Raw genomic sequence first — 87,003 nt, forward strand, 5'->3', positions numbered from 1 at the left:
GCAGGATGTGACAACAGACTCCGGCGACATCCGCACGGTCACCTTCCCGGGCGTGTCGGAATATTCGGCCAATGGCACGGTATATTACGACAATGGCACCTTCTCGGTCCGCGTGTCGGGCGCCTATCGCGACGGCTATCACACCGGGGCGAGCGGCAACGGCAACTTCCTCGAAGGGTTCAACTCCACCTTCAACCTCGACGCGGCGGTCCGCTACCAGCTGACCGACAATGTCGAACTGATGCTGGACGGCACCAATCTGACCGACGATTACCGCTATCGCTGGACCGATATCGACGTGAAGCGCAACTACGAGAACAACCATTTCGGCCGGATCATCATGTTCGGTGCGCGGTTCGAAATGTGATCAAAGGGAGAGGGCAGGGTTTTAAGCGATGAAATCTGATCGAAGATCGGTTATTGCCGCTGGCCTTGCCTTCTCCACCTTGATTCATACTCGCGGTGAGGCGCAAACAGCACCGCCGAGCGCGGGAGGCCCAAGCTCTCCGGGCCTCCCGCAACCTCTTGAAACGATTGACTTGTGGCCCGGCAGGCTGTGGCCAAAGGGCGCGCCCGGTGCACCCGGCTCCCTCCCCGACGAAGTGACGACGGAACGCTCCGCCGATCCGCTCGTCTCCGACCGCGCCGTCCTCGGCATTTCCGTGCCGCGGCTTGCCGTGTTCCGCCCCGATCGACCGAACGGGGCGGCGCTCCTCCTGACCCCCGGCGGCGGCTATCGCCATGTCGTCGTGGACAAGGAAGGGTACGAATTCGCGCGTTGGGCCACGGCGCGCGGATTCACCTGTTTCGTCCTGTTCTACCGGCTGCCCTATGACGGCTGGGCGAACCGGGCCGACGTTCCGCTGCAGGATGCGCAGCGCGCCATGCGCGTCATCCGCCGCCGCCACCGCGACTTTGCCATCGACCCCGAACGCGTCGGTGCGATGGGCTTCTCCGCAGGCGGGCATTTGTGCGCCGACCTCGCCGCGCGCTTTGCCGCGCGCACCTACGAACCGGCGGACGAGGCGGATGCGCTGTCGGCAAAGCCGTTCTGCGCCGCGCCGATCTATCCCGTTATCTCGATGGACCCGCAATTCGCGCACCCCGGCTCGCGCGAACTTCTGCTGGGCGAGAACCCGACCAAGGCGATGGAAGCAGCCCATTCGCCCGACCGCAACGTCCCCGAAAATGCGCCCCCGCACTGGATCCTCCATGCCGAGGATGACGATGTCGTGCCGGTCAAGAACGCGCTCCTGCTGCGCGCGGCGCTGAAGGCGCGCGGCATTCCGGTCGAGACCCATCTGTTCCAGAACGGCGGCCACGGCTTTGGCTTGCGCAAGGCCATCGGCAAGCCGGTCGGCCACTGGCCCGAACTGTGGCGCGACTGGGCCCAGAGCGTGGGGTTCGCGTGATGAAATCGGGTCGCCGGGACATCTTCCGCGGAGCCGCGCTCCTCTCCCTGACCGGACTGATGGGGGTGCCCGGCGCGTCGGCACTGGCACAGTCGCCCCCTGCCCCAGCCCCGCGCGCCCCCGGCCCGCGCGCCCCCGCACCCCGCGCCACCAACTGGCGCCGCGACGGCGAAGGCAAGCGCATCGCCGATCTGGGCAATGGGCGCTTCCTCAATCCGCTGATCTCGGGTGATCGCCCCGATCCGGCGATCCTGAGGGACGGCGACGATTATTACGTCACCTTCTCCACCTTCGACGCCTATCCGGGCCTGCTGATCTGGCATTCGCGCGATCTGGTGAACTGGCAGCCGCTGAAGCCCGCGCTGCACAGGAACATCGGATCGGTCTGGGCCCCCAGCCTGCACAAGGACAGGGGGAAATATCTCCTCTACATCCCGGTGAAGGCCCAGCCGAGGAACGACATCTTCGTCGCATGGGCCGACAATATCACCGGCCCTTGGAGCGACCCGATCCCGCTCGGCCTGCACGATCATATCGACCCCTGTCACGCCGTCGCCGAAGACGGTTCGCGCTGGCTGTTCCTGTCGGGCGGCGACCGGGTGCGCCTGTCGGACGACAATCTGGCCCTCGCCGGAGAGGTCGAGCATGTCTACGACCCATGGCGCTATCCCGCCGACTGGATCGTCGAGGGTTTCTCGCCCGAAGGCCCCAAGATCCATCATGTCGGCGACTGGTACTACATGATCACCGCAGTCGGCGGCACCGCCGGTCCGCCCACCGGCCACATGGTGATCGCCGCGCGTTCGAAGTCGCTGCACGGCCCGTGGGAGGATCACCCCGGCAATCCCATCGTGCGCACCACCGACATCCGCGAAGCATGGTGGTCGCGCGGCCACGCCTCGCTGGTGCAGGCGCCCGACGACAGCTGGTGGTCGCTCTATCACGGATATGAGAACGGTTTCTGGACGCTGGGCCGCCAGTGCCTGATGGACCCGGTGCGCTTTACCGATGACGGCTGGTTCGAAATGACCGGCGGCGATCTGTCGCAGCCGATCGCCAGTCCCACGGGCGGCGAAGCGCTGCCGCACGGCATGGCGCTGTCCGATGATTTTTCGCAGCCTCTCGCGCTCGGCACCAAGTGGTCGTTCTTCAAACCCGCCGATGACGAGGAAGCGCGCATCCGCGTGGCCGAAAACACGCTGCATCTGAAGGGCAAGGGCGATGCGCCCTCTTCGGGCTCGCCGCTGCTCATCACCGCGGGCGACCGCAGCTACAGGTTCGAATGCGATATCGAGATCGAGCCGGGCGGCCGCGCCGGGCTGATCCTGTTCTACGACGACAGGCTCTATGCCGGGCTCGGTTTCGACGAGGACCGCTTCGTCACCCATCAATACGGGATAGAACGCGCCCGCCCCTTGAACCCGCATGGCCGAAGGATGAGGATGCGGGTCACCAACGATCGCCATATCGTCACCTTCGACACCAGCGGCGACGGCGGCCGGACATGGCTGCGTTTCGACCGGGGGATGGAAGTGTCGGGCTATCATCACAATGTGCGCGGCGATTTCCTGATGCTGCGCCCCGGCCTCTATTCGGCGCGCGGCGGCACCGCGACATTCCGCGACTTCACCTTCCGCGCCTTCGATCCGGACGCTGCATGACCCAACGCTTTTCCCTCTCACGCCGCAGGCTGATCGCGGGCGGCACGGCTTTTGCCGGTCTCGCGCTCACCGGCTGCCAGCCGCGCCTGTCGGGCCTGTTCACCGGGGCCGACACGCATCCTGGCGATTATCCCACCGTGCAGGCGGTCGAATATATGGGCCGGCTGCTGGGCGAACGCACGGGCGGACGGCTGGGCATCAAGGTGTTCGCCGGTTCGCAGCTGGGCAATGAACGCGACACGCTGGAGATTACCAGCTTTGGCGGCATCGACTTCAACCGCGTCAATCTCGCCCCGCTCAATTCGGTCGAGCCGATGACGATCCCGCCCTCGCTGCCCTTCATCTTCAGATCGGTGGCGCATATGCGCCGCGCGCTGGACGGCGACATCGGGGACGAGATCCTGGCCGCGATGGAAAAGCAGGGGCTGATCGGCCTGTGCTTCTACGATTCCGGGGCGCGCAGCGTCTATAACACCCGCCGCGCGATCTTCACGCCGGACGACATGCGCGGGCTGAAACTGCGCGTCCCCTCGTCCGATCTCTATCTCGCCATGGTCAATGCGCTGGGCGCGAACGCCGTCCCCATGCCCTTTGACGAGGTGTACCAGTCGCTCGCGCAGGGCGTGATCGACGGGGCGGAGAACAACTGGCCCAGCTTCGAAAGCGCGCGCCACTACGAAGTGGCCCGCTACATGAGCCTGACGCAGCACCTCTTCACCCCCGAAATCCTGCTGATGTCGAAAATCAGCTGGGACAAGCTTTCGGCCGAAGACCAGCAACTGGTGCGGCAGGCGGCACGCGAATCCGTGCCCTTCATGCGCGACCTGTGGGACGCGCGCGTCGAAAGCAGCCGCGCCAATATCGTCGCCTCGGGCGTCGAGGTGAACGACGTCGACACCGCTCCCTTCGCGCAGCAGATGCGCCCGGTGTGGGACCAGTTCCTCGTCACCCCGCAGCAGCAGGACATCGCCAGCCGCATCGTCGCGCTGGGCGAGCAAATGGCCAAACAGGAGAAGCCGTCGTGAAATTCATCTCCGACTGGCTCGCCCGCCTCGGCGCATTCGGCCTTGTCGTCATGACCGCCGTGGTCGGCTGGCAGGTGTTCGGCCGCTTCATCCTCGATTCCAGCCCATCATGGACCGAGCAGACCGCGCTGCTGCTGATGATCTGGTACGTCCTCTTCGCCGCCGCCGCGGGAGTGCGAGAGGGCTTCCATATCCGCATCGCGTTGCTCGACGATCTGGTGGGCGAACGATCCGTCGCCGTCCTGCACCGCATCATCAATGTGCTGGTCGCGCTCATGGGCCTCGCCATCGCGGTCTATGGCGCGCAATTGCTGTGGGCGGTGCGCGATCACGTGATCCCCTCGCTCGGCCTCAGCCGCTGGGTCGCCTATGCGCCGCTGCCGATCAGCGGCCTGCTGATGGCGATCTTCGCGGTCGAAAACATGGTCCGCCCGCCCAGCGACGACGGGCTGGAAGACAGCCCGATTCCGGGGAGCGCCGACTGATGGAACTGCTCGTCCTTTTCGGGGTGCTCTTCGCCCTGCTCGCCATCGGCGTCCCCGTGGCCTTCGCCTTGTTCGGCGCGGCGCTCGCCTGCTTTGCGGTGATCGACATCCCGCTGGTGGTCGCGGTGCAGCGCATGGCATCGGGCATCAGCGTCTTCACCCTGATGGCGATCCCCTTCTTCATCTTCGCCGGAGACCTGATGTACCGCGCCGGCATCGCCGACCGGCTGGTCAAGGTCGCCGACGCCGCGCTGGGCCGCGTGCGCGGCGGGCTGGGGCTGGTCGACGTGGGGGCCTCGATGATGTTCGGCGCCGTATCGGGCAGCGCCATCGCCAGCGCGTCCGCCATTGGGTCCAGCCTGGTCCCGCTGATGCGCGACAAGGGCTATCCCGGCGATTACGCGGTGAACGTGACGGTGACGGCGGCCATCGTCGGCCTGCTGATCCCGCCTTCGCACAACATGATCATCTATTCCGCCGCATCGGGCATCGGCGTGTCGATCGGCGACTTGTTCGTGGCGGGCATCGTGCCTGGCCTGCTGACCGGCTTCCTGCTGATGCTGGTGGCATGGCTGGTGGCCCGCCGCCGCAATCTGCCGAAGGGCAGCTTCCCCGGCTGGCGCAACTTCGTCGTCGCCGCGATCTACGCGATCCCCGGCCTGATGACCGCGGTCATCATCATGGGCGGCATATTGTCGGGCTATTTCACCGCCACCGAAAGCTCGGCCATCGCGGTGATCTATACCATCGTGATCGGCGTATTCGTCTATCGCAGCCTCGGCTGGGCGGCGTTCTGGGACGCGGCGGGCAAGTCGGTGCGCACCGCGGCCATGGTGCTGTTCATCATCGCGGCGGCCACGGCCTTCGGCTTCGCGCTTGCCCTGCTGGAAGTTCCCGCCGCACTCGCCAGCCTGATCGCGGTCATCACCGACGATCCGTTTCTGACGCTGCTGATCATCAACATCATGCTTCTGCTACTGGGCACCTTCATGGACATGGCGCCGCTGATCGTGATCACCACGCCGATCTTCCTGCCCGTCGCGATGGGCATGGGCGTCGACCCGGTGCATTTCGGCATCATCATGATGCTGAACCTCGGCATCGGACTGGTGACGCCGCCGGTGGGCTCGGTGCTGTTCGTGGGCTCCGCGGTGGGCAAGATCCCGGTGACCACGCTGGTGAAGACGATCTGGCCGTTCTACGGCACGCTGATCTTCGCGCTCGCGCTGATCACCTATATTCCGTGGCTGTCGCTGGGCTTGCTGGGCATGTGGAACTGACGCGTCACGCCCCGGCGGCCTCGACCATCGCGTCCCATTCATCCCACGGGATCTCGCGCCCCGGATAGGCCACGTTGTCAAACGGCCATTCCGCCGCGACCCAGCCCCTGACCCAGTCGTAAAGCGCGGCATCGAAACCGGCGTCATATTCCGCCTTGGTCACCCACAGCATGACCACCGCATCATAGCCCTCGACCGGGCTGGGCCGCACATAGACGCTGCCCCGCTCGCGGCTGCCATCGGGCGTCAGCACGCCATAGGCGAAGGATTCGCGCCCTTCGAACCGCGCCTGCTCCGTGAGCATGTCCTGCATCGCATCTTCGTCGGTCAGCCCCTCGTGCGGCCATCCGGTGCTGCGCGTGAAAGTCTGCTGCAGATGCTCGATAGAGGACATGTAGGCGTCGTAATCCACCTTCACGAGCTCCGGCCCCAGCGGCACCAGCTTGAACCCGTCCCCCTCGGCCAGCACCGGCACGTCGAACCCGGCAGGAACGAAAGCATCCTCCGCCGCAGCGGCACCCGCCTCCTGCGCCAGCACGGCCCCGCCCGCCACCGGCCCGGCGGCCAGCAGCAATCCGGCCAAAGCAATCGCGATCCTCATTCAGCAACCCCCCTCGAAAACGCACGTCCTGGCCGCGTTGCACATCCTATCAAGAGCAGGCCCAGAGTTGTTCGGCCAACAGCCGGATCCACATCCAGAACCGGTAGAAAAAGCTCCTACCGACAACACTGCGAACCGTTGTATTGTGATCGTGGATCGACAATTTGACAACGGGGCGATCATCGATGCGAACATTCAGCAGCTTTCCTCGCCTGCCAGCCGCCTTCGCCGCATTGATGGGCGCATCCTGTCTCGGAATGATCGCCTCGCCCGCCATGAGCTGCATGATGGCGCCCCCGCCATTCGATCCCGCCTTCACTCCGTCGGATGCTATCGTGGTGGCGCAAATCGTGGGGGAAGACGCTGTCAGGAAAGGATGGCCCAGCATCTTTCGTCTAAAGCCTATTCGTCAGGTCTACGGCGCTGGCGCGCCGGATGTCGTAAAGATTGGCGGTGTCCCGCCATGTCCTTCCGACATGGGGCCGGCGTTCAGCACGTCCGACCGTTTGCTCTTGTATCTGCGTCAGGACCAGAGGGGAGGATACTTCCTGCTTGGCTGGCGAATAGCCGGAACTGAATCCGACTTCTCGTCGGTCCTCGAAACCAATCGAGTGGCAGAACGGCGCGAATTGCGCCGAACCCAGTATTATCCGGTCAATCGATCCTGGCGATATGGCCGGACCGTCGCGCTGTCCGCCAACGACCCGAACGCATGGTTACGGGATGACGATTTTCCGCCCGGCTTCTTTGATCCGCCGAACAACGATCGATTGATGGTCGTTGCATTCGACGTGACCAAGGACGGCAACATGGCCAATTGTCTCGTCGCTCAGCCCTCGGGCTTCGCGGATTTCGACGCCAAGGTGTGCGCCCTCATCGAAGAGAGGGCGAAGCTCGTCGCCCCATTGTTTCCGGAGGAGCGCTCCGGCCGCTACACCATTTCACGAGAGCGCAGACCGAGCGAACGATTGCACCGATGATCGATCACTTCGCATCTATCCCGCCACTCACCGCTCAGCCTTCTTCCCGAATCGGCCGAGACCGAGAGCAATCCTGCGGCCGCCCCTCCAATCCACCCGAGCACGCCCCGCCCCACGGACAGGTTTGCGCGGGCTCACGCTTCGATCTATGACGGGTCATGGGTTTTCCAATCTGGTTCGCCGTTATCTGGGCGCTCGTCCTGCTGGTGGGGGGCGGATTGCTGACCACGATCGGCGAATGGTACGAACGCCTCGCCAAACCATCCTGGCAGCCGCCCGACTGGCTGTTCGGCCCGGCATGGACGGTGATCCTCGGGCTTGCCGCATGGGCGTTCGTGCTATGCTGGGATGCGGCGGCGGACAGCGGCGATACGGGCTGGCTGATCGCGCTCTATCTGGTGAACGGCGTGTGCCATTTCCTGTGGTCCCCGCTGTTCTTCAACATCAGAAGACCCGACTGGGCGCTGATAGAGGTGCCCTTTCTGTGGCTGTCGGTGCTGTCGCTGTGCATCGTGCTGCGCGAATGGTCGGTCTTCGCAAGCTGGCTGATCGTGCCCTATCTCGCATGGGTCAGCTTCGCGGCCATACTGAACTGGAAGATCGTCGCGCTGAACGGCCCCTTCACGGGCCGCCGCGCGACCTGAGCCGGGGGGGTACCGCGCAACCACCGCTGACGAACGATTGTGAACGCCGGCGCACCAGATATGATGACCATCATGGACCAAAGCGTTATTGCAGAGCTGGCAGCGGTGGCCTCAGTGCTTGCAGCCACTTTCTTCTTCCCGAAGTGGTTTTCGTTTCGACAACGGGCGATAGCTGGCGCGATCCTGTTTCCTCTTGGGTCGCTAGGCATTTTCATAGGTCTGGCACTGGGCGATCAGCCCATCATGCGGTCTGAAACTTTCGCCAGCTTCTGGGTCGGTGCCTGCGGTTTTGCCCTGATCCTATCCATCACGCTCCTGGTCCCGGTTCTATTCGAGTGGCGCAGGAAAACCCGGCATCCCCGAGCCAGGAAGGAAAAATGGCCGGCTGGTCACTGGAAAGGCTAGCCTCGGCGTTCCGACACCGCCGCCCCACATCTTCCCCGCATCCCCCGCCCCACATCTTCCCCGCATCCCCACTGTCCTACACACCCCCGATCCGCTATCGCCGAACCGCCGCCACCCTCTGGCACCGGCTCTTTGAAACCGTCCGATCTCTCCGCACCCCGCGCGTGTAAACTTTGGGCCGGAACGCCAGCATCTCCGCGGCCTTGCGCAAGGTGACAGCCCTTGTAGGATGTGTCACCTTTGTCACTTTTCAAACGCCTGAAAGGCCGCGCCTAAAGCGTGACGCCGCGCTTCCAGATCGAGATGACGCGCTGGCCGCTGCGCTCGCTGGCGGTCTGGCGGCCACTCGCGATGGCCAGCAATTCCTGCGCGAAATCGGCGTCCACCTCCCCGGCGGGTTCGCTCAACATGCGGCCCGCGTCGAAGTCGATCCAGCCCGCTTTGCTGGCCGCCAGCTTCGAATTGGACGCGATCTTCACCGTGGGCACCGGAAAGCCCAAAGGCGTGCCGCGGCCCGTGGTGAACAGGATCATGGTCGCCCCCGCCGCCGCCAGCGCGGTCGAGGACACGGCATCGTTGCCCGGCGCTTCCAGCAAGGTCATGCCCGCCATGTCCGCCGTGCCGCCATAATCGATCACGTCGACCAGCGGCGCCTTGCCGCCCTTCTGCACCGCGCCCAGCGATTTCTCCTCCAGCGTGGTGATCCCGCCCTCGATATTGCCGGGAGAGGGATTTTCCGAAACCGGCTGCCCCTGCTCAAGGAAATAGCGTTTGAACCGGTTGAGCAGCCCCGTCGCCTTGTCGTGAACCTCGCCCGAGACGCTGCGCGCGAACAGCGATCCTTCCGCGCCGAATATCTCGGGGATTTCGGTCAACACCAGCCGCCCGCCGCTGGCCGCAACCCGGTCGCTGAACCGGCCAAGCAGCGGATTGGCCGTCACGCCCGAAAGCGCGTCCGACCCCCCGCATTTCAGCCCGACCGCCAATGCCGAGGCAGGCGCTTTCACCCGCGTCTCGCCGGACAATTCCCCGACCAGCGCGTCGATCAGCGCATTGGCGCGGTCATATTCGTCGCCCGGATCCTGCGCACGCATCACCCGCAGCTTGGACCGGCTGCGTTCGGGCACACGCTCGATCAGCGCGTCCAGCTGGTTGCTCTCGCACCCAAGGCCGATCAGCACCACCCCGCCCGCATTGGGATTGTCGCACAGCGCCGCCAGAACATCGCGCGTCCCCGACAGATCGTCGCCCAGCTGCGAACAGCCATGCGGATGGCCAAAGCCGACGATCCCGTCGATCTTGCCCGCCGCGATCGCATCGCCGTGGCGCATCTCCGCCTCGCGCGCCAGCATCTCGCACATCGGCGCGACGCAGCCGACCGTCGGGATCAGCCAGATCTCGTTTCGCGTGGCATAGCGGCCATCCTCGCGCCGGTATCCAAGCCAGCTGCCCAGCGGCTCGGCCCCGGTGTCATTTTCAGGCCCCGCGAAATCGCCATAGGCCACCTCGCCCGACAGCGCGGTCTTCAGATTATGCGAATGCACATGATCGCCGGCCGAAATCGGCGCACTGGCCAGCCCGATCTGCTCGCCATAGCGGATCACCGGATCGCCCAGCGCATGATCCCGCAGCGCAATCTTGTGACCCGAACAAATTGCGGTATTCGCCGTGATCGCGGCGCCGTTTGCCTCGACCGCCTCGCCCGCCGCGATATCGCGCAAGGCCACCAGCACGGTATCATCGGCATGGCAGCGCATGGCTGTCGGCATGCGGGTCTGTTCGATCGTGCCTGTTGTTGTCATATCGTTCTTTCGACACCGGTATCTATCGGATTGACCGGTTGATTCTGGTCGGCACCCATTGCATGAGCGCCTTTGACACCGGTTACCAGAACGCAGCGGTCACAGCAATCGGCCGAGTTACAGGAGAGTGAAATGACCCGCCCCCTCAACCTCCATCCCGACCGCCTGCTACCCAGCGACCCCGCCGTCCGCGCCGTCGCCCGCGAACTCTACGCCAGCGTCAAGGATCTGCCGATTGTCAGCCCGCACGGTCACACCGATCCCAGCTGGTTCGCCAGTAACGAAAGCTTCGGCAATGCGACCGAACTGCTGCTGGTGCCCGACCATTACATCTTCCGCATGCTGTATTCGCAGGGCGTGCGGCTCGAAGACCTCGGCATCGCGGGGCACAAGGCGGACCCGCGCAAGGCATGGCGTATTCTGGCCGAGAATTATTACCTGTTCCGCGGCACGCCCTCGCGCATGTGGCTCGACTGGGTGTTTACCGAGGCTTTCGGAATGGAAGTCCAGTTGTCGGGGGAAACGGCGGACCTGTATTACGATACGATCACCGAAAAGCTGGCGACCGAAGATTTCCGGCCACGCGCCCTGTTCGACCGCTATGGCATCGAGGTGATCGCCACCACCGAAGGTCCGCTGGATACGCTGGAACACCATGCGGCGATCAGGGACAGCGACTGGAATGGCCGGGTGGTCACCGCCTATCGCCCCGATCCCGTGGTGGACCCGGAGTTCGAGGGTTTCAGCGCCAATCTCGACCGCTTTTCCGAACTGACCGGAGAGAATTGCCGGACGTGGCAGGGCTACCTCAACGCCCATCGCCAGCGCCGTGAATTCTTCAAGACGATGGGCGCGACCAGCAGCGATCATGGCCATCCGACCGCCGCCACCGCGAACCTGTCGGCTGCCGAGGCCGCGCTGCTGTTCGATCGTGTCAAGGACGGCAAGGCCAGCAAGGACGACGCCGAACTGTTCCGCGCGCAAATGCTGACCGAAATGGCGGCGATGAGCATCGATGACGGGCTGGTCATGCAGATCCACCCCGGCAGCTTCCGCAACCACAACGGCTGGCTGTTCGAGAATTTCGGCCGCGACAAGGGCGCCGACATCCCGACGCGCACAGATTACGTCCATGCGCTCAAGCCGCTGCTCGACCGCTTCGGCAACAGCCGCGACCTTTCGATCATCCTCTTCACGCTGGACGAAAGCGTCTACGCCCGCGAGCTTGCCCCGCTGGCCGGGCATTATCCGGTCCTCAAACTTGGCCCCGCATGGTGGTTCCACGACAGCCCCGAGGGCATGCGCCGCTTCCGCCACAACACGACCGAGACGGCGGGTTTCTACAACACCGTCGGCTTCAACGACGACACGCGCGCCTTCCTGTCGATCCCGGCCCGCCACGATGTCGCTCGCCGTATCGATTGCGGCTTCCTGGCCCAGCTTGTCGCCGAACACCGGATCGAGGACTGGGAAGCGGCAGAACTGGCACAGGACCTGTCGTATAACCTCGTGAAGAAGGCCTACCGGCTGTGAGGCTGTCGCCCGACACACTCGCCTCGCTGCCCGGCGATATCGCGGTCCCCTCCTATGACCGCGAAGCGCAGGCGATCGGCATCGTCCACTTCGGGATCGGTGCGTTCCACCGCGCGCATCAGGCCTGGTATACCGATCTTGCCCTGAATGCGGGCGAACAGGGTTGGGCCATCAGCGGCGTGTCGCTGCGCTCGGCCAGCGTGGCCGAGCAGCTTAACCCGCAGGACGGGCTCTATTCGGTAACGGCGCGCGGCGGAGGCACTTCCGCCACACGCATCGTGGGCGCGGTTCGCGAGGTGCTCTTCGCGCCGCAGGATCCCGAAGCCGTGGTCGCGCGCATCGCTTCGCCCGATTGCCGCATCGTCAGCTTCACCGTGACGGAAAAGGGCTATGCGCGCGCCGGCGACGGATCGCTAGACATCGCGGCGGCCGAACACAGCTTCTACCCGCTGCTTGCCGAGGGACTGGCGCAGCGAAAGGCGGCGGAGCTGCCGGGCATAACCTTGTTGTCCTGCGACAATCTGGCGGAAAACGGGCAGCAACTGACCCGGCTGATGCGCGAATGGCTGGCGGCGAAGGACCCTGCTCTGATCGACTGGTTCGCCGCGCATTGCACCTGCCCGCAGACCATGATCGACCGCATCGTGCCCGCCACCACCGAAGAAGACCGTGCCGCGCTGGAGGACAAGCTTGGCATGCGCGACGAGGGCGCGGTTCTGACCGAGGCGTTCAGCCAATGGGTGATCGAGGATCGTTTCGCCGGCCCCCGACCGAAATGGGAAGACCACGGCGCCCAGCTGGTGGCCGATGTCGCGCCCTACGAAACTGCCAAGCTGCGGATGCTGAACGGCGCGCATTCGATGCTCGCCTATTGCGGGCTGGAGCGTGGCTTCACCTTTGTGCACGAAGCCATCGCCGACCCCCAACTTCAGGCTTTGACCCGACTACTGATGATCGAAGAAGCGGCCCCGACCATCGACGCCGCCCCCGATCAGGATCTTGCCGCCTATGCCGAAAGCCTGATCGAACGCTTCGCCGAACCGGCGGTGCGCCACCGGCTGGCGCAGATCGCGATGGACGGTTCGCAAAAGATCCCGCAGCGCTGGCTCGACACGGTGACATGGCACAATGATCGCGGCCAAGAGTGCCCGGCCATTCGCACCGCTTTCCATGCGTGGATCGCTCATCTCGCCGACGGCGATCTCGTCAACGACCCGCAGGGCGACGAGCTGCGCGAATTGCTTGGGAGCGCCGGGCCAGAGGCTGTCGCACGGCGCATGGCAGACGGCCGTTTCCCGATCGAGGCGATCCTTTAGGCGTGGTCATTTCAAGGGTCTGGCATGGCCCCGGAAAATGGCGCAAATCCGCCATATTAAGGCGGAACAAAGGCAGAAAACGCGCGGCATTAAGGCAATAAAATTAAGGGCCTCGCAAGGCAAATTGCGGTATCGTCAATTCATCATGGACGAGTGAACCGCGAAACCGGACGGGCGCGGGTCTTCAGGCAAAGGTCGGATCCCCGCAAGCGTCCATTTCGCCCCCATCGATGGAGGCGCAAACACGATGGCCAGGCAGGCCCCGCAGCGAAGAAGATCGAGACGCCTCGTGGCGTTTGCAATCGCAGGTGCGGGTCTGGTCGGATTGCTTGGCGGGGCTCTTGGCGGGGCCGCGGGGGCGTACTGGGTGCTGCAAACGATCGGCACGCCCAAGATCACGCCCGCCGCCCGGAACGCCGTGCTGGCCTATGACGACATGCCGGCCGATGGCATGCGGCCGGTCGATATCGCGGGGCTGCGCCGCAACGGTACCCCGCTCAACCCCTGCGTCATTTCCTTTCTGCAAGAGAACGAGGAATTGTTCGGCTCCGCGGATTGGGCGAATGTCCGGTTCCACCCCGAATTCCGCAACGACGACATCATTAACGAGGTCGCCTTTGCGCGCGGAGTGCTTGGTATCACGCGCCAGAACGACGTCTACATCGCCGTTCCCAAAGAGCCGTCAAACCTCAACCAGCTGAACGAACGGTTGTTCTTCCACGAACTGGCCCATGTCGCCCAATATGCAGCCGGCCTCGACATCGGCGATTACGCCACCAGCGCTGCCGCGAGCTATGCCAATGGGGCGCAACCGAAACAGAACTTCTACGAAGAGCAAGTGCGTGACAAGGAGCAGGCGATGCTGGATGCCTGGTATGCCAGCGACCAGCGCCGCGTCTGCCATCCCGATCTGGAAGACGCCTCCCGCCGCGCGGAAAGCGAGCGTCCTGAGGTGCAATATGCATTCTTCGATACGGACAAGGGCGAATATGAAATCGTCAGGCACCGGCTGCATGTCGGCAAGGGCTTTGCGCTGCCCACCCATCCGGCGCCTGCTCCAAAAGCCATCGAGACCGAAGCGGATGCCGGTTGAAACCGCGCGCCCGGCAAATTTTCAGGGCTTGCGAAAATTTCATTAGATAGCGCCTCGAATCTGTCGTAAATCATCGACCAGCACGTGCCGGATTCCAGTCAGGCGGCGGCTTCTATGCCTGTTTTTTCAAGGCGAAGTTTTCGTGCCATCATCCAGATATTCGCAATGACGATCAGCCTTTCGAACGCTCTGCAGTCGGGTCATGCTCCCTTCTGCCGATCGGAACGCTGAACGCTTTCGCGAGGTTTTTTCGAAAGACCACTATCCATGCCCAGCAGGATCAAACCGCTCGACGCCATTTTGGCGACCGCGGAAAAGCATGCCCTTCCCCGCTCTCTCGGCCCCGTACAACTGATGCTGCTGGGCATCGGCGCCATCATTGGCACCGGCATTTTTGTCCTGACCGCCGCCGCTGCGCAAAAGGCGGGGCCCGGCATGATCTGGAGCTTCGTGATCGCTGGCGGCGTCTGCGCAGTCGCGGCGCTCTGCTATTCCGAACTGGCCTCGATGGTGCCGGTTTCGGGATCGGCCTATACCTATTCCTACGCCGTGGTCGGCGAATTGCTGGCCTGGATGGTCGGCTGGGCGCTTATCCTCGAATATGCGGTGGCCGCCGCTGCCGTGTGCGTCGGCTGGTCCGGCTATTTCATGGGCCTGATCGAAAGCGCTACGGGATTTGCCCTGCCCACGGCCCTATCCGCGGGGCCTGCGTGGTCGCTGGCGGGCGTCGACTTCAGCCATGGCCTCATCAACCTTCCCGCGATCGGCGTGGCACTGGCGGTCACGGCCCTGCTGGTGGTCGGCACGAAGGAAAGCGCCACGTTCAACGCGGTGCTGGTCGCGATCAAGATCGCAGCGCTCACGCTTTTTATCGCGCTGACCGTTCCCGCGATGGATAGCGGGAATTTCACGCCCTTCGCACCCAATGGCTGGTTCGGCCCCGAAGGCACGAGCGGGCTGGGCATCGTCGGCGCGGCGGCGTCGATCTTCTTCGCCTACGTGGGCTTCGACGCCGTCTCGACCGCAGCCGAGGAGACCCGCGACCCGCAGCGCAACGTGCCGATCGGCCTGATCGGCAGTCTCGTGGTCTGTACCGCGTTCTACCTCCTCGTCACCATGGGCGCGATCGGCACCATCGGCGCACAGCCCACCTCGCTCGGTGTCCAGCCCGGATCGGCGGAATTCGCCCGCGAATGCGCGGCGCTGGCGGCGCAGGGCGCAGAGCCGCTGGTCTGTTCGGACGAAGCGCTGGCGCATGTTCTGCGTGCGATAAACCAGGGCTGGGCCGGCAATCTGGTCGGGATTGCCGCCAATCTGGCGCTGCCTTCGGTCATTCTTATGATGCTGTACGGTCAGACCCGCATCTTTTTCGTGATGGCGCGTGACGGCCTGCTTCCCGAAAAGCTGGCCACCATCCACCCGCGCTGGAAGACCCCGCATATCGTGACGATCATCACCGGCGTATGCGTCGCCATCGCTGCCGCGCTGCTCCCGGTGGGCCAGCTGGCCGATATCTCGAACTCGGGCACGCTTTTCGCCTTCTTCATGGTGGCGGTTGCGGTGATGATCCTGCGCAAGCGCGATCCGCACCGCAAACGCCCGTTCCGCACGCCGGCGGTATGGGTCGTCGCCCCGGTTGCCGCCGCAGGATGCGTCGCGCTGTTCGTCAACTTGCCGTTCGAAGCGATGCTGGTGCTGCCGGTGTGGGGCGCGATCGGGCTGGCGGTCTATTTCCTGTATGGCCACCGCCACAGCCATGTCGGCCGCGGTTTAATCGAAGTTCACGAGCAGGATCCCGAGGCCCCGCAGCCGCCCATCGTCCATCCCTGATAGCGCCGAAAAATTTTATGGCGACAATGTGGCAATAATATGGACAGTCCGCCACATTCTCGTCTAAAGGATGCGCGTCGGCTCATCGTGAGTCGGCATTCGAGGATTTTGCACATGAAGAAGATTGCTCTCGTTCTCGCTGCCAGCAGCGCTGCTTTCGCGATGACCGCTTGCTCGGAACCCACCGAAGAAGCGACGACCGAAGAAGTTGCGGCTGAAGAAGTTGCTGCTCCCGTCGTTGAAGAGCCCGTCGTCGAGGAAACCGACGTCGTGACCGACGAAGCCGTTGCTCCGGTTGCTGAAGAAGCTGCTACGGACGCTGCCGTCGACGCCACCGTCGAAGCTGCTCCGGCCGAGTAATCGCGCCGCCGGATTTCCGGCAAGGATACGGCCCGCCTCCCACTTGGGAAGCGGGCCGTTTTCTTTTGGTTGTTACCCTTCGGAAGAAGACGGGGTCGCGGGCGCATTGACCGCATCGCATCGGCCGCTAAACACGTGCCAACCCAAGACCTTAACCCAAAGGATCACGATGACCAGACTGGCCGCGCTGGGCGCTAGCCTATTCGCCCTCACGCTTGCCCTTTCGTCCCAGGCGGCTCTGGCCGTGCAGGACGAATCCACCGAGGTCTCGGCGAATACGCCGCCCGCCGCCTCCGCTTCGGCGCAGGGTAGCGAGCAGAGCGGGCCGAACCGCCGCTTTACCGGCGCAGACCTGTTCGACCTCTCCATCGCCGCCGATCCGCAGATCAGCCCAGACGGCAGGCGCATCGCCTATGTGCGAAAATCAAATGACATCATGACCGACCGGGCGCGCAGTTCGATCTGGCTGATCGATACGGCGACGGGATCGGAAATTCCGATCACCGGCATGATGAACGACGCCTTCTCGCCCCGCTGGTCGCCCGACGGCAAGCGCCTGGCCTTCGTTTCGACCGAGGGCGGCAGCGCCCAGATGTGGGTGCGCTGGATCGACGCGGGGGAGAGCGTGCGCCTGACCGGCCTTCCCTCCAGCCCCGGCAGCATTGCATGGGCACCCGACGGCAATTCCATCGCCTACAGCATGACGGTCGAGGACAGCGGCCTGCAACTGGGCAGCCAGCCCGAGGGCAAGCCCGAAGGCGCGGAATGGGCCGAGCCGCTGGAGATCCACGACCTTGTCACCTATCGCGCCGACGGCGCCGGCTATCTCAAGCCCGGTTTCGAGAAGATCTTTCTGGTCCCTGCCACCGGCGGCGCGCCGCGCCAGCTGACCTTTGGGCCCTATCACGACGGCGGCCCGCTCAGCTGGTCGCGCGATGGCAGCACAATCTACTTCGGCGCCAACCGGAACGCAGACTGGCAGACCGATCCGGTGGAAGGCGACATATGGGCGCTCGACATCGCAAGCGCAGCCCTTACGCAGCTCACCACGCGGGACGGTCCCGACAGCGGACCCGTCGTTTCGCCCGACGGACGCCTGATCGCCTATACCGGTTTCGACGACGCGGGCCGCGCGTATGAGAATGCCGACATGTATGTCATGGACCGCGATGGCGGCAATATCCGCAATCTGACCACAGACTGGGACTACAGCCCGGACGGGCTGCAATGGGACGCCGACGGCCGCGCGGTCTATGCGCAATATGACGTCGCGGGCGAAACCCGCGTCGCGCGCATCTCGCTCGACGGTTCGGTGCGCGATGTGGCCAGCGGCCTGTCCGGCGGCGGCCTCGACCGCCCCTACACGGGCGGCAGCTTCTCGGTCGCGGACAATGACGCCATCGCCTTCACCGGCGGTACGCCGAGCCGTCCGGCGGAGGTTCAATTGGCCAAGGGCGGCGACACGCGCTTCCTGACCGATCTCAACCGCTCCCTGCGCGAAGTGAAGGCGCTGGGCGAAGTGCGCAAGATCACCGCCAGCTCCAGTTTCGACGGGCAGCAGATCGACGGCTGGCTCACCCTCCCCCCCGGATACCGCGAGGGGCAGCGCGTGCCGCTAATCCTGGAAATCCATGGCGGCCCCTTTGCGGCCTATGGCCCGCATTTCGCGACCGACAATCAGCTTTATGCCGCTTCGGGCTATGCCGTGCTGTCGGCCAATCCGCGCGGATCGACCAGCTATGGCGAGGCCTTCGCGAATGGCATCGACAAGGCCTATCCCGGCAATGATTATTTCGACCTGATGAGCATCGTCGACCGCGCGGTCGAATTGGGTGTCGCGGACGAGAATGCGCTGTTCGTCACGGGCGGATCGGGCGGCGGCGCGCTGACCAGCTGGATCGTCGGCAAGACCAACCGGTTCAAGGCGGCGGCCACGCAAAAGCCGGTCATCAACTGGACGACGCAGGCGCTGACATCCGACGGCGCAGCATTCTTCGGGCCGTACTGGATCGGTGCGCAGCCGTGGGAAGATCCCGAGGCGTTCTGGAAGGTCTCACCGCTCTCGCTGGTCGGCAATGTCGAAACGCCGACGCTGGTCGTGGTGGGAAGCGAGGATTACCGCACCCCCGTCAGCGAGTCCGAGCAATATTACACCGCGCTGCGCCTGCGCGGCGTGCCGACCGCGCTGGTCAAGGTGCCGGGTGCCAGCCATGGCGGCATCGCGGCCCGCCCCTCGCAAAGCGCGGCCAAGGCGGCGGCGATCCTGGCATGGTTCGACAAGTACCGGACCGGCTGGACCCCGCCCGCAGCTGCGGCGACGGCACCGGCCGCGAACTAGGCCGGTTGCGGCCCGGCGTCCTTGTCCCCGGACGGGGCGCCGGGCCGGAAGCCTTCGGGAATGGTGCGAAAGTGCAGGTCGCGCTGGGGGAAGGGAATCTCGATATTCTCTTCGGCAAAGCGGCGCGCGATTTCGAAATTGATCGCCGATGACGTGGGCGCGCCGTCGGTCGCCTGATGCACGAAGGCGAGGATCTTCACATTGATCGAACTGTCGCCAAAGCCGTCCATCGCCACGGCGGGTTCGGGATCGCTCAGCACATCCTCGTTCGAATGGGCGATCTCGAGCAGGATCTGGCGCACCCGCTCCAGATCCGTGCCATAGGCGACACCCACCGGCACGACGATGCGCGCCGGACCGGTGCTGAAGCTGCGGTTGATCACGACGCCGGTAATCAGTTCCGAATTGGGCACGATGATCTGATGGCGATCGAATGTCTCGATATGGGTGGAGCGGACCGCGATCTTGCGCACGATGCCGGAATGCTCGCCGACCTGGATCCAGTCACCCACCTTCACCGGCCTTTCGATCAGCAGGATGATCCCGCTGGTGAAATTCTCCACCACCGACTGTAGGCCAAAGCCCAGACCGACCGACAGCGCACCCGCCACGAAAGCAAGGCTCGACAGGTCGAGGCCGGTGGTGGCGATGGCGATCAGCGCGGCGAGGAATATGCCGATATAGCCGATGAAGGTCAGTATGGCGGCCTGTGCACCGGCCTCCATCCCGAACTCCGGCATGACCGATATTTTCAGGAACCGCTGCAGCCAGCGCGTCACGAAATAGCCGATGAAGAACACCGCCGCGAATGTCGCCACATCGCCTAGCGAAAGGCGCACCTCGCCAAAGGACACGCCTTCGCGCAGGAGGATGATGCCGTCGGTAATCTCGTTCGCGTCATATCCCCATATGATCGCCAGCAGGATCACCACCACGATCGTCTCGATCAGCCCCGTCAGCAAAGGCAGCAGATGCAGCCCCCGCCGGTAGCGCGAAAGCGACCCCGTCGCGATCGCGCTGATGACCAGCACGAACGAGCGGTGGAGATAGACCGCGATACCGATCAGCGAGAGCGAGAGCAGGCTGGCCGAGAAGAAGAACCGCGAGAGCAGTTCGTACCCCACAAGCACCGCGCCGATCGATATGATCGCGAACAGCTTGAGCAGCCGGGCGATCGGCGTCGAGAAGTCGATGCCTTTTTCCGCTCCGCTGGCGACCGCTTCGCTCCTGACGTGGTCCTCATAATAACGCCGTCCCTCGCGCAGGTAGTTCGCGAGACGCCACAGGAGCCAGGCCCCCAATATGACCATGACCGCCGACGCAAGACGAGCGAAATTGCTGCCAATCTGGCCGCCCTCTTCCAAGGAGCCGATGATTTGCTCGACGCCCAGAATGCCGGCCATGACGCGGATGGCATTGAGGGCATGTTGGGCACGGGCCGGCGGCAGGGTCACCAATCGCAGTTCGGGGAACGGCGAATTCAGTACGCCGCGTCCTATCCAATGCGCCACGGCCACAAATACGGCTGACGCCAGGACCGCCGCGACCAGACTGCCCAATGTTTCGATCGGTACGATGGGTAGAAGAAAGATCATCAGGGCGATGACACTGGCCAGCAGGGCAATGGCAAAAAACAGGCCCGCCGCCGCGTCGGCTACGACGGAAACGACGAGACGGCGAGCAATCGAGTTTTCGCCCATGTGCCACGCGGCCAGCTTCTGATTGATCTTTCGCCATGCGAAAAAACCGGCGAATGGGCCCACAATCAGCAGAAGCACGGCCACCGCCGCCGCACCCGCGATCTCTCCTGCATCATATTTTTCAAAGCTGGTGGCCATATGGGCCCTTGCCACCGTCATCGCATTGCCCAGTTCACCGGCGCTGCGAACCCAAAGCCTTGGATCGAGCGGAGAGAGGCCGCGCTGGGTGATGCGCTGCTGCTTGATCGCGGCGGAGCGGCTATCCAGTTCCGCGACCAGAACCGACGCCCGTGCTCCAGCCTCTCGCAGCCTCAGCGCCGGGGCGGAGACTGCGCCGAGCTGCTCTTTCAACGCCTCGCGCCGCGCGGTCACGGTTTCGGGCTCGCTTTCTCCCTCCGCCGGTACCGGACCAAGGGCGTCGATCTGTGCTTCCAGAATACGCGAGGCGGTCGATCCCTCTTCGGCGAGGCGCGCGGCAAGATCGCGGTCCGCAGCCAGCGCCTGCCGCAGTTCGTTGATCTGCGACTGCGCCGTGGCTGACAGATCGGTTGCCGGTGTTTGCAGCAGCGCGCGGGCTTTCCGGGCATTCGCCTCGAACCGGTCGAACAGGGCCCGCGTCCGCTCGCTTTCGCGGGGCTGCACGGCCTGTGTCGGCGCTGGCTCCGTCGTCGCGGCCGGCGCCGCCTTTGCGGATCCCGTCGGAATGGCAAGCGCCAGCAGCGCCGCCGCGAGCATCGACATGGCGAACGCCAGGCGGATCACACAAGCGAAAGCCCGATTATGACTGCGATTTCTGGCCGTTGCGGACATCTGCGGGTTACTGGCCGCGAAATCGGCGGGTTTCAACCCTGCGTGCCTGATCGAAAAGAAAGTCACCGGGCTGTTCCCACTCGCCGAATCGCGGGAATTCGGTTATGAAGATGACGGGTTCGGGAACGTTGATGGGGGTCTTTATGTCCACCAATGCCACGCACACATCCGGGCAGGTCGAACCTTTCCCGAAAGCCGCGAACGACCGCTCGCTCAGCGAGCAGCTGGAGCAGCTGCGCAACATGCTTCACAATGAATTTCCCGATGCGGAAGGGATATCGCTCAGCTTCGACGGGCAGTTGAAGGCCCATATCGATATCCGCAAGGGCGAGCAGTTGCTGTTCGTCGAAACACGGCTGGCCGGACTGGCCGGCGGGATCTTCAGCCAGATCCACCGCGGACCCGCGCCGCATCACCCCTTTCTGCATCGCATCAGCGCGACGATCGCCCGATAGGCTCTCGCCGGGGCGGGCGATGGGTCAATCGTTCGCGGCCAGCAGCGTCATGTTCTTCCCGCTGTTGTGCGCGCCGACGCTGGCAGAGGTGACCAGCACCGTCGTTCCCTCGACCATTCTTTCACGCAGCATATCGCGAAATCCGTCTGGCAGGCGCAGCCGGTCCAGCGCGGAAGTATCGAGTTCACGGCCCGCCTCGTCCTCGTGACCCGGCACCCCGATCAGCGTCCAGTGACGCGTTCCGTCGGCATCCTTGTGCAGCGTGGCCACATGGGTCCCGGCAAAACCGTCGATAAGCGCGCGCGCGCGGCCCACTTCCTGTCCGTTTCGCATCACGACGACCCGCTGGTCGCTGGTAGAAATGATGATCGACATCGGACCCGCATCGGGAACGGTATGATCCCATTCCCATTGCTCTTCCGCCGCCAGCGGGTGATGCCGCGCCGCATTGCCAATCTCGTCGATCGGCGCAAGCACGCCGCCCGCCGCCTGCCGCACCGGATCGCCCGCCCTTCCCGTCACGACGACGGTGCCGCCCATGCTGGTGATCTGGAACAGCTCCTTGGCGAAATTATAGGGCAGATGCACGCAGCCATGGCTTTCGGGATAGCCGGGCAAGCCGCCTGCATGCAGCGCCACCCCGTCCCAGGTAAGCCTCTCCTGATAGGGCATGGGCGCGTTGTTATAGGTGCTCGACCGGTGATCCGCATCCTTCTGCAGGATCTGGAACACGCCCGTCGGGGTTTCATGTCCAGGCTTTCCGGTCGATACGGTGGACACGCCGATGGCCACCCCGTTTCGGTACACGGTCGCCAATTGCGCCGTCAGGTCGACAAGCACCGTCACCGGGCCGTCGGCGGCGATCTCGGGCGCCCAGACCCAGTCGCCCGGTTGCAAATTGGCGGCGGCTTCGGCCAGTTCGATCTGCGAGGACGTCTTCGCGCCCTGCATCGCCCCCGCAGCCGGAGCGAACGCGATGGCCAAGGCCGCGATTCCGATGGCGACCGATCGGGTTTGCGTAGTCGTAAAGCGCATGACCTGCCAATTCCCTCTTGGCTGAACCTTGACGGCGACAAATAACGCATGTCCTGGCGTTCCATCCAGTTTGCGCGCCGAACCTATCAGACAATCGGTGAATTTCGAACGATTATCGGCCGCATCAATCACCTCGAATAGCCGCGCCGTCTCTCCCTTGGTTTCGAGCGGTGAGTTCTTGCGGCTGCGTCATGAAGTAGACACGATCGGGTCGTATATTCGCGTCGATCATCAAAGCCACTTTCGCGAATCATGCAAGACGTGTAACTTACAGCTATGTCAGCAAATCCCTTCTCCATGCCGATCACGGTCGACCCCTCGGATATCGATTTCATGGGGCACGTGAACAATTCGCGCTATCTGGGGTGGGTGCAGGATGTCGTGCTGTCGCACTGGCGCGCGCATGCGCCGGCCGATGCGGTCGCCAGCCGCCTGTGGGTCGCGCTCAAGCATGAGATTACCTATCGCAGGCCCGCTTTCCTCGGTGATGAGGTTACGGCGCATACCGTACTGGAAAAGGTCCGCGGTGCGCGGGCCTATTACAGCACGATCATCGAACGCACCCGCGACAAGGGTGCCGAAATTCTCGCGGAGATCGAATCCAGCTGGTGCTGCGTCGATGCCGAAAGCCTGCGCCCCGCCCGCATCACCGAACAGCTGCAACAGATGTTCAACGCGAACGTGGCCAGCAATCAGCCTGGCTGATCGGACAGCTGCTCGCGGGTCAGCTGGACAAAGACGTCTTCCAGATCAGGCTCACGTGTGGTGACATCCACGATGGCGCAGCCCTGCTGCTGGACAAGCGACAGAACCTCGCCCGCGGTCAGCTGATCCTTGTCGAAGGTAATCGCGACGCTGTTCTCGTCCGTCAGTTCGGACTTGATGAAGGCGGGATGGGTCAGCGCCTTGTCGATCGGCTGGTCGATGGTAACCTCCACCACCTTTTCGCGCGCCATCTCGACCAGTTCGCGCGTGGGCTTGTCCGCGATCAGGCGGCCATGGTTGATGATGGCGATGCGGTCGCACAACTCCTCGGCCTCTTCGAGGTAGTGGGTGGTCAGCACCACCGTCACGCCCTGCTTGTTGAGGTCGAGTACCAGCTCCCACAGCTGGCGCCTGAGATCGACGTCGACACCCGCCGTCGGCTCGTCTAGCACCAGGATCGGCGGCGAATGCACCATCGCCTTGGCGACCAGCAACCGCCGCTTCATCCCGCCCGACAGCGAGCGGGCATAGGCATGGGCCTTGTCCTCAAGCCGCACCGCTTTCAGCAATTCCTCGCTGCGGCGCTTCGATTTCGGCACGCCGTAATAGCCCGCCATCACGTCCAGCACCTCGATCGGCGAGAAGAACGGATCGAACACGATCTCCTGCGGGACGATGCCGATGCTGGCCTTGGCGTTGCGGCGGTCCTTGTCGATGTCGAAGCCCCAGATCGACACCTCGCCCTCGGTCTTGGACACCAGCCCGGCAAGAATATTGATCATCGTCGACTTGCCCGCACCATTGGGCCCCAGCAATCCATAGATCATGCCGCGCGGCACATCGAAGCTGACATCCGTCAGCGCCTGCTTGGGCACCGTGCCCTTGCCGGTCGGCGCATAGGTCTTGGATAGGTTGCGGATCGAGATGGCGGATTGGGCAAGCGGGTTCATGGCAAAGCCATGTGGGGCAGCAGGCCGCGCCCGTAAAGGGTGCAGAGCAGACAGGGGCACGTTTTCGTCTGGAAATCCGGCAGGGCCGCTGATAATCGCAGTCGCATGACCGACACGCCCGAAACCGTCTATACCGATTCCACCCGCGTCAGCTGCGACGGGGCCAGCGATATTCGCCAGGGCTTCGGCTATCGTCCCTCGGCGCTGGGCCATCCGCGCGTCTGGCTTGAAATTGACGAGAAGGGCTATGTCGATTGCGGCTATTGCGATCGGCGTTTCGTGCTGAACAGCGGGCCGAACGATGCCCGCGCGCATGACGTCACCGGCGTCGATCCGGCGCTGGGTGCCGCACGCGAAGAGCGGATCTAGGCCCCCGCGCACGCCGCGCTGTCAAAACCGCGCGGCACTGCCTATATCGGGCGGATGACTATTCCGACCGATCCACGCTCGCTCCTCTATCGCCCCGACCAGCTCGATCCCGAGACTGCGCAGATCCTCGCGCGCGAAACGCTGTCCCGCTGCGACGACGGCGAGCTGTTCCTGCAGTTCACGGCGAGCGAAAGCTTTTCCTTCGACGACGGACGGCTGCGCACCGCCGATTATTCGCGCGAGGCGGGGTTCGGCCTGCGCGGCATATCGGGCGAGACCACCGGCTTTGCCCATGCGAACGAGATAAGCGCCTCCGCGATCCGCCGCGCGGGCGAGACGCTCTCGCTGCTCGACACCACAAGCCGGCCGCTCGCCGCGCCGCCGATCGCCACCAACCGCCACCTCTATACCGACGCCAGCCCGCTCGATGGGGTGGACTTCGCGAAGAAGGTGGCGCTGCTCGAAAAGATCGATGCCGCCGCCCGCGCCCGCGATCCGCGGGTCCGGCAGGTTACCGCGACGCTGGCCGGATCGTGGTCCGTTGTCGAGATCGTGCGCCCCGATGGCTTTGTCGCCACCGATGTGCGCCCGCTGGTCCGGCTGAACGTCGCTATCGTCGCGGAATCGAACGGACGGCGCGAAACCGGCTCGTTCGGCATGGGCGGCCGCCAGCTTTACGACGAGGTGATGGACGAGGCGAGCTGGAACCGCGCCATCGACGAAGCCTTGCGGCAGGCGTTGACCAATCTGGAAAGCATCCCCGCCCCCGCGGGCGTCTGCCCCGTGCTGCTCGGCCCCGGCTGGTGCGGCGTGCTGCTGCACGAGGCGGTCGGCCACGGACTTGAGGGCGACTTCAACCGCAAGGGCACCAGCGCATTCTCGGGCCGCATCGGCGAGCGTGTTGCCGCGCCCGGCGTCACCGTGGTCGATGACGGAACGATGGTGAACCGCCGCGGATCGCTCACTATCGATGACGAAGGCACGCCCACGCGTGAGAACGTGCTGATCGAGGATGGCATATTGAAAGGCTATATCCACGACCGGCTGAATGCCCGCCTGATGGGTGTGGAGCCGACCGGCAATGGCCGCCGGCAGTCCTATGCCCACGCCCCGATGCCGCGCATGACCAACACGTTCATGCGCAGCGGCAAGGACGATCCCGCCGAACTGCTGTCGCGCATGAAGGACGGCATCTATGCCACCAGCTTCGGCGGCGGGCAGGTCGACATCGTCTCCGGCAAGTTCGTCTTCAGCTGTACCGAGGCCTACAAGGTCGAAAACGGCAAGGTGGTCGCCCCGATCAAGGGCGCGACGTTGATAGGCGACGGGCCGACTGCGCTGACCAAGGTGATCGGTATCGGCAACGACATGGCGCTGGACGAAGGGATCGGCACCTGCGGCAAGGGCGGGCAGAGCGTGCCCGCCGGCGTCGGCCAGCCCAGCCTGCTGATCGAGGGTTTGACGGTCGGAGGAACGGGCGGCGGCGCAGCCTGATGTTGGCGCCCCGTCCGTGGGCGGCGGAAATCCTGCATGTCTGGTTCCACCTGCTCGGTCCCGATGATTGGTTTCGCGGCGGCGACGATGTCGATGCATTGCTGGAACGGCGTTTCGCGCGCGAATGGCACATGCTGCATCGCCGCCCGGCGCGCGAGTTCCTGACAGACCCGCTGACCGCGCAGGCCGCCGTCCTGCTGTTCGACCAGGTGCCGCGCAATCTGTTCCGCGACGACCCGCGCGCTTTCGCCAGCGATCCGCTTGCGCGCGCGATCGCCAAGGGTGCACTCGATCGCGGCTGGGACGAAGGGCTCGGCCAGGATGCCCGCCAGTTCTTCGCCATGCCACTGATGCACAGCGAGGATAATGCCGACCAGCGCCGCTCGCTGCGTTACTTCGCCACGCTTGGCGATTCGTTCGTGCTGTCCTTCGCACGGTCCCATTACCGGATGATCGCCCGCTTCGGCCGCTTCCCGCATCGCAACGATGTATTGGGCAGGCGCTCTACCGACCGTGAAGAGGCGGCAATCAAAGCTGGAAATGCATGGTGACCGGCATAATATACGGTCAGTAATGGTTCACGTGGCCGTCGCTATGACTTCGGCAAGGAGAATCGATATGACCGCCAGAACAAGACTATCCGCCATCATGTTGGGCGCTGTCGCACCTCTTGTCGCGCTCGCCCCCATGACTGCAATGGCACAGGACGATGAAACGCCTGCGGAATTGAGCAAGGGCGAGAAGCGTCTTGCCAAGGCGCTTGAAGGGCGGGTCGCTGGAACGCCGGAAAACTGCATCCTGCTCAGCCGGGTGAGCAGTTCCACCGTCTATGACGACACGGCCATCGTATACAAGGTCGGCAGCACGCTCTATGTCAACCGGCCCGAAAGCGGCGCGAACTATCTCGACAGCCGCGACGTCATGGTCGTGCGGACCAGCATCAACCGTCTGTGCGACGTCGATACGGTGCAGATGCGCGACCAGACCGGTTTCATGAGCGGAATCGTGTTTCTGGGCGAGTTCGTTCCCTATACCAAGCCCGAAAAGGAAGGCTAATCGTCCGTCTGGCGCGCAGCCTTCTTGCGGCGCGCGTTCAGATATCCGGCGACCAGCACCGGTGACATCAACAGCGGGTGCCGTTCGCGGAAGGGCGTAAGCGGCACCACGACGCCGCTATGCCGCTCGACCTTCCATGCGAGATAGCGCGCACCGCCTTCGAAGGTCGTGCCCGCCCGCAACAGGCGCACGATATTGAGCGGCTTGCCCATGCGCCGCCGACTGTTCCATCGCCGTAAAAGCGCGTCGCGCTCCAGCTCCATCAGGTGGGGACGCAGCACACCGTCGTCCCGATCGAAAGCGATACCGGCCGCCTTCCACGCGGCGGGCAGCAGACCATCGAAATGGCCCGCCCCGAATTCCAGTATCTGCTGCTCCCGGCCCGGCTTCTCGACACGCAGCTCTGCGCGATAGGTCGCGCGAAACAGCGCCTGCCAGTAATCGCGCTCCCGCCCGGTTTCAGGCCCTAGCGCGGCGGCAAAGCGCGCCGCCGTCATGCAGGCTGCTTCTATCGCCGCCGCCACCTGTCCGGCAGCCATGTCGTCCGCCGTCCAGGCCAGTGCGCAAGGCTGCACGAAACGCGCCCAGATCGTGGTGTCGGCGTGACGCCCCTCGGCCGCATGCATGAACGTGGAGAGCCGCATCACGGCAACCTTTGCCCGCAGCGTCTCGTCGTCATGCTCGCGCTCAAAATAGGCGACGCGGGGCCATAGACCCCGTTCTCGCGGACCATCGGTCAGGACGTAGAAATCGAGTACGCCTTCCAACGATCCGCTGCGCAGGTTCGAGCCATAGAACAGCACCGCACGCGCATCGTGCTGCGTGCCCAATTGCTGTGCAAAATCGCGGATTTCATCGCGAACGGGAGCCGAAAGCCCCTTTGAAACGCGGCCTTCAAGCGCCGCGCCGTCAGGCTGTTCCATCACGGCGTGACGAAGGCGATCGGCGCACCCTCGCGCAGGATGTAACGGCCACCGGGGAACACTTCGCCATCGAGCACGAAGCCGTCCTCCACATCGAGATCGAGCCGTTTTGCGTCGAGGCGGAAGATGCCCTTGCGCGCCAGCTTTGCATCGTTGCCGCCGCGGATCGTGCGCCAGAAATTGACGATGAAATTAGGTATCGGCGCTTCGGTGGCGAGCAGTTTCATGCCCGCCCGTTCCTGCCCGAAAGGACGCACGCCCAGCGGCAGGCGGTGCATGGTGGACACCAGCATGATGAGCCGGTTGCGCTCACCCTCGACCTCCATGCCCGGCTGCGAGGCGTCGGTTCCAGGGGCCTTGATGCTGATCCGCTTGCCTTCGCGCCAGCCCGAACCGCCAAGACCGAAAGCGACATTCGCGATCGAACCGAGCATGGACAATGCGACGGCGACGTTGTTGAACGCGCCGAAACGGTGTGTGGTCTGCGCAAGATCGGTGGCGCTGACGAAAATGCCGGCACCGAACAGAAAGCCGCGAACCGGCGGATCGCTTTCGCCCGGTCTCGTGATCTCGATCGCAGGTCGCGTGGTATAGCGGTCGGCATGCCATGCATCGATAACATCCGCGACGCCCGCATCGGCGTCGATACCCAGATCTATCGCCAGCGCATTGGTCTTGCCCTTGGGCAGAACGGCAATCGCGGGCGCGCCATGAGTCCACAGCTCGCCGCCGCATGTCAGCACGTCGCGAACGGTGCCGTCGCCGCCCGCCACGACGATCAGTTCCACGCCGCGGGCCTTGAAATCGACCAGCGTCCTGCGCAAATCCGCCCGGGTACGCGGCGTAAGGACATCGACGCCCGAGGGTACGTCGAGACCCTTGGTTTTCACGCCATGGCTGCGGGGATTGCAGATGACCGCGATACGCGACGCATCCTTTGGAGTGCGGCCGACGCGGTCGACGAAGGCAGGCGACGCGACGGGCGTGCGCTGCTCGTCCGCGGTCCCGTCAAGTGCGAGCCGGGCCAGGCTCCCGTTGTCGTAGATCGTGCCGTCCATGAATATGCCTTTACCTTGTTAAGGTAGGGTGGCGACAGGAAAAATGAAGTTTTCATGGCAAAAATTCGAAGATTGCCACGGTTTTGTCGATTTTTTCCATCGCCTTCGCGGCCGTGCTTTCACAGTCTACTACCGCTATTCGAACAGGATTGTGACGCCCGTAATGGCGCCCGTCTGAACCCGAAAGGAACGATGTGAGACAATCGACCACCACGCTCGAGGTTTCGACAACCTGTCGCAGCCTGATCGAAATCACGCGCGAGGTCGTCCGCTGGGCCGCCGATCAACAGATCGATACGGGAATGCTCACCGTGTTCTGCCGCCACACCTCGGCCTCGCTGCTGATTCAGGAAAATGCGGCACGCGAGGTGCGCAGCGACATTCTCGACTGGCTGGACCGCGTCGCGCCAGAGGACGGCGGATGGGCGCATGACGATGAGGGGCCCGACGACATGCCCGCCCATCTCAAGGCGATCCTGACGGGGGTGAGCCTTTCCATTCCGGTCGTGAACGGCCATTTGGCGCTCGGCACCTGGCAGGGCATCTATCTTGCCGAGCATCGCGCAAGGCCGCATCGCAGGCAGGTCGTGCTTCACCTGATCGGCGAATGACGGCTTTTTTGCCTGTCCCCGGAAACGGCGCAACGTCCACGCGTTGCAAGGGCATCGCCTCCTTCATTGAAAGTTCCCCCAGATGACCATCTCGATCGAAGCGCATGTTGCGTTTCACTTCGACCACCCCACAGACTTCCTCCTCCAGATGGAAGCTGCCGCGATTCCCGAGCAGATCCTGACCGGCCCCGGCCTTACCATCAGCGAGAGCGAGCACACCGCACGCGTGCCCGGCGAGGAAATGATCGGCGAACGCATCTGGCTGCGCTGCCAGGGCGATTTCACCGCCGACTATGCCATCACCGCGCAGATCGATCGCACCATTGCCGACATCTCGACGCTGAACGCGCTGCCGCCGCACAAGCTGCCGGGGGAGACCGTGTCCTATCTGTTCGATTCCCGCTTTTGCGCCGCGGACCGGTTCCAGCCCTTTGTCGAGGCGGAGTTCGGCGGCACATCGGGCGGCGCGCGCATGCAGGCGATCCACGACTGGGTGGCCGAGCATTTCGCCTATGCGCCGGGCAGCAGCGACGCGACCACCACCGCCATCGACAGCTTTGTCGAGCGGCGCGGCGTGTGCCGCGATTTCGCGCATGTCGTCGTCGCGCTCGCGCGCGCTTCGTCCATCCCGGCGCGTTTCGTCAGCTGCTACGCGCCCGATGTCCAGCCACAGGACTTCCACGCCGTGGCCGAGGTGTTCCTTGCCGATCCGGGCGGCGAGGATGCGAATATCGGCAGCTGGCACCTGATCGACGCGACCGGCATGGCAACGCCTGCGGATATCGTGAAGATCGGCCTTGGCCGCGACGCCGCGGATGTCAGCTTTCTCACCTGCTATGGCATGGCCGCGCTTCAGGCCAAAAACATCAGCGTCACTCGGGGCTAACGAAAGATAATGTCACCGCCGGTCTGCGCGCCGGAAGGATCGGCGGTTGACAGCATCGCACTCGCGATTATTGCCGCGAAAAGTGCAGCCGCACGCCAGCCCCGTATCATCGCCGCCCTGCAGGAGCCTGTCCGCCATGAATTTCACCGCGAACAAGTTGCTGCTGTTCGGCGCCACCGGCGATTTGTCGCAGCGGATGCTGCTGCCCTCGCTGTGCGCATTGCATTCGGAAAAGCTGCTGCCCGAGGGCATGCAGATCATCTGCACCGCGCGGACCGAATATACCGACGACGAATTCCGCCAGTTCGCGCGCGAGGCGCTGGCCAAGTTCCTGCCCAAGGGCCGCGATCTCGAGATCGAGCCGTTCCTGCAATGCCTCAGCTATCAGGACCTCGACGCCTCGACGCCCGAAGGTTTCGATGCGCTGGCCCAGAAGGTCGGCCCAATCGGAGGCGGTGAGAAAGAAGGCCTGTCGATCTTCCTGTCGACCGCGCCCTTCCTGTTCGAGCCGACCATCAAGGGCCTGTCCGCCAATGGCCTCGCCACCGGCAACGTCCGCATCGGCCTTGAAAAGCCGCTGGGCACCGACCTCGGCACCAGTCAGGAAATCAACGACGCGGTCGCCTCGGCCTTTCCGGAAAACCGGATTTTCCGCATCGATCATTATCTGGGCAAGGAAACCGTCCAGAACCTGATGGCGCTGCGTTTTGCCAACATCATGTTCGAACCTCTGTGGAATGCGGCGCATATCGATCACGTGCAGATCTCGGTCGCCGAAACGGTCGGGCTGGAATCGCGTGTCGGCTATTACGATGGCAGCGGGGCGCTGCGCGACATGGTGCAGAACCATATGCTGCAATTGCTGGCGCTCGTCGCGATGGAGCCGCCGACCAGCTTCGACGCCACCGCGATCCGCGACGAAAAGGTCAAGGTCCTGCGCGCCCTGCGCCCCGCCCTTGCGGGCGAGACAGTGACCGGCCAGTACCGCGCCGGCGCCATCAAGGGCGAGGCCGTGCCCGGCTATGACCAGGAACTCGGCAAGGATTCGGACACCGAGACCTTCGTCGCGATCAAGGCGCATGTCGACAACTGGCGCTGGAAGGGCGTGCCGTTCTATCTGCGCACCGGCAAGCGCCTGCCGATCCGCATGACCGAGATCGTCGTCCAGTTCCGCTGCATCCCCTATTCGATCTTCGAGGGCCGCGGCGCAAAGACGGTGCCCAACCAGCTCGTTATCGGGATCCAGCCGCGCGAGAACATCCGCCTGTCGCTGATGAGCAAGGTGCCGGGGCTGGACCGCGAAGGCATTCGACTGCGCGCCACGCCACTCGACATCGCGATGCCCGATGCGTTCGCCGGTCCGCAGCGGCGCATCGCATACGAACGTCTGCTGCTCGATCTGGTGGAAGGCGACCAGACCCTGTTCGTGCGCCGCGACGAGGTTGAGGCGCAGTGGGAATGGATCGACGGCATACGCGCCAGCTGGACCGAAAATGACACCAAGCCCAAGACCTACACTGCCGGAAGCTGGGGCCCGACCGCCGCCATCGCGCTGACCGAGCGCGACGGGGTCACCTGGCACGAAGGTTAGCGCCAAGAAATCCGGTTCAACCGGCGCGAATACGAATGCGCGGCACGGGCTGCCCGGCTGCATCGGTTGAAGGAAACGCCGCCGGGGCGCAGACTGACCGAACCGCAGCGAATTTCTGCACGACGATCACAGTCCTGCTATGCTGCAATGCAATATGAAAGGGCCGATTCCCTCCCCTTCGGCCCCTGACGATCCAAGGAAGGCTCCATGGCCACTTTAAACGACCAGTTCGCCCGCGTAACCCAGCGGATCATCGACAACAGCCGCGACAGCCGCCGCCGCTATCTCGAACTGATGGAGCGCGAGGCGCAGCGGCAACCCAATCGCACGCAGCTTGCCTGCTCCAACCTTGCGCATGCGATGGCGGCCAGCGGCAATGACAAGGGTTCGATCGCGGGCGGATCGTCGCCCAATCTCGCGATCGTGACCGCCTATAACGACATGCTGTCGGCGCATCAGCCCTATGGCCGATATCCCGAGATGATGAAGCTGTACGCCCGCGAAGTCGGCGCAACGGCGCAAGTCGCGGGTGGCACGCCCGCCATGTGCGACGGGGTCACGCAGGGGCAGGACGGGATGGAACTGTCTCTGTTCAGCCGCGACACGATCGCATTGGCGACCGCGGTCGCGCTCAGCCACGAAACCTATGACGGGATGGCGCTGCTGGGCATTTGCGACAAGATCGTCCCCGGCCTGCTGATCGGCGCGCTGCGCTTTGGCCATCTGCCCTGCATATTGATCCCGTCGGGCCCGATGCCGACCGGTATCTCGAACAAGCAGAAGCAGCAGACCCGCCAGCTTTACGCCGAGGGCAAGGTCGGGCGCGAGGAATTGCTGGCAAGCGAAAGCGCGTCCTATCACTCGGCGGGCACCTGCACCTTCTATGGCACCGCCAATTCCAACCAGATGATGATGGAGATGATGGGCCTCCACATGCCCGGGGCCGCCTTCATCCCGCCCAACACGCCGCTGCGCACGCAGCTGACCCGCGCGGCGACGCATCAGCTGGCGAAAATCTCGTTGAGAGGTGAAGATCCCCGTCCGCTGGCCCGATGCGTGGACGAAAAGGCCATCGTCAATGCGATCGCAGGTTTGCTGGCGACCGGCGGCTCGACCAATCACGTCATCCATCTGCCCGCCATCGCGCGTTCGGCGGGCATCGTGATCGACTGGCAGGACATCGACGAATTGTCGCAGGTCGTGCCGCTGATCGCGCGCGTCTATCCCAACGGTTCGGGCGATGTGAACGCGTTCCACGCGGCGGGGGGCATGGGCTATGTCATTCGCGAATTGCTGGACGCGGGCCTCGCGCATGAGGATATCGCCACCGTCGGCGGCCAGTCGCTGCGCGACTATGCGGACGAGCCGGTGATGGAGGACGACAAGCTCACGTGGCGCAAGCTGCCGCCCGAAAGCGCAGACGAGACCATGCTCCGCCCGCCCGCGACCCCGTTCAAGCCCGATGGCGGCTTGCGCCTGCTGACGGGCAATCTGGGCCGCGCCACGATCAAGACCAGTGCGGTGGACGAGGATCGCTGGGTGATCGAAGCGCCCTGCCGCGTCTTCAGCACGCAGAGCGAAGTGGCCACCGCGTTCAAGGCGGGCGAGCTCGACAAGGATGTCGTGGTCGTCGTCCGCTTCCAGGGTCCGCGCGCCAATGGCATGCCCGAACTGCACAAGCTGACGCCGCCGCTGGGCGTGCTTCAGGACCGCGGGTTCAAGGTCGCGCTGGTCACCGATGGCCGCATGTCGGGCGCATCGGGCAAGGTGCCCGCCGCCATCCATTGCACGCCCGAGGCGCTGTCGCATGGCGATGAAAACCCCGGCCCGATCGCCTATCTGCGCGATGGCGATATCGTGCGCGTCGATGCGGTCAACGGAACGCTGTCGACCACAGCCGATCTTGCCAGCCGCGACCCCGCATCCCCGCCGCCGCCCGCGCTGGGCGTGGGCCGCGAATTGTTCGCGATGATGCGGCTTGGCGCGGACGAAGCCGAAAAGGGCGGTTCGGCCATGCTGGCGCTTGCCGGGCTTTAAGATCAGACCAGACAGAACAGGACATCACATGGCGAATATCCGCGAGTTCATGGAAGCTGCCCCCGTCATCCCCGTGCTGGTGGTGCAGGAAATCGAACAGGCCGTCCCGCTGGCCGAGGCGCTGGTGGCAGGCGGCCTGCCCTGTCTGGAAGTGACCCTGCGCACGCCTTGCGCGCTGGACGCGATCCGCGCGATGGCCAAGGTGCCAGGCGCGATCGTCGGCGCGGGCACGGTTCTGAACCCGAAGCAGCTGGACGCCGTGGTCGAGGCGGGCGCGCAATTCGTCGTCTCGCCGGGGTTGACCGAAAGCCTCGGCAAGGCCGCGATCGCCAATGACGTCGCCTTCCTGCCGGGCATCGCGACCAGTGCGGATATCATGCGCGGCATGGACACGGGCCTGTCGCATTTCAAGTTCTTCCCCGCTGAAGCCAATGGCGGGCTGCCCGCGCTGAAGGCACTGGCCGCGCCATTCCACGAAGCGCGCTTCTGCCCGACGGGCGGGGTGTCGGTGACGAACGCGCCTGAATATCTCGCCCATCCCTCGATCCTGTGCGTCGGCGGCAGCTGGGTGGCGCCCGGCGACGCGATGCCCGCGGACGGTCCGGTCGACAAGGCGCGGATCGAAGCGCTCGCAAAGGAAGCTGCCGCGCTGCCACGCTGACCCCGAACGAACCTGACCCAACCCCCTGATCCGGAGAACGCCATGACGCCGCAGATCGAACAGCTGAACGAGAGGCTTCAGGAACTGCATCGCCACACGCGCGAAACGCCGATCTACAACCCCGTCTTCCAGCTGGGGCTTGAGCTTTCGCGCGATCTGGAGGCGGGGCGCAAATCGCTGAAGGACATCGACGGTTTGGTCAGCGCGCTGGAGTGCGAAGGGCTCAAGGCGCGGGCGCAAAAGCTCGACCGCATGCTGTCGCCGCTTACTGCCGAGGACAATCTCGCGCCCTTCGCGATGCGTGATGAGGACGATCTGGATAGCTTTGCCGCCCGCTGGGCCGAACCGATGATGCATGTGGTCTTCACCGCGCATCCGACCTTCCTGCTGACCCCGGCGCAGACGAAGGCGGTGGCTAAATCGGCCAGCAGCGGCGACGTCGACAGCGACAGCGCCTGCGTCGCCCCGCATGAGCGGACGCAGATCACGCTGGATTCCGAACATGACGCCGCGATGGAGGCGATCAGCCGCGCGCAGGCGGCACGCGACCGGGCGGTGCGCACGATCTATCAATCCGCCCGCGACAAATGGGCGAACGACTGGAAGGGCCTGCGCCCGACGCCGGTGCGCTTTGCCACCTGGGTCGGCTATGACATGGACGGGCGCACCGATATCGGCTGGAACACCTCGATCCGTTACCGGCTCGCCGAAAAATCGGAACGCCTCGCCAGCTATGCCGCCTCGCTGGCCGGGATCGCGCCCGATCTTTCGGCAAAGCTGGTCAATGCAGGCGAATTCGCGGGCCGCATGGCCGCGCTGTTCGGCAAGGACATGTCGGACCCGGCCGCCCTGTCGCATGCGGCCAATTCGCTGACGGCGAACGATACCGACAAGCTGACCAGCCTGGCGCCGATCATCGCCGAACTGGAAAAGCGCGCCAAGGCGGAAAGCGACGACGACACCGCCATCGAACTGCTGACCGCCGCCGCCGCCATGCGCGCCGACGGGCTGGGCATGGGCTGGGTGCATTTCCGCGTCAATTCCAGCCAGTTGCAGAACGCGATCCGCCGCCGGGTCGATCCGGAATCGAAGCTCGACATCGCCAGCCAGGCCGCGCTCAACGCGATCCGTTCGGGGCTTGAGGCCATTGAGCCGCTCGACAGCAATTTCGCCGCGCTCGCGATCGAGAGCAGCACCGCGATCCGCCAGTTCCTCGCGATGCAGCAGATCCTGCGCCACATCGACGCGGATGCGCCGATCCGCATGCTGATCGCCGAATGCGAACAGCCGCAGACGGTGCTGGCCGCGCTGTATTTCGCCAGGTTGTTCGGGGTCGAGGACAAGATCGACGTGTCCCCCCTGTTCGAGACGGAGACCGCGCTGGAGCATGGCGGCCGTTTCCTCGACGCTTTGCTGGCCGAGGATACCTTCCGCGACTATGCGAAGAAGCGCGGGCGCATCGCGATCCAGACGGGTTTTTCCGATGCGGGCCGTTTCGTCGGGCAGATCCCGGCTGCGCTTGCCATCGAACGGCTGCAAGGACGGCTGGCCGAAGCGATGGAGGCGAACGAGCTGACCGATGTCGCTGCCCTGATCTTCAACACCCATGGCGAAAGCATGGGCCGCGGCGCGCACCCCGTGTCGATGAAGGATCGCCTCGAATGGCCGCTGTCGCCTTGGGCGCGCCGCCGGTTCGCGCGGCGCAATATCCGGCTGGAGCCCGAAGTCAGCTTCCAGGGCGGCGACGGCTATCTGTGGTTCGGCACGCCCGAACTCGCGCTGGCGACGCTGGGTAATATCGCGAAAAACCCTCCGCGCGAGGCCGACCCCGATGCGCCGACCGACATGTTCTATCGTCGCACCGACCTCAGCCTCGACTTCTATCGTGCAATCCGGCGGGTGCAGCACATGCATCTGGTGTCCGACACCTATAGCCGCGCGATCACTGCATTCGGCCTCGGCCTGCTGAACGACACCGGCAGCCGCCGCTCGCGCCGCCAGTCGGACCTCAATGCCGACCGCAAGATGAGCCTGCGCCAGATCCGCGCGATCCCGCACAATGCGGTGCTGCAGCAGCTGGGCTATCCGGTTAACGTGATCGCGGGGTTCGGCACCGCGGCCGACACAAACCGCGAGGAAATCGCCAACCTCCTCGTCGAAAGCGAGCGCGGCAAGCAGATGCTCCGCCTGCTGCGCAGCGCCGACGCGCTGGCGAGCATCAAGACGGTGGCCGCCTATGGCGAGCTGTTCAATTCGGCCTATTGGGCCAGCCGCCCCTATCGCGGGACCGAGGAACATCTGACCGACGCCTGCCTGACTTTGGCCGAATATCTGACCAAGGACGACCGCGCGGGCGTGTTCCGCCGGCTCGCCAGCCGCCTGCGCGTCGATGCGCTGCACCTGCACCGCCTGCTCGATGCCATTCCGGGCGGGCGGGATGGATGGGGCATGCCGATCCCCGACCGCGAGGAAAAGCGCCGCTCGATCGGCATGCTACAGGCGCTTCGCCTTGCGCTGCTGCAGCATATGTTCCTGCGGATCGTGCAGGTCCCCGTCTTCTCGCGTTCGAACGACATCAGCCGCGAGGATGTGATGGAGATGGTCTTCACCCTGCGGATCGACGATGCGCTGGCACAGCTGAGGCGGGCATTCCCGACCAATTTCCCCAGCATCGACGATTATGCCATCGACGAGCCCAGCGATTATCCCGACGGCGGCGACCGGGGATACGAGTCGATCCGGCGCGATTACATCGAACCCATCGAACAGGCCTATGCGCTGGTGCTGCGCATCTCCACCGCCATCGCCAACGAGTTCGGGGCGCATGGCTGACGAACGGGCGTAATGCACGGGACGCAATCGAGGGAAACGATTGAATCCCGTGCCCGCCCGTGCAAAGGCCCGCGCATTATGGTCGACCCGCTGAACCCCGACGACAAGGCGCTTCTCGCCAAGGCAAAGACCCTCGTGACGGCATTGCCGTTCATGAAGCGATATGCCGGTCGCACCTTCGTGATCAAATATGGCGGCCATGCCATGGGCGACCCGGAAGCTGCGCGCGAATTCGCCGAGGATGTCGTGCTGCTGGGCGCGGTGGGCATCAACGTGGTGGTCGTCCACGGCGGCGGCCCGCAGATCGGCGCCATGCTGAAAAAGCTGGGCGTCGAATCGAGCTTTGTCGACGGGCTGCGCGTCACCGACAAGCAGACCGCCGAGATTGCCGAAATGGTCCTGTCGGGCGCGATCAACAAGGAGCTGGTCGGCTGGGTCAACAAGGCGGGCGGGCGCGCCGTCGGCATTTCGGGCAAGGACGGCAACATGGTCACCGCCCGCAAGGTCGAACGCACCCGCAAGATCGAAGGCAGCGCCATCGAGGAAGCGGTGGACCTAGGCTTTGTGGGAGAGCCCGAGCATGTCGACACCCGCATTATCGAGACTTCGGTCGCATCGGGCCTGATCCCCGTAATCGCGCCCATCGGGGCGGACAGGGACGGCCAGACCTATAACATCAACGCCGACACCATGGCGGGCGCGGTGGCCGCGGCGATGGGCGCGGCGCGCCTGCTGCTGCTGACCGACGTGCCGGGGGTGCTCGACAAGCAGGGGGGCCTGCTGACCGACCTGTTCCCCGACGACGTCGAAAAGCTGGTCGAGGACGGCACCATCACCGGCGGCATGATCCCAAAGCTGGAAACCTGCGTGCAGGCGGTGGAGGCAGGCTGCGAAGCCGCGGTGGTCCTCGACGGCCGCGTGCCGCACGCCATGCTGATCGAGATCTTTACCGAACGCGGCGCTGGCACCATCGTGCGGAGCCGCTGATGAAGGCATGGATCGCCCTTCCATTCCCCCTCCTCGCCCCGGCCCTGTTGCTTGCGGGCTGCGGCGAGACGGATGAACCTGCGCCCAAGGATGACATGGCGGAGCAGGCGGAGCCGGTGGCCGAGCCGCAGCCCGTCGACTTGCCCCCGCCGCCGCCGCAGCCCGAGTTCACGATGATCCTGCCCGGCCCGGACCAGAAGAATCCGCAATCGCTGCTCTCCTTCTGGAAAGGCGCGGTCGAGGCAGGCGACACCGATGCCGCGCGCCGCGCATGGCGCAAGGAAGTGCGCACCGGCGGCACCGCGCCGCGCTGGGCCAATATGGATCATATCCGCGTGACTCTGCAGGACGGACAGATGGAAGGCGCGGCGGGGTCGCTCTATTACACCGTCCCCATCGCGCTCGTCGGCACCTCGATCGACGAGACCGAGGTCGAGCTGAAGGGCGAGATGACGCTGCGCCGCGCCAATGACGTCCCCGGCGCCAGCCCGGACGAGCTGAGCTGGCGGATCGAAAGCGTCAACTGGGAAGGCTGAGCAGCGCTTCCCTGCCAACTCACCCTTTCCCGTCCGCCGCCCCCAGCCGATATGCCGCGCCGCTTGCCCTCGCTCGCCCCTCTCGGCTAGACGAGGCATTCCCTCAAATTTCCCGGCCCAAGGACCAAAAGCCATTACCGTTTTCCTGGCCCTCCTGATCCAGATCCTCAGCTATCTGGTCGATATCATCGTCGTGCTGGTCATCGTCCAGTTCGTGCTGTCGCTGCTGATCGCGTTCAACGTGGTCAACATGCACAACCAGTTCGTCTCGGCCATTTACACCGCGCTGAACGCCTTGCTGGAACCGATGCTCAAGCCGATCCGCAAGATTATGCCCAATACGGGTGCGATCGATTTCTCGCCGCTGGTGCTGATCGTCGGGCTCAACGTGCTGATCATGATCCTGAACGCGGTCTATCGTTCGGCGGTGGTATACTAATATGGCCGACATCATCGACGGAAAGGCATTCGCCGCCCGTCTGCGCGGCGAAGTGGCCGAGGGCGTTGCCGCCTTCCGCGCCAAGTCCGGCCGCGCGCCCGGGCTTGCCGTGGTGCTGGTGGGCGAAGACCCGGCCAGCGCGGTCTATGTGCGGTCCAAGCACAAGGCCTGCGTCGCCGCGGGGATGGAAAGTTTCGAACACCGCCTGCCTGCCGACACGGCAGAGGCCGCGTTGCTGGCGCTGATCGAACAGCTCAACGCCGATCCGGCGGTCGACGGCATCCTTGTGCAATTGCCGCTGCCGAAACACATCGATGAAATGAAGGTGATCGAAGCGATCGACCCCGACAAGGATGTCGACGGCTTCACCATCGGCAGCGCGGGCCGGTTGGCGACGGGGCAGGACGGGTTCGTACCCTGCACGCCGCTGGGCTGCCTGATGCTGCTGAGGGACCGGCTGGGCGATCTGTCGGGCAAGAGCGCGGTGATCATTGGCCGCTCCAACATCGTCGGCAAGCCGATGGCGATGCTGCTGCTGCGCGAAAGCTGCACCGTGACCATCGCGCACAGCCGGACGGAGGACCTGCCGTCGGTGGTGCGCGGCGCCGATATCGTGGTCGCCGCCGTGGGCCGCCCGGAAATGGTCAAGGGCGACTGGCTGAAGCCCGGCGCAACCGTGATCGACGTCGGCATCAACCGCGTCGCCGCGGCAGAGGAAGGCAAGACGAAGCTGGTCGGCGACGTCGATTTTGCCGAGGCGATGGAAACGGCATCCGCCGTGACGCCCGTCCCCGGCGGAGTTGGGCCGATGACCATCGCCTGCCTGCTGCACAACACGCTGGCAGCGGCCGAAAGGCGCGAGACAATTGGCTGAAGTGCGGACATGGCTGCGCGGCGGGCTGATGATGGCGGCCGCGCTGATGCTGCCCGCGTGCAGCGGCTCGGGCGGCGGAAGGCCGGGTTATCCCGGCTATGGCCGTTCGCTGCAGCCGATCGCGCAGCCCGGCCAGATCGTGGCCGCCGAGATCGCGTTCGCCCAGCGCGCGCGCGAAAAAGGGCAATGGAGCGCGTTTCGCGAATATGCCGCGGATGACGCGATCATGTTCGTCCCGCAGGTCGTCAATGCGCAGCAATGGCTGAAGGGCCGGACCGATCCGCCGGAGTCCGTCCGCTGGCAACCGCATGAAATCTGGTCGAGCTGCGACGGTTCGCTCTCGGTCAGCTATGGCGCGTGGCAGCAGCCCGATAACACGACCGGCTGGTTCACCACCGCGTGGGTCCGGCAGGACGACGGCAGCTATCGCTGGGTGATGGACCAGGGCGACGATGCGGCCGAACCCATCGCGGCGCCCGACATCATCGCCACCCATGTGGCACCGTGCGAAGGCCGCGAAAAGCCGCGCGCCATGCAGCCCCCCGCCCATTCCGACGCGCCCTATGGCGTCAGCCGCGACGGCACCTTGCGCTGGGACGTGCTGGTCGCGGACGATTGCGCCCGCACTATCAATATCCGCATGAAACAGGACGGCGATTGGGGCGATCCCGTCTTCACCCGCAATATCGCCGCAGCGGGCGGGGAAAGCTGCGCGGCCTGACATGTTCGAACTTTTCGCCTCTGCCTTCGCGACGCTGTTCGTCGTTATCGATCCGCCCGGATGCGCGCCGATCTATTACGGCCTCACCAGCGAGATGCCCGCGTCCGAACGCCGTGCGCAGGCGATCCGTGCCACCGTCATCGCCAGCGCCATATTGCTGGTGTTCGCCATGTTCGGCGAGCAATTGCTGAATGCGCTTCACATCGAACTCGACGCGTTTCGCATCGCGGGCGGCATCATGCTTTTCCTGATCGCGCTGGAAATGGTGTTCGAAAAGCGGACCGAGCGGCGCCATGAACGCGCCGACATGGTCAAGGCCACGCCCGAGATCGAGGATGTGTCCGTCTTCCCGATGGCGATGCCGATGCTGGCGGGCCCCGGCGCGATCGCCTCGATCATGCTGCTGATGGCGCGGGCCGAGGGGATCGAACAGACGTTTGTGATCCTGGGCGCGCTAGCCACCGTGATGTTGCTGACCCTGGGCGCGTTGCTGGCCTCCGCTCCGCTGATGAAGCTGCTGGGTCAACAGTTCGAGGCGGTCATTACCCGCCTGCTCGGCGTCTTGCTGGCTGCGCTGGCGGCGCAGTTCGTGATCAACGGGATTGAGGGAAGCCTCGGCGTCTAGTCAGGCGCCTATTGCAGCGTCACCGAATCGTCGTCGCCATGACGACCGAAAAACTGCATCAGTTGTACGAGCAAGTTGCAGCGCTCGCCCAGCGTGCCGGTTTCCAGCAAGGCCTGCTTGGCCGCCGCGTCGAAGGGCGCGACCTGCGCCACCCCGTTGATCAGCGACATGTCGTCAAGGCGTGAGACCTGCTCCCAGTCCACGGAATAGCCCTGAGCATCGGCGAAGGTCTTGGCCTCTTCCTCGAACGCGGCCCTTTCGACGGGAAGCAGGGCAACCTCGTCATTATCCGCAAGCAACTCGGCGCGGACCTGCCTGAACGGCGTGTCCACCTCCATCTCGCGGATCACGCGAAAACGGCTGACCCCGTCGAGCACCACGTTGAACCGCCCGTCCTCCAGCGCCTCGACCTCGCCAATGCGGCCAAGGCAGCCGACGTCGAACAGCGGCGCGCCTTCCGCGGGGCGCTGCGGCTGGATCATGCCGATCATGCGGTCGCGCGCCAGCGAATCCTCGATCAACGCGCGGTAGCGCGGCTCGAACACATGCAGCGGCAATTGCAGGCCCGGAAACAGGATAGCGCCTGAAAGCGGGAAGATCGAGATTCGCGTGGTTTCGAGGCCTGATCCCATGTCCTGTCCGCCGATCATCCGAACAGCAGCAGCGACAGACGGCGGCGGGTGGAGGCGACCCATGGATCGTCCAGCCCGACCGCCTCGAACATCTGCAGCAGCTTGGCCTTGGCCGCGCCCTCGTTCCATGCGGGATCGCTCTCGATCATCTTGAGCAGCGTATCGGCGGCATCGTCGCGCGAACCGGCCGCAAACGCCGCCTGCGCGAATTCGAACTGGGCGTCCATGTCGGCGGGGCGTTCCGCCGCGGCCTTGCGCAGCGCGTCCAGAGCGGCATCGTCGGGCCGGTTCTTCGCCAGCTCGATCGCGGCCTTGGCGCTTTCGATGGCGGGATCGCCTGCCAGTTCGGGCGGCATTTCGGCCAGTGCCGCTTCCGCCTCGGCCACATGGCCAGTCGCGACCATCGCCTGCAGCAGGCCGGCATTGGCCGCCGCATTGTCGGGATCCATCTGCACGATCTGGGCAAAGATCCCCATCGCACGCTCCCCGTCACCACTCGCCAGCACTTCCTCGCCCATGGCGATCAGCGGGGCGATGTCCTGCTTGTCCTCTTCGCCGTCGGCGGCCTGCGGCTGCACGGGAAGCTGGCTGAGGATCTGGTCCAGCGCCTGCTTGAGCTGTCCTTCGCTGCGCGCACTGGTCAGATCGGCGACCGGCTGCCCCTGGAACATCGCATAGACTGTGGGGATGGAGCGCACCTGGAACTGGGCGGCGATGAACTTTTCCTCGTCCACATTGACCTTGGCCAGCACCACGCCCTTGTCGGCATAATCAGCGGCCACCTTCTCAAGCGTGGGGGTCAGCGCCTTGCACGGCCCGCACCACTCCGCCCAGAAGTCGAGGATCACGAGGCTCTTCATCGAGGGCTCGACGACCTGCTCGCGGAAACGCTCCACGGCCTTTTGCTCGTCGAGGTTCAGACCCATGCTCGCCAAAGGTGATTCTCCTGAAAAATATCTGTCATCCGCCGGGCGTCCGTCCGCCCCGCGCTCTTGATTGCGGTGAGGGTAATGTGGGACGGTTCGCGCGTTTTTCCAAGGGTTCGCGATATGCCCGCCCCCGGCAGGGCGGCGCCGTGCCCGATAATCTTTGCCGAAATCCGCAATATGCGAATTTTCCGGTTGCGGCCCCCCATACCCCATGCTAACGGCGCGCCTCACCCTGATCGGAAGGGCCTTCCACCCACCGATTGCAGGCGTTCAGAGCGGGCGTAGCTCAGGGGTAGAGCACAACCTTGCCAAGGTTGGGGTCGAGGGTTCGAATCCCTTCGCCCGCTCCATCTGCCTCATTCAAGGCAGAACGTAACCATCGCAGATTCGCCTTGCATTAGGCATATCGACCACGGCAGACGGCTGGGCCAAACAGCGCGGCTATTGATCTTGTCATCGATGAGACTTCGCTGGGACAGGCGATCAGAAGCCTTATCATCGCGCATCCCGACATGAATGCACTGGCCTTCGGCTTTGCGCCCGCCTGCGCACATCAGGATCGATAAGCGGTGGCCGTGGGGCAGCGGGATCGAGTGAAGCCTCGCCACAGTCAGAAGCCTTGGCAGACCGTCATCGCGTTCATCCCTCAATGATAGCGCAGGCATGGCTCCCAGCGTATTCGGCATGACATGCTGTGCGCCAGGGCATGGAGCGAAGAGGATAGAACCGCCTGCAGCGAACTTGACTTTGGGGGGCAACGAACCGCAAGCCTCCGCAGATGACACTTCCAGACTTTTTGGTGATCGGGGCACAAAAGGCAGGCTCGACCTGGATTTACGACACCCTGAAACAACATCCCCAGGTCTTCATGCCGGCGAAGGCAGAGCTACGATTCTTCAATCGACCGAACTGCACCGATCCTTCCAAGGTGGCCGAATACGCGCGAAACTTCGAGGGGGCTGAGCGTTTCGACCGTGTCGGAGAAAACACACCCGGATATTTCTGGACGACGGATCCAAAGCGTTCGACCAAACAGCCCCCTCACGGCTACAATGCCGACATCCCCGGCTCTGTCGTCAACGTACTTGGTGACAGCGTCGATGTGATCGTTTCCCTTCGCCACCCCGTCTGGCGCGCGATCTCCGCATTTGGACATCATTCATCACTCGGCCGCGTTGCACCCCATGAAACGCTAATCGACAGCGTGGGTATGAACGGCATTCTCGACATGGGGCACTATGGCGCGCACCTCGCTGCCTGGCGCCGGGCAATAGATCCGGAACGCATCAAGGTACTGGTGTACGAGGATGACATCGTAGCCCAGCCGGAGCGAGGATTCGTCGAAACGTGTCGGTTTTTGAAAATCGATACTTCCGTCAGGCCAAAGGGCATGCGCAATGCCGCCAATCAAATTGCCGTGACCGAGTTGAGGCTAGACGGGATGCGCGTAGGTCAACACCCCCAGCTGCTCGGACCCGCCGACATCCGATTTCTTCTCGATACCTACAAGGACGACATTGCGCAAACCGAAGAGTTCCTCGGACGAACGCTTGCCAAGTGGCACGAGGAGACCGCGCGGCTGCAAAAGTGGTGTGACGACGCGAGAGTCGTGCGCCCTACGCTGCCGAACACGCAGCATGCACAGCCCAAGGGCAAAACGGATCCTGCGGTCGCACGCAATCGCGCTTTCCGTCAGGCCGGGCTGGACGCGTCACTCGCCACCACCAACCGGATCGATGAGCAGTTCCGGTTCGAACCCCCCGCCCGACCATCGGGCCTCATCATGCATCGCAACTGTGAGCTCGGCGCATTCTCCTATGGCGTCGATGGCCATGTCTACAGCACCCGGATAGGCCGTTATTGCTCAATAGCTCGCGGTGCGAACATAGGGCAATCCGATCACCCCTTGAACTGGATGTCCACCAGCCCCTTCCAATTTCAAGGAGGCTTCAAGTTCAACGTCGGTGACGGCTTCGCGCATCGTGCGGATTACATGGCGGCCAAGCCTGACAGGGCGCATGGCGACCTTGCGCGAGAGCTGGTGACTCGAGTGACGAAAATCGGCCACGACGTATGGATCGGACATGGCGCGACGATCGTCGCCGGGGTCGATGTCGGCCATGGCGCGGTGATCGCCGCAGGTGCCGTTGTGACAAAGGACGTGCCATCTTATGCGATCGTCGGTGGCGTGCCGGCACGGGTCATCGGATACCGCCACGACGAGCAAACGCGGGAACGCCTCCTTTTATGCGCCTGGTGGCGCTTCGCAATCTGGCAACTGCAGGGCGTGCCGTTCCCTGATGTCAACGACGCCATCGATGAGGTAGAGCGAAGGGTCTCCGAAGGAATGCATCCCTACGAGCCAGGCTGGGTAGAGGTTGGACCGGACGGGCCGAAGCTTGGGTGACAAGCGCTGTCGAAGGCTCCTTTCCCCTAGCATGCGCGAACAAAGCCCGCCGCGCATCGGCGACAGGCCCGCACGTCTTTTCCGTCACCAAACGAGCAATCAGGCCAGCCAGGGCCCCGTGATCGCGAAGGTCATCGCCGGGCTATAGGCATTGACGAACAGCGTCCTTCCGTCGGGTGAGAAACAGGCGCCCGCAAGCTCCGTCTGCATCGTCAGCCGCGCGATCGGATAGGCGGCACCTTCGGGCGTGATGCCGCGGATATGGTTGTCGACCACATCGTCATAGCTGTCCTCGCACACGATCAGATGGCCGTTGTCCGCCACGGTCAGATTGTCGCCGTAAAAGAAATCGCGCCGGTCGGTCGATTCGTAGAACAGCTCCAGCATGTCGCCATCGGGGCCGGGGATCAGGCGAAACACTTGCCCGTAACCCGCCGCGCCGCCGCTGGTGCAGCAGAAAAAGGCCTCGCTGCGACCGTTATTGTCGGGCCCCATGTGAATGCCTTCGCCGCGCGCGAACAGCGCCGCGCCCTTGGCCGCACCGCGCAGCCGCAAATCGTCCTTGGGCGCCTCGACATCGTCCAGATCGACCCAGCCGACCGGGATCGGCTGGCCCACCTGCATGGTGATCTCACCGCGCCAGTTGCGCGTGTCGGCAATGCCGGTCAGCGCCTGAAGCCTGCCGCCCGCCGCCAGATTGCCGGGTTCGTTGGGGACGAAGCGATAGATCAGGCCGTCGTCCTGGTCCTCGGTCAGATAGGCATGGCCGCTGACCGGATCGATCACCGCCGCCTCGTGATTGAACCGGCCCATCGCCTTCAGCGGGACCGGATCGACCAGCCCCTGATGCGCCGCGGGCACTTCGAACACCCAGCCGTGCCCCGGCTCGGTCACATCGTCCAGCTTCGCTTCCTCGCATGTCAGCCAGCTGCCCCACGGCGTCGTGCCGCCCGCGCAATTGCGGATCGTGCCCGCCAGCGAGCGATATTGCTTCTCCACCGCCAGCGTATCGGGGTTCAGCACCAGCGTGGTGGTGCCGCCGGGCAGCACCTTGCCATCCTTGCCGCGCGCAAACCCGCCTGGCAGCGCGCCGCCCGCGTCATGGTTCGGCTTCAACTCGTGATTGCGGACCAGCGCGATGCGCCCGTCAGATAGCTGGAAACAGCCCATGCCGTCCGCGCGGTCGGGCACGGTGCCGCCATCGTCCATCGCATCGCCCAGCCGCGACACGACGCGGTAGGAAAAGCCCTGCGGCAGGTCGAGCACGCCCTGCGGATCCTTCGCCAGCTGTCCGTAGACGAGCGCGCGCGGCGCTGCCGGGCCCGTCTGGGTGGTGGCCGGGGTGCAGCCGCTGGCGGCAAGACCGGCAAAGGCGCTGGAGGCCGCAAGGAAACGGCGTCTGTCGAGTTGTGTCATGGTGTCGTCCGCTATTTCGCTTTTCTTACCGGTGAATGACAGTCTGCAGCCTTAACGGCAGCGATCAGGCAAGGCCGCGCATCGCCTCAAGGTCAGCCGGCGTGTCGATATCGAGCGCCTCTTCGGCGGGCAAGCGGACGAGAGCCGCGCCATTAGCCGGATCGCGCAGCCAGCCGCGCGCGCCCCTGTCGCCATCGGCCGATTGCAGGCGGCCGAACCAGCCCCTGCCGAACAGCGCAGGCGGACCGGGTGCGGCGTTCACCGGCTGGCAGGCGGCCAAGCCATCAGTTCGGTCGGGACAGGCATTCAGCAGCCGCGTGATGGTGGCGGGCGATATGCGCGGCATGTCTCCCAGCATCACCAGCAGATAATCCGCCCTCGCCTTGTCCGCCGCCCCGGCCGCGAGCGAAAGCGAATGTCCCATGCCGCGTTCGGGCGCGTGATTGGCGATGACGGTCAGTCCGGGCATGGAGCGATTTTCGCCCGCGACCAGCCCCCTCCCCAGCCATTCGAACGGCTCAAGCGGAGCAAGCGCTGCGTCGAGGACGGTTCCATCGCCGCAGGGCGCAGCCAGCTTGTCCGCGCCAAACCGCCGGGCAAGGCCCGCTGCCAGCGTCACGGCATAGACGCGGGCGGGTTCGATCACGCCGCCGCCTCATAGCCCGCAACGATCTCGGCCAGAACCGACAGGGCCAGCACGGCGGGATCGCGCGCCTTTTCGATCAGCCCGACGGGCCCGTGCAGCCGCCCGCGTGCCTTATCGGCCAGCCCCAGATCCGAAAGCTGCGCCTGCCGCGCCTCGCGCGCCGGTGCGCCGCCCTGCGCGCCGATGTAAAAGGCATCGCTATCGACCGCCCACGGAATGATCGAGCGTTCCCATTCGTGATCGTGGAACAGCACGACCACCGCGCTCCATGGATCGAGCGCAAGATCGGGCGCCGTGCCGAGAGACAGGCCCCCACCCGCCTGCCGCATCCCGCACCCCGCCCCCTCGCCGAACGGGCGCAGCGCGTCGACCGCCGCGCCATAGGCCAGCGCCAGCCGTTCGAACGCCGCCAGTTCGGGCCCTGTCCCGATGGCGACGATGCGCAATTCCGGGCGATAGGACCGCCGCAGCAGCTCTCCGCCAGCCAGCGGCACGGAAAGCTCTGCCTGCCGCCTTGCGTCCAGCGCGGACACCGCTTGCGCCAAGGCCGCCCGGTCGGGCGCGGGATCGACCGTGACCGCAAGCCGCGAACCGCATGGCAGGCGCAGGTCCATCGGATCGCCCGCGCCGCCGAAATGCAGGAAGCGCGGCCTGCCCTCCGCCGCCGCCTCGCCCGCCTGATGCGCCAGCGCCGATTCCAGACAGCCATCGGCCATGCTGCCCACGATCCGCCCGTCGGGTCCGACCGCCAGCTGCGCGCCGAGCCGCCGCGAGAAACTGCCGTCGATATCGGTGATCGTGCATAGCGCCGCATCGCCCGCCGCCGCGCGCCTCAGCGCCGCATTGTCGCTATGGATACGGGCAGCGGCGATTGCGTCATTCATCATCCACCCCATATCGCGTCGGCCGGTCGCCGTCTCAACCCATTCGGCGCATCGGTCAGCAGAATTCGAAAAAGCCGCAGGAGCCCATGCATGAACGACGTCTACACTCCGCCCAAGGTCTGGACACAGGATGGCGAGAACGGCGGAAAGTTCGCCTCGATCAACCGCCCCACCGCCGGCGCGCGCGAGGACCGGGACCTCCCCGTCGGTGACCATCCGTTCCAGCTCTATTCGCTGGGCACGCCCAATGGCCAGAAGGCGACCATCATGTTCGAGGAACTGCTGGCGGCGGGCCATAAGGGCGCGGAATATGACGCGTGGAAGATCGACATCATGGATCTGGACCAGTTCACCAGCGGCTTTGTCGAGATCAATCCCAATTCCAAGATCCCCGCGCTTGTCGACCGCAGCGGCGACACGCCGTTTCGCGTATTCGAATCGGGCGCGATCCTGCTCCATCTGGCGGAGAAATTCGGCGCATTCCTGCCATCGGGCGGCCCACAGCGCGCCGAAACCCAGTCATGGCTGATGTGGCAGATGGGCACTGCGCCGCTGCTGGGCGGCGGGTTCGGCCATTTCTATGCCTATGCGCCCGAGAAATACCGTTACCCGATCGACCGATACACGATGGAGGTGAAGCGGCAGCTCGACGTTCTGGACCAGCATCTGGCGGATCGCGAGTTCATGGCGGGCGATTACTCCATTGCGGACATGGCGATCTTCGCATGGCACGGACAGCTGGCGCTGGGCCGCCTCTATGACGCGGCGGAATTCCTTCAGGTCGACAGCTATGCCAATGTGCAGCGCTGGGCCAAGGCGATCGACGCCCGCCCCGCGGTCCGGCGCGGGCTGCGGGTCAATGCCTCACCCGAACGGGTCGATGGCGCCATTGCCGAGCGCCACTCGGCCGCCGATCTGGACTGATCAAAGCCGGGGCAGCGTGACGCCGCGCTGCCCCATATATTTGCCCGTGCGGTCGGCATAGCTGACCTCGCACGGCTCGTTCCCCTTCAGGAACAGGAACTGGCACGCGCCCTCGTTCGCATAGATCTTGGCGGGCAGCGGCGTGGTGTTCGAAAACTCCAGCGTGACATGCCCTTCCCAGCCCGGCTCAAGCGGGGTGACGTTCACGATGATGCCGCAGCGCGCATAGGTGCTCTTGCCAAGGCAGATCACCAGCACGTCGCGCGGCACGCGGAAATATTCGACCGTGCGGGCCAGCGCAAAGCTGTTGGGCGGGATCACGCAGACGTCGGTCTTGCGGTCCACAAAGCTGTTGGCCGCGAAATCCTTGGGATCGACCACCGCGCTGTCGACATTGGTGAAGATCTTGAACTCGTCCGCCACGCGCGCGTCATAGCCATAGGACGACAGGCCGTACGAGATACAGCCGTCGCGCCGCTGCGCCTCGACGAACGGCTCGATCATGCCCGTCGCCTGTGCCTGTTCGCGGATCCACCGGTCCGAGAGAATCGCCATTGTCGCTCCGATAATTGCCCAGCCTGCCGTCTGCCCAATCGCCGGGCACGGGGGCAAGCCCTGCGGCTGCGCTTCCTGTGCAAGAACCGGTATCAGCCGCCCGTTTCGCCGCGCATCACCAGCCAGCCGACGGGTTCGTCCAGATCGGGCAGGCTATAGGCAGTGTTCGCGGTCCAGATCGTCCAGTCGCCGCCCGCATAGGCGGGTTCCTCGCGGTCTTGCGCCAGCCACAGCGCCCGCTGAGACCTTGCGCCAAAGCCATAGGCCGCCTCGAACTGCGCGGTCGGCGCCAGCACTGCGCGGCGGCCGCCATGCGCCTCGATCTGGTTGAGGAAGGTGACGAGTTCGCTCTCCACCTCCGCCGCGCGAACGGGCCGCATGCAATCGCTGCCCAGCGCGTCGAGCCGGACGGCGGGCGGCAGCATATCGGCATCGCGCGGGACCAGGGTGACGAAATTCGCCGATTGCCGATCCGCCGGCGCGCAGGGGTCGAACTGGTGAACCGCGCCGAATGGAATACCCGACCGGCCCGCCCGCTCCCGCTCCTCGGCAAAGCGGTCGTTGCGTGCCGATGCGCCGATGCTGGCCGTCGCATAGACGAAACGCACCAGCGGCTTGCCGCCTTCGCCGCCCTCGGCCAGCGTCAAAACGTCGCGCGCAGTGTGGCGCGAGTCGATCCATGCGCCCTGTACGGGATAGGACTGCGCCGAAGGCTCCCAATGCGCGGCATGCCACCACGCCGCGCAGGCACCCGACAACAGGCCCGCCGCCAGCAATATCCCGATCGCGCGCAACGCGCGGCCCCGCCCTTTCATGCCGCCTGCCGTCACCCGCGAATATGAAGGACGCAGATCAGCGTGAACAGGCGGCGCGCGGTGGCGAAATCGGTCTCGATCTTGCCTTCCAGCCGCTCCATCAGCAATTCGGTCGCGCGGTTGTGGATGCCGCGCCGCGCCATGTCGATCGTCTCGATCTCGGACGCGGTGGCCTTGCGGATCGCCTGGTAATAGCTGTCGCAGATCGCGAAATATTCGCGGATCGGACGGCGAAACCGCGCCAGCCCCAGCAGCAGCATCTCAAGCGGCTCGTCGTCCTCGCTGCGGATCGAGATCGACAGCCGCCCGTCCACCACCGACAGCGCCAGCCGATAGGGGCCCTTGTGCCCCGCTTCCCACGAACGCAGCGGCTTGAAGCTGTTTTCCTCGATCAGGTCGAAGATCGCGACGCGGCGCTCCTGCTCGATATCGGGATTGCGCCACGTGATCGTGGCCTCGTCCAGAGTGATATCGATGATGCGCGGGTCCGACATAAGTGCGGTGCCATCGCAAATGGCGGCTTGGCGCACAAGCGCGAATGCCGAGAACTGCCCCGCAGATATCGCCCATGCCGCACCGATTGCCCGCAACAGCTTATGAACAGGCGCACTATTATTGGTAAGACTTGTTGACGGACACCCTGCTCCCGCGTTTATCGCATGGGCTGGATTCGCGCGGGATCGGGGTCAGGACAAAGGCCCGCGGGGACGGCAGACGAGGGACGATTTCCAAAGGCCATGTGGCGGCTCCATCATTTCGCTTTATGTCCGTTCAGCCGCAAGCTTCGCCTGCTGCTGAGCGAGAAGGGCGTGCCCTACACGCTCGAACCGGAAAACCCCTGGGCGCTGCGCGACGAATATTACCTGATCAACCCGGCGGGCCGCACCCCGGCGATGCGGCACGAGGACAAGGATCTGGTGCTGGCGGACAGCCGCGCCATCGCCGAATATCTGGAAGAGACGGTCGAAAAGAACCCGATGATCAACGGCCCGGCGGCGAACCGGGCGGAGATCCGGCGGCTGGTCGCCCTGTTCGATGAGAATTTCTGGGGCGACGTCACCGCCCCGCTGCTGACCGAACGCTATGCCAAGCGCGTCGTGCTGCGTCAGGCGCCCGATTCGCGCGCGCTGCGCGATGCGATGCGGCTAGCGGACCAGCATCTCGATTATTGCGACTACCTGATCGACCACCGCCGATGGCTGGCGGGCGCGACGATGAGCCTTGCGGACCTGACGGCGGCGGCGCAGATCTCGGTCGTCGATTATCTGGGCGGGATCGACTGGCGCGGTCACGAATCGACGCGCGGCTGGTATTCGGTGCTGAAGAGCCGCCCCAGCTTCCAGCCGCTGCTATCTGACAGGGTCGAAGGCGCGCTGCCGCCGCGTCACTACGCCGACGTCAACGCCTGACGCCCCGCGACTGCGCCTTTACGCAGTGCGGTCGTCGGTGAAACGGCCATGCTTGCGATAACGCACCATCCAGCGGTCGAGAAACAGGCTCATCGGACGGGGCTGAACGCCAAGGCGCGACAGACCCGGTATGTCGCCGCTGGCCACATTGCCCTGCGCCAGCATCGCATATTGATCGGAATTGATCGGCGCGCCCGGCAGAAAGCCCGACACCGCGGCCATCGCCGATCCGACCATGTCGGGCAGCGCGATGAAATGGCGATTGCGGTTCTGCGCTGCCGCGATGCGTTCATTGATCTCCAGCATCGTCACCACTTCGGGACCGGCGATCTCATAGGTCTTGCCGCCATGCTTCGCCGGATCTTCCAGCGCCGCCACGACCGCCTCTGCCGCGTCGTCGACGAACAGGGGCTGCAGCTTCGCATCGGGCGCAAACACCGGCAGCACGGGCAATGCCGAGATCAGCCCGCCGAACATGTTGAGGAAATTGTCGTCCGATCCGAACAGGATCGAGGGGCGCAGGATGGTCGCGCCGGGAAATGCCTCCAGCACCTCGCGCTCACCCACGCCTTTGTATTTCTGATAGGGGATGTCCGAGGACTCATCGGCGCCGATGGCCGAGACATGGACCATCGCGGTGCAGCCCTTTTCCGCCGCGATCCGCGCGACATGGCCCGCACCCCGGCCCATGATCGCATCGAGATTGCCCGAAAACGCGCCGACAAGGTTCACCACCGCATCCGCCCCGTCGATCACCGCGTTCAGCGATGCCTCATTCGTGATGTCGCAGCGCGCGAACTGGATCTGGCCGAGATTGGCAAGCGGGCGGAGCGAGAACGCCTCCTTGGGATTGCGCGCCGCGACGCGCAGCCGCGCGCCCCGTTCCAGCAGGGCCTGCGCCACATGGGTCCCGAAAAAGCCACTGCCGCCGATCAGCGTAACCAGCCTGCCCTTCAAACCCGACATGTCGTGCCCTTTACCTGCGCGGCCGATGTGCCGCCTGTCATCACCAAGCCGCGCCTTAGGCCAAGCGCGCCCCATACTGCAACTGCCGAAACGCGCCTTGGGGTGTCCGATTTCCCCGCCCAAGTCGCGGCCCACAGATTGCACGGGCGCGCCAATCGCCTATGGATGGCGGTGATGAAGGCCGCGATCCGATGACAGCCCTGACTTCAGCCGCGCGTGCGATCCCCCCGCGGCAGGGCCTGTTCGTCGTCACGATTCTGACAGGCAGCTTCCTGCTGTTCCTGATCCAGCCGATGATCGCGCGCTTTGCCCTGCCGGTGGTGGGCGGCGCGCCCAATGTCTGGAACAGCGCCATGCTGGTGTTCCAGCTGCTGCTGCTGGGCGGCTATCTCTACAGCCACGCCATCGCGCATCAGCCTATGCGGCGGCAGGTCGTCCTCCACCTCGCGCTGCTGGCCGCCGCCGCGCTGACGCTGCCCATCGCGCTGGCCGAATTGCCGCCCGCCGCGCCCGGCTGGGAAGCTTTGTGGGTGCCCGCGCTGTTCCTGCTGTCGATCGGGCCGGTGTTCCTGATGCTCTCGTCGCAGGCCTCGCTGATGCAGCGCTGGTTCGCCGCCTCTCCCGAATCGGGCGATCCCTATGTGCTCTACGGCGCGTCCAACCTGGGCAGTTTCGGCGGGCTGATCGCCTATCCGCTGATCTTCGAGCCGACCATGCCGCTGCACACGCAAAGCTATCTGTGGAGCGCAGGCTTCGTCGCGCTGATTGCCATGGCGGCTTTCGCAGGCTGGTCGCGCTGGCAGGCGGTGGGAGAGATCGGCGAATATGTCTCGCCCGACGAAGCGGAGCGCGAGGCGCCTGCGGTCACGCCGCGCCTGATGGCGCTGTGGATCGCGCTGGCGGCGGTGCCGTCGGGGCTGATGCTGTCGACGACCACGCTGCTGACCACCGACATCATGGCCGCTCCGATGCTGTGGGTTATTCCGCTTGGCCTCTACCTGCTCAGCTATTCGGTGGCCTTCAGCGAAGAGGGGCATTTCGCCGCGCATCTGTCCGGCATCGCGCCCGTCACCCTGCTATTCGTGGGCGCGCTGGCGCTGTCGCCCGCGGGACAGGCCAGCATGGAGATCGCGCTGGCCATGGCGGCGCTGCTGTTCCTGGTCGCGGTCGCGCTGCACAAGCGTCTGTTCGACCTGCGCCCCGATCCGCGCCATCTAACTTTGTTTTACCTGCTGACCGCGTCGGGCGGCGCGCTGGGCGGGATCTTCAGCGGCCTGGTCGCGCCGGTGGTGTTCGACTGGATCTACGAACATGCGATCCTGCTGATCGCCGCCGCCATGCTGGTGCGCCCGATAGAGCTTCCCTTCATCACGCCCTTCCTCAGGCGCGGCGGCTGGCCCGCCGCCCTGTTCGCGGTCGCGGCGCTGGCCCTGACTGCATGGCTTTCCTACGAACTTTCGCGCGCCGCCGTTTATGGCCTGAATGCGCGCGTCGCAGGCTTCATCGGTCTGATCGCCTGCATCGGCATCGTCTGCGGGTCGCTTCGGTGGCTCTATGTCGCGGTGCTGGTCATGCTGATGCTGGGTCATCTCGGCTGGTCGACCATCCAGTCCAGCATCGACGGCCAGCGGGCACGCAGCTATTTCGGGTCCTATCATATCGAGAATTCGTCCGACGGCACGCTACGCTACCTGACGCACGGGACCACGCTGCACGGGCAGCAGTTCACCGATCCCGCGCGCAAAAACGATCCGACCAGCTATTACGGCGCCACATCGGGCGTTGGCATCGCACTCGAAAACGCGCCCCGCGATGCGCGGGTCGGCGTCGTCGGGCTCGGCGTCGGGACGCTGGCCTGCTATCGCAAGCCCCGGCAGGACTGGACGTTTTTCGAAATCGACCGGCAGGTCGTCGCCTTCTCGCGCGCGGGCGAGTTCACCTTCGTATCCGATTGCACCCCCGATGCGCGGATCGTGGTGGGCGATGCGCGCATCGCACTGGACAGGCAGCAAAGGGACAGCTTCGACCTGCTGGCCATCGACGCGTTCTCCTCCGATGCGATCCCCGTGCACCTGATGACGCAGGAAGCTTTCGACATCTATGGCGACGCGCTGGCCGATGACGGCATGCTGATGGTGCATGTGTCGAACCGCTATCTCGATCTGGCCCCGATGGTGGCCGCGCTGTCGAGAAAGGGCCGCTGGCACGGCGCGATGCGCATGGATACCGACGATCTGGCCACGGGCCTTACCCCGTCGCTGTGGATCGCGCTGACCCGCGACCGCGATGCCTATAACCGTCTGATCGACGCCAGCGGACCCGAATGGTCGGCCCTGCCGCCGCCCAGCGATCAGGCGTGGACCGACGACAATGCCTCGATCCTTCCCCTGATCCGTTGGTGAAGCCCCTTGACCCGCACCACCCGTGCGAGAGATAGGTTCAACCGTTACCATCTCGCGCCTGCAAAGGGGTAACGGCGGGGCTGCTGCGCCCGCTGCATGATCTTTCGCTCAACCCTTCCGGAAAGAGAGGTTGCACTTGCCTTCCACCCGTTTCGTCACTCGCGCCGCATTGATGGCCTGCGCCGCCATGGCCCTGTCCGCCTGCGCCGCCGACCAGACCGGCCCGCAATCGGCATCGTCCTCGGCCGCCCGTTCGGCTTCGCCCTATCCCTCCACCTATGCGCCCTATCCCGGCCGGCCGACCGCTCTGGTTGGCGCGACATTGTTCGACGGACGCGGCGGCCAGATGCAGAACGCGACCGTGCTGTTTGAAAACGGGCGCATCACCGCTGTCGGCGACGCGTCGCTGGGCGTTCCGGCAGGCTATGACCGGATCGACGGCACCGGCAAGTTCGTCACCCCCGGCGTGATCGACATCCACTCGCACCTCGGCGATTATCCCTCGCCCGATGTCGGCGCGCATAGCGACGGGAACGAGGCGACCTCCCCCACCACGCCCGAGGTCTGGGCCGAACATTCGGTCTGGCCGCAGGATCCCGGTTTCTCGCGTGCGCTGGCCAATGGCGGGGTGACCGCGCTGCAGATCCTGCCGGGTTCGGCGAACCTTATGGGCGGCCGTTCGGTCACGCTGAAGAACGTGCCCGCGCTGACCGTGCAGGGCATGAAGTTCCCCGGCGCGCCGCAGGGGCTGAAGATGGCCTGCGGCGAAAACCCCAAGCGCGTCTATGGCGGCAAGGGACAGGCACCCTCGACCCGCATGGGCAATTTCGCGGTAAACCGGCAGACGTGGATCGACGCGCAGGATTATGACGGCACCGACCGCAATCTGGCCAAGGACACGCTGAAGGCCGTGCTCGACGGCGAGATCCAGGTGCACAACCATTGCTACCGCGCGGACGAGATGGCGCTGGTGATCGATATGGCCAAGGAATTCGGCTACACCGTGTCCACCTTCCATCATGCCGTCGAAAGCTACAAGATCGCGGACCTGCTGCGCGAGAACGACATCTGCTCGGCGGTGTGGGCCGACTGGTGGGGCTTCAAGATGGAGGCCTATGACGGCATCCTCGAAAACGCCGCTCTGATCGAGAATGCGGGCGCCTGCGTCGTCATCCACTCCGACGATCAGGACGGCATCCAGCGCCTGAATCAAGAGGCTGCCAAGGCGCAGGCCGCGGGCAAGCGGATCGGGATCGACATTCCCGATGGCAAGGTCATCGGCTGGTTCACCTATAACGCCGCCAAGGCCATGGGCATCGCGGACGAGACGGGCAGCCTGGAAACGGGCAAGGCGGCAGACGTGGTGCTTTGGAACGGCAACCCCCTCTCGGTCTATTCGCGGCCCGAGAAGGTGTGGATCGACGGCGCGCTGATGTTCGACGCGAACGATCCGAAACGCCGGCCCGTCAGCGATTTCGAACTCGGCCAGCCCGGCGCGGGAGACGTGAAATGAAGGCCATAGCCAGCGCAATCGCGCTTTCCATCGCTCTCGTTTCGCCCGCCCTTGCGCAGGATCTGGCGATCACCGGCGCGACCGTGGCCACCGGCGACGGCAGCGAACCGATCGAGAATGCCACCGTCGTCGTGCGCGGCGGAAGGGTGGTGGCCGCAGGCAGCGGCGTGGCCGTGCCCGCCGGGGTCCCGGTCATCGACGGTACCGGTAAATGGGTCACGCCCGGCCTGTTCTCCGCCGTCACCGATCTGGGCCTGTGGGATGTCGGCGCAGTCAACGAAAGCGACGACCGCGAGGCGGAGGCTTCGCCCTTCTCGGCATCGCTCGACATGTCGGTCGCGATCAATCCGGCCTCGCAGCACATTCTCGTCAGCCGGATGGGCGGGGTCACGCGGGCCACCGTGATCGGCCAGCCGGGCAGCTCGATCTTCTCAGGCCAGGGCGCGATCATCGATCTGGGTGCCGATGCCAATGCCGTGACCAGGGCGCGCGCGTTTCAGTTCATCAATCTGGACGAAACCGGCGCGCGGCTTGCGGGCGGCAGCCGCACGGCGGCGCATGCGCTGCTGCGCAACGCGCTGCGCGAGGCGCGCGACTATGGCAACCGTTCGGGCATCGCGGGCAGCGCCTCGCGTCCGGGTGCGGTGCGCACCGGCGACGATCTGCCGATCGACCCGCGCATGGTGGATAACGAGACCGAGCGCGGCGAGGACGTGCTGCTGACCCGCTTCGACGCCGCCGCGCTGGTGCCGGTGGCGAACGGAACTCAGCCGCTTTACGTGCAGGTCGATCGCGCTGCCGACATCCGCTCGGTGCTGGCGCTCAAGCAGGAGTTTCCGCAGCTCGACCTCGTGCTGGTCGGCGTCCACGAAGGCTGGCTGGTCGCCCGCGACATCGCGGCGGCGGGCGTACCCGTGGTCGCCTTCGCGCTGGATGACCTGCCTGTGGCGTTCGAGGAACTGGCGGCGACACAAAGCAATATCGGCCGGATGAAGGACGCGGGCGTGACGGTCGCCATCGGCCCCTTCACCGACGATTTCCAGCCGCGCTTCGCTCCGCAATTCGCGGGCAATCTGGTGGGTCTGCAGAAGGTCCCCGGCGCAACCGGCCTGACATGGGGCGAGGCTTTTGCCGCCATCACTTCGGTCCCGGCCAGGATCGCGGGCATGGAAGGGGAAGCGGGCGTGCTCGCTCCGGGTGCGCATGGCGACGTGGTCATCTGGGACGGCGACCCGCTGGAGATCTCCTCCGCGCCGCAGCGCGTGTGGATCGACGGGGTGGAACAGCCGCTCGACAACCACCAGAGCGCATTGCGCAATCGCTACCGCGACCTCGATCGCAGCGACCTGCCCAAGGCCTATGACTGGTAGATGAGATGCCGACCGGCGCGGAATGTCACCGCGCCGGTCACGCCTTGCCGCCCGCCCCCGCCAGCCCGGTGCGCATGTCCATGCCGCTGGGGTGCTGGTAAAGCTGCAACCCGAATTCGGGCAGGATGGCGATCAGATGATCGAAGATGTCCGACTGGATCGTCTCGTACTCGCCCCACACGGTCGTATCGGTAAAGCAATAGATTTCCAGCGGCAGCCCCTCCGGCTCGGGCGGTAGCTGGCGGACCATCACCGTCATGTCGTCGCGCACGCGCGGATGCCGCTCCAGATAGGCGCCGACATAGGCCCGGAACGTGCCCATATTGGTCAAACGGCGGGCGTTGACGGGGCTGTCCCCTGCATTCTTCGCGTTCCATTGCGCCAATTCGGCCTGCTTGCCCTGAATATATTCGTCCAGGATGCGAAACCGGCGAATGTCCCGGCTTTCCTCGTCCGACATGAAGCGGATCGCGCTCTGGTCGATATGGATCGCACGCTTGATCCGGCGCCCGCCCGCCTCCTTCATCCCGCGCCAGTTGCGATAGCTTTCAGTGATGATCTTGTAGGTCGGGATCGTCGTGATCGTCTTGTCGAAGTTCTGCACCTTGACCGTGTGCAGCGCGATGTCGATCACGTCGCCATCGGCGTTCATCGACGGCATCTCTATCCAGTCGCCCACGCGCAGCATGTCGTTCGACGCGATCTGGACCGATGCGACCAGCGACAGGATCGTGTCCTTGAACACCAGCAGCAGCACCGCCGCCATTGCCCCCAGCCCCGACAGCAACAAGAGGGGCGAGCGGTCCATCAGCGTCGCGATCGCGAGGATCACCGCCCCGGAATAGACCGCGATCTTTACGACCTGCACATAGCCCTTGATCGGCCTGTTCTTCGCCTCGGGCCGGCGCGCGTAAAGCTCGTTTACATAGGACAACGCCCCGCTGATGGCGAAGGCGATGAACACGACGATCAGCGCGTTGCAGACATTGTGGACGACGACAATGACCTTGGGCGGCAGGTTCGGCACGAGATTGATGCCATTCCCAATGATCAGCGCCGGAACGACATTCGCCAGCCGCGCCGCCGCCCTGTCCGCTGTCTTGGTCCGCCGGTCGAGGAACGGCGCGGCAAGGCGCAGCAGAACGCGCTTGATCAGGAAATTGACGATGACCGCCGTCAACGCCAGCAGGGCGAGGCCTATCGCCGACTGCGCCCAGAGCGGCTGTTCGTAGAAAAGCGTGGTAAGTTCGGACATGTCGGGGGCGGATGCCCGAAACACCCGCCCGCTTCAACCCGTGCGGTAGCGGCGCTTACTCTTCGACCGCTTCAATCCGGGCGAGCATCGTCTCCACCTCGACCTGTCCGCCGACGCTGGCGGAAAGGTCGCGCACCGTTCCGTCGAAGGGTGCGGTCAGCGCGTGTTCCATCTTCATGGCTTCCAGCACCATCAGGCGCTGGCCCGTAGTAACGGTGTCCCCCTCGGCCACGTCGAGAGCGATGACCTTGCCCGGCATGGGGGCCAGGATCGCGCCATCGGCGGCCGAATGGTGGCCGGTGCCGTCTGGTCCACGAACCGAAAAACTATAAGTGTGTCCACGATCCGTAACGAAGATCTTCTGCTCCGCAGTCATGGTGGCGCAGACGCCGAAGGACGCCTCATGATTCCGACTGTCGCCGGAGACAGCCTGGCCTCCTTCGTAAAGTGTAACCTCTTCTCTCACCGGGCTGTTCAAGCGGAATCCGAACAGACCAGATCGTAGTTGGCCCTCGGGCGTCCAAGCGCCTTCCCAGTCCAGTTGGTCCCGTCGAAACCGGCGCGCCGCCGCATCAATTGCAGTCCCTCCGGCCCTCTCAGCCGGAAGCAGCGCATCGCCTTTTCGCTCGATCAGCCCGGTATCCAGTTCCGCGTCGCGAAATTCGGGAATGTCCAGACATTCGAAGAGGAATCCCTGATTAGTCCGCAACGGAGCGACGTAACTATTGTCTAATGCGTTGAGCATAATGTCGATCGCATCGGCGCGACCCTCACCATGAACCACGATTTTGGCGATCATCGGATCGTAATGAGGGCTGACAATATCTCCTTGTTCTACGCCCGTTTCGATGCGGACACGGTGGTCCAGTTCCATGTCTCCAATACGCCCCGGGCTAGGCAAAAACCCCTTCGCCGGATCCTCCGCATAAAGCCGCGCCTCGATCGCCCAGCCGTTGATCGACAGCTCGTCCTGCTTCAGCGGGATCGGCTCGCCGCTCGCAACGCGGAGCTGCCATTCAACCAGATCGACGCCGGTGATTTCCTCGGTCACCGGATGTTCGACCTGCAGCCGCGTGTTCATTTCCATGAAGAAGATGCGGTCGGCGCGTAGGCCCTCGGACGCGTCGGCGATGAACTCGATGGTGCCCGCGCCTTCGTAATCCACTGCCTTGGCAGCGCGGACGGCGGCGGCGCAGATCGCTTCGCGCGTGTCCGGATCCATGCCGGGCGCGGGCGCTTCCTCGATCACCTTCTGGTGGCGGCGCTGCAGAGAGCAGTCGCGTTCGAACAGATGGACCACATTGCCGTGGCTGTCGCCGAACACCTGCACCTCGATATGACGCGGCGAAGTGATCCATTTCTCCAGCAGCACCTCGTCGTTGGAAAAGCTGGCCTTGGCCTCGCGCCGGCAGCTTTCCAGCGCGGCGGCGAAATCGGCGGGCGCGTCCACCTTTCGCATGCCCTTGCCGCCGCCGCCCGCGACGGCCTTGATCAGCACGGGATAGCCGATCTTGTCCGCTTCGGCCGACAGGCGCTCGACCGACTGGTCCTCGCCCTCATAGCCCGGCGTGACCGGCACGCCCGCTTCGCGCATCAGCTTCTTCGCCGCGTCCTTCAGGCCCATGGCACTGATGCTGGCGGGCTTGGGTCCGACCCAGATCAGACCCGCATCGATCACCGACTGCGCGAAAGCGGCGTTCTCGGACAGGAAGCCATAGCCGGGATGTATCGCCTCGGCCCCTGTCTGCTTCACGGCGGCAATGATCTTTTCGCCGACCAGATAGCTTTCGGCGGCAGGCGACGGGCCGATATGCACCGCCTCGTCCGCCATGCGCACGTGCAGTGCCTTGGCATCCGCGTCGGAATAGACCGCGACCGTGGCGACACCCAACTCGCGCGCAGTGCGGATGATGCGGCAGGCAATCTCGCCGCGATTGGCGATCAGCAGTTTCGAGATCATTCGGGGCTCTCCGGCGCGCCCAGTTCGGCGCAGCGTTCGGTGGGTTCGACCGTGTAGGACATGTTGGTGACGCGCCACGCGCCTTCGCTGCGCGACAGCGATATGGAATCGATCCCGCAATGGGATTTCTCGCCATCGATCCAGAACGCATAGGGCACCCAGACATGCGCCATGTCGCCGCGCTGAAACACAGTGGGAATGCCCATCTTCTCGGTCAGCCGGTGCTCGTCCGGTCCTTCGCGGTCCGTCATGATCGCGTTCGATCGTACGATCAGCTTGGGATCCGCGGGATCCATCAGATTGTGGATGAAGATCGTGCCTTCAGGCGCCAGCACTTCGCGAAAGCCTTCCCCATCGGCGGTGCCAAGCCTGTCGAACAGCGCGTTGATGGTGGCCAGAATGGCGGTGCGATCGTCGCCTTCCATCGGCGGCGGCACGGAAGCGGTCGCGGACAGGACAAGGGCGGAAGCAAACAGCGCAAGCGTCATGGCGATCACATCCTGAAAATGCCGAACGCAGCACGCTCGGTAATGGGCGCCTCAAGCGAGGCGGCAAGCGCCAGGCCCAGCACATCGCGGGTCTGCGCAGGGTCGATCACGCCGTCGTCCCACAGGCGGGCGGTGGCGTAATAGGGATTGCCCTCGTCCTCGTATTTCTGGCGGATCGGGGCCTTGAACGCCTCGGCGTCCTCCTCGCTCCAGTTCGAGGCATCGCGGTGGACCGTGGCGAGCACGCTGGCGGCCTGCTCGCCGCCCATCACGCTGATGCGCGCATTGGGCCAGGTGAACATGAACCGCGGGGAATAGGCGCGTCCGCACATGCCATAATTGCCCGCGCCGAAACTGCCGCCGATCACCACGGTGATCTTGGGCACCTGCGCGGTGGCGACGGCGGTGACCAGCTTTGCGCCATGTTTGGCGATGCCCTCCGCCTCATACTTGCCGCCGACCATGAAGCCCGAGATATTCTGCAGGAACAGCAACGGGATGCGGCGCTGGCAGGCCAGTTCGATGAAATGCGCGCCCTTTTGCGCGCTTTCGCTGAACAGCACGCCATTGTTGGCAAGGATCGCGACCGGCATGCCCCAGATATGCGCGAAGCCGCAGACCAGCGTGTTGCCATAAAGCGGCTTGAATTCGTGAAACTCGCTACCGTCGACCAGCCGCGCGATCACCTCGTGCACGTCATAGGGCGCGCGCACGTCGTCCGGGATGATCGAATAGAGATCCTCGGCGTCGAACCTGGGCGGGCGGGGGTCGCGGATATCGATTTCCTTCGCCGCGCCGGTGTTCGCGCCCAGATGGCTGACGATGTCACGCACGATGGTCAGCGCATGCTCGTCGTTTTCGGCCAGATGGTCGACTACGCCCGATTTGCGCGCATGCAGGTCTCCGCCGCCCAGATCCTCGTCGCTGATGACCTCACCCGTGGCGGCCTTCACCAGCGGCGGACCCGCCAGAAAGATCGTGCCCTGTTCGCGCACGATTACGGTCTCGTCACTCATTGCGGGCACATAGGCACCGCCCGCGGTGCAGCTTCCCATCACGCAGGCGATCTGGGGAATGCCCATGCCGCTCATGTTCGCCTGGTTATAGAAGATGCGGCCGAAATGGTCGCGGTCGGGAAACACCTCGGCCTGATAGGGCAGGTTCGCGCCGCCGCTGTCGACCAGATAGATGCACGGCAGCCGGTTTTCCCGGGCGATTTCCTGCGCGCGCAGGTGCTTTTTCACCGTTATCGGGTAATAGGACCCGCCCTTCACGGTCGGATCATTGGCGGCGATCATCACCTGCCGACCGGAGACGCGCCCGATCCCCGCGATCATCGACGCGCCGCTGACATCGGCCTCATACATGCCGTTTGCGGCCAGCTGCCCGATCTCGAGGAAGGGCGAACCGGGATCGAGCAGTCGCTCCACCCTGTCGCGGGGAAGCAGCTTGCCGCGCGCCACATGGCGTTCGCGGTGCCTTTCGGACCCGCCCAGCGCGGCCTGCGCCACCTTGGCGCGCAAGTCCTCGGCCAGAGCCCGGTTATGCGCCGCGCGTTGCTTCGCCTCGGGGCTTTCGCGATCCAGTTTCGATGTCAGAACCGGCGCAGTCATTCGGCATTACTCTCCCTTGGCATGCTCTGCTTTTTCATTATCCGGGCCTCCGGCAATCAGATAGCGATAGACGCCCACCACATTGATCGCGAGCAGGCCGATATTCTGCCAGCCGATCCCCACGCCCTCGTCATTCAGGAACCCCCAGGCGATCAGCGCGATCGAGCTCGTTACGAAGATCACGAACGCCCAGCCCGTCAGCCGCACGCCGAGGTTGAGCGAAACGAGGAAAGCGGCGAGCAGGGCGGCAGCCGCCCCATAATATTGCAAAGCGTTAAGGACGGTTTCGCTCATGAGATATCCTTCAATTGCCGGTCTTGAGTAGCTCCCGCCCAATCAACATCCGGCGTATCTCATTGGTGCCCGCGCCGATGTCCAAAAGTTTCGCATCGCGTAGATATCGCTCTACCGGCCAGTCGAGCGTGTAGCCCGCGCCGCCCAGTGCCTGAACCGCCTCGTTCGCGGTGCGGAACGCGTTTTCGCTGGCCAGCAGGATCGTGCCGGCCGCATCGAAGCGGGTAGTCTGTCCTGCATCGCATGCCTTGGCGACAAGATAGGAGTAGGACCGCGCCGACTGCAGCGCGACATACATGTCGGCCAGCTTTGCCTGCATCAACTGGAACGATCCGATCGGTTTCCCGAACTGCTGGCGCTCCTGCAGATAGGGGATCACCGTATCGAGACAGGCCTGCATGATACCAAGCTGCACGCCCGACAGCACCACGCGTTCATAGTCGAGGCCGCTCATCAGAACTTTGACGCCTTCGCCGATGCCCGCCATCACGTTTTCATCGGGCACGAAGCAATCGTCGAACACCAGTTCCGCCGTGGGGGAGCCGCGCATGCCCAGCTTCTCGATCTTCTGCCCGATCGAAAACCCGTCGAAATCCTTTTCGATCAGGAAAGTCGTGATGCCCCGCGGACCTGCATCCGGCTCGGTCTTGGCATAGACGACCAGAACGTCGGCATAGAGGGCATTGGTAATCCAGAACTTGGTGCCGTTCAGCTTCCAGCCGCCATCGACCTTGTCGGCGCGCAGCTTCATCGACACAACGTCGCTGCCGGCACCCGCCTCGCTCATCGCAAGGCTGCCGACGTGCTCGCCGCTGACCAGCTTGAGCAGATATTTGTCCTTTTGCGCGTCCGAAGCCCAGCGATGGATCTGGTTCACGCACAGGTTCGAATGCGCGCCATAGGACAGGCCGACAGAGGCACTGGCCCGCGACACTTCCTCGACCGCGATCAGATGCTCGAGATAGCCGAGGCCCAGCCCGCCCCATTGCTCGCCCACGGTGATGCCGTGCAGGCCAAGTTCGCCCATGGGCTGCCACAAATCGCGCGGAAATGCGTCTTCACGGTCGATCTGGGCGGCACGGGGCTGGATCTGCTCGTCCGCAAAGCGCGACACGGTGTCGCGGATCATGTCGGCGGTCTCGCCTAGGGCGAAATCGAAATCGGGAGTGGCGCGCATGGAATCCTCTTTTCGCCCCGCTCTGCGATCGGCAAGGCTGTTGGACGTCCCGTAGGGTGAGACAGGGGAAGGTTTCAAGCCGGAATCGCCTAAGACGCGACAAGCGCCGGCTCGAACCGGCCCCCGGCTTGCTGCAATGCTGCAGGATTATGGTTAACGGCAGGCGTTTCAGCGCCGTCACTGCCCCCAAACTTCCGCCCCATGGCGGCAAATTAGGGTTAATCGGGAACCTTCAGACGTTTGCAGTCGTCTCAAGGGTTGATATTCGGCATATATTGCATTGCAACAAACGTCTTGCGCTGCAATATTCCCTGCTTGAACGATACTGCGGATTCAGGCTTTTCCGATGGTGATGCAAAATCGTCATCCTGGCTAGTTTTCGGGGCGGCTTACCGCGAGTTTGCATGTCCACCGCCGTGATGCGCTGGAACATTGCGAAAGGTTGTTTCACGATGTCGAAATGGAAATCCCATGACGACCGATGTTGGGCAGCACATCGTTGAAGTGGCTACGGTTAACCGCCTCGACGTGCGTGCGCCTGACGGAGAAGCCAGCGCGATGAACACCCATGTGGAGATAGCGAACTGGCGGGGAAAGGCGATCCGCCCGTTCGCCCCTTCGCTTGAGCGGCTGCGATTGCAGACCTACGCGCTTATGTTCATCTGCGACTTGGCGATCATCATGGTTTCGTTCATGATCTCTGGTGCGGTGAGATCCGATAATTTCCTGCTTCCCACCGCGATGCGCCAGGCTCTGCTGCTTATGCCCATGTTCGCGGTGCTGGCACTTTATAATCGAACCTATTCGGCGCGATCGCTAACCCGCGCCAGTTTTGCCATCTCACGTGTTATTTCGGCCATTATTCTTGCCACCGGTCTGCTCCTCTTTGTGACGTTCTATGCAAAGATATCGGAAGATTTCTCGCGCATCGCTTTTACCGTCGGTACCGCTTTATCGGTTCTGCTGATGTCAGCGCTGCGCATATTCGTCGTGCGGTATGTCAGGAACAATTGGGGCCCCGGTGCACAGAATGTCCTTATCGTCGATGATGGCGGACCTGCCGTGAACGCATCGAATGCCTATTCTGTCAATGTCGGCGACAACCGCCTGGATATTCGTTTCGACAATCCCCGCGCCCTGGATCGCCTAGGCCGTTATATCGAGAATATGGACCGGGTTATCGTCAGTTGCCCAATGGAAAAGCGCAAGCACTGGGCCTTTTTCCTGCGTGCGGCGGGGATCGACGGCGAAGTCGTAACCGAGGTTGGGCGGGAGCTTGGCGCCATCGGACTGCGTCGTCACAAGAATTTCACGTCGATGATCGTATCCGCGCGGCCACTTTCGCTGCGCAACCGGGCGATCAAGCGCATCATCGATTTCAGTTTTGCCGCTATTGCCCTGCTCCTGCTTTCTCCGTTGCTTCTGCTGGTCGCACTTCTCATCAAGGTGCAGGATGGAGGCCCGATTTTCTTCATTCAGCGGCGGATGGGACGCGGAAATCGGTTTTTCCGAATGTACAAGTTCCGTTCGATGCGAGTAGCGGAGGCCGACGCCAATGGAGTGCAATCGGTCTCGCGCGATGACGAACGGATCACGCGTGTTGGTCGGCTAATACGCCAAACAAGCATCGACGAACTTCCGCAGTTGTGGAACGTCATGCTAGGCGACATGTCGATTGTGGGCCCTAGACCGCACGCGCTTGGGTCGCAGGCCGGTGACAAGCTATTTTGGGAGATCGATGCACGGTACTGGCACCGGCATTCGCTGCGTCCAGGGTTGACTGGGCTTGCGCAGGTCCGTGGCTATCGCGGCGCTACCGTTTGTGAGCTGGATCTGTCCAGACGGCTACAAGCTGATCTCGAATATATAGCTCGCTGGACCCCTTGGACCGATATTTACATCATGTTTCTGACATTTCGTGTTCTCATTCATGATAAAGCATTCTGATTCGTCCGTGTGGAACCAGACCGCAATCACAAGTACTCACATCGAAAAGCAATGGCTGTTTCTGACCGGGTTGAGACCAATGGTTTGGGAGCTAGCAGTTCTGTGAGAGGTTGGCCGTCAGAAGTGTTTGGATTTGTGAATCGTTATTTGTGTTAAACCGCCATTTAAAAGGTAAGGCATGCTATTTGTGGAATTTTTGGCTTCGGAATGAACCATATTCACCAGTCCGGCTTTAGGAATTTCCCATGCTTTATTTGATGAGGTTCATTGGCGAGGCAGCTGTCACACGCCTGCCGGTCGCATTCCGGGCGGACATGACGGAGTAGCCCTTGAATGGCTGCACTTAAAGTCATGTGGTCACGACGCGCAACTATGGCGCGATGATAGTCTACTGTGCATCGGCGTCAGCCACTCTAAAGGTTTCATCTCCGATCGAAGACGCGAGGAAAGAACGTTAGGTCACGGCTGGCGTTGTCGACGTGCTTGGCCTGGGCATGACAGGAGGGTGCAGCAGGAAATTCCGCCTGCGGTGGCATATGCCACCGACAAGTCTCCAGAGGAGATCAAAGATGAGCGGGGGAGCATGTTCCGACAAAACAAGAGAATCCGCGATAAGCGGGTAGGAGAGACTGACACCGCTATTTTTGGAGTGCTAGTCTGGAGCGATTAACCGCCGCTGCGGCAGCCGACGCGGTCTGCTCGCTCCGCAAGGATTATCCCAGGCATGCCAATTCTGTCATTCCGTTTGCCCGATATTTCTTTTGAAAGCTTCAAGTTAAGCCTCTAGATACTGCCTGCAGGATTCACGTTAATCGGTTCGGAGACGGCTTCATCATGCAGAGTGTCGGCTAAATGGTGCGCGCTTTGGAAATGCTAAAATGAGAGTTTCCCCGCCAATACCAATGAGAGACCAGCATCATCCTGTTGAAGCTGGTAACGCTGTGCCGCTGGTGTCCGTTATTATACCCATGTTGGATGCTGCAAAAACCATTGACCGGACCCTGGCGAGCGCGTGTGGCCAAAGCTTTAAACAAATCGAAATCATTGTTGTTGACGACGGTTCGTGTGACGGTTCCCTTGTTATCGCCCAAAGGCATGCGCAGGCTGATCCGCGCATCCGCGTTCTCAGCCAGCCCAATGCGGGCGTAGCCGCCGCGCGCAACAGGGGCATCGCTGAGGCACGCGGCAATTTTATCGCCCCACTCGATGCCGACGATCTATGGAAGCCGACCAAGATCGAACACCAGCTTGCTGCTATGGCCGATCCTGCGGTCGGCCTGACCTATTGCTGGTATTCGATCATCGATGCCGACGACCGGGTGCGGACAGACGATTGCCGCAGTACTGCCGAGGGCAACGTGCTCGAAGCTATGGCGATGCGCAATATCGTCGGGCACGGCAGCGGCGCGTTGATCCGGGCCAGCGCTCTACGGGAGATCGGCGGGTTCGATCCCTCCCTGCGCGCGCGAGGCGGTGAGGGATGCGAGGATTACAAGGTCTATTTCTGCATCGCGGAGCGGCATCGCTTCGCACTCGTGCGCGAATGCCTGGTTGGATATCGCGAAACGCAGGCCAACATGTCAAGCGATCCCCGCAAAGCTCTGCGGTCTCGCGATATCGTGGTGCCAGAATTCACTGAGCGGCATCCTGAACTGGAGGGTGTATTCCATGCCGGGAGGTTGCGCATTATGCGATTTATGTTGGGTCGCGCGATCCGGATGCGGAAGCCGGGCGATGCCGCATTCCTGCTGAGAGAGATGCTGCGCAGTGATGCGGTGCTGGCCGTAACCAATCTGGGCGAGTTGGCAAAAGGTCTCTATCGCAGCATATTGAGGACCGATCGGGCGCATCGCACATTTTAAGGCACGCCCCGATCGCGAAGGTTTGTGGGGAGCCCGCTGCGCAATGGTTAGGTCGCTGATCCGCAGAATTTCCGAGCGCGCATTTTCGATCGCCAGTCGCAGGCCGGCTGGACCGGTTATTCTGATGTATCACCGGATTGCCGAAGAGAGCTATGACCCTTGGGGCTTGGCCGTCAGCGCTGCGAACTTTGGCCAGCAACTCGATTGGCTTGCCGTTAATCGCTTGGTCATGCCGCTACACATGCTGATCGAACTGCATGCCACCGGTAAGCTGCCACGCAATGCCTGCGCCATCACATTCGACGATGGCTATGCGTGCAATGCGCGATTGGCCGCACCGATGCTGGCCGAGCGGTCGCTTTGCGCCACGTTTTTTCTGGCCACGCGCCTGCTCGATCCCGAACGCGAGTTCTGGTGGGACGATCTGGAACGCATCGTCACAGCCTCGCATGCAAAACGACTCGCTCTGGATGGAGAAAGGGGCCGCGAGGAATGGGAAATCGGTCCACCCAACAGCGGCGACGCACAGCGCCACCGCGATGCTCCCCCCGCGACCGCCCGGCAGGAAGCGATCGATGCGATCTGGCGCTTCCTTTTGCCGCAGTCTCCCGGCGCGATCCGGGCTCAGATAGATGATTTGCGACGGCAGGCAGCGGTAGCCCAAGGTGCGCGCGCCAGCCACCGCCCGATGTCAGCGGAAGAGGCGGCAGCCCTGCCTTTGGGAATCATCGATTTCGGCGGTCACACCCTACACCATATATCGTTGACCGATCGGCCGGCTGACGAACAGTTGCACGAGATTACGACCGGCCTCGCGGAATGCGCGGCGCTACGCGGTGAAGACATCGCGACCTTCGCCTATCCATACGGGCACTATAATGCCCAGAACGTGGATATTGTAAAAGGGCGCGGCCTAATGGGTGCATGCAGCACAGTGTACGGTCCGGTGAGACGCGGGTCGGATATTTTCGCCTTGCCGCGGATCGCAGCGGGGCCTTGGAATGCCGCCATGCTGCAGGCCATGCTGGCCAGGGTTTAATATGGAGAGGAAAATCACCGTCTCGGTCCTAATCATCGCCTACAACCAGATCGCCTATATCGATAAAGCGTTGAGATCAGCGCAAATGCAAACCGGCGCAGGCGAGATCGAGATTATCATCCACGACGATTGCTCAACCGACGGCACGCGCGAATTTATCGTCGACGCGGCCGCGCGCGACCCGCGCGTTCGTCTCGTACTTTCAGAAAGCAACAGCGCTTCGAACACGATCGTACGTCGCCCCCTCGAAATGGCGCGTGGACGCTATGTCGCGCTGTTGGACGCGGACGACTACTGGACCGTGGACAACAAGCTGGCCCGGCAAGTTCGCATCCTTGATACAGACCCCACGCTGGCAGGCTGTTTCCACAATGCATGGGCACTCGATGCCACAGCCGAGGGATACGTTGGCAATGGCGACCGGAGCAGAGCGGCGCGGCTCTGGACGTCGGAAAGCCAGCCGCGCACCATCGACCATTCGCGCATTTGGGAGGGCAACCCCTTCGCAACTGCCGCCGGGATGCTGCGCAGGAGCGCTCTCCGCGAGATCGACGAAGACTGGTACGATCAATTCTTTCTGACCGACTGGCCTCTCTATGCCGCAGCGGCCACGCATGGCGACTTGGCCTTCATCAACGAACCCGTTGCGGTCTACCAACTGCACGCGGGATCGACCTATGCTGCGCGCAGGGTACAGGATAAAATGGAGCGGATTGCCGAATTTTACAAACACACCGCCCGCGGCCTGTCCGCACGGGTATCCGCGTTCGATCCCTCGAAAGAGGCGGCGCGAGGCGCGGGATATTTCTACGGCGGACTTGCCGAGCGCCATTTTTCGAACCGCGAGTTTTCCGAAGCACTGACTTGCTTATGGCACAGTGCGCATACAGGCAGCGTCTCCCGTTCGATCGGCTGGCGTAAATGGTCTAACCTTTTGGGCAAATCACTGGCTGCTGCGAAGCGTGACATGACAGAACCAAAATCATGACGGGGAGCTCGACCTGTCGGGAAGCGATCCCTCCTCTCGACGATCCTACGCGGCGCCCGCTTTGGTCGGTTATGATCCCCACTTACAACTGCGCCCGTTACCTCGGCGAAACGCTGCGTTCGGTACTTGCGCAGGATCCGGGGCCCGACGCGATGGACATCGTGGTGGTCGACGATGCCTCCTCCGACGATCCCGCTTCGGTGGTGGAGGATCTGGGGCGCGGGAGGATCCAATTTTATCGACAGGCACGAAACCTTGGGCTGCATGCCAATCTCGCCGCTTGCCTCCGGCAGTCGCGCGGATTGCTGGTACATCTTTTGCATGGCGACGATTGCGTGTCGTCAGGTTTTTATGCCGCGATGGAAAGCGGATTTGCGGATCCCGCGGTCGGTGCAGCCTTCTGCCGCTGGCGCGTCATCGATGGGAATGGCGCCGCACTGTCGCACGCTGAAGCCGAGGCACCCTTCCCTGGCCGGCTACCGGACGCATTGGCCGTGCTGGCATCGGGACAGCGGATCGTCACCCCGTCGATTGCCGTACGGCGAAGTGTGTGGGAGCAGCTGGGCGGGTTCGACGAACGGCTGCAAAGTGCCGAGGACTGGGAAATGTGGGTGCGGATCGCCGCGCATCATGCAATCCATTACGATCCACGCGTCCTTGCCAGTTACAGGGTGCATGAAAACTCGGCTACAGCAAGGGCCATGCACAATGCCCGCGAAATGCGCGATACCCGGCGCGCAATGGACCTCTTCGCCCCCCTCCTCCCGCCGCATCGCCAGCGTCAGATCCTGCGCGGCGCTGCAAGGCTCTATGCCGCGCGATGCATCGAGCGTGGACGGGCGCTTAATCGCGCAGGGCGGTTTGCCGACGCTCGAGCCCATGCGTGCATGGCGCTGCGTTTCGTAACCGGACTGCGTACCCTGCGCTCTGCCGCCGCGATCTTCTTGCGCGTGTCATGACAGGCGGCGGCTTTTTCGGGCGCGCGCGGTCGCGCTTTCGTCACCAGCTGCTAGATCGGCTGGAAGGCATGGCAGCTAGGGCACCCTATCCAGCCCTGCCCGGCATCGGACCTGCCTCCGGCAGCAGGCCGATCGGCATCGCGATCGTCGGATGCGGCTTTGTAGCCGACTTTTATGCCGCCTGCCTGCCAGCATGGCCCATGTTGATGCTTCGCGCGGTGCATGACCGCGACGATGCCCGCGCGGCGGCTTTCGCGGGGCGTAACCCGGGGGTCACGGTCGCCAGCTTAGACGTCCTGCTGGCCGATCCGAACATCGCGATCATCGTCAATCTAACCAACCCGGCCAGCCATGCCGCCATTACGCGCGCGGCCTTAATGGCCGGCAAGCATGTATATTCAGAAAAGCCGATGGCGCTCGACATCGCCGAGGCCGGAGAGCTGGTCGCGCTGGCCCGCGCAAGGTCGCTGCACCTTGCCTGTGCGCCCTGCACAGTTTTGAGCGAGACCGCGCAGGCCATGCGTTTCGCAATCGCGCGCGGAGACATCGGCACGGTGCGGTTGGTCTACGCTGAGCTCGACGATGGGCCCGTACACCAGATGCGGCCGCAGGAATGGGCCTCGCCCCAGGGCACGCCATGGCCATGGGTGGACGAGCTCGCGACCGGCTGTACGCTGCAGCATGCGTGCTATCACCTTGGCTGGATGACGATAATGTTCGGCCCCATCGAAGCGGTGAGTGGATTTTCGCGCACCCTCGACCCAGACAAGGGACTTGGCCCAATCGCTCCTGGGCCAGATTTCTCGGTAGCCTGCGTCACCTTCCGTTCTGGGGTGACCGCACGCCTCACATGTAGCACCATCGCACCCCACGACCAGCATTTCAGGGTGATCGGCGACCGGGGCGAACTGTTCACAGATGCCTGCTGGCATGGAAAGGCACCTGTCTATCTGCGGCGGCATAGCGATACGACGATGCGCGCGGAAGGTTTCCCCGTTATTCGTCGCCATGCGCTGTTAAGGGCGCTTTTTGGGCTGCACGGCAGCCTGTCCGACCTGTCGCCACGCGCCACCTGGCGTGAGCGAATTGCCCGGCACCAGATCGATTATGCCTCCGGTATTGCCGATCTTGCCCGCGCACTGGCCGAAGGCGGGGAACCTGTCATGTCTGGCGAACGCGCGCTCGACGTAGCACGTGCGGTGATCGCTATCGATGGGGCCGGGTCGTGAAGGTGGCGGTGATCGGCGCGCGAGGCTTCATCGGTGCCCGGCTTGTGCAAAAGCTAGTTGAGGCCGGTCTTGAAACCGTTCCTGTGGGTCGCACTGGACCCGGACAACCGCCCGACATGCGCGTCGCGGATGCGCTTGACTCTAATGCGCTGACCCATGCAATTGCCAAATGCGATGCCGCCGTCCATGCAATCGCGGGCGATCCCGCTACCATCACTGGCGCGATCGCCCCGCTGCTTGAGGCCGCGCGCAGGACTGGAGTGCGGCGGATCGTCTATCTCTCAAGCGCCTCGGTCCATGGCCAGTCCCCGGCAGTGGGCACAGACGAAAGTAGCCCGCTCCAAACCGGTCAGCCCATCGCTTACAACAACGCCAAGGTGGAAGCCGAACGCCTGCTTCAAGCAACAAACGCTGCCTCCACCCCCGAAATTGTTATCCTTAGGCCCGGTATCGTACATGGACCCGGTTCGCGCTGGCTTAGAATGTTTGCGCGCGCCATGCATGATCGCAGCGCCTGCTTGGTGAATAGGGGCGACAATATCTGTAACGCCTGTCATGTCGACAATCTGGTTGAGGCGGTGCGTCTTGCCCTCACCGTACCGCAAGCGGCTGGAGAAGCCATTTTCATCGGCGATGACAAGGTCGTGCGCTGGCGCGACCTTTACGAACCGATTGCGGCGGCAATGGGCCGTTCACTCAACGATCTGCCGGATGCGCCCGAACCGTTTGACGATGCCATTGAGGAGCGCCGCGTCAGTCGCTTGTTGCGCCGCATGTTTAATCGCTATTCGCCCCGCATCAGCGCAGAGTTGGCGTTGCTTCAATCTTGCCAAGTCCGCCTGCCCCAAACAAAAGCCAAGCGTCTGCTGGGCTATGTTCCTCCCGTGTCGTTGGCGCAGTCGAAGCGGGATGCTGAACGCTGGCTCCGCACCGAAAGGCCGTGGATACGTTCATGAACGCGGCACTGGACGAGACGGTCGCAGTGGTGATCCCCACCTACAACCACGCGCATTTCCTTGGCGCGGCGATCGAAAGCGTCTTGGAGCAGAGCCGACCTGCGGACGAGATCGTAGTGGTCGACGACGGATCGCGCGACGACCCGAGCAGCGTGGTCGCGAATTATGCCGGCGTGCGTCTCTTGCGCCAAGCCAATGGAGGACTTTCCGCCGCGCGCAACCGGGGCATTTGCGAAACATCTTCTCAATTGATCATATTCCTTGATGCCGACGACAGGTTTAAGCCGGATACCATCGCTCTTTCTCTGGAAACCCTGCGCAACAGTCCACATGCCGCATTTTCCTATGGTGGATATGAACTGGTCTATCCCGACTGCCGCCACCGCGCGACTTTCTATCCAGTCCCCCCGGATTCCTTCGGGGCCTTTCTCGAAATGAATCCTGTGGGCATGCATGGCACGGTCCTCTATCGGCGCAAGATGCTGGAGGAAGCTGACGGATTCGACCGTTCGCTTGCCGCTTGCGAGGATTACGATCTCTATCTCAGGATCGCGCACCGTCATCCGATCGCCTGCCGACCCGAGGTGCTGGCGGAATACTGGCAACACGGCGCAAACATGTCGCACGATCCGGCCTTCATGCTCCGCTGGGTGTTGCAGGTGCTTGAGGCACGGCGCGAGGATGCCGCCGCCGCAGGACTGGTGCAGCACCTCGACCGGGGCATCGTCTGGGCAAAAGGCTATTACGTCAGAAGCTGGTTCGGACAACTTAAAAGCGCGTGTCGGCGAAGGAGTGGCGACCGGCGCGCTATCGTCAGGCGCGGCATCGCGCTCGCCCGGCTGGCACCGATCGCCATGCTGGAGATTGCAGGGGGGCACATCCGCGAGCGATCGCGCGGGGGCCCTAATCAAGCACTTCGACGAAATCCGGGGTCGGAGCAACCATGACAGGTCCCGCCATAACGGCCATTATTATCTGCCTAAACGGAGAGCGCTTCCTGCGGGAGGCGATCGCCAGTATCCTTGCGCAGGACGATGCCGACTGGGAACTGATCATCGTCGATGACGGGTCCAGCGACGCAACCGCTGCCATCATTGCCGAAGCGATGGCGGCCGACGTCCGAATCCGCACCGCGTGCCACCCGGAGCATGCCAATATGGGGATGAGCGCATCGCGCAACCTCGGCATCGCCGAGGCGCGCGGACACTATGTCGCCTTCCTCGATGCCGACGATGTATGGATGGCCGACAAGCTTTCGACGCAGCGCGCCATACTCGATGCCGATCACTTACTCGCCATGGTCTATGGCCGTACAAAGATATGGCATAGCTGGCAAAGCGGTCGCGATGCCGACGATTTCTACTACGATCTAGGCGTGGAGCCGGGGCGGGCCTATGACCCTCCTCTACTATTTGAACAACTGATGGAAAACCGCTGCCAGAGTCCAACCAGCTGCGGCAGCCTGATCCGGCGCGACGCGATCCTTGCCACCGGTGGATTCGATCCCGCATTTCGCCAAATGTTCGAAGACCAAGTGTTCTATGCGCGCTTGCTGGCGCAGTTTCGGGTCCATGTGTCCGATAAATGCGTCGCGCTCTATCGCAGTCATGTCGATGCTTGCACTGCCCAGATGGGAGACGGTTTGCCATCCGCTGCTGCCCATCTGCGCTACCTTGCTGCCACACTCGCCTATCTGAAGGGGAGGCATCTGGCCTCGCGCCCGATGCTGCGCGCGGTCACGAACGCGCGCCGCCGGGTTCTCGCTCAGATGTCGAAGCAGCTTATCCGGCAGTCGGGCCAGACATTACTGGCCAGGGTGCGCCGCCATGGCTGATCCACCAATTAGCACTTCATCCGCTCCTGCGGTCTCGATCCTTATGCCGTTTCTCGACCCCGGACCCTATATTGGTGATGCGATCGCATCGGTGCAGGCACAGACCTTCGCCGACTGGGAATTGCTGCTGATCGACGACGGAACGCGTGATGGAAGCCTTGCGTTAGCACAGGAATCGGCAGAAACCGATCCCCGTATTAGTGTGTTGCCGGCACTCTCCTCGGGACCGCTGGGCCCGGCAGCCGCGCGCAATCGCGCCCTGTCCGCGGCGCGCGGGCCGCTTGTTGCCTTCCTTGATGCAGACGACTTGTACGAACCCGGCATGATCGCGCGCCATGTTGAATTGATGGCGCGATTTCGGCAGGCGGCCATGGTCTATGGCCCGACGTATTGGTGGCATCCTGACGATCCTGCCTCGGACCGGATCGAGAGCATGGGCACCTTGACCGGACGGCTACACGAAGCGCCAAGCCTACTCATCTCGGTACTGCTGCTTTGCGAAAGCCCGGTGCCCTGCACCTGCGCCGTGACGATCAGAAGCGATATTCTGCGCAAGGCAGGCGGTTTCGATGAAACTTTCCGACTATACGAAGACCAGACCGCTTGGGCGCACATCATGCTCGACTATCCGGTCTATATCGATGACGCGAATGCGGCCCGATATCGCCAGCACTCCAAATCCGTTTCAGCCCGGGCTAGCGCGGCCGGGGACTATTATATGCACGAGAGGCACCCCGCAAGGTTTCGGTTCCTGGAATACGTGGATTCGCTGGCGCGTGAACACCCGCACGAAGCGCGCATCAGGTGGGCCAGCCGAAAGGCGCGCTGGCGCATGCAGCATCAGGGACGAGCATGGTACAGGGCGTGGCGCCGCTTGCGCCGCGCGGGCCTTAAGCTGGCGGGCAGACCGGGCGGATCCTTCCACCGCCCGCCTTCCCCAGCCAAGGGTTAATCCCCGGTTCGCTCCCGTTCCCATGCAAGTCGCGGACGTATAAGGCCCGGCCAGACGCCATACCAGCCAAAACGATCGCCATCATGGTCCATCACATCGATCTCAAGCAGTCGGGGAAGAAGCAGAGGGTCGCTGCCGATTTCGCGGATCTCCAATCCCACAACATGCAGCCCGTCATTCAAAATATCGCGAGGCACATGGCACTTTAGCCGATAAGTTCCAGCGGACCATTTGGAAGGTTCTTCGGGCGGACTCACCGAAAAGATAAGTTCACCGCCCGCATTGCGCAGCATGATTGAGGGGTGGACCCGCGGGTCGTGCCCGCCCTCCTCCGGTGCGATTCGGATGTTGAATTCCACCACGATGTCGGTTTTCACATGGATCGGGTCGCCCACCGCACCGGCGCGCGGACGCGCCGATGCGCCCAGCACAGACACCCGGCCCGACACGGGCGCGCTCTGCGGTTCGAAAAAGGTCGGGTTGCGGTTTCCACCCGGATGCGCCTGCAGGTAGCGGTGGACGATCCTTCCGGTGGGCCCGTCGTCAACTATCTCACCCTTGTCGATCAGGATTGCCCGCTCACACAGCGAACGAATCGCGGTAAGGTTGTGGCTTACGAAGATGATCGTACGGCCTGATGCCGAAAAGCTATTCATCCGATCGAGGCATTTCTGCTGGAAGGCGAGGTCGCCCACTGCAAGTGCTTCGTCTACAAGCAGGATCTCGGTCTCAAGATGCGCGGCCACCGCGAAAGCAAGCCGCATATACATTCCGCTGGAGTAACGCTTGACCGGTGTGTCCAGAAATTGCTCAACGCCCGAGAACGCCACGATCTCGTCGAAACGGCTGGCTACTTCCAGCCGCGACATGCCAAGCAGCAGGCCGTTCAGAAAAATGTTGTCGCGCCCGGTCAGTTCTGAATGGAAGCCCGACCCGACTTCAAGCAGCGAACCCACCCGGCCATTGAGGTAGATCCGGCCCGTCGTGGGCGGGGTAATGCGCGACAGGATCTTGAGAATCGTGCTTTTGCCTGCACCATTGTCGCCGACCAGCGCTACGCTTTCGCCATGCCGCAAGTCGAATGACACGTCGTGAAGCGCATCGAACCAGCCGGTGTCGATATTTTCACGGCCGCGGATTTGCGCCAAGCGGCTCGCCATAAAGCTGCGCAGGGTTTCATGCGCCCACAGCCCCCGGCGATAGCGTTTCGACACATGCTCTGCCCGGATCGCGAAATCGCCCATTACAGGATATCCGCCAGCCTGCGTTCCAGCACGCCGAACAGCAGCAGGCCACCCACGAACATCAACAGTGCCGATCCGACCGAGACCCCTAGCGCAAGCGGTGACGGCAACGGAGTACCCAGCAGCGCTGCACGGAACAGTGTGACCTGCCCCGCCATGGGGTTTAGATAATAAAGCAGGGCCAGTGGTTCCGATCCGCTAAGCGGAGGATAAGCGACAGGCGTCGCCAGCAGTCCAACTTGCGAAATGATCGGAACAAGCTGCCTGAGGTCGCGGAACATCACGTTCAGTGCGGCCAGCGCCGCGCCAAGCCCGGCCGCAGCCATCAGCGTAATTAAGATAGCCACAACCGCCAGCAGGATCCGCGGCGAAAGCCAGATACCGCCATACGGGGCGAACAGTGAGATTAGCAGGATCAGCAGCACCAGCGCAATTAGGAAATCGATAACGCTGGTAACCACGGTCGAGAATGGCAGTAAAAGGCGGGGAAAATAGATCTTGCCAATCATTTCGCGGTGGTTGTGCAGGCTATTTGCCGCGCTAGTCACGGAATGTATGAACAGGTTCCACAGGATCAGCCCGGCAAGGCCGAACAGCGGATAGGGAATATTCCCCGTATCCACCTTGACGAAGCGTCCGAATACCACCCAGAAGATAGCAACCATTATCAGCGGCTGAAACAGCGCCCACAGGACGCCAAAGAAGGTCTGCTGGTAGCGCACCTTGATGTCGCGCCGCGCAAGGAAAAGCAATAGATCGGCCCGCCCCCACACGGCGCGCAGGCCAAGATCTGGAAAATGGCGCTCGGCGTCGATCCAGGTTTTAGTGCCGCGCCCCGGCCGGTTGATTGCCATGCGTCCTTAACATCCCTCGCTCTGCTTGATACAGACGAAACCGGGTCGGCCGTCAATGGCCGGTCTTGTGACAGGGGCCGCTACCATGGGAAGAGTCCACGATACATTGCGGGCGGTGCGGCGTCGATCACCCCCTGCGCTGCAGCGACTGCTCTATCGGTGCCGGTCGGCCGCCACGTCCGAGCCGCTGTCGCGCAATTTCGGTTGGGAACGGGGAACGCCTGTCGACCGGCTGTATATCGAAGAGTTTGTGGAGGCGAACGCTGACTGCATTCGTGGCTGCGTACTCGAAATTGGCGATGCGGTCTATTCGCGGCGGTTCGGCGGTTCGGCCATCAGCCGGCAGGACGTGCTGCATGTCGATAAGGACTCACCAGAGGCAACGATGGTGGGCGATGTGTGCGATCCAGATGTGCTGGAATCCGGTGCATTCGACTGCATCATTTTCACCCAAACCCTGCATCTTCTATTTGACGTGCAGCAGGGTATACGGCAGCTTTACCGTGCGCTAGCGCCGGGCGGCACCCTGCTCCTGACCGTGCCGGGCATTTCGCCGATCGATCCCTTTGCCTGGAAGGACTGCTGGTACTGGTCGCTGAGCTACGCCAGCGTAAAGCAACTGCTAAACCAAAACTTCGGTCACGACAATCATGCGATCGAAACATTTGGCAATGTCTATGCGGCTACCGCCTTCCTGCATGGTGCTGTTCTCGAGGAAGTCGAACTCGCGGCCCTCAGGAAACCCGATCCGGGCTATCCCGTGGTGATTTGCGCCCGCGCCATGAAGCCCGCGACTGCACAGGCGTGATCGCGTGACGCGGCGTATTGCCTTCGTCATCAATTCCATCGGCAGTGGGGGGGCCGAGCGTGTGCTCGACATCATTCTGCGCGGACGCCCGGAATGGGCGGCGCGGTATGAAGTGCATCTAGTACTTCTAGACCAAGAGCCGGAAATGCGCGCCATGGCTCCCGTCGACGGCAAACATGTGCTGAACGGGCGCGGCAGCCTGGTGCGCAGCATCGTGCAACTCCATGCGCGGCTTGACTCGCTCTCGCCGGATCTCGTCGTCTCGTTTCTGATCCGGTCGAACCTTGCGGCTGCGTACTGGCGCTGTCGCCGGAGCAAGGCGGCGGTGATCGCGTGCGAGCGGATGCACGTCAGTTCACATCTCGCGGGCCGCTACCGGCCGGCGGTCAGGGCAATTCTGCGGCTTGCGCTGCTGCTTGGCTATCGCTGTTGCAACCGCGTGCTGGCCGTCTCGCAGGGCGTGGCGGATGATCTGCATGACCATTTCGGCGTGCCGGAGGCTCATTTGTCGGTGGTGCCCAATCCCTATGATCCGACCGCAATCGCGGCCGCCGCGCAGGTTGACCCTGTGCCCGGGATGCCGGCGAATTACATCGTCGCTGTTGGCCGGATGGTGCCGGCAAAGAATTTGGCCGGGTTGATAGATGCCTATTTAATGGCCAACCCCCCGTACGAGCTCGTCATCTTGGGTGACGGACCAGAGAGAGGCGCACTGGAGCGACAAATCCGGGTCAAGGGGCTGAATGGGCGGGTACACATGCCCGGCCATCTCATCGATCCACTTCCAGTCGTGTCACGTGCGCGCTTCCTCGTCTCAGCGTCGCGCAACGAGGGCTTTCCCAATGCCGTCGCTGAGGCGATGGCCCTACGTCTACCAGTGCTTTCGACTGATTGCCCTTCCGGGCCCGCGGAACTGCTGGTGGGCTCTGCCGGCGGAACCGGTACAGTTGTGAGGGCAGAAGCAGGATTATTGGTGCCGATGGATGACACGAGGGCGCTTGCGCAAGGTATTGCCCTTCTTTCCAGCGATCCGCGCTTGCGTGAAGAGCTTGGCGAGGCGGCAGGCAGGCGTATCGGCGATTTCCCCCAAGACAGGATCGTCGCACAATACTGGCACATTCTGCGCAATATGCTCGACCGCTAGGGCCGGTTTTCCTCGTCGAAACCGATTTCCTCGATCAGCTGTTCATATTTTTCAACCATTCCTGCATGTGTGAATTGCATCAGCGCCGAGGGAGAAAGGGCCGGCCGGAACGCTGCGTGATGTTGGTGCGCCATGATCTTGGATATGGCGGCAATGTCGCCCACTTTGAAATAGCAATGATCAGCGAGACCAAATTCTCGATGCTGCGGAAGGTCCGATAGCGCTATAGGGATTCCGGTGTTCAGTGCTTCGAGCACGACAAGCCCAAACCCTTCCATCTGCGACGGATGGATAAAGAGCGAAGCATTGCGATAAAGCTGCACCAATTCATCGCCAAAACGCGACCCGGCCAGCACGACGCCGTCGTCAACTAGATCGGTGAAAACTTCATGATCGCCCACGCCAGAGCCCACGATAACCAGGGGCATGGCTTCCTTCCTCAGTGCCTGCCGGGCGCAGACAAGGTCGTGGAAGCGCTTGGTTCTGTCGAAACGGCCGACGGCCAGCAGATATCGGCCTGGTTGAACGCCCAGCTCATCGAAAACGCCGGCACCTGCCCCGTCAGGATCCAGCGGCGGGTCAAGACCGTGTGGAATGGCATGGAAGCGAGCTGTATGGCGCGGATAACGGGCGCTGATATCTTGCAGACCCGCTTGGCTGACGCAAACGACGGCGTTGGCAAAGCGGCAGCTCAGATTTTCGCCGAGTTTCAAGCCAGCAGCGATCGGCCAGCTCCACTTGGGGCGATCATAATCACGCGCATGAATTGTGACGATCACCCTCATGCCAAGCAGGCGCGCCAGCGGAGTCCATAATCCGGGCCCAATAGCGTGGATATGCAATATCCGCGGACGCACGTTGAGGCTGGCAGCAAGGATCGCGAACAGCGTGTGCAGAAAAGCCTCGGCTGCCCGCCGCTTCGGAGCCCAGATTGGGCGGACCGTCAGATTGGGTGGCAAGCTGGCATTTTCGTGATGATAGGCGTTCCGCTGGTAGATGGTAATGTCGAAATCCGGCCGCTTGCTCGCCAAGGCAGGATAGAGGTTGCGGCAGTGGGTTTCGATCCCGCCAATCACATTAGTCATGCCGCGCAGACCGACAACGGCTATGCGGGGCATTGCCGCCACCTCCCGATCGCGCTGATGCGTTGACCCATCACAAATTCCGTCGCCTATACCAAAAATCTGGCTTCACTGCCATGACGATGGCGAACTACGCTGTCGATCAAAACATTTCCTGCGTGCCATTTCAGTACTTCTGGCAGTGATCTGCCAGATACAAACGCAAACCACATCCTTGTCATCGCGGTCGACAACGGATTGGGGGGGGGGCAATTCTATAAGGTAGATACTACAGGAAGTGGCGGTTTGACGTTGTGTAAAACCGACTAGAACAATCCGACCATTATAGGCATGCGCGGGTTACGCCGCTGTTTACCATTTGCCGACACCCTTCGGTAATGCAATCTGGCCACAAATTGGCCCATGTCCAGCGAACGCATTGTGTCATCCCCGGTCCGGTCCGCCAGTGTGCTGGCGATGGCCTTCATACTAGTATCTTGCGGTGGCGATGGCGAAGTGCGGTCGAGCAAAACCACGTCCGTAACCGGCGCGACCGAAAGTGCCACCGGATCTTCGTCGCCGGTCACCGTTGCGGCAACGCCGACAACCGAGTCTTCCTCGACCTCGTCGTCCACCCACAAACCGGCGCCTACGCCCATCATAGCGCCGGATAGGGCGGTGCCCCGTTTCGCGATGCCAAATATCGCTCCCCCCGCCTTGCCAAACTGGCTGGCCTATGAAACGCCCCAGACAATATACAGTACCGATCACAGCGTCGATGTTTCGAAAATTAAAATCGAAGGCGGCGCCATCTTGCTTCGTGCAGACGAAGTATCATCACTAGTGATGAGCAATATTGTCGCGCGCGATTTCGGACCAATCATGCGCGGGCGCTCCCTCGAGTACATTACGGTCGATAGAATTGCAGCCTCAAGGGCGAAGGCCAATAAGACCTATGGAATGGGCATCATCAACACCACCGGTGGGTTTCTGACGGCCGTCATGCAAGATCTCGTCTTCCAAGGCGACACCGCCTCGCCCGCCCCAAATGCGGCGGAAGCATGGGCGGCCATCGCACTGAAGGGGAAAACCAGCGCCGATACCGGCAATTTCACTATCGACCGGTTCGACTTTCGCGATCTGTGGATGGCATCGGGCAGCCAATACGAAAATGTTGATGGAATTTCGACGGAGCGCGGATACAGCGGTACTATCCAAAATGGTCGCATTGTCAACGCCAGCGACGCCTGCCTTGACATCAAGGGTGATGTTACGGTCGACAATGTCTATCTCGAAAATTGCCGCGAAGGCATTAAGCTGTGGTCGTCGCAATCGCACGGTCTCATCGAGATGGGAACGCACCGCTTCGCCGCAATTATTGCCAAGGGGGGAAGTAGCAATGCCTCATCAGTCTATATTGAAACCTTGGTTCTAACAGGGGCTCCGACGGTGCCAGCTTTTCGAGCCGAAGGCGGACCCGTTACGCTGACAATTGGCACGCTGGTTGCCGACCCGAATCAGGTGCTCAACGCCAGCAGTTCCTACGCCGGATCGTCGGTAAAGGTTCTGAACAGGATCGATATTTAGGACTGGACGGTCTGCGAACCCCATAAACTGTCGATAAATCTGATAGACCAAAGACGTCTACATCTATAGATTGACAATGCTGCAGCAGCGAGATGGCTTGCACTGCGCATGTCCGCTCGCGTAATCGGGCCCGATTTGGGCCTAAAGGGTTACGCCCCTTGCCAGAATGCCCTTTCGATAGCAGCTTCGCTTCCATGACTAAATTCCGCATCGGGCCATGATCCTTGATTCACGATAGCGAAAACACACGCGAGGGCGGCATGATGCCAGACTACGCCTTCGACACGTATAATGACGAAGGCGGTGCGAAGAACCTTATCGATTTTCGTGCCATCGGCGATGCGTTGGCACGTCGTAAATGGTCGGCGCTGACGGCGGTTGTGATCGTACTTGCCGCCGTGGCCTCGATTTTCCTTTTTAGCGACAAGCGTTTCGACGCGGTTGCTCTTGTCGGTCTCGAACGCGAGCCAGAACGTATAATCAACACGCCTGGCGACGGTAGTTCGAACGTTCTGATCGACATGCCGTCCGTCGATACCGAGGTGACGATACTGCTGTCGCCGGAAGTGGTGCGTCGGTCGGTCGAAACCCATAAGCTGAACGAAGATGCAGCATTCGTTAACGCAGCAACAAATGGAGAGAAGTCGGCTCCGATCTCGGTAGGCGAAGCGACCGACCGCATCCTCACCAAGCTGAGCGCGCAGCGTCAGGGTGCGTCTTACGTGATCGAAGTGATATATAGCTCTAGCGATCCGGAAGTAGCCGCACGCGTCGCCAACGATATCGTTGAGGCTTATATCAATCGACAGGTCATTTCGGCGGAGTCGGTTCGCACCGGTGACATCTCCGTTCTGGAAGGTCGGCTTGAAGGCCTCCGCAACGACGTGATCGAAGCCGAAAGCGCGGTCGCCCGCTATAAAGCCGCGAACAGCCTCGTTACAATCGGCGGCGATGGAACCGCGGTGCAGGACGAGATCGGCAATCTCAACATGCAGCTTGCGCAGGCGCGCGCGCAATTAGCCGTTGCTCAGGGACAGGCACAGGCCAACTCGAACGACGCGGGCACCATGGTCAGCAGTTCCGATCTTATCAGGAACCTGCGGCTCCAAGCCGCGCAGCTTTCTGCCGAAAGCGCCAAACTGGCGGAACGCTATGGTCCCAATCATCCCGAACGGGTCCGCGTGGAAACTCAGCTTGCCTCAATTAAAGCCGATCTCAAGCGCGAAACCTCGCGGATGCAGCAAGGCATAAGGGACGATGTCTCCATAGCCAGCAATCGCGTTGCCGCGCTCGAATCGGCGCTGAACCGCGCGGAGGGTCGGTTGGTTTCCGGCAGCAATGCCTCGGTGCGCCTGAACGAGCTTGAACGCGTGGCGCAAAGCGCGCGCGATCTTTATCAGGTTTTCCTCGAACGCTATCGTTCCGAATTGGCGACATCGGGCACCGAAAAGAGCCAAGCATATGTAATTGCCAAGGCGGCGGCGCCCCAGTTGCCGTCCTCGCCCAATCCGATCGTGTTCGCCCTTATCGCACTGCTCGGTACGGTTGCGGCGGGCGGCGCTACGACCTTCTTCCTTGAATTGCGTGAAAAGGGCGTGATGGTTCGCGATGACGCTGAACGTCATTTCGGCATTCCGGTAATCGCCGCGATCCCAAATCTCGCGACTGTCAAGGATATGCCCTTCAAAGGCGGGCAGACTTTCGATATCGCCAACTACGTCGTCAACAATGACGGGTCGGTCTTTAACGAGGCATTCCGCAGCATTCGCACCGCGATGCGCGTGGGCCAGCCAAAGCAGCTTGCCAAGATTGTTGTGATCACGTCGACATCCTCGGGTGAAGGCAAGACCACCTGCTCGATCTGCCTCGCGCGCACCACCGCCATGGCCGGTATCAAAACCCTCCTCATCGACGCCGACACGCGGCGCACCGCCACCAGCCGCACTATGTCTTTGGGGAGAGAAATCGGGCTGCTGGATGTACTCGACGGCAGCGCCACCTTGGATGACGCGTTGCTTCTCGACGAGTCCACCGGCATGTATCTGCTGCCGCAAAAGGTGCGCGGCATTCCAAACCTTGACGCACTGCAGAGCACACGAATGGAGGAACTTCTCGAACGATTAAGGGCGCGCTTTGATTTTATCGTCATCGATACGGCGCCGGTGTTGCCGGTTGCGGAAACGAAGGCGTTGGCCGCGATGGCAGACGTAACTCTGTTGGTCGTGCGCTGGCGGCAGACCAAAGTGCGGAACGTGCAGATGACTATCCAGCAACTTCGTCGCGCCGATGCGACTCTGCTAGGTACGCTGCTAACCCAAGTTAATCTCAAGGCCACCGCGATGCTCCGCAAAGATGAGATGTATTACGAACCGTATTACCAGCCCCCAGCGCAGTAAGCATCAGGGCAAACCGGTTAAATTGCCTGCCCGGCTGAGGCTGATACGAGGGTAGGGCGTTTGCTTTCTTGGCCATGCGGACGGTAGAATGTCGCACCGCAACACGAATATGGGTTTCGCGAAGGCTTGATGTCCAAAGTTGCCGCCCGCCTCAATTCTAACCGCTATGGCGAGGGCCATGTACAGCCTTCATCCGAACGACTTCGCCGAATTGGAACAATCGCCAAGATGGTAATCGCCTTGGCCTTACTTATAGTAAGTGCATCGGCGCAGATGGGCAGGATCATCCCCGTTCTTGATCCGCTCAATGCGTTAATACCAACCTGCACTGATCAGAACCTACGGGCCCATTTGCGGCGGCCGATGGT

General features: G+C 63.3%; 81 protein-coding genes and 1 tRNA gene (1 of these 82 cut by a window edge). 55 read left to right on the top strand and 27 right to left on the bottom strand.

What is annotated here, in order from left to right; all coding sequences use genetic code 11:
• The 6 genes in view from AC4FIJ_RS02910 to AC4FIJ_RS02935 are tightly spaced (at most 28 nt apart) and all read left to right on the top strand, a layout consistent with a single transcriptional unit that may run on beyond the window.
• Positions 1-367: the 3' end of a TonB-dependent receptor gene (locus AC4FIJ_RS02910; RefSeq protein WP_490335214.1), read on the top strand. 2,408 nt of this gene lie to the left of the window's left edge; 367 of the gene's 2,775 nt are visible here — the last part of the coding sequence; its start codon lies beyond the left edge, outside the window; the stop codon is at positions 365-367.
• 28 nt (positions 368-395) lie between these two features.
• Positions 396-1,412, top strand: coding sequence for an alpha/beta hydrolase (locus tag AC4FIJ_RS02915; protein ID WP_490335215.1), 1,017 nt, complete (start codon positions 396-398; stop codon positions 1,410-1,412).
• Positions 1,412-3,073, top strand: coding sequence for a family 43 glycosylhydrolase (locus tag AC4FIJ_RS02920; RefSeq protein ID WP_490335216.1), 1,662 nt, complete (start codon positions 1,412-1,414; stop codon positions 3,071-3,073). The genes AC4FIJ_RS02915 and AC4FIJ_RS02920 overlap by 1 nt, the downstream gene beginning before the upstream one ends.
• A complete protein-coding gene (locus AC4FIJ_RS02925) occupies positions 3,070-4,098 on the top strand; it encodes a TRAP transporter substrate-binding protein (protein WP_490335217.1) in 1,029 nt (342 codons plus the stop codon). Before AC4FIJ_RS02920 ends, AC4FIJ_RS02925 begins: the two co-directional genes overlap by 4 nt.
• Complete coding sequence (locus tag AC4FIJ_RS02930; protein ID WP_490335218.1) at positions 4,095-4,583, top strand: TRAP transporter small permease; 489 nt, start codon at positions 4,095-4,097, stop codon at positions 4,581-4,583. The genes AC4FIJ_RS02925 and AC4FIJ_RS02930 overlap by 4 nt, the downstream gene beginning before the upstream one ends.
• Positions 4,583-5,863, top strand: a complete 1,281-nt coding sequence (locus AC4FIJ_RS02935) for a TRAP transporter large permease (protein WP_490335219.1) — start codon at positions 4,583-4,585, stop codon at positions 5,861-5,863. The genes AC4FIJ_RS02930 and AC4FIJ_RS02935 overlap by 1 nt, the downstream gene beginning before the upstream one ends.
• A 4-nt stretch (positions 5,864-5,867) precedes the next feature.
• Here AC4FIJ_RS02935 and AC4FIJ_RS02940 read toward each other — a convergent pair whose 3' ends face one another.
• Positions 5,868-6,464 carry a twin-arginine translocation pathway signal protein gene (locus tag AC4FIJ_RS02940; RefSeq protein WP_490335220.1) on the bottom strand — a complete coding sequence of 199 codons (597 nt, stop codon included), beginning with the start codon at positions 6,462-6,464 and terminating at the stop codon, positions 5,868-5,870.
• A 49-nt stretch (positions 6,465-6,513) separates the two neighbouring features.
• Complete coding sequence (locus tag AC4FIJ_RS02945) at positions 6,514-6,750, bottom strand: hypothetical protein (RefSeq protein WP_490335221.1); 237 nt, start codon at positions 6,748-6,750, stop codon at positions 6,514-6,516.
• Here AC4FIJ_RS02945 and AC4FIJ_RS02950 point away from each other — a divergent pair.
• From AC4FIJ_RS02950 to AC4FIJ_RS02960, 3 genes are all read left to right on the top strand, one after another.
• A complete protein-coding gene (locus AC4FIJ_RS02950; protein WP_490335222.1) occupies positions 6,749-7,444 on the top strand; it encodes an energy transducer TonB in 696 nt (231 codons plus the stop codon). The two genes, AC4FIJ_RS02945 and AC4FIJ_RS02950, sit on opposite strands and share 2 nt — an antisense overlap.
• Before the next feature lie 158 nt (positions 7,445-7,602).
• The gene (locus AC4FIJ_RS02955) at positions 7,603-8,088 is read left to right on the top strand and encodes a TspO/MBR family protein (protein WP_490335223.1); all 486 of its coding nucleotides are present in this window, start codon (positions 7,603-7,605) and stop codon (positions 8,086-8,088) included.
• A gap of 63 nt (positions 8,089-8,151) precedes the next feature.
• Positions 8,152-8,493, top strand: coding sequence for a hypothetical protein (locus AC4FIJ_RS02960; protein ID WP_446154789.1), 342 nt, complete (start codon positions 8,152-8,154; stop codon positions 8,491-8,493).
• 272 nt (positions 8,494-8,765) lie between these two features.
• Here AC4FIJ_RS02960 and AC4FIJ_RS02965 read toward each other — a convergent pair whose 3' ends face one another.
• The gene (locus AC4FIJ_RS02965; protein WP_446154790.1) at positions 8,766-10,295 is read right to left on the bottom strand and encodes a UxaA family hydrolase; all 1,530 of its coding nucleotides are present in this window, start codon (positions 10,293-10,295) and stop codon (positions 8,766-8,768) included.
• Between the two features lie 132 nt (positions 10,296-10,427).
• On the opposite strand from AC4FIJ_RS02965, the gene uxaC reads away from it, so the two are divergent.
• The 6 genes from uxaC to AC4FIJ_RS02995 all read left to right on the top strand — a co-directional run bounded on the left by uxaC (position 10,428) and on the right by AC4FIJ_RS02995 (position 18,765).
• The gene (uxaC, locus tag AC4FIJ_RS02970) at positions 10,428-11,828 is read left to right on the top strand and encodes a glucuronate isomerase (RefSeq protein WP_490335224.1); all 1,401 of its coding nucleotides are present in this window, start codon (positions 10,428-10,430) and stop codon (positions 11,826-11,828) included.
• Positions 11,825-13,144, top strand: a complete 1,320-nt coding sequence (locus AC4FIJ_RS02975; protein ID WP_490335225.1) for a mannitol dehydrogenase family protein — start codon at positions 11,825-11,827, stop codon at positions 13,142-13,144. Before uxaC ends, AC4FIJ_RS02975 begins: the two co-directional genes overlap by 4 nt.
• 289 nt (positions 13,145-13,433) lie before the next feature.
• Positions 13,434-14,237, top strand: coding sequence for an eCIS core domain-containing protein (locus tag AC4FIJ_RS02980; RefSeq protein ID WP_490335226.1), 804 nt, complete (start codon positions 13,434-13,436; stop codon positions 14,235-14,237).
• 267 nt (positions 14,238-14,504) lie between these two features.
• Complete coding sequence (locus tag AC4FIJ_RS02985) at positions 14,505-16,067, top strand: amino acid permease (RefSeq protein ID WP_490335227.1); 1,563 nt, start codon at positions 14,505-14,507, stop codon at positions 16,065-16,067.
• Between the two features lie 114 nt (positions 16,068-16,181).
• Complete coding sequence (locus AC4FIJ_RS02990; protein WP_490335228.1) at positions 16,182-16,427, top strand: hypothetical protein; 246 nt, start codon at positions 16,182-16,184, stop codon at positions 16,425-16,427.
• A 169-nt stretch (positions 16,428-16,596) separates the two neighbouring features.
• Positions 16,597-18,765 carry a prolyl oligopeptidase family serine peptidase gene (locus AC4FIJ_RS02995; protein ID WP_490335229.1) on the top strand — a complete coding sequence of 723 codons (2,169 nt, stop codon included), beginning with the start codon at positions 16,597-16,599 and terminating at the stop codon, positions 18,763-18,765.
• Here the strand turns inward: AC4FIJ_RS02995 and AC4FIJ_RS03000 are convergent.
• On the bottom strand, positions 18,762-21,206 hold the full coding sequence (locus AC4FIJ_RS03000; protein ID WP_490335230.1) for a mechanosensitive ion channel family protein: 2,445 nt from the start codon (positions 21,204-21,206) through the stop codon (positions 18,762-18,764). The two genes, AC4FIJ_RS02995 and AC4FIJ_RS03000, sit on opposite strands and share 4 nt — an antisense overlap.
• Positions 21,207-21,418: 212 nt before the next feature.
• Here AC4FIJ_RS03000 and AC4FIJ_RS03005 point away from each other — a divergent pair, with 212 nt between their 5' ends.
• A complete protein-coding gene (locus tag AC4FIJ_RS03005; protein ID WP_490335231.1) occupies positions 21,419-21,730 on the top strand; it encodes a hypothetical protein in 312 nt (103 codons plus the stop codon).
• Positions 21,731-21,754: 24 nt separating this feature from the next.
• Here the strand turns inward: AC4FIJ_RS03005 and AC4FIJ_RS03010 are convergent, their stop codons facing one another.
• Complete coding sequence (locus AC4FIJ_RS03010; protein WP_490335232.1) at positions 21,755-22,765, bottom strand: L,D-transpeptidase; 1,011 nt, start codon at positions 22,763-22,765, stop codon at positions 21,755-21,757.
• A 276-nt stretch (positions 22,766-23,041) separates the two neighbouring features.
• On the opposite strand from AC4FIJ_RS03010, the gene AC4FIJ_RS03015 reads away from it, so the two are divergent.
• Positions 23,042-23,470, top strand: coding sequence for an acyl-CoA thioesterase (locus tag AC4FIJ_RS03015; protein ID WP_490335233.1), 429 nt, complete (start codon positions 23,042-23,044; stop codon positions 23,468-23,470).
• Here AC4FIJ_RS03015 and AC4FIJ_RS03020 read toward each other — a convergent pair.
• Positions 23,458-24,420: an ABC transporter ATP-binding protein gene (locus AC4FIJ_RS03020; RefSeq protein ID WP_490335234.1), complete on the bottom strand. Its 963-nt coding sequence runs from the start codon at positions 24,418-24,420 to the stop codon at positions 23,458-23,460. The genes AC4FIJ_RS03015 and AC4FIJ_RS03020 overlap by 13 nt on opposite strands.
• Positions 24,421-24,525: 105 nt before the next feature.
• On the opposite strand from AC4FIJ_RS03020, the gene AC4FIJ_RS03025 reads away from it, so the two are divergent.
• The 4 genes from AC4FIJ_RS03025 (at position 24,526) to AC4FIJ_RS03040 (ending at position 27,339) form a co-directional block, all read left to right on the top strand.
• Positions 24,526-24,789, top strand: a complete 264-nt coding sequence (locus AC4FIJ_RS03025) for a zinc-finger domain-containing protein (RefSeq protein WP_490335235.1) — start codon at positions 24,526-24,528, stop codon at positions 24,787-24,789.
• Between the two features lie 54 nt (positions 24,790-24,843).
• The gene (gene tldD / locus AC4FIJ_RS03030) at positions 24,844-26,283 is read left to right on the top strand and encodes a metalloprotease TldD (RefSeq protein ID WP_490335236.1); all 1,440 of its coding nucleotides are present in this window, start codon (positions 24,844-24,846) and stop codon (positions 26,281-26,283) included.
• A complete protein-coding gene (locus tag AC4FIJ_RS03035) occupies positions 26,283-26,834 on the top strand; it encodes a DUF924 family protein (RefSeq protein WP_490335237.1) in 552 nt (183 codons plus the stop codon). The genes tldD and AC4FIJ_RS03035 overlap by 1 nt, the downstream gene beginning before the upstream one ends.
• A gap of 67 nt (positions 26,835-26,901) precedes the next feature.
• Positions 26,902-27,339, top strand: coding sequence for a hypothetical protein (locus AC4FIJ_RS03040; protein WP_490335238.1), 438 nt, complete (start codon positions 26,902-26,904; stop codon positions 27,337-27,339).
• Here the strand turns inward: AC4FIJ_RS03040 and AC4FIJ_RS03045 are convergent.
• Positions 27,336-28,262: a hypothetical protein gene (locus AC4FIJ_RS03045; protein WP_490335239.1), complete on the bottom strand. Its 927-nt coding sequence runs from the start codon at positions 28,260-28,262 to the stop codon at positions 27,336-27,338. The genes AC4FIJ_RS03040 and AC4FIJ_RS03045 overlap by 4 nt on opposite strands.
• Positions 28,262-29,320, bottom strand: coding sequence for a diacylglycerol/lipid kinase family protein (locus AC4FIJ_RS03050; RefSeq protein WP_490335240.1), 1,059 nt, complete (start codon positions 29,318-29,320; stop codon positions 28,262-28,264). The genes AC4FIJ_RS03045 and AC4FIJ_RS03050 overlap by 1 nt, the downstream gene beginning before the upstream one ends.
• 194 nt (positions 29,321-29,514) lie before the next feature.
• On the opposite strand from AC4FIJ_RS03050, the gene AC4FIJ_RS03055 reads away from it, so the two are divergent.
• The 12 genes from AC4FIJ_RS03055 to AC4FIJ_RS03110 all read left to right on the top strand — a co-directional run bounded on the left by AC4FIJ_RS03055 (position 29,515) and on the right by AC4FIJ_RS03110 (position 42,120).
• Positions 29,515-29,931, top strand: coding sequence for a secondary thiamine-phosphate synthase enzyme YjbQ (locus AC4FIJ_RS03055; protein ID WP_490335241.1), 417 nt, complete (start codon positions 29,515-29,517; stop codon positions 29,929-29,931).
• An 82-nt stretch (positions 29,932-30,013) separates the two neighbouring features.
• Positions 30,014-30,817 carry a transglutaminase-like domain-containing protein gene (locus AC4FIJ_RS03060; protein WP_490335242.1) on the top strand — a complete coding sequence of 268 codons (804 nt, stop codon included), beginning with the start codon at positions 30,014-30,016 and terminating at the stop codon, positions 30,815-30,817.
• A gap of 136 nt (positions 30,818-30,953) precedes the next feature.
• Positions 30,954-32,408 carry a glucose-6-phosphate dehydrogenase gene (zwf, locus tag AC4FIJ_RS03065; protein WP_490335243.1) on the top strand — a complete coding sequence of 485 codons (1,455 nt, stop codon included), beginning with the start codon at positions 30,954-30,956 and terminating at the stop codon, positions 32,406-32,408.
• 207 nt (positions 32,409-32,615) lie between these two features.
• On the top strand, positions 32,616-34,445 hold the full coding sequence (edd, locus tag AC4FIJ_RS03070; RefSeq protein ID WP_490335244.1) for a phosphogluconate dehydratase: 1,830 nt from the start codon (positions 32,616-32,618) through the stop codon (positions 34,443-34,445).
• A gap of 28 nt (positions 34,446-34,473) precedes the next feature.
• A complete protein-coding gene (eda, locus tag AC4FIJ_RS03075; RefSeq protein ID WP_490335245.1) occupies positions 34,474-35,106 on the top strand; it encodes a bifunctional 4-hydroxy-2-oxoglutarate aldolase/2-dehydro-3-deoxy-phosphogluconate aldolase in 633 nt (210 codons plus the stop codon).
• Positions 35,107-35,148: 42 nt separating this feature from the next.
• Entirely contained in the window at positions 35,149-37,938 is a 2,790-nt protein-coding gene (locus AC4FIJ_RS03080) for a phosphoenolpyruvate carboxylase (RefSeq protein ID WP_490335246.1), read from the top strand.
• A 78-nt stretch (positions 37,939-38,016) separates the two neighbouring features.
• Positions 38,017-38,925, top strand: coding sequence for an acetylglutamate kinase (gene argB / locus AC4FIJ_RS03085; protein WP_490335247.1), 909 nt, complete (start codon positions 38,017-38,019; stop codon positions 38,923-38,925).
• Complete coding sequence (locus tag AC4FIJ_RS03090) at positions 38,925-39,461, top strand: hypothetical protein (RefSeq protein ID WP_490335248.1); 537 nt, start codon at positions 38,925-38,927, stop codon at positions 39,459-39,461. The genes argB and AC4FIJ_RS03090 overlap by 1 nt, the downstream gene beginning before the upstream one ends.
• A gap of 133 nt (positions 39,462-39,594) precedes the next feature.
• Entirely contained in the window at positions 39,595-39,900 is a 306-nt protein-coding gene (locus AC4FIJ_RS03095; RefSeq protein ID WP_490335291.1) for a YggT family protein, read from the top strand.
• Position 39,901: 1 nt separating this feature from the next.
• Positions 39,902-40,774 carry a bifunctional methylenetetrahydrofolate dehydrogenase/methenyltetrahydrofolate cyclohydrolase FolD gene (gene folD, locus AC4FIJ_RS03100; protein ID WP_490335249.1) on the top strand — a complete coding sequence of 291 codons (873 nt, stop codon included), beginning with the start codon at positions 39,902-39,904 and terminating at the stop codon, positions 40,772-40,774.
• On the top strand, positions 40,767-41,495 hold the full coding sequence (locus AC4FIJ_RS03105) for a hypothetical protein (RefSeq protein WP_490335250.1): 729 nt from the start codon (positions 40,767-40,769) through the stop codon (positions 41,493-41,495). The genes folD and AC4FIJ_RS03105 overlap by 8 nt, the downstream gene beginning before the upstream one ends.
• 1 nt (position 41,496) lies before the next feature.
• On the top strand, positions 41,497-42,120 hold the full coding sequence (locus tag AC4FIJ_RS03110; RefSeq protein WP_490335251.1) for a MarC family protein: 624 nt from the start codon (positions 41,497-41,499) through the stop codon (positions 42,118-42,120).
• An 8-nt stretch (positions 42,121-42,128) separates the two neighbouring features.
• Here the strand turns inward: AC4FIJ_RS03110 and AC4FIJ_RS03115 are convergent, their stop codons facing one another.
• A complete protein-coding gene (locus AC4FIJ_RS03115) occupies positions 42,129-42,752 on the bottom strand; it encodes an LON peptidase substrate-binding domain-containing protein (RefSeq protein ID WP_490335252.1) in 624 nt (207 codons plus the stop codon).
• A 14-nt stretch (positions 42,753-42,766) separates the two neighbouring features.
• A complete protein-coding gene (locus AC4FIJ_RS03120; protein ID WP_490335292.1) occupies positions 42,767-43,678 on the bottom strand; it encodes a tetratricopeptide repeat protein in 912 nt (303 codons plus the stop codon).
• Between the two features lie 278 nt (positions 43,679-43,956).
• Here AC4FIJ_RS03120 and AC4FIJ_RS03125 point away from each other — a divergent pair.
• Positions 43,957-44,031 (top strand) — tRNA-Gly (locus tag AC4FIJ_RS03125).
• A gap of 428 nt (positions 44,032-44,459) precedes the next feature.
• Positions 44,460-46,088, top strand: a complete 1,629-nt coding sequence (locus AC4FIJ_RS03130; RefSeq protein ID WP_490335253.1) for a sulfotransferase domain-containing protein — start codon at positions 44,460-44,462, stop codon at positions 46,086-46,088.
• Positions 46,089-46,187: 99 nt separating this feature from the next.
• On the opposite strand, the gene AC4FIJ_RS03135 is transcribed toward AC4FIJ_RS03130, so the two are convergent.
• From AC4FIJ_RS03135 to AC4FIJ_RS03145, 3 genes are all read right to left on the bottom strand, one after another.
• Positions 46,188-47,504 (bottom strand): alkaline phosphatase PhoX, encoded by a 1,317-nt coding sequence (locus AC4FIJ_RS03135; RefSeq protein ID WP_490335254.1) that lies wholly within the window; start codon positions 47,502-47,504, stop codon positions 46,188-46,190.
• 64 nt (positions 47,505-47,568) lie between these two features.
• Positions 47,569-48,150, bottom strand: coding sequence for a nucleotidyltransferase family protein (locus AC4FIJ_RS03140; RefSeq protein WP_490335255.1), 582 nt, complete (start codon positions 48,148-48,150; stop codon positions 47,569-47,571).
• Complete coding sequence (locus AC4FIJ_RS03145; RefSeq protein ID WP_490335256.1) at positions 48,147-49,034, bottom strand: XdhC family protein; 888 nt, start codon at positions 49,032-49,034, stop codon at positions 48,147-48,149. Before AC4FIJ_RS03145 ends, AC4FIJ_RS03140 begins: the two co-directional genes overlap by 4 nt.
• Before the next feature lie 90 nt (positions 49,035-49,124).
• Here AC4FIJ_RS03145 and yghU point away from each other — a divergent pair, with 90 nt between their 5' ends.
• The gene (yghU, locus tag AC4FIJ_RS03150; protein WP_490335257.1) at positions 49,125-49,958 is read left to right on the top strand and encodes a glutathione-dependent disulfide-bond oxidoreductase; all 834 of its coding nucleotides are present in this window, start codon (positions 49,125-49,127) and stop codon (positions 49,956-49,958) included.
• Here yghU and dcd read toward each other — a convergent pair whose 3' ends face one another.
• The 3 genes from dcd to AC4FIJ_RS03165 all read right to left on the bottom strand — a co-directional run bounded on the left by dcd (position 49,959) and on the right by AC4FIJ_RS03165 (position 51,822).
• Positions 49,959-50,513 carry a dCTP deaminase gene (gene dcd, locus AC4FIJ_RS03155; protein ID WP_490335258.1) on the bottom strand — a complete coding sequence of 185 codons (555 nt, stop codon included), beginning with the start codon at positions 50,511-50,513 and terminating at the stop codon, positions 49,959-49,961.
• A 92-nt stretch (positions 50,514-50,605) separates the two neighbouring features.
• Positions 50,606-51,328 (bottom strand): glycoside hydrolase family 25 protein, encoded by a 723-nt coding sequence (locus AC4FIJ_RS03160; RefSeq protein WP_490335259.1) that lies wholly within the window; start codon positions 51,326-51,328, stop codon positions 50,606-50,608.
• 11 nt (positions 51,329-51,339) lie between these two features.
• The gene (locus tag AC4FIJ_RS03165) at positions 51,340-51,822 is read right to left on the bottom strand and encodes a UPF0262 family protein (RefSeq protein ID WP_490335260.1); all 483 of its coding nucleotides are present in this window, start codon (positions 51,820-51,822) and stop codon (positions 51,340-51,342) included.
• A gap of 243 nt (positions 51,823-52,065) precedes the next feature.
• Between AC4FIJ_RS03165 and AC4FIJ_RS03170 the strand changes: the two genes are divergently transcribed.
• Entirely contained in the window at positions 52,066-52,737 is a 672-nt protein-coding gene (locus tag AC4FIJ_RS03170; protein ID WP_490335261.1) for a glutathione S-transferase family protein, read from the top strand.
• Between the two features lie 18 nt (positions 52,738-52,755).
• Here the strand turns inward: AC4FIJ_RS03170 and AC4FIJ_RS03175 are convergent, their stop codons facing one another.
• Complete coding sequence (locus AC4FIJ_RS03175) at positions 52,756-53,703, bottom strand: complex I NDUFA9 subunit family protein (protein ID WP_490335262.1); 948 nt, start codon at positions 53,701-53,703, stop codon at positions 52,756-52,758.
• A 191-nt stretch (positions 53,704-53,894) separates the two neighbouring features.
• Here AC4FIJ_RS03175 and AC4FIJ_RS03180 point away from each other — a divergent pair, with 191 nt between their 5' ends.
• From AC4FIJ_RS03180 to AC4FIJ_RS03190, 3 genes are all read left to right on the top strand, one after another.
• Complete coding sequence (locus AC4FIJ_RS03180; protein ID WP_490335263.1) at positions 53,895-56,105, top strand: spermidine synthase; 2,211 nt, start codon at positions 53,895-53,897, stop codon at positions 56,103-56,105.
• 172 nt (positions 56,106-56,277) lie between these two features.
• Entirely contained in the window at positions 56,278-57,618 is a 1,341-nt protein-coding gene (locus AC4FIJ_RS03185; protein ID WP_490335293.1) for an amidohydrolase, read from the top strand.
• Positions 57,615-58,988 carry an amidohydrolase family protein gene (locus AC4FIJ_RS03190; RefSeq protein WP_490335264.1) on the top strand — a complete coding sequence of 458 codons (1,374 nt, stop codon included), beginning with the start codon at positions 57,615-57,617 and terminating at the stop codon, positions 58,986-58,988. The genes AC4FIJ_RS03185 and AC4FIJ_RS03190 overlap by 4 nt, the downstream gene beginning before the upstream one ends.
• A gap of 37 nt (positions 58,989-59,025) precedes the next feature.
• On the opposite strand, the gene AC4FIJ_RS03195 is transcribed toward AC4FIJ_RS03190, so the two are convergent.
• From AC4FIJ_RS03195 to AC4FIJ_RS03220, 6 genes are read right to left on the bottom strand one after another with little or no spacing between them, the layout of a single operon-like run.
• On the bottom strand, positions 59,026-60,243 hold the full coding sequence (locus tag AC4FIJ_RS03195; protein ID WP_490335265.1) for a mechanosensitive ion channel family protein: 1,218 nt from the start codon (positions 60,241-60,243) through the stop codon (positions 59,026-59,028).
• A gap of 55 nt (positions 60,244-60,298) precedes the next feature.
• Positions 60,299-62,203, bottom strand: a complete 1,905-nt coding sequence (locus AC4FIJ_RS03200) for an acetyl/propionyl/methylcrotonyl-CoA carboxylase subunit alpha (RefSeq protein WP_490335266.1) — start codon at positions 62,201-62,203, stop codon at positions 60,299-60,301.
• Entirely contained in the window at positions 62,200-62,691 is a 492-nt protein-coding gene (locus tag AC4FIJ_RS03205) for a hypothetical protein (protein ID WP_490335267.1), read from the bottom strand. Before AC4FIJ_RS03205 ends, AC4FIJ_RS03200 begins: the two co-directional genes overlap by 4 nt.
• A 5-nt stretch (positions 62,692-62,696) precedes the next feature.
• Positions 62,697-64,304, bottom strand: coding sequence for a carboxyl transferase domain-containing protein (locus AC4FIJ_RS03210; RefSeq protein ID WP_490335268.1), 1,608 nt, complete (start codon positions 64,302-64,304; stop codon positions 62,697-62,699).
• A gap of 6 nt (positions 64,305-64,310) precedes the next feature.
• Entirely contained in the window at positions 64,311-64,598 is a 288-nt protein-coding gene (locus AC4FIJ_RS03215) for a hypothetical protein (RefSeq protein WP_490335269.1), read from the bottom strand.
• 10 nt (positions 64,599-64,608) lie between these two features.
• On the bottom strand, positions 64,609-65,775 hold the full coding sequence (locus AC4FIJ_RS03220; RefSeq protein WP_490335270.1) for an isovaleryl-CoA dehydrogenase: 1,167 nt from the start codon (positions 65,773-65,775) through the stop codon (positions 64,609-64,611).
• A gap of 471 nt (positions 65,776-66,246) precedes the next feature.
• Between AC4FIJ_RS03220 and AC4FIJ_RS03225 the strand changes: the two genes are divergently transcribed.
• From AC4FIJ_RS03225 to AC4FIJ_RS03270, 10 genes are all read left to right on the top strand, one after another.
• Positions 66,247-67,722: an exopolysaccharide biosynthesis polyprenyl glycosylphosphotransferase gene (locus AC4FIJ_RS03225; RefSeq protein ID WP_490335271.1), complete on the top strand. Its 1,476-nt coding sequence runs from the start codon at positions 66,247-66,249 to the stop codon at positions 67,720-67,722.
• Positions 67,723-68,624: 902 nt separating this feature from the next.
• On the top strand, positions 68,625-69,584 hold the full coding sequence (locus tag AC4FIJ_RS03230; protein ID WP_490335272.1) for a glycosyltransferase family 2 protein: 960 nt from the start codon (positions 68,625-68,627) through the stop codon (positions 69,582-69,584).
• A gap of 43 nt (positions 69,585-69,627) precedes the next feature.
• Positions 69,628-70,623, top strand: a complete 996-nt coding sequence (locus AC4FIJ_RS03235; protein ID WP_490335273.1) for a polysaccharide deacetylase family protein — start codon at positions 69,628-69,630, stop codon at positions 70,621-70,623.
• A 1-nt stretch (position 70,624) separates the two neighbouring features.
• Positions 70,625-71,611, top strand: coding sequence for a glycosyltransferase family 2 protein (locus AC4FIJ_RS03240; RefSeq protein ID WP_490335274.1), 987 nt, complete (start codon positions 70,625-70,627; stop codon positions 71,609-71,611).
• 71 nt (positions 71,612-71,682) lie between these two features.
• A complete protein-coding gene (locus AC4FIJ_RS03245) occupies positions 71,683-72,570 on the top strand; it encodes a glycosyltransferase (RefSeq protein WP_490335275.1) in 888 nt (295 codons plus the stop codon).
• Between the two features lie 68 nt (positions 72,571-72,638).
• Positions 72,639-73,799: a Gfo/Idh/MocA family protein gene (locus tag AC4FIJ_RS03250; RefSeq protein WP_490335276.1), complete on the top strand. Its 1,161-nt coding sequence runs from the start codon at positions 72,639-72,641 to the stop codon at positions 73,797-73,799.
• Positions 73,796-74,755: an NAD-dependent epimerase/dehydratase family protein gene (locus AC4FIJ_RS03255; protein WP_490335277.1), complete on the top strand. Its 960-nt coding sequence runs from the start codon at positions 73,796-73,798 to the stop codon at positions 74,753-74,755. The genes AC4FIJ_RS03250 and AC4FIJ_RS03255 overlap by 4 nt, the downstream gene beginning before the upstream one ends.
• Positions 74,752-75,702 carry a glycosyltransferase family 2 protein gene (locus AC4FIJ_RS03260; RefSeq protein WP_490335278.1) on the top strand — a complete coding sequence of 317 codons (951 nt, stop codon included), beginning with the start codon at positions 74,752-74,754 and terminating at the stop codon, positions 75,700-75,702. The genes AC4FIJ_RS03255 and AC4FIJ_RS03260 overlap by 4 nt, the downstream gene beginning before the upstream one ends.
• Positions 75,699-76,589 carry a glycosyltransferase family 2 protein gene (locus AC4FIJ_RS03265; RefSeq protein ID WP_490335279.1) on the top strand — a complete coding sequence of 297 codons (891 nt, stop codon included), beginning with the start codon at positions 75,699-75,701 and terminating at the stop codon, positions 76,587-76,589. Before AC4FIJ_RS03260 ends, AC4FIJ_RS03265 begins: the two co-directional genes overlap by 4 nt.
• Entirely contained in the window at positions 76,582-77,541 is a 960-nt protein-coding gene (locus AC4FIJ_RS03270; RefSeq protein WP_490335280.1) for a glycosyltransferase family 2 protein, read from the top strand. The genes AC4FIJ_RS03265 and AC4FIJ_RS03270 overlap by 8 nt, the downstream gene beginning before the upstream one ends.
• On the opposite strand, the gene AC4FIJ_RS03275 is transcribed toward AC4FIJ_RS03270, so the two are convergent.
• On the bottom strand, positions 77,538-78,785 hold the full coding sequence (locus AC4FIJ_RS03275; RefSeq protein WP_490335281.1) for an ABC transporter ATP-binding protein: 1,248 nt from the start codon (positions 78,783-78,785) through the stop codon (positions 77,538-77,540). The two genes, AC4FIJ_RS03270 and AC4FIJ_RS03275, sit on opposite strands and share 4 nt — an antisense overlap.
• Positions 78,785-79,639: an ABC transporter permease gene (locus AC4FIJ_RS03280; protein ID WP_490335282.1), complete on the bottom strand. Its 855-nt coding sequence runs from the start codon at positions 79,637-79,639 to the stop codon at positions 78,785-78,787. Before AC4FIJ_RS03280 ends, AC4FIJ_RS03275 begins: the two co-directional genes overlap by 1 nt.
• An 85-nt stretch (positions 79,640-79,724) precedes the next feature.
• Here AC4FIJ_RS03280 and AC4FIJ_RS03285 point away from each other — a divergent pair, with 85 nt between their 5' ends.
• Positions 79,725-80,447, top strand: a complete 723-nt coding sequence (locus AC4FIJ_RS03285) for a class I SAM-dependent methyltransferase (RefSeq protein ID WP_490335283.1) — start codon at positions 79,725-79,727, stop codon at positions 80,445-80,447.
• A 4-nt stretch (positions 80,448-80,451) separates the two neighbouring features.
• Positions 80,452-81,591, top strand: a complete 1,140-nt coding sequence (locus AC4FIJ_RS03290) for a glycosyltransferase (protein WP_490335284.1) — start codon at positions 80,452-80,454, stop codon at positions 81,589-81,591.
• Here the strand turns inward: AC4FIJ_RS03290 and AC4FIJ_RS03295 are convergent.
• Positions 81,588-82,709: a glycosyltransferase gene (locus AC4FIJ_RS03295; protein ID WP_490335285.1), complete on the bottom strand. Its 1,122-nt coding sequence runs from the start codon at positions 82,707-82,709 to the stop codon at positions 81,588-81,590. The genes AC4FIJ_RS03290 and AC4FIJ_RS03295 overlap by 4 nt on opposite strands.
• A 269-nt stretch (positions 82,710-82,978) precedes the next feature.
• Positions 82,979-83,287, bottom strand: coding sequence for a hypothetical protein (locus AC4FIJ_RS03300; protein ID WP_490335286.1), 309 nt, complete (start codon positions 83,285-83,287; stop codon positions 82,979-82,981).
• Between the two features lie 43 nt (positions 83,288-83,330).
• On the opposite strand from AC4FIJ_RS03300, the gene AC4FIJ_RS03305 reads away from it, so the two are divergent.
• The 3 genes from AC4FIJ_RS03305 to AC4FIJ_RS03315 form a co-directional block, all read left to right on the top strand.
• A complete protein-coding gene (locus tag AC4FIJ_RS03305) occupies positions 83,331-84,239 on the top strand; it encodes a hypothetical protein (protein ID WP_490335287.1) in 909 nt (302 codons plus the stop codon).
• Positions 84,240-84,499: 260 nt separating this feature from the next.
• Positions 84,500-86,635, top strand: a complete 2,136-nt coding sequence (locus tag AC4FIJ_RS03310) for a GumC family protein (RefSeq protein ID WP_490335288.1) — start codon at positions 84,500-84,502, stop codon at positions 86,633-86,635.
• 129 nt (positions 86,636-86,764) lie between these two features.
• A partial coding sequence (locus AC4FIJ_RS03315) for a hypothetical protein (protein ID WP_490335289.1) occupies positions 86,765-87,003 on the top strand: 239 nt, incomplete at its 3' end.

The sequence above is a fragment of the Croceicoccus sp. genome (assembly GCF_983967925.1).

Excerpts from the sequence above, each read along its gene's own strand:
- AC4FIJ_RS02915 (WP_490335215.1), top strand. The coding sequence starts at position 396 with ATGAAATCTGATCGAAGATCGGTTATTGCCGCTGGCCTTGCCTTCTCC.
- AC4FIJ_RS02920 (WP_490335216.1), top strand. The coding sequence starts at position 1,412 with ATGAAATCGGGTCGCCGGGACATCTTCCGCGGAGCCGCGCTCCTCTCC.
- AC4FIJ_RS02925 (WP_490335217.1), top strand. The coding sequence starts at position 3,070 with ATGACCCAACGCTTTTCCCTCTCACGCCGCAGGCTGATCGCGGGCGGC.
- AC4FIJ_RS02935 (WP_490335219.1), top strand. The coding sequence starts at position 4,583 with ATGGAACTGCTCGTCCTTTTCGGGGTGCTCTTCGCCCTGCTCGCCATC.
- AC4FIJ_RS02940 (WP_490335220.1), bottom strand. The coding sequence starts at position 6,464 with ATGAGGATCGCGATTGCTTTGGCCGGATTGCTGCTGGCCGCCGGGCCG.
- AC4FIJ_RS02950 (WP_490335222.1), top strand. The coding sequence starts at position 6,749 with ATGATGGCGCCCCCGCCATTCGATCCCGCCTTCACTCCGTCGGATGCT.
- AC4FIJ_RS02945 (WP_490335221.1), bottom strand. The coding sequence starts at position 6,750 with ATGCAGCTCATGGCGGGCGAGGCGATCATTCCGAGACAGGATGCGCCC.
- AC4FIJ_RS02955 (WP_490335223.1), top strand. The coding sequence starts at position 7,603 with ATGGGTTTTCCAATCTGGTTCGCCGTTATCTGGGCGCTCGTCCTGCTG.
- AC4FIJ_RS02960 (WP_446154789.1), top strand. The coding sequence starts at position 8,152 with ATGACCATCATGGACCAAAGCGTTATTGCAGAGCTGGCAGCGGTGGCC.
- AC4FIJ_RS02965 (WP_446154790.1), bottom strand. The coding sequence starts at position 10,295 with ATGACAACAACAGGCACGATCGAACAGACCCGCATGCCGACAGCCATG.
- uxaC (WP_490335224.1), top strand. The coding sequence starts at position 10,428 with ATGACCCGCCCCCTCAACCTCCATCCCGACCGCCTGCTACCCAGCGAC.
- AC4FIJ_RS02985 (WP_490335227.1), top strand. The coding sequence starts at position 14,505 with ATGCCCAGCAGGATCAAACCGCTCGACGCCATTTTGGCGACCGCGGAA.
- AC4FIJ_RS02990 (WP_490335228.1), top strand. The coding sequence starts at position 16,182 with ATGAAGAAGATTGCTCTCGTTCTCGCTGCCAGCAGCGCTGCTTTCGCG.
- AC4FIJ_RS02995 (WP_490335229.1), top strand. The coding sequence starts at position 16,597 with ATGACCAGACTGGCCGCGCTGGGCGCTAGCCTATTCGCCCTCACGCTT.
- AC4FIJ_RS03000 (WP_490335230.1), bottom strand. The coding sequence starts at position 21,206 with ATGTCGATGCTCGCGGCGGCGCTGCTGGCGCTTGCCATTCCGACGGGA.
- AC4FIJ_RS03005 (WP_490335231.1), top strand. The coding sequence starts at position 21,419 with ATGTCCACCAATGCCACGCACACATCCGGGCAGGTCGAACCTTTCCCG.
- AC4FIJ_RS03010 (WP_490335232.1), bottom strand. The coding sequence starts at position 22,765 with ATGCGCTTTACGACTACGCAAACCCGATCGGTCGCCATCGGAATCGCG.
- AC4FIJ_RS03015 (WP_490335233.1), top strand. The coding sequence starts at position 23,042 with ATGTCAGCAAATCCCTTCTCCATGCCGATCACGGTCGACCCCTCGGAT.
- AC4FIJ_RS03020 (WP_490335234.1), bottom strand. The coding sequence starts at position 24,420 with ATGAACCCGCTTGCCCAATCCGCCATCTCGATCCGCAACCTATCCAAG.
- AC4FIJ_RS03025 (WP_490335235.1), top strand. The coding sequence starts at position 24,526 with ATGACCGACACGCCCGAAACCGTCTATACCGATTCCACCCGCGTCAGC.
- tldD (WP_490335236.1), top strand. The coding sequence starts at position 24,844 with ATGACTATTCCGACCGATCCACGCTCGCTCCTCTATCGCCCCGACCAG.
- AC4FIJ_RS03035 (WP_490335237.1), top strand. The coding sequence starts at position 26,283 with ATGTTGGCGCCCCGTCCGTGGGCGGCGGAAATCCTGCATGTCTGGTTC.
- AC4FIJ_RS03040 (WP_490335238.1), top strand. The coding sequence starts at position 26,902 with ATGACCGCCAGAACAAGACTATCCGCCATCATGTTGGGCGCTGTCGCA.
- AC4FIJ_RS03045 (WP_490335239.1), bottom strand. The coding sequence starts at position 28,262 with ATGGAACAGCCTGACGGCGCGGCGCTTGAAGGCCGCGTTTCAAAGGGG.
- AC4FIJ_RS03050 (WP_490335240.1), bottom strand. The coding sequence starts at position 29,320 with ATGGACGGCACGATCTACGACAACGGGAGCCTGGCCCGGCTCGCACTT.
- AC4FIJ_RS03060 (WP_490335242.1), top strand. The coding sequence starts at position 30,014 with ATGACCATCTCGATCGAAGCGCATGTTGCGTTTCACTTCGACCACCCC.
- zwf (WP_490335243.1), top strand. The coding sequence starts at position 30,954 with ATGAATTTCACCGCGAACAAGTTGCTGCTGTTCGGCGCCACCGGCGAT.
- edd (WP_490335244.1), top strand. The coding sequence starts at position 32,616 with ATGGCCACTTTAAACGACCAGTTCGCCCGCGTAACCCAGCGGATCATC.
- eda (WP_490335245.1), top strand. The coding sequence starts at position 34,474 with ATGGCGAATATCCGCGAGTTCATGGAAGCTGCCCCCGTCATCCCCGTG.
- AC4FIJ_RS03080 (WP_490335246.1), top strand. The coding sequence starts at position 35,149 with ATGACGCCGCAGATCGAACAGCTGAACGAGAGGCTTCAGGAACTGCAT.
- argB (WP_490335247.1), top strand. The coding sequence starts at position 38,017 with ATGGTCGACCCGCTGAACCCCGACGACAAGGCGCTTCTCGCCAAGGCA.
- AC4FIJ_RS03090 (WP_490335248.1), top strand. The coding sequence starts at position 38,925 with ATGAAGGCATGGATCGCCCTTCCATTCCCCCTCCTCGCCCCGGCCCTG.
- folD (WP_490335249.1), top strand. The coding sequence starts at position 39,902 with ATGGCCGACATCATCGACGGAAAGGCATTCGCCGCCCGTCTGCGCGGC.
- AC4FIJ_RS03110 (WP_490335251.1), top strand. The coding sequence starts at position 41,497 with ATGTTCGAACTTTTCGCCTCTGCCTTCGCGACGCTGTTCGTCGTTATC.
- AC4FIJ_RS03115 (WP_490335252.1), bottom strand. The coding sequence starts at position 42,752 with ATGGGATCAGGCCTCGAAACCACGCGAATCTCGATCTTCCCGCTTTCA.
- AC4FIJ_RS03120 (WP_490335292.1), bottom strand. The coding sequence starts at position 43,678 with ATGGGTCTGAACCTCGACGAGCAAAAGGCCGTGGAGCGTTTCCGCGAG.
- AC4FIJ_RS03130 (WP_490335253.1), top strand. The coding sequence starts at position 44,460 with ATGACACTTCCAGACTTTTTGGTGATCGGGGCACAAAAGGCAGGCTCG.
- AC4FIJ_RS03135 (WP_490335254.1), bottom strand. The coding sequence starts at position 47,504 with ATGACACAACTCGACAGACGCCGTTTCCTTGCGGCCTCCAGCGCCTTT.
- AC4FIJ_RS03145 (WP_490335256.1), bottom strand. The coding sequence starts at position 49,034 with ATGAATGACGCAATCGCCGCTGCCCGTATCCATAGCGACAATGCGGCG.
- yghU (WP_490335257.1), top strand. The coding sequence starts at position 49,125 with ATGAACGACGTCTACACTCCGCCCAAGGTCTGGACACAGGATGGCGAG.
- dcd (WP_490335258.1), bottom strand. The coding sequence starts at position 50,513 with ATGGCGATTCTCTCGGACCGGTGGATCCGCGAACAGGCACAGGCGACG.
- AC4FIJ_RS03160 (WP_490335259.1), bottom strand. The coding sequence starts at position 51,328 with ATGAAAGGGCGGGGCCGCGCGTTGCGCGCGATCGGGATATTGCTGGCG.
- AC4FIJ_RS03165 (WP_490335260.1), bottom strand. The coding sequence starts at position 51,822 with ATGTCGGACCCGCGCATCATCGATATCACTCTGGACGAGGCCACGATC.
- AC4FIJ_RS03170 (WP_490335261.1), top strand. The coding sequence starts at position 52,066 with ATGTGGCGGCTCCATCATTTCGCTTTATGTCCGTTCAGCCGCAAGCTT.
- AC4FIJ_RS03175 (WP_490335262.1), bottom strand. The coding sequence starts at position 53,703 with ATGTCGGGTTTGAAGGGCAGGCTGGTTACGCTGATCGGCGGCAGTGGC.
- AC4FIJ_RS03180 (WP_490335263.1), top strand. The coding sequence starts at position 53,895 with ATGACAGCCCTGACTTCAGCCGCGCGTGCGATCCCCCCGCGGCAGGGC.
- AC4FIJ_RS03185 (WP_490335293.1), top strand. The coding sequence starts at position 56,278 with ATGGCCTGCGCCGCCATGGCCCTGTCCGCCTGCGCCGCCGACCAGACC.
- AC4FIJ_RS03190 (WP_490335264.1), top strand. The coding sequence starts at position 57,615 with ATGAAGGCCATAGCCAGCGCAATCGCGCTTTCCATCGCTCTCGTTTCG.
- AC4FIJ_RS03195 (WP_490335265.1), bottom strand. The coding sequence starts at position 60,243 with ATGTCCGAACTTACCACGCTTTTCTACGAACAGCCGCTCTGGGCGCAG.
- AC4FIJ_RS03200 (WP_490335266.1), bottom strand. The coding sequence starts at position 62,203 with ATGATCTCGAAACTGCTGATCGCCAATCGCGGCGAGATTGCCTGCCGC.
- AC4FIJ_RS03205 (WP_490335267.1), bottom strand. The coding sequence starts at position 62,691 with ATGACGCTTGCGCTGTTTGCTTCCGCCCTTGTCCTGTCCGCGACCGCT.
- AC4FIJ_RS03210 (WP_490335268.1), bottom strand. The coding sequence starts at position 64,304 with ATGACTGCGCCGGTTCTGACATCGAAACTGGATCGCGAAAGCCCCGAG.
- AC4FIJ_RS03215 (WP_490335269.1), bottom strand. The coding sequence starts at position 64,598 with ATGAGCGAAACCGTCCTTAACGCTTTGCAATATTATGGGGCGGCTGCC.
- AC4FIJ_RS03220 (WP_490335270.1), bottom strand. The coding sequence starts at position 65,775 with ATGCGCGCCACTCCCGATTTCGATTTCGCCCTAGGCGAGACCGCCGAC.
- AC4FIJ_RS03225 (WP_490335271.1), top strand. The coding sequence starts at position 66,247 with ATGACGACCGATGTTGGGCAGCACATCGTTGAAGTGGCTACGGTTAAC.
- AC4FIJ_RS03230 (WP_490335272.1), top strand. The coding sequence starts at position 68,625 with ATGAGAGACCAGCATCATCCTGTTGAAGCTGGTAACGCTGTGCCGCTG.
- AC4FIJ_RS03235 (WP_490335273.1), top strand. The coding sequence starts at position 69,628 with ATGGTTAGGTCGCTGATCCGCAGAATTTCCGAGCGCGCATTTTCGATC.
- AC4FIJ_RS03240 (WP_490335274.1), top strand. The coding sequence starts at position 70,625 with ATGGAGAGGAAAATCACCGTCTCGGTCCTAATCATCGCCTACAACCAG.
- AC4FIJ_RS03245 (WP_490335275.1), top strand. The coding sequence starts at position 71,683 with ATGATCCCCACTTACAACTGCGCCCGTTACCTCGGCGAAACGCTGCGT.
- AC4FIJ_RS03250 (WP_490335276.1), top strand. The coding sequence starts at position 72,639 with ATGGCAGCTAGGGCACCCTATCCAGCCCTGCCCGGCATCGGACCTGCC.
- AC4FIJ_RS03260 (WP_490335278.1), top strand. The coding sequence starts at position 74,752 with ATGAACGCGGCACTGGACGAGACGGTCGCAGTGGTGATCCCCACCTAC.
- AC4FIJ_RS03265 (WP_490335279.1), top strand. The coding sequence starts at position 75,699 with ATGACAGGTCCCGCCATAACGGCCATTATTATCTGCCTAAACGGAGAG.
- AC4FIJ_RS03270 (WP_490335280.1), top strand. The coding sequence starts at position 76,582 with ATGGCTGATCCACCAATTAGCACTTCATCCGCTCCTGCGGTCTCGATC.
- AC4FIJ_RS03275 (WP_490335281.1), bottom strand. The coding sequence starts at position 78,785 with ATGGGCGATTTCGCGATCCGGGCAGAGCATGTGTCGAAACGCTATCGC.
- AC4FIJ_RS03280 (WP_490335282.1), bottom strand. The coding sequence starts at position 79,639 with ATGGCAATCAACCGGCCGGGGCGCGGCACTAAAACCTGGATCGACGCC.
- AC4FIJ_RS03285 (WP_490335283.1), top strand. The coding sequence starts at position 79,725 with ATGGGAAGAGTCCACGATACATTGCGGGCGGTGCGGCGTCGATCACCC.
- AC4FIJ_RS03295 (WP_490335285.1), bottom strand. The coding sequence starts at position 82,709 with ATGCCCCGCATAGCCGTTGTCGGTCTGCGCGGCATGACTAATGTGATT.
- AC4FIJ_RS03310 (WP_490335288.1), top strand. The coding sequence starts at position 84,500 with ATGATGCCAGACTACGCCTTCGACACGTATAATGACGAAGGCGGTGCG.